The sequence below is a fragment of the Pseudoalteromonas sp. Ld19 genome, from assembly GCF_045064135.1.
Taxonomy (GTDB): domain Bacteria; phylum Pseudomonadota; class Gammaproteobacteria; order Enterobacterales; family Alteromonadaceae; genus Pseudoalteromonas; species Pseudoalteromonas aliena.
Genome location: NZ_JBISHA010000021.1, coordinates 115,344 through 230,686, shown reverse-complemented (window position 1 = coordinate 230,686; position 115,343 = coordinate 115,344). Strand labels below are relative to the sequence as shown.

The 115,343-nt window shown below is 39.1% G+C and carries 99 protein-coding genes, 3 pseudogenes and 2 riboswitches (2 of these 104 cut by a window edge); of the genes and pseudogenes, 55 read left to right on the top strand and 47 right to left on the bottom strand.

Features of this window, described 5'->3' with window-relative positions; genetic code table 11:
• The 3 genes in view from ACJJVZ_RS12955 to ACJJVZ_RS12945 are tightly spaced (at most 50 nt apart) and all read right to left on the bottom strand, a layout consistent with a single transcriptional unit that may run on beyond the window.
• Nucleotides 1-1,200, bottom strand: the 5' portion of a protein-coding gene (locus ACJJVZ_RS12955; RefSeq protein WP_182701098.1) for an ABC transporter permease. It extends 114 nt beyond the left edge of the window; the window shows 1,200 of its 1,314 coding nt (coding positions 1-1,200); the start codon lies at nucleotides 1,198-1,200; the stop codon falls past the left edge of the window.
• Between the two features lie 3 nt (nucleotides 1,201-1,203).
• A complete protein-coding gene (locus ACJJVZ_RS12950) occupies nucleotides 1,204-1,914 on the bottom strand; it encodes an ABC transporter ATP-binding protein (protein ID WP_077538203.1) in 711 nt (236 codons plus the stop codon).
• A 50-nt stretch (nucleotides 1,915-1,964) separates the two neighbouring features.
• Nucleotides 1,965-3,218 carry an efflux RND transporter periplasmic adaptor subunit gene (locus ACJJVZ_RS12945; protein WP_405601543.1) on the bottom strand — a complete coding sequence of 418 codons (1,254 nt, stop codon included), beginning with the start codon at nucleotides 3,216-3,218 and terminating at the stop codon, nucleotides 1,965-1,967.
• 1,109 nt (nucleotides 3,219-4,327) lie between these two features.
• On the opposite strand from ACJJVZ_RS12945, the gene gltB reads away from it, so the two are divergent.
• From gltB to ACJJVZ_RS12925, 4 genes and pseudogenes are all read left to right on the top strand, one after another.
• Complete coding sequence (gltB, locus tag ACJJVZ_RS12940) at nucleotides 4,328-8,785, top strand: glutamate synthase large subunit (protein WP_405601024.1); 4,458 nt, start codon at nucleotides 4,328-4,330, stop codon at nucleotides 8,783-8,785.
• A 9-nt stretch (nucleotides 8,786-8,794) separates the two neighbouring features.
• Nucleotides 8,795-10,210, top strand: a complete 1,416-nt coding sequence (locus ACJJVZ_RS12935; RefSeq protein ID WP_405601022.1) for an FAD-dependent oxidoreductase — start codon at nucleotides 8,795-8,797, stop codon at nucleotides 10,208-10,210.
• A gap of 276 nt (nucleotides 10,211-10,486) precedes the next feature.
• A pseudogene (locus ACJJVZ_RS12930) lies at nucleotides 10,487-10,749 on the top strand (transposase domain-containing protein); the annotation flags it as partial.
• 624 nt (nucleotides 10,750-11,373) lie between these two features.
• The gene (locus tag ACJJVZ_RS12925) at nucleotides 11,374-12,393 is read left to right on the top strand and encodes a GGDEF domain-containing protein (protein WP_273048586.1); all 1,020 of its coding nucleotides are present in this window, start codon (nucleotides 11,374-11,376) and stop codon (nucleotides 12,391-12,393) included.
• 20 nt (nucleotides 12,394-12,413) lie between these two features.
• On the opposite strand, the gene ACJJVZ_RS12920 is transcribed toward ACJJVZ_RS12925, so the two are convergent.
• From ACJJVZ_RS12920 to nadK, 4 genes are all read right to left on the bottom strand, one after another.
• The gene (locus tag ACJJVZ_RS12920; RefSeq protein WP_405601019.1) at nucleotides 12,414-12,725 is read right to left on the bottom strand and encodes a hypothetical protein; all 312 of its coding nucleotides are present in this window, start codon (nucleotides 12,723-12,725) and stop codon (nucleotides 12,414-12,416) included.
• A gap of 132 nt (nucleotides 12,726-12,857) precedes the next feature.
• On the bottom strand, nucleotides 12,858-14,531 hold the full coding sequence (gene recN / locus ACJJVZ_RS12915) for a DNA repair protein RecN (protein WP_405601016.1): 1,674 nt from the start codon (nucleotides 14,529-14,531) through the stop codon (nucleotides 12,858-12,860).
• A 75-nt stretch (nucleotides 14,532-14,606) separates the two neighbouring features.
• Nucleotides 14,607-15,152, bottom strand: a complete 546-nt coding sequence (locus tag ACJJVZ_RS12910; RefSeq protein WP_405601014.1) for a hypothetical protein — start codon at nucleotides 15,150-15,152, stop codon at nucleotides 14,607-14,609.
• 73 nt (nucleotides 15,153-15,225) lie between these two features.
• Nucleotides 15,226-16,110 carry an NAD(+) kinase gene (gene nadK, locus ACJJVZ_RS12905; protein WP_405601012.1) on the bottom strand — a complete coding sequence of 295 codons (885 nt, stop codon included), beginning with the start codon at nucleotides 16,108-16,110 and terminating at the stop codon, nucleotides 15,226-15,228.
• Between the two features lie 318 nt (nucleotides 16,111-16,428).
• On the opposite strand from nadK, the gene ACJJVZ_RS12900 reads away from it, so the two are divergent.
• Both ACJJVZ_RS12900 and grpE read left to right on the top strand, forming a co-directional pair.
• Complete coding sequence (locus ACJJVZ_RS12900; protein WP_405601010.1) at nucleotides 16,429-17,394, top strand: HrcA family transcriptional regulator; 966 nt, start codon at nucleotides 16,429-16,431, stop codon at nucleotides 17,392-17,394.
• Between the two features lie 58 nt (nucleotides 17,395-17,452).
• Entirely contained in the window at nucleotides 17,453-18,064 is a 612-nt protein-coding gene (gene grpE / locus ACJJVZ_RS12895; protein ID WP_182701091.1) for a nucleotide exchange factor GrpE, read from the top strand.
• A 30-nt stretch (nucleotides 18,065-18,094) separates the two neighbouring features.
• Here the strand turns inward: grpE and ACJJVZ_RS12890 are convergent, their stop codons facing one another.
• Entirely contained in the window at nucleotides 18,095-19,297 is a 1,203-nt protein-coding gene (locus tag ACJJVZ_RS12890) for a Bcr/CflA family efflux MFS transporter (protein WP_405601007.1), read from the bottom strand.
• Between the two features lie 275 nt (nucleotides 19,298-19,572).
• Here ACJJVZ_RS12890 and ACJJVZ_RS12885 point away from each other — a divergent pair, with 275 nt between their 5' ends.
• A complete protein-coding gene (locus ACJJVZ_RS12885) occupies nucleotides 19,573-20,370 on the top strand; it encodes a M48 family metallopeptidase (RefSeq protein WP_405601004.1) in 798 nt (265 codons plus the stop codon).
• 65 nt (nucleotides 20,371-20,435) lie between these two features.
• Nucleotides 20,436-21,233 (top strand): hypothetical protein, encoded by a 798-nt coding sequence (locus tag ACJJVZ_RS12880; protein WP_405601002.1) that lies wholly within the window; start codon nucleotides 20,436-20,438, stop codon nucleotides 21,231-21,233.
• 171 nt (nucleotides 21,234-21,404) lie between these two features.
• Here the strand turns inward: ACJJVZ_RS12880 and ACJJVZ_RS12875 are convergent, their stop codons facing one another.
• Together ACJJVZ_RS12875 and ACJJVZ_RS12870 are read right to left on the bottom strand one after the other, a co-directional pair.
• Nucleotides 21,405-22,193 (bottom strand): nucleoside-binding protein, encoded by a 789-nt coding sequence (locus tag ACJJVZ_RS12875; protein ID WP_405600999.1) that lies wholly within the window; start codon nucleotides 22,191-22,193, stop codon nucleotides 21,405-21,407.
• A 133-nt stretch (nucleotides 22,194-22,326) separates the two neighbouring features.
• Nucleotides 22,327-23,640: a Na+/H+ antiporter NhaC family protein gene (locus ACJJVZ_RS12870; protein ID WP_077538189.1), complete on the bottom strand. Its 1,314-nt coding sequence runs from the start codon at nucleotides 23,638-23,640 to the stop codon at nucleotides 22,327-22,329.
• 372 nt (nucleotides 23,641-24,012) lie between these two features.
• Between ACJJVZ_RS12870 and dapB the strand changes: the two genes are divergently transcribed.
• The 7 genes from dapB (at nucleotide 24,013) to ACJJVZ_RS12835 (ending at nucleotide 32,961) form a co-directional block, all read left to right on the top strand.
• Nucleotides 24,013-24,816, top strand: coding sequence for a 4-hydroxy-tetrahydrodipicolinate reductase (gene dapB, locus ACJJVZ_RS12865; RefSeq protein WP_077538188.1), 804 nt, complete (start codon nucleotides 24,013-24,015; stop codon nucleotides 24,814-24,816).
• A gap of 361 nt (nucleotides 24,817-25,177) precedes the next feature.
• Nucleotides 25,178-26,314: a glutamine-hydrolyzing carbamoyl-phosphate synthase small subunit gene (carA, locus tag ACJJVZ_RS12860; RefSeq protein ID WP_077538187.1), complete on the top strand. Its 1,137-nt coding sequence runs from the start codon at nucleotides 25,178-25,180 to the stop codon at nucleotides 26,312-26,314.
• A 16-nt stretch (nucleotides 26,315-26,330) separates the two neighbouring features.
• On the top strand, nucleotides 26,331-29,549 hold the full coding sequence (carB, locus tag ACJJVZ_RS12855) for a carbamoyl-phosphate synthase large subunit (RefSeq protein ID WP_405600995.1): 3,219 nt from the start codon (nucleotides 26,331-26,333) through the stop codon (nucleotides 29,547-29,549).
• A 48-nt stretch (nucleotides 29,550-29,597) separates the two neighbouring features.
• A complete protein-coding gene (gene greA / locus ACJJVZ_RS12850; protein ID WP_007375825.1) occupies nucleotides 29,598-30,074 on the top strand; it encodes a transcription elongation factor GreA in 477 nt (158 codons plus the stop codon).
• Between the two features lie 133 nt (nucleotides 30,075-30,207).
• Entirely contained in the window at nucleotides 30,208-31,251 is a 1,044-nt protein-coding gene (locus tag ACJJVZ_RS12845) for a S66 peptidase family protein (RefSeq protein ID WP_405600992.1), read from the top strand.
• Nucleotides 31,252-31,331: 80 nt separating this feature from the next.
• A riboswitch (FMN riboswitch) is annotated at nucleotides 31,332-31,504 on the top strand.
• A gap of 140 nt (nucleotides 31,505-31,644) precedes the next feature.
• Nucleotides 31,645-32,298 (top strand): 3,4-dihydroxy-2-butanone-4-phosphate synthase, encoded by a 654-nt coding sequence (ribB, locus tag ACJJVZ_RS12840; protein WP_405601541.1) that lies wholly within the window; start codon nucleotides 31,645-31,647, stop codon nucleotides 32,296-32,298.
• Nucleotides 32,299-32,574: 276 nt separating this feature from the next.
• A complete protein-coding gene (locus ACJJVZ_RS12835; RefSeq protein WP_096792863.1) occupies nucleotides 32,575-32,961 on the top strand; it encodes a hypothetical protein in 387 nt (128 codons plus the stop codon).
• A gap of 124 nt (nucleotides 32,962-33,085) precedes the next feature.
• Here the strand turns inward: ACJJVZ_RS12835 and ACJJVZ_RS12830 are convergent.
• A pseudogene (locus tag ACJJVZ_RS12830) lies at nucleotides 33,086-33,337 on the bottom strand (NAD(P)H-dependent oxidoreductase); the annotation flags it as partial.
• 189 nt (nucleotides 33,338-33,526) lie between these two features.
• On the opposite strand from ACJJVZ_RS12830, the gene ACJJVZ_RS12825 reads away from it, so the two are divergent.
• Together ACJJVZ_RS12825 and ACJJVZ_RS12820 are read left to right on the top strand one after the other, a co-directional pair.
• Nucleotides 33,527-33,967, top strand: a complete 441-nt coding sequence (locus ACJJVZ_RS12825) for a T6SS effector amidase Tae4 family protein (protein ID WP_232525520.1) — start codon at nucleotides 33,527-33,529, stop codon at nucleotides 33,965-33,967.
• Nucleotides 33,964-34,365, top strand: coding sequence for a hypothetical protein (locus ACJJVZ_RS12820; protein WP_096792864.1), 402 nt, complete (start codon nucleotides 33,964-33,966; stop codon nucleotides 34,363-34,365). The genes ACJJVZ_RS12825 and ACJJVZ_RS12820 overlap by 4 nt, the downstream gene beginning before the upstream one ends.
• A 113-nt stretch (nucleotides 34,366-34,478) precedes the next feature.
• Here the strand turns inward: ACJJVZ_RS12820 and ACJJVZ_RS12815 are convergent, their stop codons facing one another.
• Together ACJJVZ_RS12815 and ACJJVZ_RS12810 are read right to left on the bottom strand one after the other, a co-directional pair.
• On the bottom strand, nucleotides 34,479-35,135 hold the full coding sequence (locus tag ACJJVZ_RS12815) for a nitroreductase family protein (RefSeq protein ID WP_405600987.1): 657 nt from the start codon (nucleotides 35,133-35,135) through the stop codon (nucleotides 34,479-34,481).
• Between the two features lie 361 nt (nucleotides 35,136-35,496).
• The gene (locus ACJJVZ_RS12810; RefSeq protein WP_405600985.1) at nucleotides 35,497-36,522 is read right to left on the bottom strand and encodes a zinc-binding alcohol dehydrogenase family protein; all 1,026 of its coding nucleotides are present in this window, start codon (nucleotides 36,520-36,522) and stop codon (nucleotides 35,497-35,499) included.
• A gap of 133 nt (nucleotides 36,523-36,655) precedes the next feature.
• Here ACJJVZ_RS12810 and ACJJVZ_RS12805 point away from each other — a divergent pair, with 133 nt between their 5' ends.
• On the top strand, nucleotides 36,656-37,594 hold the full coding sequence (locus ACJJVZ_RS12805) for a LysR family transcriptional regulator (protein ID WP_405600983.1): 939 nt from the start codon (nucleotides 36,656-36,658) through the stop codon (nucleotides 37,592-37,594).
• A gap of 12 nt (nucleotides 37,595-37,606) precedes the next feature.
• Here the strand turns inward: ACJJVZ_RS12805 and ACJJVZ_RS12800 are convergent, their stop codons facing one another.
• The 4 genes from ACJJVZ_RS12800 to ACJJVZ_RS12785 form a co-directional block, all read right to left on the bottom strand.
• Nucleotides 37,607-38,497 (bottom strand): dienelactone hydrolase family protein, encoded by an 891-nt coding sequence (locus ACJJVZ_RS12800; RefSeq protein WP_405600980.1) that lies wholly within the window; start codon nucleotides 38,495-38,497, stop codon nucleotides 37,607-37,609.
• Nucleotides 38,498-38,605: 108 nt separating this feature from the next.
• Nucleotides 38,606-39,022 carry a hypothetical protein gene (locus ACJJVZ_RS12795; protein WP_405600977.1) on the bottom strand — a complete coding sequence of 139 codons (417 nt, stop codon included), beginning with the start codon at nucleotides 39,020-39,022 and terminating at the stop codon, nucleotides 38,606-38,608.
• Nucleotides 39,023-39,138: 116 nt separating this feature from the next.
• On the bottom strand, nucleotides 39,139-42,288 hold the full coding sequence (locus ACJJVZ_RS12790; protein ID WP_405600975.1) for an efflux RND transporter permease subunit: 3,150 nt from the start codon (nucleotides 42,286-42,288) through the stop codon (nucleotides 39,139-39,141).
• Between the two features lie 2 nt (nucleotides 42,289-42,290).
• On the bottom strand, nucleotides 42,291-43,469 hold the full coding sequence (locus ACJJVZ_RS12785) for an efflux RND transporter periplasmic adaptor subunit (protein ID WP_138585444.1): 1,179 nt from the start codon (nucleotides 43,467-43,469) through the stop codon (nucleotides 42,291-42,293).
• A gap of 168 nt (nucleotides 43,470-43,637) precedes the next feature.
• On the opposite strand from ACJJVZ_RS12785, the gene ACJJVZ_RS12780 reads away from it, so the two are divergent.
• Nucleotides 43,638-43,901: a YkgJ family cysteine cluster protein gene (locus ACJJVZ_RS12780; RefSeq protein WP_077538164.1), complete on the top strand. Its 264-nt coding sequence runs from the start codon at nucleotides 43,638-43,640 to the stop codon at nucleotides 43,899-43,901.
• A 93-nt stretch (nucleotides 43,902-43,994) separates the two neighbouring features.
• Nucleotides 43,995-44,516 carry a hypothetical protein gene (locus ACJJVZ_RS12775; RefSeq protein ID WP_405600972.1) on the top strand — a complete coding sequence of 174 codons (522 nt, stop codon included), beginning with the start codon at nucleotides 43,995-43,997 and terminating at the stop codon, nucleotides 44,514-44,516.
• 151 nt (nucleotides 44,517-44,667) lie between these two features.
• On the opposite strand, the gene ACJJVZ_RS12770 is transcribed toward ACJJVZ_RS12775, so the two are convergent.
• Nucleotides 44,668-46,521, bottom strand: a complete 1,854-nt coding sequence (locus ACJJVZ_RS12770) for a TonB-dependent receptor plug domain-containing protein (RefSeq protein ID WP_405600969.1) — start codon at nucleotides 46,519-46,521, stop codon at nucleotides 44,668-44,670.
• 176 nt (nucleotides 46,522-46,697) lie between these two features.
• Here ACJJVZ_RS12770 and ACJJVZ_RS12765 point away from each other — a divergent pair, with 176 nt between their 5' ends.
• Entirely contained in the window at nucleotides 46,698-47,189 is a 492-nt protein-coding gene (locus tag ACJJVZ_RS12765; protein WP_405600967.1) for a peptide-methionine (S)-S-oxide reductase, read from the top strand.
• Nucleotides 47,190-47,195: 6 nt separating this feature from the next.
• Here the strand turns inward: ACJJVZ_RS12765 and ACJJVZ_RS12760 are convergent, their stop codons facing one another.
• The 8 genes from ACJJVZ_RS12760 to ACJJVZ_RS12725 all read right to left on the bottom strand — a co-directional run bounded on the left by ACJJVZ_RS12760 (nucleotide 47,196) and on the right by ACJJVZ_RS12725 (nucleotide 55,166).
• The gene (locus ACJJVZ_RS12760) at nucleotides 47,196-47,561 is read right to left on the bottom strand and encodes a hypothetical protein (RefSeq protein WP_405600965.1); all 366 of its coding nucleotides are present in this window, start codon (nucleotides 47,559-47,561) and stop codon (nucleotides 47,196-47,198) included.
• Nucleotides 47,545-47,841, bottom strand: coding sequence for a hypothetical protein (locus ACJJVZ_RS12755; protein ID WP_405600962.1), 297 nt, complete (start codon nucleotides 47,839-47,841; stop codon nucleotides 47,545-47,547). The genes ACJJVZ_RS12760 and ACJJVZ_RS12755 overlap by 17 nt, the downstream gene beginning before the upstream one ends.
• Before the next feature lies 1 nt (nucleotide 47,842).
• Nucleotides 47,843-48,718, bottom strand: a complete 876-nt coding sequence (locus tag ACJJVZ_RS12750) for a formylglycine-generating enzyme family protein (RefSeq protein ID WP_405600959.1) — start codon at nucleotides 48,716-48,718, stop codon at nucleotides 47,843-47,845.
• Between the two features lie 3 nt (nucleotides 48,719-48,721).
• Complete coding sequence (locus ACJJVZ_RS12745) at nucleotides 48,722-49,732, bottom strand: hypothetical protein (protein WP_405600957.1); 1,011 nt, start codon at nucleotides 49,730-49,732, stop codon at nucleotides 48,722-48,724.
• A 174-nt stretch (nucleotides 49,733-49,906) separates the two neighbouring features.
• On the bottom strand, nucleotides 49,907-50,458 hold the full coding sequence (locus tag ACJJVZ_RS12740; protein ID WP_405600955.1) for a DUF4136 domain-containing protein: 552 nt from the start codon (nucleotides 50,456-50,458) through the stop codon (nucleotides 49,907-49,909).
• Between the two features lie 96 nt (nucleotides 50,459-50,554).
• Entirely contained in the window at nucleotides 50,555-53,329 is a 2,775-nt protein-coding gene (locus tag ACJJVZ_RS12735; protein ID WP_077538157.1) for an ATPase, read from the bottom strand.
• The gene (locus ACJJVZ_RS12730) at nucleotides 53,326-53,889 is read right to left on the bottom strand and encodes a condensin complex protein MksE (protein ID WP_077538156.1); all 564 of its coding nucleotides are present in this window, start codon (nucleotides 53,887-53,889) and stop codon (nucleotides 53,326-53,328) included. The genes ACJJVZ_RS12735 and ACJJVZ_RS12730 overlap by 4 nt, the downstream gene beginning before the upstream one ends.
• A 5-nt stretch (nucleotides 53,890-53,894) precedes the next feature.
• On the bottom strand, nucleotides 53,895-55,166 hold the full coding sequence (locus ACJJVZ_RS12725; RefSeq protein ID WP_405600951.1) for a hypothetical protein: 1,272 nt from the start codon (nucleotides 55,164-55,166) through the stop codon (nucleotides 53,895-53,897).
• Between the two features lie 222 nt (nucleotides 55,167-55,388).
• Between ACJJVZ_RS12725 and nhaD the strand changes: the two genes are divergently transcribed.
• Nucleotides 55,389-56,636, top strand: a complete 1,248-nt coding sequence (gene nhaD / locus ACJJVZ_RS12720) for a sodium:proton antiporter NhaD (protein ID WP_405600949.1) — start codon at nucleotides 55,389-55,391, stop codon at nucleotides 56,634-56,636.
• A gap of 101 nt (nucleotides 56,637-56,737) precedes the next feature.
• A riboswitch (Lysine riboswitch) is annotated at nucleotides 56,738-56,910 on the top strand.
• A gap of 75 nt (nucleotides 56,911-56,985) precedes the next feature.
• Nucleotides 56,986-58,389, top strand: a complete 1,404-nt coding sequence (lysC, locus tag ACJJVZ_RS12715; RefSeq protein ID WP_405600947.1) for a lysine-sensitive aspartokinase 3 — start codon at nucleotides 56,986-56,988, stop codon at nucleotides 58,387-58,389.
• 59 nt (nucleotides 58,390-58,448) lie between these two features.
• Here lysC and ACJJVZ_RS12710 read toward each other — a convergent pair whose 3' ends face one another.
• On the bottom strand, nucleotides 58,449-59,207 hold the full coding sequence (locus tag ACJJVZ_RS12710) for a 4'-phosphopantetheinyl transferase family protein (protein WP_405600945.1): 759 nt from the start codon (nucleotides 59,205-59,207) through the stop codon (nucleotides 58,449-58,451).
• Nucleotides 59,208-59,346: 139 nt separating this feature from the next.
• On the opposite strand from ACJJVZ_RS12710, the gene ACJJVZ_RS12705 reads away from it, so the two are divergent.
• Nucleotides 59,347-60,669 carry a sodium-dependent transporter gene (locus ACJJVZ_RS12705; protein ID WP_405600944.1) on the top strand — a complete coding sequence of 441 codons (1,323 nt, stop codon included), beginning with the start codon at nucleotides 59,347-59,349 and terminating at the stop codon, nucleotides 60,667-60,669.
• 95 nt (nucleotides 60,670-60,764) lie between these two features.
• Here ACJJVZ_RS12705 and ACJJVZ_RS12700 read toward each other — a convergent pair whose 3' ends face one another.
• On the bottom strand, nucleotides 60,765-61,745 hold the full coding sequence (locus ACJJVZ_RS12700) for a 2-hydroxyacid dehydrogenase (protein WP_405600941.1): 981 nt from the start codon (nucleotides 61,743-61,745) through the stop codon (nucleotides 60,765-60,767).
• A gap of 81 nt (nucleotides 61,746-61,826) precedes the next feature.
• On the bottom strand, nucleotides 61,827-62,387 hold the full coding sequence (locus ACJJVZ_RS12695; protein WP_138585433.1) for a glutathione peroxidase: 561 nt from the start codon (nucleotides 62,385-62,387) through the stop codon (nucleotides 61,827-61,829).
• A 121-nt stretch (nucleotides 62,388-62,508) separates the two neighbouring features.
• Between ACJJVZ_RS12695 and ACJJVZ_RS12690 the strand changes: the two genes are divergently transcribed.
• The gene (locus ACJJVZ_RS12690) at nucleotides 62,509-63,390 is read left to right on the top strand and encodes an NAD(P)-dependent oxidoreductase (RefSeq protein ID WP_138585432.1); all 882 of its coding nucleotides are present in this window, start codon (nucleotides 62,509-62,511) and stop codon (nucleotides 63,388-63,390) included.
• Between the two features lie 622 nt (nucleotides 63,391-64,012).
• Here ACJJVZ_RS12690 and sbcB read toward each other — a convergent pair.
• Nucleotides 64,013-65,458 (bottom strand): exodeoxyribonuclease I, encoded by a 1,446-nt coding sequence (gene sbcB, locus ACJJVZ_RS12685; protein ID WP_405600936.1) that lies wholly within the window; start codon nucleotides 65,456-65,458, stop codon nucleotides 64,013-64,015.
• 259 nt (nucleotides 65,459-65,717) lie between these two features.
• On the opposite strand from sbcB, the gene ACJJVZ_RS12680 reads away from it, so the two are divergent.
• The 10 genes from ACJJVZ_RS12680 to ACJJVZ_RS12635 all read left to right on the top strand — a co-directional run bounded on the left by ACJJVZ_RS12680 (nucleotide 65,718) and on the right by ACJJVZ_RS12635 (nucleotide 78,734).
• The gene (locus ACJJVZ_RS12680; protein WP_182703446.1) at nucleotides 65,718-67,562 is read left to right on the top strand and encodes a hypothetical protein; all 1,845 of its coding nucleotides are present in this window, start codon (nucleotides 65,718-65,720) and stop codon (nucleotides 67,560-67,562) included.
• Between the two features lie 71 nt (nucleotides 67,563-67,633).
• Nucleotides 67,634-68,446, top strand: a complete 813-nt coding sequence (locus tag ACJJVZ_RS12675) for an alpha/beta fold hydrolase (protein ID WP_405600934.1) — start codon at nucleotides 67,634-67,636, stop codon at nucleotides 68,444-68,446.
• Nucleotides 68,447-68,794: 348 nt separating this feature from the next.
• On the top strand, nucleotides 68,795-69,199 hold the full coding sequence (locus tag ACJJVZ_RS12670) for a hypothetical protein (protein ID WP_193155549.1): 405 nt from the start codon (nucleotides 68,795-68,797) through the stop codon (nucleotides 69,197-69,199).
• 603 nt (nucleotides 69,200-69,802) lie between these two features.
• Nucleotides 69,803-71,290, top strand: a complete 1,488-nt coding sequence (locus tag ACJJVZ_RS12665; RefSeq protein WP_405600931.1) for a hypothetical protein — start codon at nucleotides 69,803-69,805, stop codon at nucleotides 71,288-71,290.
• Nucleotides 71,291-71,715: 425 nt separating this feature from the next.
• On the top strand, nucleotides 71,716-73,845 hold the full coding sequence (locus ACJJVZ_RS12660) for a ferritin-like domain-containing protein (RefSeq protein WP_405600929.1): 2,130 nt from the start codon (nucleotides 71,716-71,718) through the stop codon (nucleotides 73,843-73,845).
• Between the two features lie 268 nt (nucleotides 73,846-74,113).
• Nucleotides 74,114-75,019: a DUF692 domain-containing protein gene (locus ACJJVZ_RS12655; protein ID WP_226894521.1), complete on the top strand. Its 906-nt coding sequence runs from the start codon at nucleotides 74,114-74,116 to the stop codon at nucleotides 75,017-75,019.
• Nucleotides 75,020-75,042: 23 nt separating this feature from the next.
• Nucleotides 75,043-75,894, top strand: a complete 852-nt coding sequence (locus ACJJVZ_RS12650) for a DNA-binding domain-containing protein (RefSeq protein ID WP_405600927.1) — start codon at nucleotides 75,043-75,045, stop codon at nucleotides 75,892-75,894.
• Between the two features lie 342 nt (nucleotides 75,895-76,236).
• Complete coding sequence (locus tag ACJJVZ_RS12645) at nucleotides 76,237-76,575, top strand: methanolan biosynthesis protein EpsI (protein ID WP_273048363.1); 339 nt, start codon at nucleotides 76,237-76,239, stop codon at nucleotides 76,573-76,575.
• On the top strand, nucleotides 76,568-77,911 hold the full coding sequence (locus tag ACJJVZ_RS12640) for an SPFH domain-containing protein (RefSeq protein ID WP_077538138.1): 1,344 nt from the start codon (nucleotides 76,568-76,570) through the stop codon (nucleotides 77,909-77,911). Before ACJJVZ_RS12645 ends, ACJJVZ_RS12640 begins: the two co-directional genes overlap by 8 nt.
• 307 nt (nucleotides 77,912-78,218) lie before the next feature.
• The gene (locus tag ACJJVZ_RS12635) at nucleotides 78,219-78,734 is read left to right on the top strand and encodes a M23 family metallopeptidase (protein ID WP_193155544.1); all 516 of its coding nucleotides are present in this window, start codon (nucleotides 78,219-78,221) and stop codon (nucleotides 78,732-78,734) included.
• A 110-nt stretch (nucleotides 78,735-78,844) separates the two neighbouring features.
• Here ACJJVZ_RS12635 and ACJJVZ_RS12630 read toward each other — a convergent pair whose 3' ends face one another.
• Nucleotides 78,845-79,792, bottom strand: a complete 948-nt coding sequence (locus ACJJVZ_RS12630) for a sodium-dependent bicarbonate transport family permease (protein WP_077538136.1) — start codon at nucleotides 79,790-79,792, stop codon at nucleotides 78,845-78,847.
• Between the two features lie 113 nt (nucleotides 79,793-79,905).
• Between ACJJVZ_RS12630 and ACJJVZ_RS12625 the strand changes: the two genes are divergently transcribed.
• From ACJJVZ_RS12625 to ACJJVZ_RS12595, 7 genes are all read left to right on the top strand, one after another.
• The gene (locus ACJJVZ_RS12625; RefSeq protein WP_138586280.1) at nucleotides 79,906-80,850 is read left to right on the top strand and encodes a LysR family transcriptional regulator; all 945 of its coding nucleotides are present in this window, start codon (nucleotides 79,906-79,908) and stop codon (nucleotides 80,848-80,850) included.
• Between the two features lie 34 nt (nucleotides 80,851-80,884).
• Nucleotides 80,885-81,562, top strand: a complete 678-nt coding sequence (locus tag ACJJVZ_RS12620) for a Crp/Fnr family transcriptional regulator (protein ID WP_405600923.1) — start codon at nucleotides 80,885-80,887, stop codon at nucleotides 81,560-81,562.
• A 68-nt stretch (nucleotides 81,563-81,630) separates the two neighbouring features.
• Nucleotides 81,631-82,038 carry a hypothetical protein gene (locus tag ACJJVZ_RS12615; protein ID WP_273048370.1) on the top strand — a complete coding sequence of 136 codons (408 nt, stop codon included), beginning with the start codon at nucleotides 81,631-81,633 and terminating at the stop codon, nucleotides 82,036-82,038.
• Between the two features lie 173 nt (nucleotides 82,039-82,211).
• On the top strand, nucleotides 82,212-82,730 hold the full coding sequence (locus ACJJVZ_RS12610) for a DUF962 domain-containing protein (protein WP_405600920.1): 519 nt from the start codon (nucleotides 82,212-82,214) through the stop codon (nucleotides 82,728-82,730).
• Nucleotides 82,731-82,790: 60 nt separating this feature from the next.
• Nucleotides 82,791-83,582 carry an SDR family oxidoreductase gene (locus ACJJVZ_RS12605; RefSeq protein WP_405600918.1) on the top strand — a complete coding sequence of 264 codons (792 nt, stop codon included), beginning with the start codon at nucleotides 82,791-82,793 and terminating at the stop codon, nucleotides 83,580-83,582.
• Nucleotides 83,583-83,643: 61 nt separating this feature from the next.
• A complete protein-coding gene (locus ACJJVZ_RS12600; RefSeq protein WP_024597907.1) occupies nucleotides 83,644-84,237 on the top strand; it encodes a DUF2238 domain-containing protein in 594 nt (197 codons plus the stop codon).
• A gap of 64 nt (nucleotides 84,238-84,301) precedes the next feature.
• On the top strand, nucleotides 84,302-84,757 hold the full coding sequence (locus tag ACJJVZ_RS12595) for a GNAT family N-acetyltransferase (RefSeq protein WP_405600915.1): 456 nt from the start codon (nucleotides 84,302-84,304) through the stop codon (nucleotides 84,755-84,757).
• Between the two features lie 36 nt (nucleotides 84,758-84,793).
• Here the strand turns inward: ACJJVZ_RS12595 and ACJJVZ_RS12590 are convergent, their stop codons facing one another.
• The 5 genes and pseudogenes from ACJJVZ_RS12590 to ACJJVZ_RS12570 form a co-directional block, all read right to left on the bottom strand.
• The gene (locus ACJJVZ_RS12590; protein ID WP_405600912.1) at nucleotides 84,794-85,156 is read right to left on the bottom strand and encodes a hypothetical protein; all 363 of its coding nucleotides are present in this window, start codon (nucleotides 85,154-85,156) and stop codon (nucleotides 84,794-84,796) included.
• A 246-nt stretch (nucleotides 85,157-85,402) separates the two neighbouring features.
• Nucleotides 85,403-86,098, bottom strand: a complete 696-nt coding sequence (locus tag ACJJVZ_RS12585) for a hypothetical protein (protein WP_405600909.1) — start codon at nucleotides 86,096-86,098, stop codon at nucleotides 85,403-85,405.
• A 139-nt stretch (nucleotides 86,099-86,237) separates the two neighbouring features.
• The gene (locus ACJJVZ_RS12580; RefSeq protein ID WP_405600907.1) at nucleotides 86,238-87,233 is read right to left on the bottom strand and encodes a DUF5677 domain-containing protein; all 996 of its coding nucleotides are present in this window, start codon (nucleotides 87,231-87,233) and stop codon (nucleotides 86,238-86,240) included.
• A gap of 773 nt (nucleotides 87,234-88,006) precedes the next feature.
• On the bottom strand, nucleotides 88,007-88,186 hold the full coding sequence (locus ACJJVZ_RS12575) for a DUF6435 family protein (RefSeq protein ID WP_405600905.1): 180 nt from the start codon (nucleotides 88,184-88,186) through the stop codon (nucleotides 88,007-88,009).
• Between the two features lie 159 nt (nucleotides 88,187-88,345).
• Nucleotides 88,346-89,517, bottom strand: a pseudogene (locus ACJJVZ_RS12570) (PQQ-dependent sugar dehydrogenase).
• A gap of 267 nt (nucleotides 89,518-89,784) precedes the next feature.
• On the opposite strand from ACJJVZ_RS12570, the gene ACJJVZ_RS12565 reads away from it, so the two are divergent.
• The 3 genes from ACJJVZ_RS12565 (at nucleotide 89,785) to ACJJVZ_RS12555 (ending at nucleotide 93,066) form a co-directional block, all read left to right on the top strand.
• On the top strand, nucleotides 89,785-90,828 hold the full coding sequence (locus tag ACJJVZ_RS12565; protein WP_405600902.1) for a flavin reductase family protein: 1,044 nt from the start codon (nucleotides 89,785-89,787) through the stop codon (nucleotides 90,826-90,828).
• Nucleotides 90,825-91,877 (top strand): fatty acid desaturase family protein, encoded by a 1,053-nt coding sequence (locus tag ACJJVZ_RS12560; protein ID WP_405600899.1) that lies wholly within the window; start codon nucleotides 90,825-90,827, stop codon nucleotides 91,875-91,877. Before ACJJVZ_RS12565 ends, ACJJVZ_RS12560 begins: the two co-directional genes overlap by 4 nt.
• 145 nt (nucleotides 91,878-92,022) lie before the next feature.
• Nucleotides 92,023-93,066 carry a branched-chain amino acid aminotransferase gene (locus ACJJVZ_RS12555; RefSeq protein WP_193155534.1) on the top strand — a complete coding sequence of 348 codons (1,044 nt, stop codon included), beginning with the start codon at nucleotides 92,023-92,025 and terminating at the stop codon, nucleotides 93,064-93,066.
• A gap of 87 nt (nucleotides 93,067-93,153) precedes the next feature.
• Here the strand turns inward: ACJJVZ_RS12555 and ACJJVZ_RS12550 are convergent, their stop codons facing one another.
• Nucleotides 93,154-95,694, bottom strand: a complete 2,541-nt coding sequence (locus tag ACJJVZ_RS12550) for a TonB-dependent receptor plug domain-containing protein (protein ID WP_405600896.1) — start codon at nucleotides 95,692-95,694, stop codon at nucleotides 93,154-93,156.
• Nucleotides 95,695-96,083: 389 nt separating this feature from the next.
• Nucleotides 96,084-96,398 carry a DUF962 domain-containing protein gene (locus ACJJVZ_RS12545; protein ID WP_077539040.1) on the bottom strand — a complete coding sequence of 105 codons (315 nt, stop codon included), beginning with the start codon at nucleotides 96,396-96,398 and terminating at the stop codon, nucleotides 96,084-96,086.
• Nucleotides 96,399-96,557: 159 nt separating this feature from the next.
• Here ACJJVZ_RS12545 and ACJJVZ_RS12540 point away from each other — a divergent pair, with 159 nt between their 5' ends.
• Entirely contained in the window at nucleotides 96,558-98,714 is a 2,157-nt protein-coding gene (locus ACJJVZ_RS12540; protein WP_405600893.1) for a prolyl oligopeptidase family protein, read from the top strand.
• Between the two features lie 62 nt (nucleotides 98,715-98,776).
• Here the strand turns inward: ACJJVZ_RS12540 and ACJJVZ_RS12535 are convergent, their stop codons facing one another.
• Nucleotides 98,777-100,069, bottom strand: coding sequence for an anti-phage deoxyguanosine triphosphatase (locus ACJJVZ_RS12535; RefSeq protein ID WP_405600890.1), 1,293 nt, complete (start codon nucleotides 100,067-100,069; stop codon nucleotides 98,777-98,779).
• 171 nt (nucleotides 100,070-100,240) lie between these two features.
• Here ACJJVZ_RS12535 and ACJJVZ_RS12530 point away from each other — a divergent pair, with 171 nt between their 5' ends.
• The 5 genes from ACJJVZ_RS12530 to ACJJVZ_RS12510 all read left to right on the top strand — a co-directional run bounded on the left by ACJJVZ_RS12530 (nucleotide 100,241) and on the right by ACJJVZ_RS12510 (nucleotide 105,399).
• The gene (locus ACJJVZ_RS12530) at nucleotides 100,241-101,047 is read left to right on the top strand and encodes a glucosaminidase domain-containing protein (protein WP_405600889.1); all 807 of its coding nucleotides are present in this window, start codon (nucleotides 100,241-100,243) and stop codon (nucleotides 101,045-101,047) included.
• Complete coding sequence (locus tag ACJJVZ_RS12525; RefSeq protein ID WP_405600887.1) at nucleotides 101,040-101,708, top strand: DUF2987 domain-containing protein; 669 nt, start codon at nucleotides 101,040-101,042, stop codon at nucleotides 101,706-101,708. The genes ACJJVZ_RS12530 and ACJJVZ_RS12525 overlap by 8 nt, the downstream gene beginning before the upstream one ends.
• A 311-nt stretch (nucleotides 101,709-102,019) precedes the next feature.
• Entirely contained in the window at nucleotides 102,020-103,060 is a 1,041-nt protein-coding gene (locus tag ACJJVZ_RS12520) for a hypothetical protein (RefSeq protein ID WP_193155529.1), read from the top strand.
• A 261-nt stretch (nucleotides 103,061-103,321) separates the two neighbouring features.
• Nucleotides 103,322-104,044, top strand: a complete 723-nt coding sequence (locus ACJJVZ_RS12515) for a response regulator (protein WP_405600884.1) — start codon at nucleotides 103,322-103,324, stop codon at nucleotides 104,042-104,044.
• An 80-nt stretch (nucleotides 104,045-104,124) separates the two neighbouring features.
• Complete coding sequence (locus ACJJVZ_RS12510) at nucleotides 104,125-105,399, top strand: ATP-binding protein (protein WP_405600881.1); 1,275 nt, start codon at nucleotides 104,125-104,127, stop codon at nucleotides 105,397-105,399.
• Between the two features lie 90 nt (nucleotides 105,400-105,489).
• Here ACJJVZ_RS12510 and ACJJVZ_RS12505 read toward each other — a convergent pair whose 3' ends face one another.
• On the bottom strand, nucleotides 105,490-106,380 hold the full coding sequence (locus ACJJVZ_RS12505; protein ID WP_405600878.1) for a TIGR01777 family oxidoreductase: 891 nt from the start codon (nucleotides 106,378-106,380) through the stop codon (nucleotides 105,490-105,492).
• Nucleotides 106,381-106,552: 172 nt separating this feature from the next.
• Here ACJJVZ_RS12505 and ACJJVZ_RS12500 point away from each other — a divergent pair, with 172 nt between their 5' ends.
• Nucleotides 106,553-107,590 carry an AI-2E family transporter gene (locus ACJJVZ_RS12500; RefSeq protein ID WP_273047835.1) on the top strand — a complete coding sequence of 346 codons (1,038 nt, stop codon included), beginning with the start codon at nucleotides 106,553-106,555 and terminating at the stop codon, nucleotides 107,588-107,590.
• Nucleotides 107,591-107,753: 163 nt separating this feature from the next.
• Here the strand turns inward: ACJJVZ_RS12500 and ACJJVZ_RS12495 are convergent, their stop codons facing one another.
• From ACJJVZ_RS12495 to ACJJVZ_RS12475, 5 genes are all read right to left on the bottom strand, one after another.
• Nucleotides 107,754-108,164, bottom strand: coding sequence for a hypothetical protein (locus ACJJVZ_RS12495; protein WP_193155526.1), 411 nt, complete (start codon nucleotides 108,162-108,164; stop codon nucleotides 107,754-107,756).
• On the bottom strand, nucleotides 108,151-109,488 hold the full coding sequence (locus ACJJVZ_RS12490) for an ATP-binding protein (RefSeq protein WP_193155525.1): 1,338 nt from the start codon (nucleotides 109,486-109,488) through the stop codon (nucleotides 108,151-108,153). Before ACJJVZ_RS12490 ends, ACJJVZ_RS12495 begins: the two co-directional genes overlap by 14 nt.
• On the bottom strand, nucleotides 109,482-110,156 hold the full coding sequence (locus ACJJVZ_RS12485; protein ID WP_058548980.1) for a response regulator transcription factor: 675 nt from the start codon (nucleotides 110,154-110,156) through the stop codon (nucleotides 109,482-109,484). Before ACJJVZ_RS12485 ends, ACJJVZ_RS12490 begins: the two co-directional genes overlap by 7 nt.
• 3 nt (nucleotides 110,157-110,159) lie before the next feature.
• A complete protein-coding gene (locus ACJJVZ_RS12480) occupies nucleotides 110,160-110,417 on the bottom strand; it encodes a hypothetical protein (RefSeq protein WP_077538110.1) in 258 nt (85 codons plus the stop codon).
• Nucleotides 110,418-110,578: 161 nt separating this feature from the next.
• Nucleotides 110,579-110,881: a YciI family protein gene (locus ACJJVZ_RS12475; protein WP_182701998.1), complete on the bottom strand. Its 303-nt coding sequence runs from the start codon at nucleotides 110,879-110,881 to the stop codon at nucleotides 110,579-110,581.
• Between the two features lie 189 nt (nucleotides 110,882-111,070).
• Between ACJJVZ_RS12475 and ACJJVZ_RS12470 the strand changes: the two genes are divergently transcribed.
• Entirely contained in the window at nucleotides 111,071-112,495 is a 1,425-nt protein-coding gene (locus tag ACJJVZ_RS12470) for a sodium-dependent transporter (RefSeq protein WP_405600873.1), read from the top strand.
• A gap of 53 nt (nucleotides 112,496-112,548) precedes the next feature.
• Here the strand turns inward: ACJJVZ_RS12470 and ACJJVZ_RS12465 are convergent, their stop codons facing one another.
• Nucleotides 112,549-113,190, bottom strand: coding sequence for a CPBP family intramembrane glutamic endopeptidase (locus ACJJVZ_RS12465; protein ID WP_405600870.1), 642 nt, complete (start codon nucleotides 113,188-113,190; stop codon nucleotides 112,549-112,551).
• A 67-nt stretch (nucleotides 113,191-113,257) separates the two neighbouring features.
• Complete coding sequence (locus tag ACJJVZ_RS12460; protein WP_405600867.1) at nucleotides 113,258-113,833, bottom strand: inner membrane-spanning protein YciB; 576 nt, start codon at nucleotides 113,831-113,833, stop codon at nucleotides 113,258-113,260.
• Nucleotides 113,834-114,024: 191 nt separating this feature from the next.
• On the opposite strand from ACJJVZ_RS12460, the gene ACJJVZ_RS12455 reads away from it, so the two are divergent.
• Together ACJJVZ_RS12455 and ACJJVZ_RS12450 are read left to right on the top strand one after the other, a co-directional pair.
• A complete protein-coding gene (locus ACJJVZ_RS12455; protein WP_077538106.1) occupies nucleotides 114,025-114,294 on the top strand; it encodes an HU family DNA-binding protein in 270 nt (89 codons plus the stop codon).
• Between the two features lie 745 nt (nucleotides 114,295-115,039).
• Nucleotides 115,040-115,343, top strand: the 5' portion of a protein-coding gene (locus tag ACJJVZ_RS12450) for a type 1 glutamine amidotransferase domain-containing protein (RefSeq protein WP_405600864.1). The gene runs 275 nt beyond the window's last position; 304 of the gene's 579 nt are visible here — the first part of the coding sequence; the start codon lies at nucleotides 115,040-115,042; its stop codon lies beyond the right edge, outside the window.

Sequence of the window (115,343 nt, the reverse complement as noted above, 5' to 3'; positions counted from 1 at the left end):
TAAATCCATTGTGGCCAAGTTTTCATAGTAGTTGTAGCTTTGCCCAACGCCCATTAAACCTAGTTGCGCTAATACAATCCCTAGCATGCCCCCGATAAAACCAAGTACAGCGACCTCAACTAAGTGTTGTAAAAATATTTGCCTTTTACTGGCACCTAATGCACGTCTTACACCTACTTCTGGTGCTCTGCGCAAAAACTTAGCTAAAAGTAATCCTAAAATATTGGCTAAGCACACACCTAAAAACATGAAACTTAAGCCCACTAAAATTTTGTTGTCCTCGGTAACGACGTTGTTGTATTGCATCCATTGATTTACATCACGTAATTTATACCCCAATTCTTTACGGTTAAATCGCCCACGTTTTTGTTGTTCTTGCATATAGGCTACTAAATGATTTTGATAGGCTTGTTTTTGTTCTCGTGTATTGAGCTCTGCCCAAAACTGGATCCATACTTGCTCCGATTGCAGTTTATCTGCAAAAGTTGGCGTGTTTTCGTGCTTCCACCCATTACTATTGCCCCAACTAACGAGCTCCTTCGCTTTAATTAAACTAAAAGGCATAAATAATTCTTCTATTTTATTAAATGCGCCATTATTTAAGTCATAATATTTAATGTTAAGTGGCCAATGCTTAAGCACACCAACTACTTGATAGCTGGCATCGTCTAAATTGATAAGCTTACCTATGGGGTTTTTTCCTGCAAATAGTTTATCGTTTAGTTCTTGTGAAATAACAACCACAGGTGCGGCTGAGTCTTCTTGTTCTTTGCTCCAAGCCCCGCCGTACAAAAATGACAAATTAAACATGCTAAAAAAGTCAGGCGTTGTCATCCGCGCACTGCCAATAAAGGGTTTTATTTTATCTGAATCTAAATAAACAGAGAAACCGGTACGCATCATGGCAACTTTTCGCTCGGGACTGGGTGCCTTTACTAAATTTACGGCATCTTGGTAGGTCAGTTGTAGTGGTGTGTTATCTTCGGTCCACCATGTACTTCCGTCGTCCATTGTTTGCAATTGTACGCTGTAAAGTTGGTCGCTTTTTTCAGGAATAGGATCAGCCGACATCATGTGATACACACTTAAGCTCGTCATAGTGATGCCAATGCCAATAGCAATTGCCAGTACCATTAAAAAACTCACCAGCGGGGTGCGCTTAAAGCTGCGCCAACTTAAATCTAAGTAATGAATAAACATTGGCTAAACTCCTGATGCGGTTCTAATATTTGGTGCACCCTGATAAAGGGTGAAATCGGCAAGTTGTCCATCGACTACTTGAATATTACGCGGAGCTCGGCGCGCTAACTCGCTGTCGTGCGTCACCATTACAATAGTGGCGCCATCGCGATTTATTTGCTCAAGTAGCTCCATAACTTGGCGAGCCATTAAGCTATCAAGATTACCAGTTGGCTCATCGGCAAGTAAAAAACGAGGTTCTCCGGCAAGTGCACGTGCTATTGCAACACGCTGTTGTTGACCGCCCGACAATTGTTGAGGTAAGTGTTTAGCGCGAGATGCTAAACCAACTTGTTCAAGGCATTGTTCAATTCGACGTTTCCGCTCATTTGCTTTAATCCCTCTGTAGCGAAGAGGGACCTCTATGTTTTCATACAAATTTAAATCAGGGATTAAATTAAAACCTTGGAATATAAAGCCAATTTTTTGATTACGTAAATCGGCACGCTGGTTGTCATTTAAGCTACCGACGTTAACACCGTCAAGAAGGTATTCACCTTCGTTAAAAGGTTCCAGCATACCTGCTATATTTAAAAAAGTTGTTTTACCAGAACCACTCGGGCCTGTTACTGCAATAAACTCACCTTCATTTACTTGTAGATTAAAGTCGCGTAGTGCATGAGTTTGTACCATTTCAGTTTGGTATACTTTACTTACGTTGTTCATTTGTAACATGGATATTCCTTAATTATTTTTACGTTGGTTGAGAACGTTATTTATTCTGTTTAGTTTAATAAAATCGTGTCGGCTTGTTTAAAGTCGCTGTAACTAGAAATAATGATTTCATCGTTTTCTTTAACACCGCTTAAAAGTTCAACCGCGTTAATGCTGGTGGCACCTGTAGTAATAGGTATGCGTTTTGCAATGTTGCCTTCTACCTTATAAGCAACAATTCCGCCTTGCTGCATAAAAGCGCCGCGTTTTATTTGCATTATGTCTTGGCGGTTATCGAGTAAAATACGTGCTGTTAAACGCTGATTTTGACGAATGTTATTACTAACTCCATCAAAACGAACGCGCGCTGTGACTTCTCGGTTATTTACCTCGGGTGATATAGCGGATAAAACACCCATCACGGTTTCACTGCCTAGCTTAAGCTCTACTTCCATACCGAGTCCTAATTCGTTGGCATAACTTTCAGGTACTTGGAGCTCTGCTTCAAAATTACTTAAATCAACGAGTGTCATTAGTGGCTGGCTTTGTGTTACGGCGGCTTTTTGTTGCACTAATAGGTTACCTACGATCCCTGTAACGGTAGCTTTAATTGATAAATTACTTACTTTTCGATTTAAATCATCAACGATAAGCTGCTGACGAGTCACATCACTTTTAGCGGCTTGTGACTCGAAGGCGAGTGTATCTTTGGCAAGTGATACCTCTTGTTGTGCATGCTTATAGGTGAGTTTTGCTCGGGATAGATCATCAACTGCTTTTTCAAGATCAATTTGGCTAATTAAGTGCTTTTGTATTGATAACTGCGCTCGACGATTTTCACGTTTGGCTGCGTTTAGTTCTACCTCAGCCATATCAAGAGTTTTATTTAATGCCAGTGTTTGGCGCCTTGCTTGCAGATGTTGTCTTTGTTGTTCACCTTCGAGCCTTTTAAGTACAGACTCTTGTTGCTTTAATTCATTTGTCAACTCTGGACTTTGAAGTAGCGCAAGTGTGTCACCTTCTTTTACGGTATCGCCCGCTTTGACTTTTAAATCTATAAATCCCCGTTCAGGGCTATACATTTGAGGGGCATTTGCTGCAACAATTTTACCGCTGGCAGCGATATCCCGTATGAGCGTTTTTACTTGAACCACTGCAATTTGTAATTTTGCGCGACTAATTGATGTGTCTGCACCGTTGCCTGCCATTAGAGTTTGAATACACACAAAACCGATTAGCAAGCTAATCACACTAGCAATGATGTATTTTTTATAATTAATAGCTGCTTTTACCTGGACGTCTTGTGCACTCGTGTCTTTAATCATCATAAATCCTATTTTGTATACTTTTCGCAAAGCAGCACAACCGTCGCGCAGCATATAGCGGCGATAGGTGATACCAAAAATAAACTGAGGGTAAACATAGTTATTCCAATTAGCGAATCTATGGTGTTCTATACCAGTAATATGCCAACATTTAAGAGTTTGAAATATAATAGATTTTTTTATTTACGAGATTGTTAATATGTACGCGGACATAAATAGTGTCCGCTGCGGACAGTTTGGTAAATAAAAATCCACTATTAAAAGACTAGGGCGTGTTGACCTTTGTAGATTGAAATTCGTTCAATCTAGGGGCTATTTAATCGCGGCGCGAGGTTTGTAACCGAGTGGGCTAAGTAAAAACCGAGCAACAAAGAGTAAATAGCTCCTAGGAAGAACCCTTTGGGCAGCACCTGTTTGTCATTAATGCTACGTTATCGCCCATTTATGGGGAATAACCACACACCATAGGCTCTGCCTTGCCTAAATACCAAACAGACTGCTGCAAATTTAATCTTGAAAGATCAACAGACCCTAAAATGCCACACAAATTAATAACTAACCTGAGCTCTAGTTAAGAGATTTACTAACGAATTGAATCATGGTGATATTTAAATTTATTTTCTCTAGCCAGTGATTTTCAGTAAATTAAACGCAGTTAGCGCTGAAAATAGCTGCTCGAGATAGATTTATTATCCAGAGTTCAGGTTAACTATACTAATTACAAGTAAATAAGAGAGATGTTAAGTCGTAAAGTGATGCAAATACCATAAAACTATCTAAATGTTAATTGTATTCGATAAGTTATATTGAATATTTATTCACTGAATGGCTGGTTTACGCTTACGTAAACTGACGCTTTTTGTTTGCCTGTTTTTACAAAATGTTAAACTTGACACCAGTGTCATGAAAAAATAACCGCCAAAATACAGCTAAATGTTAAAAAAATAGATGTAAAAGAAATCTTGCCATCAAGTGAGAAATATTCAAGAATGTGAATATGTATTCAAAATGCTATTGACTCTATTTAAGATAGAGGCTAGTTTTGACCGGCTGTTAGCAAATCGTCGAGCAGTTCATTCACGCTAACAGTGCAGCAAGGGGAGGGGTCTATGTTATATGACTCAAAGTTAGAAAAAGAAAATTGTGGTTTTGGCTTAATTGCCCAAGTTAATGGTCAGGCTAGTCATCGGCTTATTCGCACCGCGATTACGGGGCTTGATCGTATGCAGCACCGTGGCGGTATTTCTGCTGACGGTAAAACAGGTGATGGCTGCGGTTTATTATTGCAAAAGCCAGACAGTTTTTTTCGTGCTATTGCTGGTGAGCACAACTGGCATTTAGGTAAGAATTATGCTGTGGGTATGATTTTTTTAAATTCAGATCCCGTTTTAGCACAGACTGCAAAAAAAATACTTAGTGAAGAATTAGAAAAAGAAACGCTAAATATTTTAGGTTGGCGTGTAGTACCAACTGACCCATCAATGCTGGGTCCTATTGCTGTACAGCAATTACCTGGTTTTGAACAAATTTTTGTTAGCGCGCCAGAAGGTTGGCGCTCTAAAGATTTAGAGCGTCGCTTATACATAGCGCGCCGCCGTGCTGAAAAGCGCATTGTTGATGACGAAGCTTTTTATATCGCAAGTCTATCTGGTTTGGTAACTATCTATAAAGGCTTAATGATGCCTGCAGATTTACCTAATTTTTATCTAGATTTAGCTGATATTAGAATGACCAGTGCGATTTGTGTTTTTCATCAGCGTTTTTCTACTAATACTCAGCCGCGTTGGCCTTTAGCTCAACCTTTTCGCTATTTAGCACACAATGGTGAAATTAATACTATTGAAGGTAACCGCCAGTGGGCACGCGCACGTTCGTATAAGTTTGCGTCACCGCTTATTCCTGATTTACAAAGCGCAGCGCCGTTTGTAAACGAAACCGGTTCTGATTCATCAAGCCTAGATAACATGCTTGAGTTGTTTTTAGCTGGTGGCATGGATTTATTCCGTGCTATGCGCATGCTTGTGCCCCCTGCGTGGCAGAAAAACCGTGCAATGGATGAAGATTTACGTGCATTTTATGATTTTAACTCGATGCACATGGAACCATGGGATGGCCCAGCGGGTATTGTTATGTCGGATGGCCGCTTTGCAGCCTGTAACTTAGACCGAAATGGACTGCGCCCCGCGCGTTATGTAATTACACAAGATGGCTTTATTACCCTTGCATCAGAAGTGGGTATTTGGGATTACACAGCCGATGAAGTGGTAGAGAAAGGCCGCGTAGGACCAGGCGAACTGTTAGTTATAGATACTAAGCTTGGCAAAATTTGGCACTCTGATGAAATCGATCAAGATTTGAAATCTCGTCATCCTTATAAGTCATGGCTTGAAGAAAATGTTAAACGCCTTACTCCGTTTGAAGAACTTACAGAGCAAGATGCGGGTAATCGCTCGTTTGATGATCAAACACTGGCTAAATACCAAAAAATGTTTGGTTATACCAACGAAGAGCTTGATAGCGTTATTCGCGTAATGGGTGAAAACGGCCAAGAAGCCACAGGCTCTATGGGTGACGACACGCCATTTGCTGTGCTTAGTGAAGGGCATCGCTCGCTGTATGATTACTTCCGCCAAAAATTTGCGCAAGTAACAAATCCACCAATCGACCCACTTCGAGAAAATCATGTAATGTCGCTGGCAACGTGTATTGGAAGTGAACAAAACGTATTTAACGAAACGACCGGCCATGCCAAGCGCCTACAATTTGATACACCCATTTTAATGTACGCAGACATGCAGCAATTACTTAATGCCGATGAAGCGCATTACAGTTACTGTAAAATTGATATTACCTACACAGTTGACGAAGGCCTAGAAAAAGCAGTGTCGCGAATTTGTGATATTGCTCAGAAAAAAGCAGCGTCTGGCTGTATTATGCTGGTACTAACGGACCGTAACTTTGATGATATAAATTTACCTATTCCAGCTGCTATGGCTGTGGGCGCTGTTCAAAATCGCCTCGTTGATAATAATCTTCGCTGTGAATCAAATATTATTATTGAAACCGGTAGCGTGCGTGATGCGCACCAGTTTGCTGTGTTATTAGGTTTTGGTGCAACGGCAATTTACCCGTACCTTGCATATGAGTCGTTAGTTGCAATGAGCGACAGCAAAATTATTAATAAATCGTACTGTGAGGTTACTCTTGCTTACCGTAAAGCCATTAATAAAGGCTTGTACAAAATTATGTCTAAAATGGGCATAAGTACCGTGGCTTCTTATCGTTGTTCAATGTTGTTTGAAGCAGTGGGTCTATCTGATGCCATTGTTGACATGTGCTTTAAAGGTGTGGCAAGTCGCATACAAGGTGCATGCTTTACTGACTTTGATGACGATCAGCAAAGTTTACACAAACTTGCTTTAAGTAAGCGTAAATTATTAAGCCACGGTGGTTTATTTAAATATGTGCACGGTGGTGAATACCATGCATATAGCCCTGATGTTATTCAAACGCTTCAAAAAGCGGTGCGTTCAGGTGACTATAAAGATTACAGTGCTTACGCCGATTTAGTTAATAACCGCCCAATAGCAACGCTTCGTGACATGCTTGCACTTAAATTACCAGAGCAAGGGATAAGTATTGATGAAGTTGAGTCTGCAGAAAATTTATACAAGCGTTTTGATTCAGCAGCAATGAGTATTGGCGCATTATCGCCAGAAGCACATGAGGCTTTAGCAATTGCAATGAATCGCTTAGGCGGTTGTTCAAACTCCGGTGAAGGCGGCGAAGATAAACTGCGTTATGGTACAGAGAAAAACTCTCGAATTAAACAAGTTGCATCGGGTCGATTTGGTGTAACGCCGCATTACTTACGCAGTGCTGATGTTATTCAAATTAAAGTAGCGCAAGGTGCAAAACCTGGCGAAGGCGGGCAGTTACCAGGTGAAAAAGTGACACCTTATATTGCAAAACTTCGTTATTCAGTACCAGGTGTTACGTTAATTTCGCCACCACCGCATCACGATATTTATTCAATTGAAGATTTAGCTCAGCTGATTTTCGATTTAAAACAAGTAAACCCAAACGCACTTATTTCTGTAAAACTGGTTTCAGAACCAGGTGTAGGGACCATTGCAACAGGTGTTGCTAAAGCCTATGCCGATTTAATTACTATTTCTGGCTATGATGGCGGCACAGGCGCAAGTCCGCTTACTTCTGTTAAATATGCTGGTAGCCCTTGGGAGCTTGGTCTTGCTGAAACGCAGCAGGCACTTGTTGAAAATGGCCTTCGTCATCGTATTCGCTTACAAACAGATGGTGGCTTAAAAACAGGTTTAGATATTATTAAAGCCGCTATTTTAGGCGCCGAGAGCTTTGGCTTTGGTACAGGTCCAATGGTTGCGCTTGGTTGTAAATACTTACGTATTTGTCATTTAAATAACTGTGCAACGGGTGTTGCAACACAAGACGAAACACTTCGGCAAAAGCATTACCATGGCTTACCAGAAATGGCGATGAACTACTTTAAGTTTATAGCGCAAGAAGCGCGTGAGATTATGGCAAGTTTAGGGGTTGCAAATTTAACAGACCTAATTGGTCGACTAGATTTACTAGAAGAAATTGAAGGTAAAACAGCAAAACAGAAGAAAATCGATTTATCATCTGTTATTGCTCAGCCGAATAACCCAACAGGTGAAACACTGTATTGTAGTGCACCTAATAGCTCGCATTATTTAGGAAAGCTTAATGAGAGCCTACTTGCTAAGGCGCAAGAGGCAATTGATGCTTCTTGCGGTATTTCACTGGTGAGCCGTATTTGTAATACCGACAGATCGGTCGGTGCAATGCTTTCGGGCTACATTGCTGATAAATACGGTAACCAAGGCATGGCAGCAGATCCAGTAACCATTGAATTGCATGGCACAGCGGGCCAATCATTTGGTGTATGGAATGCTGGTGGCCTTGAAATGACACTGGTTGGCGACGCTAACGACTACGTAGGTAAAGGGATGGCGGGCGGCAAGTTAGTTATTCGCCCACCACTAGGCTCGTCTTTCGAAAGCCATAAAGCCACTATTGCAGGCAACACGTGTTTATACGGTGCAACAGGCGGCAAACTGTTTGCTGCAGGTTGTGCTGGCGAGCGTTTTGCAGTGCGTAACTCAGGTGTGCAAGCCGTTGTTGAAGGCGTGGGTGATAACGGTTGTGAATACATGACTGGCGGCGTTGTATGTGTACTTGGCAATGTAGGCGTTAACTTTGGTGCGGGCATGACCGGTGGCTTTGCGTACATTTTAGATGAACGTAATGACTTTGAAAAACGCATTAATCCAGAGCTAGTAGAAATAGTCACACTTGAAAAGTTAACATCGCATCAAGAGCATTTACGCGGCTTAATTGCTGAGCATTTAGAGCTTACGGGTTCGTGCAGAGCAGAGAGCATTTTGGCTAACTTTGAATTGTACTTACCGATGTTCAAATTAGTAAAACCAATATCCAGTGACGTAAAAAGTTTACTCGGGCACCGCGCCCGCAGTAGTGCTGAACTACGTGTTCAAGCGCAATAAGGGGGCCGTATGAGCGAAAATGTATATCAATTTATAGACGTGCAGCGTGTAGACCCGCGCAAAAAACCACTTTCGTCACGTAAAAAGTCTTTCGTAGAAATTTACGAACCCTTTTCTGAAAATCAAGTTAACTCACAAGCTGACCGTTGTTTAGATTGTGGTAACCCATACTGTGAGTGGAAATGCCCAGTGCATAACTACATCCCACAATGGTTAAAGTTAATACGTACGGGCCGCATTATAGAAGCAGCTGAGCTGTCTCATCGTACAAACAGTTTGCCAGAGGTTTGTGGTCGCGTTTGCCCACAAGACAGACTATGTGAAGGCTCGTGTACATTAGATGAAGAGTTTGGTGCTGTAACAATTGGTAATATTGAGAAGTATATTACCGATGAGGCATTTAAAATGGGCTGGAAGCCTGATATGTCTTATGTAACTTGGACCGACAAAAAAGTGGCTATTATCGGTGCGGGCCCAGCAGGTTTAGGGTGTGCTGATATTTTAGTGCGTAACGGCGTTAAACCAGTGGTGTTTGATCGTCATCCAGAAATTGGCGGACTGCTCACCTTTGGCATTCCTTCTTTCAAGCTTGAAAAATCAGTAATGCAAAAACGCCGTGAAATATTCACTGAAATGGGCGTAGAATTTAAGTTAAATATTGAAGTAGGTGTTGATATTACGCTTGAGCAAATTTTAGCTGATTACGACGCTGTATTTGTAGGTGTGGGTACGTATCAAAGTATGCGTGCAGGTCTTGAAAATGAAGATGCAGCTGGTGTACACGATGCTCTACCATTCTTAATCGGTAACACTAACCGCGTGATGGGTTACGACGAGACAAATCAACCTTGTATAGATATGGCTAATCAAAAAGTTGTTGTACTAGGTGGTGGCGATACGGCAATGGATTGTGTGCGTACATCTATTCGTCAAAATGCAGCTAAAGTAACATGTGCGTATCGTCGTGATAAAGAAAACATGCCGGGCTCTAAACGCGAAGTTAAAAACGCGAAAGAAGAAGGCGTGATATTTACGTATAACGTTCAGCCTAAAGGCATTGTACTGAACGATAAAGGGAAAGTAACCGGCGTTAAAATGGTTAAAACTAAATTAGGCGAACCTGACGAAAAAGGCAGAAGCCGCGCTGAAGAGGTGCCTGGCTCAGAGCATATTATTGAAGCAGACCAAGTTATTATGGCGTTTGGTTTCCAACCTCACAAAATGGATTGGTTAGAAAAGTACGATGTAGAGATAAACCACTGGGGCGGTATTAACGCCCCAGAGCACGGTGAATTTACACATCAAACCACTAATCCGAAAATATTTGCAGGTGGGGATATAGTGAGAGGATCTGATTTGGTTGTCACCGCTATTTTTGAAGGACGTAATGCAGCTGAAGGTATTATGGATTATTTAAAAGTGTAATAACGTTATTTAACCTGAACTGGTTAAGATATTTACTAATAATCATAATGATATTTAAATTTATTTTTCTCTAGCCAGAGATTTTCAGTGAAAACAAGGCGAACTTACGCGTCAATAGCTGGCCTATTGCAAGTAAATTCAACGTAGTTAGCGCTGAAAATAGCAGCTTGAGATAGATTTATTATCCAGAGATCAGGTTATTTATTTTTATGCTAAAGATCAACATGTCCTAGGTATATAAGAATCCGAATTTTTTTGTAGAATTCGGATTTTTTTATGCAACTTTTTAATGCTCTCGATATTATCAACAACATCAAACCTAATAAAGTTGAAACACTCGCAGATTTACTTCCTTTATCTCTTACCTAAGAAGCCTATACGCTGAGCTAAACCGTTACACTACGAAAAAGAAAACCAACACTGGACAGGCTTAGTTTTTGATAGTTATGGTTATTTATAATAGGAAATCCATAGCTGATGTAGTTAACATGCTCGATGTTGTTGACCGAGATGGTAAGCGATTTGTTGCGCCAAGCGCTTAACTTAGCGTCGTAAAAACCTTGGTGACGCCGCCATGTTTATAAATATAAAGAGAGAAATAAATAGTAATAACGGCATAATTGTTTATGTTTATACGTTAACTGACTATGCTTATTTCTATAATTAAAAAGCGAGGGAGTCCAAAATTAAAAATATGCGCATTTTGCGAGTGAAAATTGAGCAGTAAAACCTAAATCATTAGTGAAACAATGAGGTACAGCAGTCAATATTGTAATTGACCTGCTTATCTGATGCGAGAATAGATCATTAATCTAGGACCTGTTGACCTTTGTGGATTGAAATTTGTTCAATCTAGGGGCGATTTAATCGCGGCTCGAGGTTTGTAACCTAGTGGGCTCGGTAACTGCTCTTGCGCTACTCTAATGGCTTACATCCCTGTAATAAAAAGTAAAACTAAGCAACAAAGAGTTAATCGTCCCTAGATCGAGCTCAAAGGGCAGCGCATGTTTGGCATTTATGCTGCGTTATCGCCTATTCATGGGGGGATTACCATAGGCTCTGCCTTGCCTGAATACCAAACAGTCTGCTGCAAATTTAACCTCGAAAGGTAAGCAGGCCCTAAAACTAAATATATAATTTAACAAAAGAAAACTCTCTTAACTATGTACGAATATTCAGACAAAACGGAAAGAACACTAATTGTAAGACTGTTTTCATTAATAGGCTTTATAGCGACATTTTCAATGTCTTGCATTGCGTTTACTAATGGCGAACATTTACTTTTTATGATGTTATTGTGCTCATCTTTTATTTATATGTGGGCATTTATTAGTTATATAAACGTTGAAAAATCTGCAAATACAATTCTTTATAATCTATACGTTTTAATGATTTATTTGGTGCTCACAGGGGGTGTTGAAGGGACTGGACCCATCTGGATATTTATTGTTTCTCCAGTCACATTTTCTATTCGAGGATTAAAGCGTGGTACTTTTGATATTGTTTTATTTTTGATTGCGGTAATTTTAGCGTTTTATTTTGCTGACGCCTTTGATATTTATAATTACGAACCTAATCAATATACATATAGAGTACTGTTTTCATTTATAATTGTTGCGATGTTAAGTGCTTTTTATGAGTACACAAGAGAAAAATATAATGACAAGATTATTGCTTTAAGCCAAAAAAATGAGGTGTTAGCCACAATAGACCCATTAACTAACTTGCCGAATCGACGGTATACAATGAAGAAGCTAGAAGAATTTAAGCTGGCTTTATCACGAGACCAAACCCCTTTTGTTATCATGCTTTGTGATGTCGATAACTTTAAAAAAATTAATGATGTGTATGGTCACGATATTGGTGACGAAGCGCTTACTCATTTAGCGAATACGTTAAAGCAAAATATACCAGATAAAGCACTTGTTTCTCGTTGGGGAGGGGAGGAGTTTCTAATTGCAATACCCAACGCAGTAAAAGAAAAAGGGGTAGAGGTTGCCAATAAAATACATGCTTCGCTTAAAAACAACTCAATATGTGAACTGCCAGAAAGTGTCAATTTGACAATTAGTATAGGTGTTATTCAGTGTCTAGAGGCGCGTTCTATCGATCTTGATATTAAGCACGCTGATGAATTACTTTATACAGCAAAAGAGCAAGGAAAAAACAGAACTTGCTCTTGATCATATTTTTTGGGTGTCGCTTAATCCATAGAAAAATAGTCAAGAGACGGTTTTATTTTAGCTATACGGCGCTTTACGCTCATATAACATAGTAAGTTACAAATTACTTGCGAAGCTAAAATGCTCCAGTAGCCAATAACGCTATTATCAGAAGTATTCATCACATAGATTACCCCTACAGCTGTTTGTAGTAATAAAACAACATTTAAAAACCGGAATAAATGTTGTTTAAATTTAGTGTGTTTAAAGCGACTAAAGAGAGTTAGAAAAATACTTAATGTTAGCAATAACCAACCCACAACAATGCACATAAAAAGTAAATCACTTGCCATTTCACTTATCCTTATACCAATCCGTAATAATACTTAATCAATTGAGGGGATGTAACTGCGTGAAAAAATTTCTTATACAGAACAAATGTATAGAAAAACTTAAACAGAGTGCCCCGTAATTATTGTGTTGGTTTAAGCGTGCGCTTTTATTAATTCTTTTGCGTTTGCTTTGGCTGTTTTACTTACGTTATCGCCTCCTAATAATCTCGCTATTTCATTTACTCGACCATCTTTATTTAAAGGCAACATATTGGTAAACGTTTCGCCTTGTGCAATTTCTTTCGCTACAAAAAATTGCTGGTGCGCACTACTCGCGACCTGCGGTAAGTGGGTGACACAAATAACTTGAGTAGACTTACCCAATTGACGTAAAAGTTTGCCTACAGCCGATGCGGTAGGACCTGATATACCCACATCTACTTCATCAAAAATGAGTGTTGGCGTTGTTACTTTTTGCGCGATGATCACTTGAATAGCAAGACTGATACGCGAAAGTTCACCACCTGATGCTACTTTTGCAAGAGGCTGGAGCGGCTGACCAGGGTTGGTTGATACTAAAAAAGATACATTGTCGTAGCCTAAATTATTTGGCACACGATCTGTTTCTTGAATTAAAGCTATCTCGAATACACCGTTTTCCATTGAGAGATTTGCCATACTTTCACTGATCAAGGTATTGAGTGTATTGGCATACTCTTTACGGCTTTGACTTAGTTGCTCACTTGCTTGCTGATAGTGTACTAGCGTATTTTCTATTTCAGATTCTAGTTGTTCCAACCGAGAGTTATTATTACTAATTGATTCCAACTCCTGTGAAATAGATTGATGAAACTCAACAAGGGCTTGTGGTTTTATATGGTGCTTACGCGCTAAATCCATTGCACCGCTTAGCCTATTTTCTACTTCAACTAAACGAGCCGGATCTAAATCAGCTTGCTCAGTGTAACTACGTACTTCACGGCTTGCTTCTTCTACTTGAACCGCTGCTTCAGCAAGTAAGGTAGCAACACTGGCTAAGCTTTCGTCGTACTGAGCCAGCTCTGTAAATTGTTGAGCACTGTGTTGTAATAACGAACATGCATTTTGTTCATCACTTTCGTATAAATGTTGTAGTTCACGCTGACAGGCTTCTAAGATAGTTTGGCTATTGCTGAGTTTGTAATGCTCTGCTTCTATTTGTTCAAACTCGCCTTCTTGTAATGCAAACTCGTCGAGTTCAGCAACTTGGTATTCTAGGAGTTGTTTTTGGGCTGCCTGCTGTAATTGCTGTTGCTCTAGATGTTTAAATTCTTTTTGTAAACTCGCAAATTGTTTATAGTTTTGACTAACACTACTAACGAGGTGGTGATGCCCTGCATAGGCATCAAGCAGTTGTAGTTGATGTTCGGCTTTCAAAAGGTGCTGGTGCGCATGTTGCCCATGAATAGAAATAAGGTATTGGCCAAGCTCTTTTAATTGAGCAGCAGTGACTGCACTGCCATTAATGTAGCTTTTACTACGACCATTTTTACACACCACACGTCGTAATAAGCATTCGTTATCGGCATTAGCTAACATGTGATGTTCTAAAAAAGCTTGTGCAAGCGGAAGGTCACTTAAATCAAACTGAGCACATACTTCTGCTTTGTCGGTATTGGGGCGAACCGCAGAGGCTTCTGCGCGTTCACCTAAGCACAAAGAAAGCGCATCAATAGCAATAGACTTACCAGCACCTGTTTCTCCGGTAATGGCGGTCATGCCGCTTTGCCACTCTGTGCTTAAATTACTTACGATTGCAAAATTTTTAACTTCTAAACCAATTAACATACTGTTTATCCATCCAGTCAATTAACTGTTAATTTATACAGTGTTTTGGTTTTTTGCAAATTAATTTTTTATTATTTAAGCAGCATTGGCTTCTTGAGCTGATTGTTCTTCATTCGATATTTGTTGTGGCATGTTATTTTCAGAGGGTTCAGCAAGCTCAGCAGTCCTAAGAAGAATAATTAATGAGGGGAGGGTCTCAGTGTAAAAAACTTTGTTGTATAAGATCCCTTGTGGTGGAAGCTCAGATACAAAGTACTGTATGTTATCAGCGAAAGTACTGCTTGATGATGTTTCGTAGGTTTTACTCAATTCATGAGACAAAATATTGATAAGTAAATCGGTGATACTTTCTAATTTTTGCAAGTTTTCGTCTGTATGACCCTGTACCACAAAAAAATTATTTACAATGGCTTGTATTTTAGGGACATATTTAGGGCGGATCACTTTTGCTTCTAATAAATCGTTCAGTTTGAGTTTTAAACGCAGACTTGTTTTGGATACTCGATCATTAAAAAGCTTTTTCTTAGCTTCAATTGCTATACGACGATTTTTTTCTACGACTAAGTAGCTACCAAGTAGCGTTATTAATAATAAGAATGTAAAAAATACAACATACGTCATTACTACTAGTTCCTAAAAGATAATTTATTATTTTAGTATATTTTGCTCGAAAGTATTACGCTTGGCAATAAAATTAGTACAAACGGCTACCCCAATTTAATTTTGTGCGCAAAACGTTATAGTAAGAGTAATTTTTTGGGTGAATTAAACGCAGTTTTTTATCGGCTTTTTTAATTACCACTTCATCACCAGGTAATACCGCAAGTACTACGTGACTGTCGCAACTAACTTGTAAGCTATCTGTATTTTCGAGGCTGAGCTTTAAACGTACTTCGTTATCGGCATCAACAACTAGCGGTCTACTCGACAATGTGTGTGGAAACATAGGTACCAGTGAAATAGCATTGAGTTCAGGCGTTAAAATTGGACCACCGCCTGAAAGTGAATAAGCCGTGGAGCCTGTTGGTGTAGATACAATTAAGCCATCTGAACGCTGCGAAAATACAAAGTCATGATTAATAAAGGCTTCAAACTCAATCATGTGCGCGACTTTGTCGGCATGTAAAACGGCTTCGTTTACTGCTGAATTTGCACTTTTTAACTCATTATGACGATATACTTCTACTTCTAATAAAAAGCGTTTCTCTTCAATAAAATCACCGCTTAAAACCTGCTCTAAACTGGGTTCAAAGCCTTCAGGGTTCAAATCAGTTAAAAAGCCTAAATTCCCTCTATTTACACCAATTACAGCGACATCAAAACGGGCTAGCACGCGAGCTGCCCCTAGCATGTTGCCATCGCCGCCTACTACAATAGCAAGATCAGCTTGCTCACCTAAATCAACTAACTTAACAAGTCTATTATTAGGCACATCCACTAATTGTCCGCCAGTGCGTTTTTCTACAATAACTGCAAAACCAAGCGCAAGTAAAAATGTATGCAGGCGTTGTAGTGTTGCCGCAGCCCCTGGGTGATTTGGTTTGCCAATAAGGCCAATGGTTTTAAAAGGAGAGTCCATAATGTACACACGGTAAGTTTTAGTCTTTGTAGAGTAACCCAAAAGAGAAGTGTTTGAAAATACAGATTTTAGCTAAATTAATATGACTTAATTACACCGCTAACGAGGGCGTGTTGATCTTTGTGGATTGAAATTTGTTTAATCTAGGGGCGATTTAATCGCGGCGCGAGGTTTGTAATCGAGTGGGCTCGGTAACTGCTCCTGCGTTTCTCTAATGGCTGACATCAATGTAAAAACCGAGTAAAGCTTTTAATTATGTTACTAGGTTGCAGCAAGCCATAGACTTGAAATAACAGTAAACGCCCCGATATATCAATCATGCAACAAGATGTAGATAACATGAAAATAAATCCACGAGATCAGCAAATTTTTTCAGCTGTTATGAATATGTACTGTAATGGTGAGGGATTACCCGTACCATCAACAAAAATTGCCAAACTTAAAGGGATGGCAGTGTGTTCGGCTACGGTACGTAACGCGATGGCTCGTTTAGAAAAAGTGGGCTTACTGTATTCACCTCATACATCCGCAGGCAGGGTGCCTACAAATGAAGGGTTTGACTATTGGTTTGATGAGTTTTTTACTCTTGGCGACATTGCTAATTATTGGCAGCCAGAGCAAGCCGAGCTTGTTGAACTTGCCCATGGGTTAAGCCAAAAATATCAAGTGTGTTGTTGTGTTGGCTTACCACAAGCAAGCTCGCAGCATGTATTTAGAGTAGAAGTACTTGATTTTGATTCAACCGATTGGCTAATTTTATTAATAGACAGAGCAGGGCAGAGCCATAATATTTGTATTGATAAACCTCACGATTCATCAGACTCTGTTCGTTTTCAGTTTGCAACATGGCTGAATACTGTATTTAGCCAACAAACCTTAATGGAAGGCTTGTATCGTATGCAAGCTATGGCCAATACGGCTCCCCGTAATTGTCATGATTCACTTAATCAATGGACACGCCAGCTAAGTCAAAAGCTAGGTTCAGATAACAGCATAGTCGTAGGCGAAAACTATCTTTATAAACAAATTGATTGTGAACAAAGCTTAAATGTTGGCGTTTCATTTTTAAATTATGTTGAAGATAAGCTGGCTTTTAAAAACGGCTTATCGGTACTTAACAGCGAAAAATTACCTTTTACTGAGTGCGATGAATTAATTGTAATAAGTGTGCCGTATTTTCAAAATCAAGAATACCAAAGCCGCTTTTGTATAATTTGCCCTAAATCAGCGCAAATTGAAGAAATAATTCAAGAATTTAAATTAATTGAGACATCTAACTCTTGAATCTTTTTATTCAATCCCCATAATTACCGCAGATGAAAAGAATTGGAGCACGTATTTTATGTCTGAGCAGACACAAAACCCTGAACAAGAAGTAGAATTAAACGAAGAAATCTCAAAAATGCAGGCTGACGTAGAAGCAGCAGTGGAAGCTGCCGAGCAACATGCAGAGCAAGAGCAAAGCCCTGAGGCTGAAATTGCAATGCTGTATGCAGAGCTTGAAGCCGCTAAGCAAACTATTGCTGATCAAAAAGATGGTGTTGTTCGCGCAGCCGCTGACGTAGATAATATTCGTCGTCGTGCAGCACAAGATGTAGAAAAAGCGCATAAATTTGCACTAGAAAAATTTGCTAACGAATTACTACCAGTAATTGACAACCTTGAGCGTGCTATTGAATTTTCTGATAAAGAAAACGACACGTTAAAGCCGTTGCTTGAAGGCATTGATATGACAGTTAAGAGCTTTAATGACGCTGTATCTAAATTTGGTGTTGAAATTGTAAACCCACAAGGTGAGCAGTTTAATCCAGATTTTCATCAAGCAATGTCTATTCAGCCAAGTAATGATGTGACACCAAATACAGTGCTTGCTGTTATGCAAAAAGGTTACACATTAAATGGTCGTTTATTACGCCCTGCGATGGTTATGGTTTCTAAAGCGGCTGATGCTTAATTTAGCCCTTTAATGAGTTTAGAAAATGCCTCATAACGAGGCATTTTTTTTGTCTTTCAAATAGTGGAACCACTGCACTAGAACCGTTAAAACGACTGCGCTGAACATCAGGCTCGAAAAAGGCACAGCACTTTTTGCATGCATAATGGCCAGTAGTGGGCCAACTAGGGCACCACTACCAAAGCGCAGAGTGCCGATAACCGCTGTAGCCGTCCCTGTATTTTTCTCAAACTTCATTAAAATTAGTGAGTCGGCATTACTTGCCGTGATACCTAAACTCATCATTAACGGTGCAATGCTTGCCACAATGTAATAAAGCGGCATGTGCAGTAAGCTAAATGTTAACAACGCACCACCTGAAAGCAATCCACATATTAGGCCGTAGTAGAGCATTTTACGCGAGCCAATACGCGGCACTATACGCGTGTTCAAAAAGTTACCAAACATAAGCGCCATTACGTTAAAAGCAAACAATACTCCAAATAATTGCTCTGATACTTTAAATAAATCAAGGTATACAAAAGGCACTGAAGTTAAAAAGCAAAAAAAGCCGAACGATACAAACATAGAGCTTAAAATATCTGCGCGAGCTTCTTTATTACTTAATATTATTTTGTAACTATCGAAAAAAAGCGCTAAGCCTTTTTTTTCATTTGTGTGGATTGGAATATCGATTAAATACACTTGTACAAAGGCTAAAATAATAAAGCTATATGCAGCTAGCACTAAAAAAATAGTCGACCACAAAGAAAACCCTAAAATTAATGAGCCGATTGAAGGCGCAAGTAATGGGGCTATCATCATGATCATAGACACATAAGACATACCCTTAGCCGTATTTTTCTGATACATATGCCTAATAATGCCAGGCACAACCACTGTGGCGGCTGCACCTGTGAATGCTTGTACTGCTCTTAGTATCCAAAAAGCGTGTATTTCGGTGGTAAATGCGAGTGCAAGTGAGCTTGCACCAAATAACGTTAAACCTATTTTAGCAAGTTTACGACGACCAATTTGATCGGCTATAGGTCCAAAAAAGAGCATACCTAATGAATAACCTGCTAAATAGATACTTAAAGAAATTTGCACATTTGGCATGCTTGTTTGTAAATCGTTTGCAATAACCAACATTGCTGGTAAGTACATATCAATCGCCAGCGGGGTAATTGCTACAATACTGGCTAACAAAGGCAATAAAATACGGGTATTAAAAGACGAGACCGAGGCGTCCATGTATAAACTCAATCATTACTAAAACAAGACTTATAGTGTAACAGGGCATTGTATTTGGATAAACTTAGTTTGCCTGCTAAGTTTATCCTTTCATCGTATATTGTCAGTATTCATGTGTTGTTATTGCTTGTTTGTGGGCAAGAACATTAGACACAGACATGATTTATTAAAAGCTAAACACACCCTAATGTAGCCTCGCACAAAGCAAATATTTAAAACGGGCACTGCGTTTGCTATTCTACAAGTAATAAAAAATAATGAGTTGGAAAAATACAATGAAAAAATTAGTACTTGCCGTACTCGCCACGGCGGTTTTAGCTGGCTGTAAAACATCACCGACAGGGCGCACGCAAATAGCACTTTACTCAGATCAACAAATGAGCGAAATGGGCACTGCGAGTTTTGCTGATATGAAAAAAAATCAGCCAATCAATAAAGATTCAAAAACAAATGCTTATGTAAATTGTATTGCTGAAAAAGTAGTCGCTGTATTACCTAAAGAATATGCATCTCAAAATTGGGAAGTGGTTGTATTTGAAGACGAGTCAGCCAATGCGTTTGCATTACCTGGCGGTTACATTGGCGTGCACACAGGCCTATTAAAAATAGCCACGAATCAAGACCAGTTAGCAACCGTGCTCGGACACGAAGTAGGTCACGTTATTGCAGAACATTCAAATGAACGGGTCTCACAAAGTTCTATTTTACAAACCGGTATGCAGCTTGGTAGTGCAGCACTTGAAATGGGTAACATACAATACCGTAATGAGATTATGCAAGGTTTAGGCTTAGGTGCGCAGTACGGTGTTGTTTTACCGTTTAGTCGCTCTCATGAATCAGAAGCTGATGAAATTGGTTTAGATTTAATGGCACAAGCAGGTTTTAACCCTCAGGAGTCAGTGACACTGTGGCAAAGCATGGGAAAAGCAGGCAGTGGTGCAACACCTGAGTTTTTATCAACTCACCCAGCACCAAGTAATCGTATTAAAAACTTACAAGCGCAAATGAGTAAAGCACTTAGCGAGCAAAGTACAGCTAAAAAACAGGGTAAAAACCCGCAGTGTAAGCTGTAAAAAAGATTTTAAAAACAGCCTGTAATAAATATTAACAGGCTTTTTAACTTAACAAAGGAATAGAAATGCTTAAGGTAAAAGGATTGTGTGTTCTATTAGTTATATGTTCTGTAACTATATTAGGAATTTTAGCTTTATTTTTTTTCAATTTTAGATATGGTTTTTCAAACAGCTTAGAAGTATGGGCAAATAACGGTACTGCGTTAGGAGGGCTAATAACACCGTTAGCGACTCTCATCACAGCGTTGCTACTATACCAAACTATTCTTCTTACTAAAAAACAGCTAAATGAGCAGAAAACAGTGAACGCGATTGCTTTATTTTCAAAAAGAACAGTCCAGTTACAAAGTAAATTTGATAAAACATTAACTGAAACAGATTTATCTAAAAGTAACGCTGTTTTAAAGTTGGTTGGATACTTAACAACTGCAGAGATGAATAATAAGTTTTATGAAATAATTGATAAAACTAATGTTCCACAGAGTAATACTGAGCGTGAATATTTAAAAAATGCTTTACTTAAAGTACCAGTGTACCTTCCAACAGCCTTGTGCATTTATTTAGTTAGAAAAGGAGACAAGGTAGATATAAATATCGGAGAATTAATGGGGTCATCATGTCCCGCAAGAGAAGTGTTTAATATTTTATGTGGTCATTATTTTTATAAAAGTGACGAAGGTAAAAAGTTAATATCTTTTTTTAATCGTCTAATAGTTGGGTTACAAGACGAATCAGACCTTTCTGATAAAGCTACTTTAATAGATGAGTTCGTACTTAACTTTGACAATGAACTTGCCATTCAACTCGTAGAAGATAGTTTATATAAACATGAGTATAAAAAGCTATTACAGGTGCTGGGTTAGTAATTCTAAATTTCAGTATGAACAAACATATTGGCAATATTATGCTCATACTGAAGAACCTAGAACCTAGAACCTAGAACCTAGAACCTAGAACCTAGAACCTAGAACCTAGAACCTAGAACCTAGAACCTAGAACCTAGAACCTAGAACCTAGAACCTAGAACCTAGAACCTAGAACGTCCACTCTACATGTATTTGCGGAACCGACTCGGTCACTTCGGTGCCTAGCTTGTTGTGCCAGTATTGCAGCTCCATACCAAGCAGTAAGGTATTCTCTTTCATTGCTAGGGCATGGCCCATATCCCAGACCAAAATAGGCTGGGCGAGTATCCACGCTTCTACGTTGTTACCAAACTCATCTTCACGCTTTGCAATGTATTCGGCATGCCCTTTAAAACTAAACTTATGAGAGCCAATAGTGAAAGGGTATTCAAAAGCGACATCAAACATCCAGCTATTAGTTTCAATAGGTGCGCCGCCTTTAGCAACACCCTCGCTGTCATCAATATAGGCTGTAACAAGTGTAGATAAAAAATTAAATCCAGGTACATCCCAGCTTAGTTTTACACCAGGTAAATATTTAACTACTTTGGCATCGTGCGCAATATTAATTCCAGCCGTTAAACCAACATCTAACAAGCTACCGGTGCCTACTCTTTCATCATAAAGCGCAGATAAACTAACGGTTGAGTATCCCTCGCCATAAAAGTCATCATCTTGGTAGCTATCGTCCTTTACGTCGTTACTATAATCAATAAAGAAAAAATTATCACCAAACTCATAGCCAGAAGCATGCTGGATAGAGTAAACGGTTGTATTTGATTTTTTCTTAGTAAAAGGGTTTTTTTGAGCGCCATTATTAACGTGTAATGCAGTATTGCTCCAACTTGCAGCCAAAGCAGACGATGTTAATGCAAGCGAACACACGCTAAGCAGAGGAAGTAGTGTTTTAAATTTCATAATGATTTATAACTATAATGTTAGGTTATCTGTGTAAGCGGCAATTATAGCAGAGGTGATTGTTTTGTTGAGTGTTAATTTAACATATGTTGCAGCTATCGGTAATGCTGCAACATAATTACTCGTTAATATATTACGCTTTATTACGACGCAAGCAAATAATAGCAATGGCAGTAAAGGCTAGAATAAAACAGTAATAAGAGGACGTTGATACTTCCCACGGACTAATTTTAAAGGTAGCACCTAACAGAAGTGCTTGCGCGCCATAAGGCAGTGAGCCCTGTGTTACACAAGCAAATATATCCAGTAAACTCGCAGAGCGTTTACCGCTTATTTCACCGTCATCAGCAAGCTTTTTGGCAATAGGTCCCGCGACAATAATCGACACTGTATTATTAGCAATACACACATTACTTGTCATAACGAGTGCTGCAATACCTAATTGATCTGCCACTTTGCGGTGCCATTTGGCAATGATTTTTGTAATTGCTTGAATTTTTTGAGCGATGTAATCAAGGCCGCCATTAATTCGAATAAATTCAGATAAGCCACCAATAAACATAGAGAGTAAAAATATCTCCTGCATATCAGTAAAGCCTTTGTAAATATCTTTTACAAAGCTTGCGCCTTCATAACTTCCTGTAAAGCCCATAAGTGCAGCGAAAATAATACCACTAAATAACACCACAAATACGTTCAAGCCAGCAACTGCTAACACTAAAATAAAGGCATACGGAAGTACTAACCAAATATCGTAATCCTTGGTTTCAACAACTTGAGCAGCAGGTGTTAAATAAAACAACAAGCCAATAGTCAGTATTGCAGCAGGGACTGCAATTTTAAGATTTTCTTTAAACTTGTCTTTCATTTCACAGCCCTGTGTACGTGTGGCTGCAATAGTCGTGTCTGAAATAATCGATAAATTGTCACCAAACATGGCGCCTGATACGATTGTACCGGCCATAAGAGCAGGATCGATACCAGTTTTAATTGATACCGCATAGGCAATCGGACCAATGGCACCAATCGTTCCCATTGACGTTCCCATTGCGGTAGAAACAACGGCCGCAATTAAAAACAAACCAGGGAGCAATAAAGCTGGCGGAATAAGCGATAAGCCAGCATTAACGACGGCATCTACACCGCCTGTTGCACTTGCAACGGCAGAAAATGCCCCAGCAAGTAAGTAAATTAAACACATGGTAATAATATTGTTGTGGCCTGCGCCTTTTATAAAGGTTTCGACGCATTGATTAACCGTGCCTTTATTTAAAATAAAGGCCAGCATAATGGCGGGGAGTATAGCCACTGGAGCAGGAAGCTGATAAAAAGCGTAATCAACCCCTTGTGATTGCAAATATAAACCAGAGCCTAAAAACAGAGCGACAAAGGTTAAAAGAGGGAGTAAAGAAAGTATTGCTTTGTTTTTGTTAAATGATGGCTGCATCATAATCCTCGAAACCAGTTAATTTACAACAGCCAAAAATTTCTCTTTTAGCTGAATTTAGCAAACCGCCTAACTGAGTTAATCAATAACAAAGTTAGAGGAATGCAGCGCCCGCAAGCCAAAGACCAAATCGACGCGAAAGAGAAGTTTAAATGTATAGATGGCTAAAGTAAACTGGTATTGTTATTATTATTTAATTAAAGGCTTACCTGACTATTGCATGACTTTTAGATAATATCTACAAAGTAACGCGATTTTCAGCGATTAATATTTATCCAATTGCATAAAAATGCCCAAACGCGTATTTGCGATGCTCCGGATATATACTCAGATTAGTAAAAAACGGATTCAAATTTAAATTAGGTAAAAACAATGACTACAAATCGAATAGGCGTTTTTGGTGCTAATGGCAGAATGGGCTTAGCTCTATTAGAAGCAGCGACAATTAAAGAGCAAACACAACTTACAGGTGCATACGTTCGTAGCAGTTCATCGTTATTAGGCATTAATGTAAACCAGATAAATAGTGCAGCCGATAAAAATATAAGCTTTAGCGATGACAGCACAATAGATAATGTAGATGTTTTAATCGACTTTACGCTTCCTGCTGGAATGAAAAACCATTTAAAAATTGCTTTGGCACACAAAATTCCTATGGTTATTGGTACAACCGGTTTAACAAGCGATGATATGGCGCAATTACACGATGCAGCTAAGCATATTCCTATTGTATTTGCGCGAAATTACAGTGTAGGCGTCAATGTATTACTGAACCTTGTGCAAACAGCTGCAACTAAATTGGGTGATGATTTAGATATTGAAATATTTGAAGCACATCATCGGCACAAAGTAGATGCGCCGTCGGGTACAGCACTCGCAATAGGCGAGTCAATCGCACACGCTAAAGGCTGGGATCACGACGAAGTTGCTGTATACGACCGCAGCCAAGTAGAAACTGCTAAATCGCAAAATGAGATTGGTTATTCGGTACTAAGAGGAGGCGATATAGTAGGAGAACATACCACCTATTTCGCTACAATGGGTGAAAGGCTCGAATTAACCCATAAAGCGAGTTCAAGAATGACCTTTGCACTAGGCGCTATAAGAGCTGCAGGCTGGTTGAGAAATAAACCAGCAGGACTTTATGATATGCAAGATGTGTTAGATTTAAAGTAGTTTAGTTACTTTTTTAGCTGTTTGGAGTCATTTTCACCTGAAGCCAGTTATTTGTTACAATTTACCAAATAATGTTAGACCTAAATCACAACTTAATGTAATATACAGCCAATTTGCCAAAAATTACTAAATGCGTGTTTCCAATTATACCCAAGTGGCTAGTAAATCCTGGGGTTCAGTGGGAATGAAAATAGTTTTAGGCAAGAAAAAATGTTGAAGGTTTAGTGGTTTACATCGGCTTCATTTAAGACTGCGTAAAACAATTTAAGCTCACAGAAATCTGGTTTTGACGATCCCTCTGGGTATTGGCGGGGTGTTAAGCAATTGCTTACTCCCGTTTTTTACTGTTAGGAGGTTTAACTTGACTAAATCCGCTCTGTTAGTCCTAGAAGACGGCACAGTGTTTCGCGGTACTGCAATCGGCGCTGACGGCATGTCAGTCGGTGAAGTAGTATTCAATACGTCTATGACTGGTTATCAAGAAATTTTGACTGATCCATCATACGCGGAACAAATCGTAACTTTGACGTACCCACATATCGGTAATACGGGTACCAACAGCGAAGACGAAGAAGCGAATCAAATTTGGGCTAAAGGCCTAGTGATCCGTGATTTGCCACTGCTAGCGAGTAATTTTCGTAACGAGCAATCGTTAGATGATTACTTAAAAGAACGTAATATTTTAGGTATTGCGGACATCGACACCAGAAAGTTAACTCGAATTTTGCGTGATAAAGGCGCACAAAACGGGTGTATTATTGCTGGTAGCGAGCTAGACGAAAATAAAGCGCTACAAGCCGCGCAAGCCTTCCCAGGCTTAAAAGGTATGGATTTAGCAAAAGTTGTCTCAACCAAGGAAAATTTTGAGTGGCGCGAATCAAGCTGGACATTAGGCGAAGGATTTAAAACCCTTGATGCTGCTGATGAAAAGTTTCATGTTGTTGCCTACGACTTCGGTGTAAAGCGTAATATTTTACGTATGCTTGTAGACCGTGGCTGTAAACTTACAGTCGTACCCGCGCAAACCTCTGCCGCTGATGTACTAGCTTTAAACCCTGATGGTATCTTTTTATCTAATGGCCCTGGCGATCCTGAGCCATGTACTTACGCTATTGATGCAATTAAAACCTTTTTAGAAACCGACACACCTATTTTTGGTATCTGTTTAGGTCATCAGTTATTAGCGCTTGCCTCAGGTGCTAAAACAGAAAAAATGAAATTTGGCCACCACGGCGCTAACCACCCAGTTAAAGATTTAGATCGCAATGTAGTAATGATCACCGCACAAAACCATGGTTTTGCTGCGCAAGAATCAAGCCTACCAAGTACACTTCGTGCCACGCACAAATCGTTATTTGACGGCACGCTGCAAGGTATTCATCGTACAGATAAACCTGCGTTTAGTTTTCAAGGTCACCCTGAAGCAAGCCCTGGTCCGCACGATGCAGCCCCATTATTTGACCACTTCATCGATTTGATGCAAGCGCGTAAACACTAATTTAACTGGAGTAATAATGCCAAAACGTACCGACATAAAAAGCATTCTTATCTTAGGCGCAGGCCCAATTGTAATTGGTCAAGCGTGTGAATTTGATTACTCTGGTGCTCAAGCGTGTAAAGCACTTAGAGAAGAAGGCTACAGAGTTATATTAGTTAACTCAAATCCTGCAACTATCATGACCGACCCTGATATGGCCGATGCGACGTACATCGAACCAATTCATTGGGAAGTGGTAGAAAAAATTATTGAAAAAGAAAAGCCAGATGCGGTACTGCCTACAATGGGTGGCCAAACGGCATTAAACTGTGCACTTGATTTAGATAAGCACGGTGTATTGGCCAAGCATGGCGTTGAACTTATTGGTGCAACGGCAGATGCAATCGACAAAGCAGAAAACCGTGAACGCTTTGACATTGCAATGAAAAACATAGGTCTAGAATGTCCTCGTGCTGAGATTGCTCACACAATGGCAGAAGCTAAAGACACAATGACCCGCATAGGTCTGCCATGTATTATTCGTCCATCTTTTACTATGGGTGGCACCGGCGGCGGTGTTGCTTATAATATGGAAGAGTTTGAAGAAATTTGTGCTCGTGGCTTAGACTTATCACCAACAAGCGAATTATTGATTGATGAATCGCTGATTGGTTGGAAAGAGTACGAAACAGAAGTTGTACGTGATAAAAACGATAACTGTATTATTGTTTGTACGATTGAAAACTTTGACCCTATGGGTGTGCATACAGGCGATTCAATCACTGTTGCACCTGCGCAAACGTTAACCGACAAAGAATACCAAATTATGCGTAACGCCTCTATGGCAGTATTGCGTGAAATTGGAGTAGAAACGGGCGGTTCTAACGTGCAGTTTGGTATTAATCCTGAAGATGGCCGTATGGTTATCATTGAGATGAATCCACGAGTATCACGCTCATCGGCACTTGCCTCAAAAGCAACGGGTTTTCCAATTGCTAAAATTGCAGCAAAACTAGCCGTCGGTTACACGCTTGATGAACTTCAAAACGACATTACTGGCGGTAAAACACCTGCGTCGTTTGAGCCTTCAATTGATTATGTTGTAACAAAAATTCCTCGTTTCAACTTTGAAAAATTTGCTGGTGCGAACGATCGTTTAACCACACAAATGAAATCGGTTGGCGAAGTAATGGCGATTGGTCGTAACCAACAAGAATCATTACATAAAGCATTACGTGGTCTTGAAGTGGGCGCAACAGGTTTTAACCCGATAGTTGCACTTGACGACCCTAAAGCGAAAGAAAAAATCATCCGTGAACTACGCGAGCCAGGTGCTGAGCGTATTTGGTATATTGCCGATGCAATGCGCCATGGTATGAGCGTTGATGATGTTTACGAGCTGACTAAAGTTAACCGCTGGTTCTTAGTGCAAATAGAAGACATTTTAAAAGACGAAGCTAAAATTGCGGAAGTGGGGATGGCAGGCTTAAATGCTGATTTCCTTCGCAAACTTAAACGTAAAGGTTTTGCTGATCCGCGTATTGCCGAAATTGCGGGTGTATCTGAAGCTGAAATTCGTAAAAAGCGTCATTTATTAAATATCGTGCCAGTATATAAACGAGTTGACACGTGCGCCGCAGAGTTTAGCTCAGACACGGCTTACATGTACTCAACTTACGACGAAGAGTGTGAAGCTAATCCAACAGATCGTGACAAAATCATTGTTATTGGTGGTGGACCTAACCGTATCGGTCAAGGTATTGAATTTGATTACTGTTGTGTACACGCCTCGCTTGCGCTTCGCGAAGACGGTTATGAAACCATTATGGTTAACTGTAACCCTGAAACGGTATCGACCGATTACGACACATCTGATCGTTTATACTTCGAACCAATTACACTTGAAGACGTGCTTGAAATTGTACGTGTTGAAAAGCCTAAAGGCGTGATCGTGCAGTATGGTGGTCAAACACCACTTAAACTAGCACGTGAGCTTGAAGCCAACGGTGTGCCAGTGATCGGTACTTCACCTGATGCGATTGACCGTGCAGAAGACCGCGAGCGCTTCCAACAACTTGTTGAGCGTTTAAACTTACTTCAGCCAGAAAACGCAACAGTAACATCAACGGAAGAAGCATTACTTAAATCGGTTGAAATTGGCTTCCCATTGGTTGTACGCCCTTCGTATGTACTCGGTGGCCGAGCAATGGAAATTGTATACGACGAAGACGATTTACGTCGTTACATGACCGAAGCTGTGCAAGCATCAAACGAAGCGCCTGTATTACTGGATCGTTTCTTAGATAATGCGATTGAAGTTGACGTTGACGCTATTTGTGATGGCGAGCAAGTAATCATCGGCGGTATTATGGAGCATATTGAGCAAGCGGGTGTTCACTCGGGTGACTCAGCGTGTTCATTACCCGCGCATTCTTTATCACAAGAAGTGCAAGATGTAATGCGCAAGCAAGTAACCGACATGGCGCTTGAGCTTGGTGTTGTAGGTTTGATGAATACACAGTTTGCAGTAAAAGACGGCAAAGTGTATTTAATTGAAGTCAACCCTCGTGCTGCACGTACTGTACCGTTTGTATCTAAAGCAACAGGTGTGGCGCTTGCAAAAGTAGCTGCTCGTTGTATGGCAGGGCAATCTTTAGCAAGCCAAGGTATCACTAAAGAAGTGATCCCTCCTTACTACAGCGTCAAAGAAGTTGTACTGCCATTTGCTAAGTTTCAAGGTGTGGATCCAATCCGTGGCCCTGAGATGCGTTCAACAGGTGAAGTGATGGGTGTTGGCGATACTTTCGCCGAAGCATTCGCAAAAGCGCAATTAGGTGCAAGCAACACTTTACCACGCGGTGGTCGCGCGTTATTATCTGTTCGTAATAGCGATAAGCCCCGTATTGTTGAATTAGCTAAAATCATGACCGACTTAGGTTTTGAACTTGATGCAACAGGTGGCACAGCTGCTGCTCTTGAAGAGGCTGGCATTGAAGTACGACGTGTAAACAAAGTATATGAAGGCCGCCCGCATATTCTTGATTCTATAAAGAATAAAGAGTACAGCTACATCGTTAATACCACCGAAGGTCGCCAAGCGATCGAAGATTCGAAGGTGTTACGTCGTGGTGCATTGCAAAATAAAACCAATTATACGACAACCTTGAACGCGGCATTCGCTAACTGTACTGCTAATAAAGCAGATGACCGCAGTAAAGTGACGTCAGTTCAAGAGCTACACCTGCGATTGAACTAAGGAAATGTGCCAAGGCCAACTAGGGCCTTGGTGTTAAGTGAGAAAAGTATGCAATCAATTCCGATGACAGTTCGTGGCGCAGATTTACTGCGTAAAGAGCTTAACGAATTAAAAACAGTTACCCGTCCAAAAATTATCGCCGACATTGCAGTTGCGCGTGAACACGGTGACTTAAAAGAAAACGCTGAGTACCACGCTGCACGTGAGCAACAGGGTTTTTGTGAAGGTCGTATTCAAGAAATTGAAGCTAAACTTTCAAATGTTCAGATAATCGACGTAACTAAAATGCCAAATACGGGCAAAGTTATTTTTGGCACCACAGTGACTATAGTCAATGTAGATACTGATGCTGAAGTAAAATACCGTATTGTAGGCGATGATGAAGCGGATATTAAAAATAATTTAATTTCTGTTAATTCACCGATTGCACGTGGCTTAATTGGTAAACAAATGGACGATGCAGTGTCTATTGAAACGCCAAAAGGTATCGTTGAGTACGAAATCATTGAAGTTGAGTATCTTTAACGTATAACTCACTTTAACGTTTTAAATAAAAACCGATGTAATTACATCGGTTTTTTTATGCCTTTAATAACCTCGACTTTGTTAACTTATTTGGTACGTTAAGATCAATATGTCTTAATAATTGAGGGTACTGATGTCATCGATTAACTTTCCTGAGCCGCTTAAGCCTAATGCTAAAATTGCAATTTGTGCGTTTTCATCTGAGGTTGAAAAGCATTTTCAAGCGCGTTTAGATATCGTATTAAATGGCTTAATATTGCGTGGTTATCAAATAGTAGAGGGCGATAGCGTAAGGAAAAATACGTGCGATCAGCAGCGTGCCAGTGAGCTAATGAACTTTCTAGTTGATGACAGCATAGCGGCTATTATGCCTCCATGGGGAGGAGAGTTAGCACTAGGGATTTTACAGTATATTGATTTTAATGCAGTGAAGGCTGCTAAACCTAAGTGGTTGGTCGGGTTTTCAGATGTGAGTACGTTAGCTTGCGTGCTTACATCTCATTGTGGTTGGGCAACACTTCACAGTGCCAACTTAATGCAGCTACACCCAAACGAAACTGAATCTAATTGTTTAAACGTTTTTCATGTTTTAGCCCTTACTCAAGGTGATCAATTTGAACAAGTGCCTTCTGATTTATACCAAAGTAAGGACATTGATTATGTAAACAATCCAGATGCATTATTTGAATTTACAGAACCGACCCAATGGCAATGCTTAAATTACAACGATACTCGTAAATTAGAGATAACTGGACGGCTTTTTGGTGGGTGTTTAGATACCCTTAGTTCACTGCTAGGCTCGCCTTACCTTAATTTACTTCACTTCAAACAAGCATATGCACCCGAGGGAATAGTACTTTATTTAGAAAATGCAGAGCTAAGCCCAACAGCCGTTGCACGCAGCTTGATTACCCTGAAATTGAATGGCGTATTTACTGGTGTTAATGGCATTGTGTTAGGTCGCAGCGCCGTTATTAATAGCCCACACAAAAAGATTGATTATTACCAAGCAATAGAACTTGCATTGGGAAAATGTATATTTCCCGTTCTTTTTGATGCAGACATAGGGCACGTTGCCCCTAACTTAAACTTAATAAATGGGGCTACTTGTACAATCACCGCTGAAATAAATGAAGGTAAAGTAATCAAAGCCTCATTAAATACTGAGCTTTGTTAGAAGTGTACTCACTTACCTTTGATAAGTAATTAGATTAAAGGGTACAATAAGCCCGCTTTTATAGCGCTCTAGTTATAAAAGTAAATTCTCAGGGCGGGGTGAAATTCCCCACCGGCGGTATGTTTAATGTTACTTGTAACTCAGACGAGCCCGCGAGCGCTTTATTTAACTTATTTTTAGGTAAAGTAAAGGTCAAGCAGATCTGGTGAGATGCCAGAGCCGACGGTTAGAGTCCGGATGAAAGAGAATATAGCTTATTTATGTACACCAAAACGTAGCCTTTTGGTGAGCATTTTTAATGCTGTTTTGGTGTAATTCATGCAATTTTATTTGTATGGCTTTGCCATGCCTTTCAGTGTCCTGAATCTATTATTTTTTATTTGGAATATAATGATGATTCAGTCTCTACTAACTCAATTTGGCGAAAGCCGTATCCGTGTACAAAACGCAATTTTTGCTCTACAGCAAGGGCAAGGCGTACTTGTTGTTGATGATGAAAACCGTGAAAATGAAGGCGACTTTGTTTTTTCAGCTGAGCATTTAACGACTTCTCAAATGGCCGAGATGATCCGCGAAGGCAGCGGCATTGTTTGCTTATGCATGGGGGAAGAGCGCATTAAACAGCTCGACTTACCGCAAATGGTAACCCACAACACAAGTCAAAATAACACCGCTTATACAGTCACTATTGAAGCTAAGCATGGCGTAACAACGGGCGTGTCAGCTGCTGATAGAGTAACTACTATAAAAGCAGCGACAGCCGATAACGCCAAACCAAGTGATTTATCGCGTCCAGGGCATGTGTTTGGTTTAAAAGCACAAACGGGCGGCGTATTAGTGCGTCGTGGTCATACCGAAGCATCCGTTGATTTAATGCAGCTTGCCGGCTTAAAACCATTTGGCGTAATTTGCGAACTAACAAATCCTGATGGTTCAATGGCGCGCTTACCTGAGGTGAGTGATTATGCTAATAAACATAATATGACTGTGGTTTCTATTGAAGATCTCGTGCAATACATTCAAGCTGCGCAGCTTAAAGTAGGTTAAATTACTATTTTATCAGCCTTAGATATATTAAAAGCACGCACCTGTTGCGTGTTTTTATGGGCCTAACTTGCTCTTAAAATATAATAATCACTTGTTTTTATTTACGTTATTTAAGAAGCTTAGCGAAGGAATTGCACTTTCTGTAGCCGCTACATACAGTACTCTATAAGGAATTACCCCATTAAAATAGATTATTCTAACTATACACTTGAAGAATTGTTCGATGTAAAAGCTAATATAGATAAAGATAAATACACTGAGAATTTCAATGCATTAATGGCTGAATTTTTAAAAAGAGAAAACGAATTAAAACACTATAATGATGCGATAGAAAAAGAGGCTGAGGCTAAAAAAATATTACGAATGACCAGCTGCTCTAATAAAAGAATAGCGGGTGTGTTTTTATTTGGTTTGTGTATCAGTTTACCCTTATTGTTGTTCGCTGAACTGTCGATTTTAAGCACGATTAATCAATTTTACAGCGTGGTACTTTTACTTATGGTGGGGTTACCTTTATTGCATTCTTTTCGTTATGGCTGGACACTATCTAAATACGGTATAGTGACTGTAACCGACGATGTGTTTTCCTTCACTGTAATGCAATTTTTTTATAGCTGTACTTTTTGTTCAATACTTTTGCTTACCATATTAAGGTGGCCTTAACAGTTACTGCAGCACATTAGTACAGAGTAATATGCTTGGATCCTTTACTGAATATGAGTTGTATTTATAAATGTATAAGCGAAAAAATAGCAGCTGATATAAACCAGCTGCTTGGTTTGAAAAATTATAAAACTTGAATAACTTGCTCTTTAGCTAAACGTGATTTAGGTAATTTGGCATTATAATCTTCTGCGTCATCATGGTAGCCAAGCACTAAAGCTACATCACAAATGTAACCATCTATCTCTTTTTCAAAAACTTCGCCAATCAGCTCGGCATCTACGCCTTCCATTGGAGTTGAATCAATCCCTAAGCGTTCTGCTGTATGCATTGTATTACCAAGCGCTATGTAAGTTTGTGCTTTAGTCCACCTCGAATAATTGTTATTTTTTAAGAAAACTTCCAGACTTTATTTGAGAGGCTAATTAAAGTGTGTGACATTACATGTTAACTGTCAGTGCTAACGTTATAGTATAAGTGAAAGATAGTACGGCTTATTTTGCTTTTGTAAGCGAGTTAATGCCATGCTATATTGACGTTAACTTATATAAAAGGAATTAATAATATGATCGTTAAATTTAATAAACTTTGGTCTAATCATCCATATCCTGACGCACCTTGTGATAAATCTCTGTTTGGAAATCAATGCGCTATTCGCATGGGGGTTGCGCTAGAAAAGTCAGGAATAGATACTTCGTCTTTTGATAGTATGTATCCTCAACGCCGGTGCTACCCTGGTTTAAAGCATAGTCCTAGACATATCTTGGCAGCTCAGGAGCTTGCAAATTGGATTGACTCTCCTCGTAGCACTGCATTTGGTACTAAAAAAGTAATTAAAGGGGGCGCTTTATCCAAGTTGAAAGATAAAAAAGGAATTATATTTATAATGAATGGCTGGGGTAATACTGATCACATTGACTTGTGGGATGGGGAGTACCTAAAGGGTGGTAACACAGATTGGCTGAATTTAGGTGATGAGATCTGGTTTTGGGAAATTTTAGTATGAGAAATAAATTAACATTTAGCTCTATGTTACTTTTATTTTCTTGTTCAAATATAAACGCTGGCATACTTTTAGATGCTGAAATTTGCGAAGTTTCAATGGACAATAATAGTGAAAAACTACAGTTGTCACCTCCATGCTCATTAGTCAAAACTGAAAATGGCAAGAAAAATTTTTTTCAATTTAATGAAAGTAAAATTTATATTATTTCTGGAGCCCCGGCTAAATTAGAGAAATTAAAAAGATGGTCAGTAAAAGAGAGTGATAGATGTTCACTGGAATATCAGGCTGTTATAGTCGTTAGTAATAAATTTTCTCTATCTAAACTGAAAGATAAAGGTTTAGTGTGTCCTGATATTGGTTTAGATGAAAAGTTTTATCAACAATTTGTCCAATATTAATCTATGAAAGAGTAGTACAGTTTTCTCGCTTACTCCATATACCTTACGGATTATAAAAAACCACTTATTATAATAAGTGGTTTAATTGAAAACTGTTATTAATATAGTATTACTTATAAAACCTGAATAACTTGCTCTTTAGCCAAGCGAGATTTAGGTAGCTTAGCATTATAATCTTCAGCGCTATCGTGATAGCCAAGTACTAACGCTACGTCGCATATGTAACCATCGAGTTCTTTTTCAAAAACTTCGCCAATCAACTGTGCATCTACGCCTTCCATTGGGGTTGAATCAACACCTAAGCGTGCTGCTGCATGCATTGTGTTACCAAGCGCTATGTAAGTTTGCGCTTTGGTCCACGTTGCGTTATTGCCTTGCTCATCAGTATTCATATCAACAAAGGCAAATGCACCAAAAGCCTGTTCGCGGTTTTCTGCTTTTGTACGACCATTTTTAATGTCAGCATCAATGACTTGTGCGTAATCTTCGCGTGTATATTTAGGGTTGTAAGCAAATAAAATAACGTGCGACGCTGTTTTAATATGAGGCTGATTAAATTGAAACTTATTAGCAAAGGTATTATGCATACGTTCTTTAGCTTCGTCAGACTCAATAACAATAAATTTCCAAGGCTGCGAGTTAATAGATGATGGAGATAGGCGCATAGCTTCGTAAATAACGGCTAAATCGTCTTGAGATACACGTTTCGTTGCATCGTAACGTTTTGCTGTGTAACGCTTTTCTAAGTCATTAATAATAGGGTGAGTCATTAGTTTCTCCATTGAGTAGGTGTTTTACCAGTATTTACTATGTTGAGTCAGTTTTAGTAAAAACAAACCCTTTTAAAAATTTATTACAAAAATAATATCGTGTTTTTAAATCACTCTACTTATTTAGTTCAATTGATATCTACGTAAAGTAAGGCCTATCAATATAGCTAGGTACGGATAGTAGTGGATTATTACAATATGATAAACAGGTATATGGTTGAATCATTATCAAATATTATTAGGTAATAGTTTCTTTAATAAATATAAATACAGCCATAGCCACCCAAAATATTGGCTGAAGACACCAATTACATTGGTGCCTTCAATTAATTCAGGCTGCGCGTGTTTAGTATTTATGGAATTAAAAACCTTCCAACACTATTTTGCCAATAGAGCGACCTTCTTCAAGTTCTGCGTGTGCAATACGCAGGTTAGCCGCATTTATAATGCCTAAATTTTTACCAATCGTTGTTTGAATATGGCCCTGATCAATTAACTCAGCAACATGATTTAGTAACTTGCTTTGCTCAATTAAATCTTTGGCATTAAACATTGAGCGGGCAAACATAAATTCCCAATGTAGAGATAAGCTCTTCATTTTTAATTTGCTTACATCGAGTGACTCAGGATCGTCAATCATTGCAATTTTACCAAATGGTGCAAGTACCTCTGTATACGCTTCAAAGTAAGTATCAGTACTATGCAGGCTTGCTACATGTGTTACCGAGCCAATGTTTAATGCGTCAATTTGAGCAGGTAATGGTTTTGTATGGTCAACGACATAATCAGCACCTAGTTTTTTAACCCATGTTTGCGAGCTTTCGCGCGATGCAGTGGCAATCACCGTTGCGCCAGTAATCGCTTTAGCAAGTTGAATAAAAATAGAGCCAACGCCGCCTGCGGCACCTGTTACTAAAATAACTTCGTCTGATTTTGTTGTTGCATTAGCAGCTTGTTTTACAATGTTTAAATGCTCAAATAATAATTCGTACGCTGTTATTGCAGTAAGTGGTAATGCAGCAGCTTCAGCATCGTTTAAGCTCTGCGGTTTAAATCCTACAATGCGCTCATCCACTAATTGAAATTCTGCATTACTACCTGGGCGAGTAATATCACCTGCGTAATAAACCGCATCACCGAGTTTAAATGCCGTTACAGCATCGCCGATTGCAACAACTTCACCAACGGCATCCCAACCAATAACTTTTACTTCACCCTCAGCAGGGGGCATAGATGCACGCACTTTGTAATCGGCAGGGTTAACTGCAATAGCTTTAACTTTAATTAATAAATCACGACCTGTTGCAACTGGCTGTGGTAATTCAACATCAATTAACGATTCAGGATTAGAAACAGGAAGAGATTTTTTATAACCAATGGCTTTCATAATAAGTGTCCTAATTTGTTTACATATAAGGTGCAAGCCATGCTTTGGCTAGCTGATGGATATATAGTAGACCTTGCTTTAATATAGATAAACCGCATAATTGTTGAATCATTATCAAATAAAAATAGATAATATGAACATAGAAGATTTAAAACTTATTTTAAAAGTAGCTGAGTTTAGAAGTATTACGCTCGCAGCTGCTAAGTTAGATATGCGTACAGCCACAGCAAGCGCTGCTATTAAACGTGTTGAGGCAGCCCTTGGTGGTGAGCTATTTGTTCGTACAACACGTCATTTAAGGTTATCGGCTGCTGGGGAGCGCTACATACCACAATGTGAGCAGGCTTTAGCTGTACTTGAGCTTGCAAAGCAAAATCTAAAAGGTGAGCATGACGAAATTGAAGGGGAGTTGCGCGTTGCCCTTTCATCTGACTTAGGCCGTAACTTAGTGATCCCATGGATTGATGAACTCATGGACACTTATCCAAAGCTAAGTTTAAGAACGCATATAAGTGATAGTAATATCGACTTTTACCGTGACTCAGTTGATATAGCGCTTCGTTATGGCTCGCCTAATGATGCTAGCGTTTATGGATTCAAAATTTGTAACGTACCGCGCTTGTTATGTGCAACTGACGAATATCTCTTACAAAACGGAACTCCCGTGCATCCTGATGATTTAGCATCGCATCAAGGTTTGTTTTATCAGTTGCAGGATATTATAAATAATACGTGGGAATTCACCGATGGTGAGTCAAAATATAAAGTTAAAATGAATGGCAGACGCGCCTCAAACGATGGCGATTTAGTAAGGCGCTGGTGCGTTGCGGGTAAAGGTTTGGCTGTAAAGTCGGCACTTGATATAGCCGATGATTTACTCAATGATAGGGTGATTACTGTGATGCCAAAATACCAACATATTGATGGTGAGCTTTGGCTTATTTGCCCAAGTAGGCAGTCAATAACCCCTGCGGTGCGTTTACTACGTGATGTATGCAGAGCAAAATCCCAAGCTATTTTGAAGCAGTTGGTAAATAGAGGCATTATTGATAAAAGCGTATTAAAGGATTAATACGCAATCAGATCAACTTAGCTTTTTATTAAAAAACTCAACGGTACGCTGCCATGCAAGCTCGGCATTGTCTTTATCATATCGACCTGTAGAGTCGTTATGAAATCCATGATTTGCCCCTTTATACATGTGCATAGTGTACTCAACGTTATTAGCTTTTAAATCGTGTTCGTACTGTGGCCACGATGCGTTTACACGTTTATCTAGCTCGCCTAATTGAATCATTAATGGAGCTTTAATATTTTTACGTAAACTTTCACTGGCGGGAGTGCCGTAAAAAGGCACGCCGGCGCTGATTAAATTACTATCTACAGCTGCTAAATAATTAACAATGTAGCCACCAAAACAAAAGCCGACAGCGCCGAGTTTACCGTTACTGTTAGCATGCGATTTTAAAAAGTGTGCTGCGGCTACAAAATCGTTTTGAATTTTAGCGCGGTCCATGGTTTTTTGCATAGCGCGTCCTTCATCATCGTTACCTGGGTAGCCACCCAGTGGAAAGAGCGCATCGGGTGCAAATGCAATAAAACCTACCTTAGCTAAGCGTCTTGCTACATCCTTTATGTATGGGTTTAATCCACGGTTTTCGTGTATCACAAGCACAACAGGAAGTTTACCTTCTATGTTTTTAGGGGTTGCTAAGTAACCCTTGCCTTTACCGTGCCCGTTTGGCGAATCGAATTCTTCGTACGTTGCCGTTATATCGTCATCGTTAAACGACACTTGTTCAGCCAGCGCGTAATTAGGTAATAATGCTGATGTAAGTACAGCCATTGAAAAACCAAGTGCAGCAAGCCCTCCGAGTTTTTTCATAAAAGTACGACGGTCCATTAAACCGTGGGCGTATTCGTCATACCAATCAAAGGCTTCTTGAGGAATGTGATCAGAGGGAGATGTATTCATGGCCGTTCCTTAATTTTATTATGTTATTTAAATACCATAACGTATTAGGAATAAAAAACGAGCAATATTTTCTCTCTTTTTATCGAATTATTAATAAAGCCCAAATACTTATTCTCTTGAAGATATTTCTTTATTATCAAAATTTAATATGTCCTTTATCGTTAGTTCACTCAAGTTTCTACCATCTTTTAATTTAATTTCTACAGTAGTTAGGATATAAACTTGAATACTTAAAACAAGCATAAATGCTGGCATTAAAATATAGAATAGATGCCCTACATTGTTAGCTTTATATTCTCTTTTAACTGTTTTATAAAAAGAGCTAATATTCAAGTAATATAAGTAGAATGATAACAACAATAAAATAATGCTAATTGATAAGTAGATGTAGCTAAGTGATTCAGATGAATTAGCTCTTAAAAAGGTAATTGTAGATGTATAAAAAATTAGACCGACTAATCCAAAATTTCTAATTGCATCAAAGATATCTTTGATTTTTGTTTTCTCATCGTGCCATTGTGCCATCTTAATAAAGTCTTTTTTGAATGCGCAATAATAACTTACACTTGGTTCATAGTTATTTCAAATAAAAAGCTCGGCATATAGTATGCCGAGCTTTTTTGGTTGGGGTTGTACTTTACTTAACTTTCAATAGGCGCTGGTTGGGCATCTACTAGTGGTGGTTTGCCACGTATTTTGCGTACTAATCGCTTAGCATCTTCTAGTGCAACATACTGACACGGTATAAGTATCAGTGTAATTACTGTGGCAAATAGCACACCAAAAGCAAGTGATACAGCCATTGGGATAACAATTTTAGCTTGTAAACTCGTTTCAAAAATAATCGGCATTACACCAATAAAGGTTGTGATTGAGGTGAGTAATATCGCTCTAAAGCGACGAGCACCGGCTTGTACTACTGCATCTTTAATCGCAACACCTTCAGCGCGGGCTTTGTTTACAAAATCAACCATAACGAGGGAGTCATTTACGACCACACCCGCTACAGCAATAATGCCAAACATAGATAAGCTGCTCATGGTCATACCTAAAATCATATGCCCAAACATCGCGCCCACTACACCAAACGGAATAACCGACATTATAATAAGTGGCTGCGAGTAAGAGCGAAGTGGAATCGCTAACAAGGCAAATATAATCATCATTGATATACCAAAGTCACGAAGCTGCTCTGAAGCACTATCCATCTCTTCTTGAATGCGCCCAGCTACATCACTTGTCACGCCAGGGTAGCTCTTAAGTAGTGTTGGTAAGTATTCATCACGAATTTCTTCTGCAATAGCAAATGGTTCGGCTTGGTCGGTATTTACCGCAGCCCATACGTTTACAGTACGTTTAGAGTTTTCGCGGCGAATACGGTTTACACCGTCAACTAGTTTAACTTCGGCTACTTCACTCAGTGGTACTTCAGCGCCAGAAGGCGTAATAATACGCACACTTGCTATGTCGCTAATTGAGTTACGTTCGTCTTCTGGGTAGCGGATCATGACTTTAATTTCTTCGCCTTCACGCAATATTCGCTGCGCTTCTAAGCCGTAGTAACTAAAGCTTACTTGCGATGCTACATCAGCAAGCGTTAAACCCATACTGTAAGCCAGTGGTTTTAAATCAAGCTGTACTTCATCGGTAGCACTTTGCATTGAGTCGTTTACGTCGCCAACACCTTCCATTGTTTGTAATTTAGCTTTTAATTTACCGGCTACTTCTTTTAGTTCGTCAGCATTTTTGCCTTCAAGTTTAAAGCTAACATCGCCATCATCTCGACCGCCGTTCATTATGCTGTCTTGAATGGTCATGGTTTTAATACCCGGTAGAGCGGGCATTTGCTCGCGCCATAATGCACTTAGAGCAAAGGTGTCAATAGGGCGTAAATCAGGCTCTACTAAAATAGCCATAATATTCGCTTGAGTACGGCCACGTAAGCTTACCGATAAATCGCGGATCATCGGTTTACCGTATTGCTCTTGTAGTTGCTGATCGACCTTTAATAACACGCTTTCTATTTTACGCGCTGTTTCAAGCGTTGCTTGCTCAGATGAAGCAAGGTTCATTTCTATATCAATACGCGGAAAGTCGTGCGGTATTTTAGGGTTGGGTACAAACTTAACTAAACCACCAGCAAACATACCAGCGCTTACAATAAGCAAACACATAAAGCCAACTATTACGGTATAGCGGTAGTGAATACAGCGACTAACAAAAGGAAGGTAATAGTTATTCACAAAGCCTTTTAAACCACTATCAATCACCATGCGTAAGCGATGTAATAGGTTTTTAGGGTTTGGTTTACGCGGGTTCATTGCTGCAATATGGGCAGGTAAAATTAGTTTTGATTCGATGAGTGAAAAAATCAAACATAAAATAATCACGCCACCAATTGCTTTAGAAAAAGCAGCGCCAGGGCCGGTTGCGAGTGTTTGTGGTAAAAATGCCGCAATGGTCGTTAGTACACCAAAGGTTGCTGGCATGGCAACACGTTTTACGCCGCGAACTACGTTATCAAGTGTATGGCCGTATTTTTCTATTTCGGCACTGGCAGATTCTCCGACAACAATAGCGTCATCAACAACAATTCCGAGTACAAGTATAAAGGCAAATAGCGAGGCTAGATTTATTGTTACATCTAAAAAGCCAATGGGCATAAACAAAAAGGCACCCAGAAAAGACACCGGTAAACCCATCATGACCCAAAATGCCAAGCGTAGCGGTAAAAATAGTGCCAGCACTATCATTACTAACAAGCCACCCCAAATCATGTTATCGACCATCATATCGAGTCGACCTTCAAGGTAGTAAGTTAAATCAACAATAGGGGAGAGCTTAACGCCTGCTGGTAAAAGTGGCTCTTTAGTTGCCATGTAGCTTTTAAGGACTTTTGCTACATCGGTAATGTCTTGATCCTTTGATGCATTTACTTCAAATGAGAGTGAATTTTTACCATTATATTTAGAATACTGTAGGCCTTCTTCAAAGCCATCATTAATGGTAGCAACATCGCCTAAATAAATTTGTGCGCCATCAGCAAGGGTAATAAGCGGCAGCTTTTCAAACTCAAAGCCACGGTAGGCTTGTTTTTCAACACGCATCGAAATATAACCGTTTTCAGAGCGTATTTGCCCCGCCGACATATTGGCTGAAAAGCTTTGCACAGCGCCTGCAATATCTCTAAATGTTAAGCCATATTCGCGTAGTTTATCGGGGCTGACTTCTATACCAATTTCGTATTCTAAGCCGCCATTAAAATTAACAAGGTTAACGTGGGGTAGGGCTTGGAGTTCATCTTTTATATCGTTGCCAAGCTCTTTGAGCTGGTAGTTACTCATGTCGCCGTAAAGCGCGAGTATCATTACCTCTTGCTCAAACTTATCACGACGTACAACAGGACGCTCCATTCCCGCAGGAAAGGTGTTTATTGAATCAACCTGTACTTTAATTTCATCAAGTACTTCTTGTGGATTATATTGTTCTTCTATTTCAATCCAGGCTTGCGAAAAACCTCGGTTAGAATAGGTAATGAGGCGTTTAATACCTTCAAGACCTTCAAGATTTTCCTCAACTTTTATCGTTATTCCTTCTTCAACCTCTTGCGGGGCAGCACCCGGATAAACCGCTTGTACGCTTATCCAGTTACTTTCAAACTGTGGGAACATTTGTTTGCGAATGGTCATTGCCATTAAAAGACCACCCACTAATATAAATATCATTAATAGGTTAGCTGCAACGGGATTACGGGCAAACCATGCTATTAGCCCTGTTTCACGAGTGTTCATGGTTACTCCTCCTTAAGTGCAAGTTGAGTAATATCACTGTTATTAGGTGCTACGTCTTCAATTTTTACAGCCATACCTTCGGTTGGATATTCAAGAGCTGAGGTGACAATTTGCTCGCCATTTTTTAACCCTTGGCTGGCGATAATCATGCCGTTTTGTTCGCGTATAATATTTAGGGTTTTAAACGACAATGTTAAATCGTCATTTAAAATTACAATTTTATTATCTTTAACTAAATGGTGCGCAACAATAATCGCGTTATCAAGTGGGCGGCCTTCAATTGTCGCATTAATGTATGAACCAAAACGAAGAGGGCGTGTTTTATCGCCATACGGTGTGGCAAGTTGTGCTACTAGGTAGCTCATGCGGCTTTTTTGATCAACCACACCTTCGGTGCGAATTACTTTGGCTTGCCACATTGTTTGTTTGCCCGCGTATTCTGCATTAAATGTAACGTTTGAACCGACGCCACCATTTTCTAAATATTGCAGTTCTTGGTCGGCAACCGGTAGACGAACCTCTGCAACAGATGTCGCACTTAATGCGCCAAAACTATTACCTGGATTAACTACTGAACCCAAGCTGATCGTGCGCTCGTTAATAATCGCATCGTATGGGGCCTTAATATAAGTACGCTCAAGATTACGACTAGCGCGTTTTACACTGGCTTGAGCTGAGCGATAGCGTGCTAGTTTTTCAGCTAATTGCGGTTTACGTAAATAAAGCTCTGAGGCAATAGCTTCGCTTGAATCTGACTTAATACGTTCCCATTCTGCTTTTGCTACATGCGCTTGCGCACGCTCTATTTCAAGTGCCGAACTTGCTTGCGCTAAACCCGCTTGCGCTTCAATAAAGTCAGCCTCATAATCATTTGCATCAATCCGTGCTAAAATATCGCCTTGCTTTACAAACGCACCTTCGACAAATTGATCTGATACCGAAATAACTTGCCCGCTTACTTGCGCTATTAACTCGGTACGGTCTTTTGGTTTTACTATGCCGTACGATTTAACATCGAGCGTGATAGAATCTAATAGTATGCTTTGGGTTGCCACTAAAGGGCGAATGTCTTGCTCAGGCTTTTCTTCCGGTGGCTTTTTCATAGCCATAAAAGCGATAGCTAATGCTATGCCACCTGCTAAAACTGCAATTGGGAGTATTATTTGTTTTTTAGTAGCCACAAGGCATTCCTCATTATTGGTGGTGACACAGTAATAATACGCAATAATGTGTTTATAAGGTGTTTTAAGATGTAACAAAGCATTACATATGTACATTACAACTAAGCGTGTGACTAATTAGGTTCCTGAAAAAGAATTAAAGACGTTACTTTTTATACAGAGGATATTATGAAAACTGAATCGATGGAGTGTAGACTAGGCTGTGGTGCATGTTGTATTGCACCCAGTATTAGTTCGCCAATTCCAGGTATGCCAAATGGCAAAAAAGCCGGAGAACGTTGCATTCAGCTAGATGAACGTAATTTATGTAAGTTATTTGGTGATGAAAGTCGCCCAAAAGTATGCAGTGATTTTAGCGCCACGCTTGATGTGTGCGGGTCAACAAATGCACAAGCTCTAGCGCTTATTACAGAGCTTGAAGAGCTCACTTAGTGAACTATTAAAATACACATACATTTACAAATGAAAAAAGTGTACTGTAAAATAATTAACTAATTTAGTAGGGAAACTCTTGGATAACTGGATTTGCCGAAGTTATTCAGCTTTATAAGGAAATATTGTATCAAAGTCGATTATTCAAAGTATTCATTAGATGAACTACTCGAAGCAAAAAAGAGTATTGATAAAGTAAAATACGCAGAGAATTTTAATGCGCTAATGATTGAGTTTTCTCGTAGAGAAACTGAAATAAATGCGCGTAAAAGTGAGGCTAAATCTGCGATAGCAGCAAAACAAGTTGTTTTAAAAACCACCTGCACAGCAGAGCGTATCCTTGGTTTGTTCTTATTTGGCCTAATTTTTGGCTTTCCTGTAGGATTTTCCATAGTTCCCGATACACTTGATGGCTCTGATGTGTTTTTTTCTTTGCTATTAATGAGCATGTCAGGCGGGCTACTATTTCACTCATTTAACAGTGGCTGGACTTATGGAGGAAACGACAACTTAGATATTGCTGAAGACCCTATTATGTTTACCGTAGCACAGCTAATTTATGCATGGCTTTTTGGTTTCTCTAGTATTGCTTTTATATTAGCATCATTCTTTTGATTGAAGTTTAACCGTGTGTTTGATGCCAATTTACTTGAACACTTTTAAGTAATTAAAAGCTGCGCTTTTCACGTGAGCAAGCTCTACGTCTACCTCCAAAGTGGAGGTTTGTGAGTGTTTTTGTAGACGTGAAGCTTGCTTTCGTTACTGGCTACCAGCTATACGTTGCACTTAACGTGTATTGCTCCCCGCGTCCTGGTGTACCTGGGATCTCTTCAAACGATTCACCCCATAAGTTATCAGCCGCTAAAGTTATAAATAAGTTTTTCAGCATTGGTGGCGTAATTTTTAACGTTAAGTGAGTAAATAAAGCATCGTCGTCACTACCGCGCAGCGCATTTTCGTGCTGTTTGCGCCATTCGTTATCTATTCTAAATTCTAAAATATCAGTTGGGTTGTACACAGCGCCGAGTGTTAAACGGTGATCAGGAAAGTTTAATGCGTAAAAACTGGCATCAATATCGGCTACGCCGTAGTTTTCTGATTTATGTAAATAGGTGTAGCTTGCTATAAGTTTTGCTGTATCAAAGTGCTTAGTCGCTAAAAATTCAACCCCTGCAGTATCAATATCAACTGGGTTTGCAAAGCGCGCTGAAGTTGAATCAAAGTTAAAGGTCCAATCGGTTAAGTTATTATCTTTGCGATAAAAAATAGCCGAGTTTAACTGCCAGCTTTGTTCTTCAAGTAATAAACCTAGCTCCAAGTTTGAAGTGGTTTCGCGCTTAAGGTTGTAATTACTTCTAAATAATCCACCAGAATCACTGCCGCCAATGGCGGTATAGCCTGCAACTTGGCTTGCTTGTGCATAAGATAAATAAAACGTGCGCTCAAAACCTTCGCTGTTTTGTGTATTTAGCGTTACATCACCAATGAGTGACAGTTCAGAGTCGTCTCTATTTGTATCGTCAAACGCAGCACCTAAACGAAATGTAAGTTGTTTATTATCCTCAAGCACCATTTGGTATTCAGGCAATACGCTTAATTTATAATACTTTCGTGAGGTAAAGTTGTTTTCAAGTGTTGTTGATTCAATCGAGTCATCAATAAATTGTGCTGAGTAATTTATTGCCAGTGCATCGCTTTGTGCATGGCGACCCGAAAGTCCAAGCGATTTAACTTCGCTTTTATGAAAAGCTTCAAATGCACTAGGATTTTCGCGCGAGTAAATATAGTGATCGTCATGGGTACGATAATACGCCGATACTTCAAAGTTACTGTTATCAGCGTAGCTTTGCTTGTGATTAAGCATCCAAAGGCGGGTTTCTAAATCTTCAGTTTCGTTAACGCCAAAAGGGGTGTACAAGTTAGGCCAGCCAAAAAACTTATCTTGCGAGCCATAAAATAAATCGGTTTGGCTGTCCTCGCTTGCTAATTGCACGCGAGATGAGGCGCGCGAAAAGTCATGGTCACCATTATCAATGGTTCCATCACTTTGCGAGTGAGAATACTCACCTTCAAAGCCCAGAGTATAGTTAGTTAAACTATCAAGTTGTGTGTTTTTAGCCGCGTGAATACTTTGCAGATTAAAGTCGTTTGTACCAGTACCAAGGGATATACTACCGCCAGTAATAATCGGTTTCCAACCAAATGAAACCGTACCTACAGAGCTATTCATACCGTAAAGTGCGTTATCGGCACCGGTTAAAACATCTGGGCCGCTTAGCATTTGCGGTGCAATGGGGATTTCAGCAAAATAATGACCAGATTGCGGGTCAAGCAGGGTAGCGCTTGCGACTCTAAAACCGGTATTTTCGAAAATACCGCCGCGTATAGTTACATCAGCTTGCGCCTCAGCCATATTACGCGATTGAAGGTCAACACGAGGGTCATATTCTAAATTAGAAATAGGCGAGTCGAATGTACCTACTGGCAACTTATTTGCAGTGGGTGAGGCCTCAACCGTTATTTTCTCGATTGCCGACTCATCAGATAGCGTATTAGCATTAGCAAATGCAGTAACGCTGAATAATATTGCAGGTATTATAAGGTGTGGTGTGCGATTCATGTGTTTCTCGTCATTTTTTATTTGTAGCTGCGGTTACAATTAATTTCAAAGCTTATATTTGAGCATGATAAAATAACTAAATGTAACAGCAGTCATTTTGTGCGCGATTGTACATTAATTTGCTAATAACTGCATTTGATAACCATTTACACTTCACTTATTGGGTAATATTTATAATGGATACGACACAACAAAATACTATTTACTTTGCTGGTGGCTGCCTGTGGGGCGTACAAGAATTTTTAAAGCACTTACCAGGCGTAATAAGTACTGAAGCAGGGCGCGCTAATGGTACAAGCAAAACCACTAACGGCGAATACGATGGTTATGCAGAATGCGTAAAAGTCATTTTTGATTTAAAAGTCGTTAGCCTAAATAGGCTATTTGACTACTTTTTTGAAATTATTGACCCATATAGCATTAATAAACAAGGGGATGACGTAGGCCCTAAATATCGCACTGCCATTTATAGTAAAAGCCAAGATCATTTAAAGATCGCTAGCAATTATATAAGCCAGCGAAGTGATGCCGATAAAATTGTGGTAGGGGTCGAGCTGCTAACTAACTACGTGCCAAGCGATCCTGAGCATCAAGACCGTTTAACTAATCATCCTGATGACTATTGCCATATACCCTTTGAGTTGTTGTACAAGTATAAAACGAGTTAATTAAAACTATTGTTTATTTTTTCTTTGAACTTTTTTGTTTAGCTTTTTCTCTTTTTTACGAGGGAACATATCTCTACTTAAATATGGTAGCACTAAAAAAAAGATCCCACCCCCTAAGTAAAAAAGAAGGTTAAAAAGATAAGAAAATGGAGAGGTCGATAAAAAATAAACATCAGATTCAACTCGATAATCTGTTGGTGTAAGAACATATCCGTCGTATATAGATTTTACTGCGATTATTATAAGTAATAACCCTAAAGCAAAAGAAAACAAAGAGAATGCTATTTGATTTAACATCATTCTAGTATTACTAATATTAGCGTGTTTTATTTTTGGCTTTTTTTTTGTTTTTTGATTATTTGACCGTTTCATGCTTACCAAAAAAAGTAATAATTATAGCTATAATAATTCCAACAAAGCCTACGGTTGAGAAAACTAAACTATATTCACTGTTAATGCTGAAAATATTTAGCAGGCTAGTGATTAATAAAAGTAATATCCCAGCTGTTTTTAAAACTTCTTGCGTTTTGTTTAAACCAAACCATTCACGGCAAGAAGGACATTGCTTTTCAATAAAAATTCCTTTTTTATTTATATTTTTTATATCCTTACTATCAACCTTACTTTTACAGTTAGGGCACGCAACTTTCATTTTAATCCTTTAATTCGTTTTTATTTATTTCTCTTAATACCCTAAAGCCGATTTCGTATCCTCGAACATTTTTCGGGATACTCATTCTCTGTGAATGATGTACATGTGGTTGTGGCATGAGCCAGCTTGCTCCTTTTGCAATTATCTGAGTACAAGCACCAGAATCATTTGCAGCAGTAGTGCCAGCTACATTGTTATGATTATCAACATAACAGTCTTCCACCCATTCAGATACATTAGAGGTAACGTCGTATAATCCAAAGGGGTTTGGCTTTAAAATACCTACTTGCCAAGGGTGCCCTAAATCAGAGCCTTTTGGGCAACCACCTAAGTCTCTATCGCAGTGGTCAATGCCTTGTCTATACTCATTACCCCACCAAAACTTACTATTTGTTCCAGCTCGAGCTGCGTATTCCCATTCAACTTCGCTAGGCAAACGATATATGTTACTCGTTTCTGTGCTTAGCCAATTTGTGTAAGCAACAGCATCAAACCAAGATATATTTACCACAGGATGCTTACCGCGGCCCCAGCCTTCGTCGCTAGGGCATGACCTAATTCCGGTTTTACAAAACTGATCATATTGTGCAAAGGTAATCTCGGTTTCACTTAGTGCATAGCTTTCTTTTATTGTCGCTTTAAAAATAGGGGCTTCATCTTGAAACGAGCGAAAATTTTCACCGCCTATGGTCCCTGTACCTGGCGGTATTACTACCATTTTAGGTGATAGTTCACCGCTTTTAAGCTTATCTTGTATGTAACTGATTTTATGATTAGAGAGTTTAAAACTAGGCCAGCTAATATTAAAAAAGCCGATACAGAACCCAATCAAAACGACAATAACAATGAAATATTTAATCTTTAATCTAGGTAACATATATCACTCTGAAGTTATGCCAATAATATAGCTTGCTGAATTTCTGATTTTATTATGTAAGCCATTTACGCTTCCGTACATCGTAGCAGCTGTTCCTGCTCCAGTAGCTAATGAAGTTTTGGTTAGAAATGCCTTGTAAAAAGAGCTTCTTATTAATCTCTGAACCTGTGCCTGGGTGTATACTTTAGTTGCTTTGGTGCCGTCATCTAAAAGAGTTTGACCTCTCAAAACTTTCTTCAGGAGTTTTTGATTATTAATTAACTTTTTGTTATTGAGCTTTAAAATTTCAACAGCAAGCTTTTTACGATTTTCGCGTGTCATTCCTTTGTACATTTTTAATAACTTATTCTGTCCTAACGCTTTATTTTGATTAAATTTAACGAGTAAGGAGCCGGCTTCCAAACCAGCTTTAGTTAAATCGGCAACTTGAATAACATCTAATGTAACCATCAAAGTTGAAAAAGTAGGAGATGCATCAAGCCATTGATTATACTCTGCATTACCACTTAAATGATTAAATACACGGCCGATTCCAACACCACACTGAAAAGTAGCAGCGGTAGTCGATGTCAATGTTAATGGAATTGCAGCCCATGTAGCGCCAAAGCTTGCAGCTCCGCCCCCCATTTCGGCGAACACTAATACCCAACCAGAGCCAGCTCCAACACATGAGATGCCAGCACCTATAGATTCATCGTATAGTGAAGAGTTGATTTTATCTATTCTTTTAACGGCCTTCATTTGCTTAGGGAATATATATTCGCGAATATAAATACTTTTCCTATCTGCTCTGCAAGTTACTCTTAAAACTTTACTATTGTAATGGCTACTTGGATTTAAAAGCAAACTACCAGGGTTTACTGAGAGTTTTGCAATACTATCTTTCTCGGCCTCGAAAATAACACCAGCGTGTCTAAATTCTGGATCCGAGTCTAAAGAAGCGTACATTTCACGCAGCACTTCCTTAGGAAATAGGTTTTGAATTTTAAGTGCGAAGGAAGGGTCTAATGACATATTATTTATTCCTTTAAATATTTGTCCCTAGTTTAGCATAACCCTCGTCATATTTAAATTTTGCTATTAAATATTTTCCCAAATTTACAGTGATACGCTACTAAAACAAAAATATTTTTTCTCACCCACAAAAAAGCTCACATACTGTGAGCTTTTTCAAAATAAACTTTAAAGTTACTGCTGTTTTTGCGGCGGGAAGTTACTTAAAATTTCGCTCACTGTTTTATTAATTGATGCTTCACGCTGTTCTGGCGATTGATTTTTCTTTAAACGGCCTTCTTTTGCGCCGCGCCATACTAGCTGGTTTGACTCACGATCTACAATATCAATAATCAACGTACCCACTTCGTATTCACGCGCGGTTGTATCGCGTTCAAATCCAGTGCCCCAGTAACCCCAGTTGTGGCGGTAACCTACGTTAAAGGTATCTATTTCAAGCTCTTTATCTACCGATGCATGATAGTTAACAAGTACATCAGCATTTGCTGCATCCATTAAGCTCATACCTAATGTTTGGCTCAGCTCTTTATTAACAGCAGTGCGAACACGTTTTTCCATTAGACCATTAATTTGATAGTTATTTGTATCTTTGGTTAGGCTGGCGTTTTCTACCCAAGCAAATGTTTTAAAATTACTAAAGTTGGCCGATTTATCGTAATCCCAATCTGGGGTTTGTGTACAGGCTGTTAGTAGTGCTAGCGCTGCAACAATAAGTATGTTTTTCATTACGTTTGCTCCAATAAAATGCATTAATTTAAAATAACACACATAGTAAAAATGTGTATTATTTAAACGTCCTAAATATTAGTCTAATCACTTTGTTTAATGTTCAACTTCAATCCAATCTTTTTCATCTACCCAGTTTTGTGCGCCGTCTTTTACTGAACGAATAGGCACGATATAGTCACAACTTATTTGTGGCTTAACTGAGGCAAATATAGGCACAAAGCCAAAACTTAGTGCGGTTTCTATAATTGCTTTTTGATTTTGTGGATCGATATCAGCTGCTTCATCTATATAAATAGGTATACGGTATAGGTTTTGTTCCTGATCGCTTAATAAGTAGCGAATAAACAACATGCCACACAATAACTTAATCGTAATACGTGTGCCGTTTGACCCCGCTGAATCTATTTTTTCAAAGTGCTCAGTTTCACCTGCGCGGTTAACTACTTCAAAACGAATATCAAATAAATCAGTAAGTGTTAAACCCGCTTTATCTGAGGCTAGTTTAATTAAATGATCTTTTGCTTCGTTTACTGCGCTTTCGCTGTACGGTTCTTGGCTAAGTAAATCAAGCGTGTCACCTTGCTCAAACTGATGCGACGTGCTGATAATGGTATCGATACTATCAACCAGCATTTTGCGCGGTATGACGTTAATTTTAAACGCTTGCAGGTTTGAAATACGGTGCTGGCTTATGCCTTTGTTAAAGCTATTCATTTCTCGGCGAAGTCGGTCTAAATCTTCTCGCAAGCCTTTAATCGTTGCGGCAACCTCGGTAAGCGCAACACGTGCTTGGCGCTCAACGGCATCGCGTTCGTTATCAATATTATGAAAGGCGCTTATCAGCTTTTGGTATTTAGTGTATTCGTCGTTTTCGTTGTCGAATTTAGTAATACCGGCGTTATATACATGCAGATAGGTATTACGCACGTTTATGTCAAAATTACGCAGCTCTTGGCAGTCTTTATTAAAGTGATGAACAAGATCGCTTAAGTTATCAAAGTCGACTGTAATATCAATCATATACGGGGTTACTTTGCCGCTGTATAAGTCAAGTGTGTGGTCAATTCGCTCGCTTTTAACTTGGCGCAGGCGCTCAGTTTGGCGATTAATTTGCTCTTGTTTCGATTTAATTAACGAGCGGCGATCGGCAATTGAGCCACTATTTTTTTGAATGTCTTGCAAGTAGTCATCAACTTGTTCGCGCTCTGCTAATAACTGCTCTTTTAGCATGGCTTGCGCTTCAACCGACTGTTGCATTACCTCAAATTGCTCTAAGCGTTTTAGCGCGCTCTCTGCGCTCATAAGCTCATCGTATAACGCGTCTTTTTCTTTTTGCTTGTCGGCAACGTTTGCAGCAACATCACGTTGTTGCTTAAACTCTTTAAGTGAATGCTCAAGTGCACTCAGCTGAGCGGTTAATTGCTCTTTGTTTTCACCGCTTTGCATTTGCACTGGCGAGAGCTTTTTAAGCTTAATGCTCGCGCCTGGTAGCGTTAATACGCCGCCTTTAACGTTTTCACTTAACAGCGATAAAAACTCCCCAAACGCGTCTTCGTCATCAATGGTTATATCGCCATTAGTGGTGGTCGCAAACGAGAGAATATCAGGGTTTAAAATGCGCGATATTTCTTCTACTTCTTTTAATGAGAGGTCTTCGCGCATACGGGTAAACAAATTAAACTCAAGGTTTTTAAGTTGTAGCTTTAAGCTCTTAATTTGTTTTTGTGTTTCGCTAATGCGGTAGTCAAGCGTGTGCAGGCTTTGCCCTTGTGCGCTGGTTATAGAGTGCGAAAGCGACTCGTAATCTTGCTTTAACTGAGTCAGGCTGGTTTTAAGCGTGGCTTTATTTACCAGTTCAAACTCGCTTTTAAGCGCATCGTAATCTAAAAACCACTGCTCAATTTGTGTTTGTCTGCGCTCTATATCGCGCGATTGCTGTACATATAGGCTTTGCTTTTGCTCAAACTCGTGTTTTTCGTGCTCGATATCTTCAAGGGCTATACCGAGCTCGTTAAGTTGCGACTCTTGATAGGTATCAAAATCAATCAGTGCTTGGTCAATTTTAGGCGCGTACGCCGCTAATTTACCTTTAAGCACGGTTTGGTTTTCAAGCATTGATTCAAGCGCGGCTATTGGCTCTTGCATTGACTCAAGGGCTTTTAGTTCGCGTTTTGAGCGATTTACTTTATCAAACGAGCGGCGCCATACTTCATAAAAGTCGACCTTAGAGTTTGACATATGGCGTTCAAACACGCGTAGCATAAAGCGTTTTACGTCGCTTGCGCCTAATTTGTGTAAGTTAAGAATACGTCTAAATATTTCTTTATAAATAGCGGAATCTTGGACATTATTTAGCGGGATCATTTTTAAGTTAATGTCGCTGTCAAACGGGGTTGCACCGCCAGTCAATAGCGCGTTTAGCTCTTGTGCTTTAAGCTCAATAGGATTGTAGTTAAGCGATTTTAAATGGTTGAACAGCTTGGTAAATTTAATAATGGTTTTACCTTGCGTGTACTGCTCTAAATCAAGTTTTCCTTGGTAGCAAAAGTACTGATGCGCGTAACCGGCAATTTTACCAAGTCCTGCAACGCCAATGACTACCGAGCCATGGGGCAGGTTAGCTTCTAGTAAAATGTACGACTGATCGGATGAAAAATAAAACTTTCGGGTTTCATCTAAATCGTGCCCGTCCCATTCTGTTAAGCGTAAATCGTTAATAAGCGGAAATTGCAGGGCGTTAATAACCGAGCTTTTACCTGTGTTATTTGGCGCGCAAATAGAGCTACTTTTATCAAGCGGGATCACACATTTTGCATAGCCTGCGGTGTTAAGTAGGGCGAGTTTACTTAGTCCATATAGATTTTTCATTCCTCGTCCTCTGTTAGGTAGGTTTCTTCATTTACTTCCATTAGTGCATCAATATAACGGTGAATTGGCGCTTGTAGCATAAAGCCGCCTTCTACTTCGCGGGCTAAACCTAAGCGTACCATGCGCAGGTATACGTCTTTGCGCAGATCTGAGCCCGAAAACACCTCAAGTTGATCAAACAAATGTTTGTTAATTTGCACCAGCGTTTGCATAAGCTCTAAATCGTTTACGTCGTCAAACAATGCGCGCATTGGGTCTTTACCCGTATTGGCGTAGTGCTCAATTAAAATGTAAATGGTGAGTGCGATAGCACGAGATATTTTGCCCATATTTGGCGTGCTTTCGTCGCTACCAAAATAATAAAAGCCACGGCTATCGCGTTTTAAATCGTGACCTAGGGCGGTAAATAGGGCGGTGTAGTCTTCTATGTGTTGGTCAAGCTCTTGCCACATTACGTTGTCTTGCTCGCAAATGTGATAACCCGCTACTAATTTTTTATTAATGGCTTGTAGATGAGTTAGCTCGTTTAAGTTTATGTGTGTTGTAGTGGTTTCTATCATAAGAGTTACTTATCTGCCTTTGTATCTAACTGAGGCTCTGAATTAAATGGATATAAAGAAAAGTACTGACCGGCAATGTTTACGCGGGCTTTTTCATCGCTTTGAATTATTTTAATATCGCTGTCGCTGACTAATTTTTGATACAAAAATAGCATTTCGTCGGCATCGAGATCTGGATAGCTTTCGTCTAAAAATTGCAGCAAGGGCTGCGGCTTTTTGCGTTTTTTATTAAAGCGCTTAGCAAAGCTGGTTTTAACATCGTTGTAGTCAGGAATATTAGGCGTTACAAATGCAGGCACATCTTGTTGATCGGGTAACTGGTATTCTTCGTGCTCAAATTCAACCAAGCTTGCCATGTAAGCCACAATATGGCGTTGCTGACCAAGCGAGTATCGCTGTGCATCGCTCACAAAGTGTGGCTGTACTGCGCTTAGCATGTTGTCTACGCCATTTTTACGCACAAGCCCAAGTACTTTTGATGCTTGGCGAGTAATTAAGTTATTACGGCGTAGCTCTTCGCGCAGTGGCATAAGCATGTCGGCACTTTTACGTAAACTTTCTCTGCCCATTAAATGCATTTCGAGTATACGAGTACGCAGTTGCTCAAGCATACGTTTGTCGTTGTAGGCTTTACCTGAGCGCTCAATGTGTAGTATTTGCTTACTTATTTGCTCTTCAATGAGGGTAAAACACGCATGAAAATCACCGCGAATATCAACCATTTCAAGCATTGGCTCTATGTATTCGTCAAACGCTTCTGTTACCGCTTTATAACGCTTTTGCAGCGATTGCACGGCATTGTTAGATTTAGCTTGTTCAACAATGTTTAAAATCGCATTTTCGTTGTGTGCGTATAGCTTCATTATTTTACGCACCCGATCATCCATAATACGGCTGTAGCGGCGTAAATCGTCAAAGTCTTCAATTTCGCCAGCGTTATCTAGGCGGTTACCTAAACGGGCTAGATCGTCAACTAATACGCTAATTTCTTGCGCTAAGCCTAAGTGCTCTTCTTGCAGTAAAAAAGTGGCAAAATCGGCAATGGCACGATTTATTTCAAGTTGAGAAGATTTAGCCAGTGGAATTAAAATATCTTGGTTTAATAAACGATTTGTTTCTCTGTAAATTCGTTCGTTTGACCACGTAGGTTGCTTTTGCTTAATCGTGTTTTGTACGTCTTTTAGGCTAAAGTCAGCCATTTTAAAACGTTTAAATAACAGCTCTAATACACCCCAATGTTCGGTTAAGGTATTAAGTAGCTTTTTTGCTGGGATCATAAGGCGTTACTACATCCTAGTATTTTATTATTGAGTATCGAGTTTATACTCATTATTACGTGTTTTTAATTAACCTTGTCTGTATATAGTATTCGTTTTTAAGACCATTTAATAATAGTTTTTGCACGGCGGCAGTGCTAAAATCCGCGCCGAAAACAGACACATGCGAAAGGTTCTGTTTTGCGTGTTCTTTAAAACTATATCAAAGGTTGTTTATCTACCATGGTTTCCTCGACTATTCTAACCCTGATAGCGATTGCATTTTTGCTCATCGTTATAGAAGATATAATCCATGTCAACAAAGCTAAAACTACATTATTTTTTGGTACGCTTTGCTGGATTCTTCTTTTTATCTACCCTCTTCACGGACAAAGCTCCGATTCAGTTCAACACCTCCTTAACGAAAATATTTTAGAAATTGCCTCATTATGGCTATTTTTAATGGCTGCAATGACCTTTGTCGCGTATTTAAATTCAAAGGGGTTTATAGAAAATATTGTTCATCGTGTTATGCCAAAAAGCATTAGCGAGAGAAAGTTAATGTTTTTGGTAGGTGGCTTTGCGTTTTTGTTTTCGTCGATTTCAGATAATGTAACGGCTACGCTTATCTCTTTAGCCGTTGTAATGTCGTTAAAACTTGAACCTAAAAAACTCATTAAATATACCACGCTTATCGTGTTTGGGGTTAACTCAGGTGGGGTATCGCTAATAACAGGCGACGTAACCACACTGATGATATTTTTAGATGGAAAAGTAACCATAGGTCATTTACTACTACTTATCGCGCCAGCACTTGCAAGTGTTATGCTACTAGCCGCGCTATTGTCTATCGGTATGAAAGGGCGTGTTGAGTTTGCCGGTGCGGGTAAAACCCGAATAGAAAAAACCGACATTACCATTGCTGTTATATTTTTATCTACCGTAGTGAGCACACTTACCCTGAGTGTAATTTACAGCGTACCGCCTTTACTTACCTTTTTGTTTGGCTTATCAGTGATGTTTTTAGTCGCGCAATTTTTAATGCGCAAAAAAGACATTAACAAAGACATAATCGACTTTGTTCGCGATATAGAATACGACACATTGTTATTTTTTGTTGGTGTACTGCTGCTTGTTGGCGCACTAAAAGAAATTGGTATGCTAAGTAAATTTACCGATCTATACACGGTAATGGCCCCCGAGTACGCAAACTACTTAATGGGCATATTATCAGCAGGGGTCGATAACGTACCGCTTACTGCTGCTTTATTAAAAGCCGATATAGTAATGAGCCAACAACACTGGTTGTCGTTTACTTATGCAACGGGCGTGGGCGGTTCAATGCTGATCATTGGCTCGGCTGCGGGCATTATTGCCATGAGCAAAGTTAAAGCACTTACCTTTATGAGCTACTTGCGTTTATCGCTGCATTTATTAATTTGTTACACGGTTGGATATGCGGGCTCGTATTATATGGGCAGTTTTATTTAACTCATAAATTATTAAATGCTTGACAGCTAGACGTCTAAACGATAACTTTCAAAGCCCCGCTACTTAGTGGGGTTTTGTTTTATTAGCCACTGGTTAATAAAACATTCAGAAGAGGTGCGATACTTAGGTACTTAATGGTAGGCGACGAGAGCCGATGATCATTAAGGAGGGAAGTACTCGCCGAGAAAAATAATGATACGTCGTCATTGTTTTTCGGTTTATGGGGCTGAATCCTCAAAACTGTCACCAATATAGGTGGAGAGCTTCTGGCAGTGGACTTATCTTCAAGCATTCCTTTGCCAAGTTCTTCTTGTTTTATTGCGATTTGGATATCGCGAAAGGAGACTAAATGACTACCCAACCAGCGCCACAAACAGTGCCTCAAACAGAGTTAAGCGCAAAATCAGATTACATCGTTGCCAAATTTGGCGGAACCAGTGTTGCAAACTTTGAAGCGATGAGTCGCTGTAGCGAAATTATTGTTGCAGATAAAAGCGTACGTATTGTTGCCGTGAGCGCCAGTGCCGGCGTAACTAACCACTTAGTTGCACTTTGTAAATCAAGTATTACCTCAAGTGAGCGCCAAGAGCACATAAACGGCGTGCTTGCTATTCAACACACTATTTTAGATGAATTATCGCTAGATGCCGATTTAGCGGTTGGCTTTAACGAAACCCTAAAGGCATTTCAAACATTAGCTCAAGAGTCACTAACAACCGATCAACAACACGACGAGCTACTTAGCTTTGGTGAGCGTTTGTCGTCGTATTTGTTTGCTCAGGTGCTTCGTTCACAAGGTTTAAACGCAGATCGCTTTGATGTGCGCAAGGTGCTTAAAACTGATAGCCAATTTGGTAAAGCAACACCCAATGTTGCAGCCACAGCGCAAGCCGCTAGAGAACATTTAATCCCGCTGTTAGATGCTCAAGTAATTGTGACTCAGGGCTTTATTGGCAGTGACGAGTACGGCCAAACCACAACGCTAGGACGAGGTGGTTCAGACTACAGTGCAGCACTATTGGCTGAAGCAATTAATGCTAAAAGCGTGCATATTTGGACTGACGTTGTGGGTATTTTTAGCACCGATCCGCGTTTGTGCGCAAAAGCGACACCAATTGCACGCTTAAGCTTTGACGAAGCCGCTGAAATGGCGACCTTTGGTGCAAAAGTATTGCACCCCGCAACTATTTTACCCGCAAGCCGTAGTCACATTAACGTATTTGTTGGTTCGAGCCGCGAGCCAGAACGTGGTGGTACATGGATTGAGCGCGAAAAGTCGCAACAACCAGGTATACGCGCAGTAACACAACGCAAAAATCAAATATTGCTTACCCTTAAAAGCCCAGAAATGCTCCTAGCAAGCGGCTTTTTAGCCCGCGTATTTACGCTATTAAGCGAATACAATATATCGGTAGATTTGGTTACCACCTCAGAAATCAGCGTAGCCATAACGCTTGATAACGCGCAAAACGCCTCGCGCCCAGAGCTTGATCAAGAATGCCTAGATAAGCTTGCAGAGTTTTGCCATGTGTCGGTAGAAAATAACCTAACATTGGTGGCACTTATTGGCTCTGAGATTCAATTACGCCAACACGAAATGAACTTAATGAGTGTACTAAAAGACTTTAATATTCGATTAATTTGTCACGGTGCGAGTAAACACAACTTGTGCTTTTTAGTAGAGCAAACTGAGTCAGATAACGTAGTGCAATCTATTCATAGCCGTTTATTAGAAAATGATTTTGCTGCGTAAGTAACGGTTATTCAGGAAAATCAACTAGTAAAATTACCTAGTAAAATCAGTTAACAAAATTAATTAACAAAGTCACTTAATAAAAAGCATCGCCAGTCGATGCTTTTTTTATGCACCACACTTACATCAAAACAAACATTGCTCTCTCTACTATTAGTTACCGCAACGCGATTGCTGCTAGCACTCAGCTTTGCACTATTTAATTCGTCAAACACATTAGGGCTAAGTAGCTTTGCAATGGGGCGGCTGGTGGCCTTAGCAAGTGACTCTTTTAATGTCCAAATTCTAAAAAATGTATCTGCTTGGGTTTGGATTTTGGTAGACTTAGTGATAAGTGTAATTTCATCATTATGATAAAAATGCTTGGCGAGTTTTTCAAATGGGCGCTTTAAGCTTACTTTTTCAATATCAAAACCAAATTCACTTTTATCAAGGTTAAGCGCGACCCCAACTAAACCATGCGAATGCGAAATACAGGTATTAATAACATCATCACCCACGTGTATTTTCAGTTTTGAGCTTGTCTCGTCAAATTCTGTACTCATTTTATTAAGCGCTACGAGCACATATTGCGGCTGCGTTATTTTAATAAGGTGTTTTAACAATAACCGCGAAGCTAAATATTCTTGCTTAGCTTGCGGGCTTTTTCTACGGTTTATAACTGATAGCTCAAATGAGCTTAAGCAATCAGGCAAATTAAAGTCACTAAGCTCAAGTGTTTTAGCATTAAAGAGTAAAATACTGTGATTAGCTAACGGTAACTTCGCCAATTGAGTTGAGGTAATGCTTAATGTGTTTTCAAAATAATGTGTGGTCATAAATGCTTAAAGTGAGTGAGCCGCTGTAATTATGAGCGGTTAACAGTGCTTATTTATACAACGAGCAATTTTATTACTCAGCTGGCATGAAATATGGTTTAATTCACAATAATCAAAATAATAACAGATTTGTAGATGTATGGCACAAGTGCGTGATGGGTTTCAAAGCCGACTTGGTTTTGTTTTAGCGGCTGCTGGCGCAGCAGTCGGTTTAGGTAATATTTGGGGTTTTCCTACGCAAGCAGCCAATCATGGTGGCGGCGCATTTTTACTGGTTTACTTTATCGTAATATTTTTACTTGCGCTTCCGGCGCTGTATACCGAACTGTATTTAGGGCATAACGCGCAAGCTAATCCTGTAAGAGCGTTGGGCGATGCATGGCAAAACACTAATCGCAAAGTAGGTGCAGCAGCAGGGTATATTGGCCTTGCCGGCGCAGTTGTTATGCTCAGTTTTTACTCAATAGTGGCAGGGTGGATGCTCTCGTACGCTATTGAACCCATAACAACCTTTTTAGGTTTCACAGGGGCAAGCGAATTTTTACATAGTGACTCAGTGCTGCGTAATTTTGTATTTACGCCGCTTATGCTTGTTTTAACCGCCAGCATTATTTTAAAAGGTGTTAAGTCGGGAATCGAAACCTGGTCGCGCCGTTTAATGCCGCTTTTATTAGTGCTACTTATAAGTTTAATTGCTTACATTGCAACGCTTGAAGGCGCAAGCGAAGGCTTTGCTGCGTATTTAATTCCTGATTTTAGCCAAATATTCGACCCTGATTTAATTATTGCGGCAATGGGACAAGCGTTCTTTTCGCTCTCACTAGGTGTGGGTTGCATGATGATTTATGGCTCGTATTTACAGCCAGGTGCCAACTTACCAAAGCTTACCGTAAGTGTTGCTTTGCTTGATACAAGTGTCGCGTTTTTAGCGGGTTTATTAATTGTGCCGGCTATTTATGTAGCGCAAAGTAACGGCGTTGAAGTATTTAACGATGGTAAACTGATTGGCGAAGGGCAACTTATTTTTGCTATTTTACCGCAGCTATTCAGTGCGATGGGCGAAGTTGGCTTATTAGTGGGCTTATTATTCTTTGTATTAATGTCGATAGCATCGGTTACGTCAACTATTTCAACCACTGAAATTCCGGTAGCATTTTTAGTCGAAAATCACAGTGTTAGCCGCAGCAAAGCTACATGGGCAGTTAGCGCCGTTGTGCTTGTGTGTGCAAGTGCGATTATATTAAATTTTGACTGGTTATTTGGCTTAGTCATTATGCTATTCACTCAATACCAATTGCCGCTTATGGGCTTGTTTTACTTTATTACAGTAGGGTGGATGTGGCAGCGTGGCAATAAATTACATCAAGCAACAACTGGTGTACATTATTGGTTTGCTCAATATATACGTTTTGTTTGCCCAATATTAATGACTTTAGTGTTTGCGAACGTCGCGTTTGGTTGATTTTATCTAAGCCCTAAAATAAATTAATAAAGCGAAGTGAGTTTAAAACGCACTTCGCTTTTTTTGTGCCTGTTATTTAGGTATAGCCAAGGTCTTTATAAAACTTCATTAGTTAGAGGTTTACCTTCATTTACTTCAAGCGCGTTAAGTAGGGTTATGTTTGCTATTTCGGTAAGTGCTTCTTGCGTAAAAAAGCCCTGATGACCTGTTATTAAAACATTTTTAAAACTCACTAAGCGCGAGAATATATCGTCTTGGTTTATTTCGTCGCTGTGATTTTTAAAAAACAGCTCTGATTCTTGCTCGTAAACATCGAGCCCTAAATAACCTAGTTTTTTAGTTTTTAGCGCATTAATACACGCTTTGCTATTTAGTAATGCGCCGCGTGAGGTGTTAATGAGCATAACGCCTGGTTTCATTTTATTAAATGCTTCATCATTTATTAAATGGTGAGTTTGAGCCGTTAGTGGGCAGTGCAGTGAGATAATATCGCTTTGAGTTAGCAGCGAATCTAAATCGGTAATGGTGTAATTGCCAGGTTGCGCGCAGGGATCGCACACTAATACTTTGGCACCAAAGCCATTTAATATGTTACACAGCGCAAGGCCAATTTTGCCGCAGCCAACAATACCCACTGTTTTATTGTGCAAGTTAAAACCAAGCAATCCGTTTAAATCAAAGTTGTCTTCGCGTACGCGGTTATACGCTTTATGCGTTTTGCGGCTAAGTGTTAGCATGAGCGCGATACAATGCTCGGCAACAGCTTCGGGGCTGTATGCTGGCACGCGCAATACATTTAAGTTATGTGCTTTTGCTACTGGTAAATCAACATTATTAAATCCAGCACAGCGCAGCAAAATAGTATTTATGCCTAAGTTTGCCAACTGCTCAATAACAGCGGCGTTTACGCAGTCGTTAACAAATACGCATATGGCATCAAAGCCTTTTGCTAAAATAGCCGTTTGCTCGCTCAGTGCTTGCTCAAAATACGTTATTTTTATAGCGCTGTGAGCGCGTGTACTTTGTTCAAAAAAAGGCAGTTCGTACTTTTGAGTACTAAAAAAAGCAATATTCATGGTAATAGCTCCAGCGCTTAAGAAAGATCATAGTAACATTAAACTACTTTACAAAAATGTGCCTAATTAACTCTGTTGGTATTAAGCCTTAAGCGAAGTGAATAAAGGAATTGAAGCGGATGGTTTTTTTTCATTTTTTGCTGCGCTTAATTTCCCTGCTTGATGTAAATTGCTTTCGATGACTTGCTTGAGCGTTTCTGGCTTGGTGCGGGGTGCGTAACGTGCTACAAGTTGTCCTTGCGAGTTAATTAAGAACTTAGTGAAGTTCCATTTAACAGCACGGTTTTGTGAAATACCGCGCGTATGCGATTTCAAATAATTAAACAACGGATGGGTTTCAGGTCCGTTTACCATAACCTTACCAAATATTTCAAACGACACATCAAATTGTGCTTGATAAAAGTCTTTAATCGCCAAGTTATCAAGGGGCTCATTTTGACCAAATTGATTGCATGGAAATGCCAATACGGTAAATCCGCTGCTTTTATATTGTTGATACAGCCTTTCAAGCGCACTTAATTGCACTGAAAAATTACATTTACTTGCTGTATTTACAATGAGGATGGTTTTTCCCTGTAGCTGGCTAAGAGAAAAATTTTCGCTGTTGTAAAGTGGTGCATTGAATTGATAAATACTGTCCATAGGTTACCTGCTTACCTTTCCAATCAAGGAAATTTTATAAAGACTTTCATTCGCTTTTTTATCAGCCGGTTGACATAATCGAGGCCTAGTTTCTAAGTTATCAGTTAAATAGGTCATTTTTATGTCAATGAAAGTCGCATTTATAGGTTTAGGCGTAATGGGTTACCCAATGGCGGGGCATTTAGCAAAAGCAGGGCACAGCGTATGCGTTTATAACCGCACGCAAGCTAAAGCACAAGCGTGGACTGCAGAACATTCAGGAAGCTTTGCACCCACCCCGCGCGAAGCTGCCAGCAATGCCGACATCGTATTTATGTGTGTTGGTAACGATGACGACTTACGCTCAGTAGTGTATGGCGACGACGGCGTGTTAGCAGGCATGCTGCCGCACACTGTTTTGGTTGATCACACTACAACCTCTGCCGAAGTAGCACGCGAAGTGGCTGCAAAAGCTGAACTACAAAATATCGACTTTATAGATGCACCAGTTTCGGGCGGGCAAGCTGGCGCCGAAAATGGCGTATTAACGGTTATGGCGGGTGGTAGTGAAGCCGTATTTGCTAAAGTGCAGCCAGTTATGGCGGCGTTTAGCCGTTTTAGTCAATTACTAGGCGGCGTTGGCTCGGGTCAATTATGCAAAATGGTTAATCAAATTTGTATTGCGGGCGCAGTACAAGGGTTAGCCGAAGGCTTACATTTTGCCAAACAAGCAGGGCTTGATGGTGAAAAAGTAATAGAGACAATATCTAAAGGCGCAGCCGGTTCGTGGCAAATGGAAAACCGCTACAAAACAATGTGGGCAGGGGAATATGAGTTTGGCTTTGCCGTAGATTGGATGCGTAAAGATTTAGGCATTGCGCTCGATGAAGCTAAAAACAACGGCGCTACTTTACCAATGACCGCAACGGTCGATCAATACTACGCCGATGTGCAAGCACTTGGCGGCGGCAGGTACGACACCTCGAGCTTGTTAGCACGTATTGAAGCATTACATAAAAAGTAACGCTGTAGACGGCAAGCTTGCTTGCGTATAAAAGCGCAGTTTTTAAAATGATAAAGACATTAAAAGCTGCGCTTTTCACGTGAGCAAGCTCGACGTCTACCGCCAAAGTGTAGCTGTGATTTTTACTTGTAGACGCAAAGCTTACTTGCGTATAAAAACGTAGTTTTTAAAATGGTAAAGATATTAAAAGCCGCACTTTTTACGTGAGCAAGCTCGACGTCTACTGCCAAAGTGTAGTTATGATTTTTACTTGTAGACGCGAAGCTTGCTTGCGTATAAAAACGTAGTTTTTAAAATGATAAAGATATTAAAAGCTGCGCTTTTCACGTGAGCAAGCTCGACGTCTACCGCCAAAGTGTAGCTGTGTTTTTTACTTGTAGACGCGAAGCTTGCTTACATATAAAAACACAGTTTATAAAATAATAAAGATATTAAAAGCTGTGCTTTTCACGTGAGCAAGCTCGACGTCTACCGCCAAAGTGTAGCTGTGATTTTTACTTGTAGACGCAAAGCTTACTTGCGTGATGGGCGAAGCCCATAAAAATTCAAACAAAAAACGCGACGCTTAAATTACTATAGCGTCGCGTTTTTATATGCGTTGTATAAGCACGTCTACACCGAATCACATGCTTTGTGCGTAGTTATACAGCGCCTTTAAAATAGTCAGATTTTTTTCGCTGTCGTCATGTTCATGCGCTAAATTTTCAAGGGTGATCATAAAATCTTGCGCGTTAATCGACGGTTGATCTTCCCCGTGCATTAACTTGTTTTGGCAATACTGGCGCCATTGGTCAAGCTCTTGCTGGTTTAGCGTTTCAGGCCAGTTACGGGCGCGGTATCTAAACAACAACGTATTAAACTTTTTATCTTCAAAGTCTAACTTCAACCCAGCTAATTCGTCTGGTTTTGCATCACGAATAATCGCAAATTTAGCCTTGTCGGCATGGCTTGTAAAACCATCGTAAAGTAAGTAATCAACGTTAGTGGTTGCGCTGTAATCGCCTTTTTCGTTAAACACTTCGGTTACTTTATCGCGAAGCTCGGTATTGGCTTTTAAAATAGCTAAGTTAGCTAAGCACTGCTCGCGGTCAATCCCAAGACGTGCGGCGTTTTCAGGCAATAATGTTTTAGCTGGGGCTAAAATAGGGCACTTGTTTAAATGCACTAATTTTAAACCAACAGGTAAGTCGTCCTCGGCTAAATCTACACGTTTGGTGTATAAGCGTTTGCGTAATTCTTCTACGTTTAAATCAATGAGTACTTGCGGGCTTTGAGTTAAATCAAAACAAATAACCGCGTTTTTATTTACCGGATGAAAGCTCATTGGTGCAACCCAGCTTGTACAGCCTTGTGTTGCAGGTATGCGCGACGAGGTATGCACCAGCGGGGTCATGTTAAATACATCAACCAATTCAGCGAGCGCTTTTTTATTACGCAGCCCAAAAAAGAAGTTATACAGCTTTGGTTGTTTTTCTTTTATTAATTTAGCCAATGCAATAGTGGCGGTTACATCGCTTAGTGCATCGTGCGCCGCAGCGTGTTCAATACCATTAGCTACCGTTAAATGCTCTAGCTTAAAGCTTGGGCTGCCATCTTCTTTTAACGGCCATTCAATGCCTTCAGGTCGCAGCGCGTAACAAGCACGGACCAAATCAATAATATCCCAGCGGCTATTATTGTTTTTATATTCGCGCTCGTACGGGTCGTAAAAATTACGGTAAAAGCTATAACGGCTTACTTCGTCATCAAACCGAATACTGTTGTAACCGGCAACACAGGTGTTTGGCACACTAAATTCGGCATGAATTTTTGCTATAAACTCGGCCTCCACCAAGCCTTTTTTCATCGCCACTTGTGGCGTAATACCCGTAATTAAACACGCCTCAGGGTGAGGTAAGTAATCGGCTTGCGGCTTGCAATATTCAATAAGCGGCTCGCCAATAATATTTAAATCAAGATCGGTACGAATACCCGCAAATTGGCTCGGCTTATCCTTTTGAGGGCTCGCCCCCCAAGTCTCGTAGTCGTGAAAATAGATTGTCGCTTGATTTTGCTCTTGATATGCCATGCTGAAAACCCTGAGTAGTTAACTTAAAAGCGTCTAAATACGCGCCAAGTTACTAAAATAATGAATTATTTAGATTATGGCATATGAGCGAGGGAGTTTATAGGTTTGGGTGAGAAATGAGGTGTTAGTTAGGCTTTTTGAATTTTGAGGGCTAGAGCTTACCTATACTTAATTAAGTAATTCAAAAGTGGGCTTTATTGCTGCGAATAAAATTAACTGTTACATTTGTAATCATATTATATGAAAGGACTCTGTAAAAATGAAACTCAATCAAGTTTTATCAATTGTTAACCAAGTCGAAAAATCTAAATTCATTTCGTGTCTCGACCGCCTTTGTTCTGATGCTGCTAAGAATAATAAAAAACTAGCTAAAACAATAGACAACATTGACGGTCAAATTAAAAACGCATCTGGTAGCGAAATTACCCAATTATTCCATACGGTCAGAGATTTTTTTAAATGCTCTGTAAAAGATCAAATATTAATGAGTACAGCACAACTCAACTTGCTAGTTAATATTTTGAGTCGTGACGGGAATGGAGTTGCTCGAATTAGCTGGATTGAATCGCTTTATGAGAAAGAGTGGGCTGAGTTATCAAGGCTCTCAAAAGAGCTTAAAGATTATATTCAACAAAATTCAACTGAAAGCATTTTAGAAAGAAATCGGGCCTTGAAAATTTATCATGCATGCATGAAAGAAGCATACTTTAATGATGAAAAGAATAATCGCGATGCTAAAGTAACTGACGATGAGCGAAGCATTCTGAATGTGCTTGCAGATGAGTTGAATTTAACAACAGATGAATGCGCTGCTGTAGAGCATTTAGTCGATGTTATTCCTAAAAATGGAGTGCTGGATGCTTTAAATAGTCTGAGGGACATGGGGTTATTGTTTATAAGTAAAAAACGCCAAGAAGTGTTCATTCCAGATGAAATAGTAACTTTACTTAATGAAATTCAAGGGAAAGATTTAGCCGATAAATATATATTAAGAATCCTCAGAACTCTTACTGACGCTGAGCTTTCAAATGCACTTAAAGCGCATGGTCGTAAAATAAGAGGCGTAAGCCGAACTGATAAGATTCAAACAATTATTCATTCAGGGCTTAGCGCAGCTAGATTACTATCAGATGATATCCACAGTCTTGAAGATAATCAAAATCAACGTAAAGAGCGCTTAAAACAGTTAATTCAAGACTTAGAAATTGACACTGAAAAACTTGGCACTACTTTAGATGAGCGTATTAGTTTAATACTATCATCGCTATCAGGTGCAACAGAAAAGGAGTTTGATTCCCTCAGCGCTAGTGGATTTAAGCAGCTTCTAAAAACATTAGAAGAACATTTTCCAACAATGCAAGTAGTGCTTAAAGAAGCATTTGAGCTTGAAGCTAATGAAATAATAGATACTGAAAAATTACGTGCCTTGAGTATCACACCTCATGATATTTTATATTTACTTTCAAATGATGAAGTAAGAGAAGTTCGAGATAGTATGGGGCTATCTAAACGTGGTAATGCGCGTTTTGCTATTTTAGAAAGCTTTGCTAATGCGACCGATAAACTAATTGAAAATTACGACGCATTAGCGCGTCGTGATATCAATACTCTTAGGGAAGTTGGTGCAGATGTAACAGAAGCAGATATTGGTGTTAAGTTTGAAGAAGTCACAAAAGCAATTTTTGAACTACTAGAGCTAAATATCGACGAGGACCTTCGTAAAGATTTAAATACTGCTAAAGATAAAGCAGATATCGTAATTTCACTAAGTGATAACGACATAATTATAGGTGAAGCAAAAACCTGTAAAAATGGAGATTTCGCCAAATATTCAACAACGTCGCGGCAAGTAAAAGCCTATGTAACTCGCGCAGAAAACCAGGGTAAACGAGTTGCACAAGTGTTGATAATCGCGCCCAGCTTTTCAGATGATTTCATTGAGTCCGCCGAAATGGATACTGAAGTAAATATCTCATTGTTAGAAGCGCATGGTCTTAAGTTAATACTTGATGCTTACAAATCTAAACGTAACCCAAGTTTCGCTCCTAAGTTACTTACTAAAGGTGGTTTGCTAAAAGCAGAGTTAATAGCCAAGAATATTTAAGGCAGATACTAAAGGCATGTACTAACTTAAAAAATCAGTTAATTTAATAAAAGAAAAATCTACCTAATGCAATGAAATTAAAGTTAAAAATAACATTACTCTACTCACTTTTTATATCTACTAGTGCTTTAGCTAAACTGGCTAAAGTTCAAGTAAATGGCTTTGACGTTGAATACGAGCTAGCTGGTAAAGGTAAACATACTATTTTACTTGAAGCGGGTGGTTCTGCTGGTTTAAGTGATTGGGATCCGGTTTTTGAATCACTGATTCAACACGCTAAAGTTATACGATATTCTCGTATTGGTAATGGCGGTTCTGCACAAATAAAGAAAAACTATAGCTCAGAAGAATATGCAGCAGAAGCTTTATTATTACTCAAAACACTGAAAATAGAAGAGCCTGTTGTATATGTTGCGCATTCTTATGGTGCTTATATTGCACGTGTATTTGCTGCAACATACCCTAATCAGGTTAAAGCGTTGATGTTGATTGAGCCTGGATCGGAGCACGATGTAGATATTATGCGCGCGATTGATTTGCCACGCGCTGAAAAAGAAATTGCAGCCATAAAGCTCGACGATATGAAAAATGGAATGTCGAATCAGTATTTAGATTTTTGGGCAAAACGTCCACTGCCTGATTATCCACAAATTGCTGATATACCCGTGACAGTAATTGCCTCAGTTAAAAAGTATAAAAAGCCATCTGTATTATTTTTTACCGACAAAGCGCGTGAAATGTGGGGCGACTTACATTCAAAGTGGGCTAATGCCTTTCCTCGAGGTGAAATAGTAATAACAAATAAAAGCTATCACTACCCGCAAAATGATGAGCCAGAAATGGTTGTAGCCCAAGTAATTAAGTTGCTTGAGCGTACTAAATAAGGTGTGGGTTTGGTTGTTGATTGTATAAATACCAATTACCGTAAATTAGTAGTTTGGCATTAGACTAAAGTCTATAGGTTAGATTTATTCACTTATTAGGTTTGTTTTAATCGTTTGTCGGTTTTGTATTAATTCTCTAAAGTTCAGTTGTCGGCAACAAGCACGGCTAACTAATACCAATTTTATTAAAACATGATCATTTTAGCGAATTAAATAACTCACTAACTGCGTTAAAAATTACTTATATAGAACGACTATATTTCATATTTTTTGACTTGTTATTAAGCTATTTTCTTGACGCTAAAAAAGCTCACTAATTTAAACAATCGGCATAACAGGACTACGACCATGAAAACACTTATCAAAACTATCGCTCTTAGCTCACTACTTACATGTTCAGCTGCTGCAATGGCTGAGCAAAGTGATTACAAATTAATGGTTATTGAAACTGCAACAGCGCCACAGCCACTTGAGCAATCATTTAACAGCTGCGCACTGAATGTTAAGTCGAAAAATTATGCAGAAGCTGAAGCAATTTGTACACAAGCAATTGCGCTTTTAAAAGACGCTGATGGCCCTAAATTTAAAGTACGCCAGCTTACGTCATTCGCATTAAGCAACCGTGGTGTTGCACGTTTAAAAGCGAATAATGACACAGGTGCCCTTGCTGATTTATATGAAGCTGCAAAAATGTCTAGCAGCACTATGGTATCGCACAATTTAACTCGCGCTAAAGAAGAATTGTCGTTATAAAATTATTACATGACGTTTTATAAGGCGCTTAACTAAAGCACTTTATAAAATAATACAAAAAAGCCGATGTTGGGTTAACCCCCAACATCGGCTTTTTTGTATTTAACGTTTTTAAACTATTTACGATTTAGAGCTAAAATCTAAAAATGAATATTAAATTAACAATTTAGGTTGTTTAATTAACACTTTGTATCATAATGTGGTACGAATTCACTGACGGTAAGTATGATCATGAACATCGTAAAGGTATTAACTGTGTGGTCGTGTGTCATTCCCTAAAATAATAAAAGTGGCTATTGCATAAGTAATTAATCGTTAATAAAAATTTTACAACAATTAGATATAAAAAAACTGCTCAGCGATTGGCTATTTCATTGAACTTAATTGCTTGATATTTATACCGATCCGCAATAATACTTAATTATTTTAAGGGGCCAAACCTGGCGCTAGCTTAGTTAATAATTTCTCATTTAGAACAACTAAGTAACTAAATTTTTGCCTTGCTATCGGCAAGGTTTTACTACCTCAAAATAGATCACTTAATTAAGCGAATTGGTATTAGACAGATTGGAAATCCTACAATACAAAAATGGAAGTACTTATATGTTGGTTAAAAAAAGTAAGCTTGCTATCTCATTGGTTATGGCATTTGCACTAGGTGGTTGTGGCGGCGGTGGAAGCAGTGCAACAGTAGAAAAGACGGCAGCAGTAAAACCTAAGCCGGTTGCTGCAAAGCCTGATCCAGTTAAAAAAACGACCATTGCACTCACTGGTAAGGTGATTGATGGATATGTGTCGGGTGCAACCGTTTGGCTAGATATTAATGGAGATGGTAGCCTTAATGAGGAGAGTGAGCCATCAGTTGTATCTACTGAATCAGGCGATTACAGTTTTAACTTTACACAAGAGCAGGCGTTGTGTGTGCCATATTCAACGATGTATGTTGATGTGCCTGTGGGTGCTATGGATGAGGGTTTAGGTGAAGTTACCGAAGCGTATCAAATGTCATTTCCGCCCTCAATTGAGGTTTTAACTGGTGAAGATATTCGCAATATATCACCTTTAACAACCGTTATTTGGGAGCAGTTGAGCCTTCAATTACAAAAAAGTGGCAACAATAATTTAAGTTGTGATGCACTTAAAGAGAATATTGAGCTACTTGCAAATCTTCAAAGCGAAATAACAAATGTTATGCAAAACTTGGTTGCGCATTATAATTTGTCGACAGAGCAAATTTACTCAGATTTTATCGCTAATAACGATAGCGACGCTTACGACAGAGCACAAGCAATTGTTAAGGGATTAAAAGCGGCCTATAAATATAAGCAGGAACTAGATGCTCAGTTTCCTGACGCAGAAGAAGTAAGAGCAGTGATTTACCAAGACACAGCAAAAGATGATAGGTTTGAAAATGCATGGTACCGCGATAAAGTTATTTTTGCGGGCGCTGAGTTTTTTTATGAGCAAGTAAAGCTTCAAAATACAGACGAACTCGATAAAATTGATTTTATTTTAACTCAACTTCAATCAACAAATACGCCTTGGGGTGAAGAGTCGTTAAATGGAAAATTAAGAATTAGAGACGATGTATACATTAACCCAGATCGTACTTATCGATGCTCTAGCATAGAGAAAGTTAGTTTTGAGAACGATAATGTGTTTTATAGCGTTAATAATACAAGCCCATCGGTTAACTTTCCAACAGCTGATGAATGCGTTAGTTCTAATTTAGATACACCGTTCGAGCGAGGTTTTAGCATTAGCTATACTGAGTCGGGAGCGTTTTACCAAACTGACTTTGCCTTTAGAGAGGAAAATGCCGATTTTCAAACATTATCTGATTGGGTAAATGTTAAAGACAAAGCTGCTGATTTAGACACTCAAGATTTAGTTACCGTACTCGCTGCTATGCCTTATAAGTTTGATGACGAAACATCTATTGATGCTAGCTTTTGGCGTAAATACAAAACTACAGATAACGTACGTATTATTAAAACAATTGAAGGGCAATGGTTTAGAGATACTCGCCGAGAAGATGGAACAATGCTGCATGAATGCGGTGAAAATGGTGTTGATTGGGTGCAATGCTAATAGTTTATCCTTAAAGTATGAATGCTAATTAACCTGAACTCTGGATAATAAGTCTATCTAAAGCGGCTATTTTCAGCGCTTTGAATAAAACAACGAAATGCTCAACATTAAAAACCACGTTAGGTTAATACCTACCGTGGTTTTTTTGTTTTTAACTAAAAGTGTTTATAAATCATGGTTATATGTGCTTTAAATCTCAACTGAAACACTTGTAATATTGCTGTAATAGCAAGATTTTATCCCGTACGCTAAAGTATTTTAGAAGGAACATATTTAAAAATACTTAGATGATCCGTGTTTATGTGTTTTTTGTATTTAACTATCTTACCGTTATCTTTAATTAATATGCCTTGCCATGACATTTTATAACCACGTAGTTTAAGTTTTAGAATGTTTGAGGTATTAATACCTAGGAGAAAACTACAATGCAGCAAGAAGCTACACTCAAACTTAAAAACCGTGACATTAGTTACCTCGAAGCCGATTTAGCCTGCGTAAAAGCAATTGCTCAGGCGACTGTAAATGTTGAGCTATTCACTATTCCGCTCTATATGGTATCGCTTTATTCGATACAGGGAATGCATCAAATTAACAGTGCCGGAAGTAAACTCTACACTGGGCGCTGGTGGCCTGGCTCTGGTGCAACGCAAGCAACTGAAAAAAAACCACTTACAACCAATGAAAATGTATTTAATAAGGTATATAGCGTTTTTATTGAAGAGATGTTGCATTTACAGTTAGCTTCTAATATGGCTAGCACGATAGGTGTCACGCCTATTTTTACAAGTAAAGCACTGCAAAGCGACGATTATGGTTGGCATTGTTATAAACCCAGTTCAACACAAATACCGCATATTCTAGATTTTACAGATTGGAAAGGCAAAGACCCTGATTTAAGTAAGTTAACTGTAGAACTCAGAGCAATGAACGAGGCGCAGGTCGATCTTTTTCTAGCGATTGAAGAAAAAGCAGAGCGTGGTCGTGAGATGTTATCTAATCCCTCAGTAAAGCGAAAAAACGGTGATGTGGGAACTAAGTATTTTGAAGCTGCGCCATTTAATTGGTTTTCATCGAGTATGAGAGAAACTGATTTACCATTATTTGGCTCTATTGGCCATATGTATTTGTGTTATTGGGATTATTTAGAAATAACGTATTCTGATGGGAGCCATTTATTATCACATTTAATTTCACCTTCAGAAGATAATAGTTTACAGCGAGATCAATTTAATAATGCCCCACCTAGAAAAGCTAAGCAGTACCCAGGTATTCAAACTGAGATAGAAAGTGCAACTAAAGATTTGAATAACGTAAAACTACAGCTCATTAATAACATTAATGCGATTACCGACCAAGGTGAAGGTGATGATGTGGTTAAAACGATTATAGAGCGTTGGGTAACTGAGCCTTGGGCGGTTTCGTTTCAAAAAGCTCAAATAAAAAAAGCGGGTATGCTTGGTACCGTGCAATCTAAGTTTCAGCCGAGTAAAGAGGGCTTAATTAAAGATTACCCAGGCTATGATGATCAAGGAAACCCTACAACGGCGGCATCAGGTTCGGCTCAAGCACGCTTTGACAATGGTGGTAAAGACCATTTTGAACTATTCGACGAGGTTAAAAGCTTGATTGCTAAAGATGATTATATTACTTGGGATGTATGGCATAAAAATAACTTAGACAAACCTTGGAAAGCTTCCATGCTTGGTAGTGACGGAGCGCCTAATTTACCTAAAACTACTGATATTGCAGAAGCCTTAAATCGATTAGGATCAGCGTCAGAAATAGATAATACGTTTACTATTTTTAGCTCTTCTGCTGTGGGTACCATTAAAGGTATTACAACATCACTGAACAAATATTGGGCTGATCCTAAGTCACAATTCCCATCGCCTGCGATGGGTGGTTCAGGAGACCGTGTTTCGATTTGCTGGGCTGTTACGGGCCGTTGTCCTGATCTAGTTACAGGCATTGAAAATCAACAAAAACATCAGTTATATCATGCGTGTCAAGGCATGGCGATAGATGAAAGTAGTGGTGATGATAAGAATGCGTGTGCTAGTGAATTGGCATACCATAGTTGTAAAGGATCGAATGACTGTAAAACACAAGGTGGTTGTGGTTTTGTACAAAGCGCGACGGGTGGTGGCAATTGCAGTAGTTCTGCAGCAGCGAGGCTTAAAAGTGCACCAGCCGATAATTTATGCGGTAGTTTCGGGGGCTGTGCAGTGCCAATTTCAGCATCACAACTTTACCCTACGCAAAGTGATGAAAATTACGAAATGCAACTGTATAAATTTGGTGATGCACCAAACTTTCATGCAGAAAAAATCAAATGGCCGGAATTAGTTGCCAGAGATATGTTACCTCCTGCAGTTGTTGAAAAAAACTCTATGCCTTATCAACCTGGTGAAGCCGTTTACGACGTTGCGTGGCGTAGCTACTGTGCAGCAAAAGGTTTAGTGAAAGCGCAGGGCAGTGGCCATAATAAATCTATTCATATTCCTTCACCGCCGACACCATCTGATATTCGTTTGGTATTACCGCCTTCAACTTAAGCCATTTTTGCAATAACAAAATTAGTGCAATCACTTAAGTACACTATTATACAGTTATAAACCGTAGGCTCCTTTATGGGGCCTTATACCAATCAGCATAAGTATTTAAACCATTTAACGAATTAAATCACTCCATAAGGCCGTTAAAATTTTTATTTAGAACAAATAGATATAAAATTTTGTCTTGTTATAGTGCAACTTTCTTATTGTTAAATAGACCTTATATTTAAGCACATTGGTATTACTACTTTTATAAGGATCGAATATTTTGACGAAAAATATGCTTAATTTAGAACCGTTGGGGTTTGGAGTTGGATTAAGGACACAGCACTTTCCTTATCTTATGAATGAAGATGACTGGGCACTTGATTGGTTTGAAGTCATTAGTGAAAACTTTATAGATAACTATGGCTATGCTCGCCATGTATTAGAAAAAATACGCGCTAAAAAGCCGATAGTCATGCATGGCGTGTCAATGAATATTGGCAGTACAGATCCTTTAAATTTGTCATACCTTGAAAAACTAAAAATACTTGCTCATGAAATAGAGCCCGAATGGGTTTCCGATCATCTTTGCTGGACAGGGGCAATGGGTGTTAATAGCCATGACCTTTTGCCAATGCCGTTAACCGCAGAAAGTTTGCAACATGTTGTGTCGAGAATACATTACGTGCAAGATTTTTTGCAACGCCCGTTAATACTCGAAAATCCTTCTAGTTACTTAGAATTTGAACAAAACACTTTCACTGAGTGGGATTTTTTATCAGCGATCGTAAGTCAAACTGGCTGTGGTTTATTGTTGGATGTGAATAATGTGTACGTGTCATCTTATAATCATGGTTATGATCCCGAAACATTTATTAAAAACCTTCCTCACAAGCATATAGTGCAAATGCACCTTGCTGGACCTACATTAATGGGGGATTGCCTTATTGATACACACGATAGCCCCGTTCCTGAAAAAGTATGGCATCTATATCAGCTTGCCCAGTCTCTTGCTGGTAATAATGTAGCTACATTACTCGAATGGGATGCAAATATACCTGATTTTCCAACATTGATAACGGAGCTGAACAAAGCTCGTTCGGTATTGGCGGGTGTTATACCGAGTAACGGAGAGCTTTATAGTGCAACAGACAACGCTATGGTGCTTTCAACACCTATTGTTCGTTAACGATACAGAGTTAAGCCATTAATATGAATGAAGTAACATTAAAACAAACACAACAATGGATGATGACGATGTTAGTTGTTCGTGGAAACCTTAAACAGAAAGTTATAAAGGCTTCACAACAAGCTAATTTACCATTGAATTTGTTGAATCAAAATAACGAAAAATCGACTTTTTACCGCCGATTAAATATATACGCAGCTGGTTACGTTATGCGTTTAGTAGAATGCCTTAAAGCCGAATACCCATTCCTTGAGAAGTTCATGGGAGAAACTGCTTTTGCAGATTTTGCAAAAGCTTACATTGTTACGCTCCCTTCTAAAAATTCGAGTCTGTATGATTTAGGCGGTGGTTTTGCTCTGTTCCTTGAAAAAACACGGCCAGGCGGATTTTGCAGTATTGAGGAGGAAGCGTTTTATTCTTTACCTGCAGAAATTGCTCGTATTGAAAGAGCGAAAGCAGAAGTCTCTTTAGCCAAGGGATTTGAAGTGGAGCAAGAAGAAGACGTAACATTAGATTTTTTTTCACTATTACAGCAATCGCTTACTGTACGCACACCATCATGTTTACGGTTAGTTAAGTTAGCGTACCCACTTTTACCACTGATGCAAAAACTAGAATCAAACGATGAATACGCTATGCCTATGGCTGAGCTAAGTTTTATTGCTTTTTCCCGGATTAATTACATGTTAAGTTCATTAGCGCTCGAATCTTGGCAGTTTGAGTTTTTAAAGGTGTGTCAGCAAGAGCCGCTTTTATCAAACTGTATTGATATTACTTCAAGAGTAAGTGGCTTAGACAAAGGCGACTTATTGGCGCGTTTGATGTTTTGGCTTCCAAGTGCAATTGCGCACGGATTACTGAAAGTGGCTTATTAAAATAGCGTTTTAAACAAACATTTTTTTGTTTAAATAGTTAGACAAAGATTATCACTTATTAAAAATATGCTCAGTAGACATTTAATCAAAGCACAAGCCATACATTTATGAAAATAGTGCTATTAAATTTGAGGTGCGCATCAAGAAAGGTAAGTCGTTTAATATAACCAAGAACATTCGTTTATTTCGGCTTTAAATTACGCCCTAAACTCCACTTTATATATTAAACGCTCTTTAATCTGTTTTTTACTTAACTTTACTGTAAAATTATTAGCTTAACACTTGTGTATGTTTACACATGTTATGGATAGCTAAATATTTTAACCAATTTAAGTAGATCTTATGATTTTTTATATTATTGGCTTGAGTACACTTGTTATTATTTTGTGCGTGGCGCTTTATGTAATCTACAGTAATACATGTAAAAGCCGAGTAAGAAAATCAAAAGAATACAATGTACTGTTTGATAAAGATACGATAGTGGATGAGCTAATCACTCAGCTAACAGAAAAAAATCAAACGCAAGAAAACCAAGATAAAACCATTAAAAGTAAAGAAGAAATCCTCGCAACATTTGTTGAACTACATCGTTCAGGCAGTTTTTGCGCGCACTTGAGTGAGCAGGAAATCATTTACTTTGTTAAAAAGAAATTAAACATGGAGAGTAATAAAAATGGATAGCGAGAAAAAAGCGGTTCCAGCAGTAAAAAGTGATTCATTTATGAGTCGATTTGGTCGTCGAAATGTAATTTTAGTTTCATCAATTGTTATTGTGTTAGCGGTAATCGCAACACTCACATCGCAAGTTATTTCATGGAATGAAGCCGATGAACGCTTAGTTCATCAGTCGGCTTTTACCGGCAATTTAACAGTAATAAATCAGGCTGGCCCTTATTTAAAAGCGTTTGGTACTACATCGGCCTATAAAAAAGTGATTTCGATTAACTTTACCGGTGACGCAAATGCAACAGCAAGTGCAATTGTCCCGCTCATTCCTATTCGGTTTTTAGATACCACAACAGGTGGCGCACGCGGTGTATCGCGTTTTAGATTACCAGGTAATGTGCCTGCAGCTGAATCAGGTGCTTTGCGTGGTTTACTTAAAATTCATGAAGAATTTGGTTCACAAGAAACGTTAATCTCTAATTTATTAATGCGTGCAACTACAGAAAACGTAAAAGCATCGGCGCGTATGATGTCGGTAGAGCAACACTACTCTGGTGGTAATGGTCAATTAAGCCAAGATTTTGCTGATCAATTAACTAACGGTATTTTTGTTACCGAACAAATTATTAGCACGGGTGAGCGTGATAAATCTGATGATTTGGGTAATTTAAGTAAGCAACAACGTGTCACTATTAATATTAAAATGGACGATGAAGGTAACACACTTCGCAATGCCCCTATTTTGGGCGCTTACGGTATTACCGTTGTTGATGCCAGCATTATTGATATTGATTATGAGAGCAAAGTAAATGCTCGCCTTGAGGCGCAAAAGCAAGCTGCTGCTGATGAAGCGCTAGCGCGTCAAAACCTTAAAAAAGCAGAGCAACAAGCACGTACCGAAGTTGCTTTAGGTGAGCAAGCCATCGCTAAGCAACGTGCTGAATCTGAAAAGCTAAAAATTAAAGAGCAAATTGATGCTGAACGAATTAAGGCAAATGCCATTATTTCTGCGCAACAACGTGTTGCTGTTAAAGCCGAGTTGGCAAAAGAGCAAGAAGAAATTTTAAAACAACAACGCTTAGAAGCATTAGGTATGGACGTTTTAGCTGAAGCTCGTTTAAGAGCTAAGTCTGCGGCACTTGATCCTAAGTATGTATTTGATGAAACGCTAAAAGCAGAAGTTAAAATTCAAACTGCTTTATTTACAAGTTTAGGCAATAGCCGTTTAGTGCCTGAAATTGTAATAGGTGCAGGCCAAGGCGAGCAAAGTAATGGTTCTGAATTTATGCGTTTATTAGCCGCTGATGCTGCGCTGAGTCTTAAAAAACGTTTAGAAAAAGATAAAAAATAAATAATTACTAAATATATAAACAATATTGAGGCTTAGCCTTTAAATATTATATAAACAATAAAACGCTGGCTGATAAACATTAGCCAGCGTTTTTTATTTTGCACATCTAACTCATATAACATACTTTAAATTAACCTAAACTTTGGTTAATTTATTTACTAAACTATTGAACCATGGTGATATTTTAATTTTTTTCTCTAACCAGAGTTCAGGTTAAATTGTACTCAGAATGCGTTCAGCTATGATGGTTAATAATTTGCCACTGTATACTAAATGTATTAGCGATTTAAATATCAGGGAGAGAACATTGAAAGTACTTAAGTGGATTTTAATTGGAGCTGTAGCTTTACTAATTATAGGCTTACTAATTCCTGAAAAAATAATGATACCGGTACAAGGGGCAACCGCTAAAGATTGGAACCATAATACGTTTTGGTATGAGCCTTGGGGTAAATCGGGTGTGCATAAAGGGATTGATATTTTTGGTACAAAAAATACACCCGTAGTTGCCTCTACAAGCGGTGTTGTTATATTTGCAGGTGAGTTAAGCCGAGGAGGTAAAGCGGTTGCTGTACTTGGGCCTAAATGGCGCGTGCATTATTTTGCACATTTAAATGAGTACAGTGTAAGTGCTGGCGATACAGTGAGCATAAACAGTCAAATTGGTTTACTTGGCGATACTGGAAATGCTGCGGGGAAACAGCCCCATGTGCATTATTCTATTTTATCATTAGTGCCCATGCCGTGGCTTTTTACAACGCAAAATCAAGGCTGGAAAAAGATGTTTTTTTTAAGCCCGCATAAAAAATTAACGATTAAGTAACCATTGTATTGACTATAAATGACCTTTTAAATTTCGCTGTTAATTCCGTATAAAATGGGCTTAACAGCTTTAAAGTAATAAATTTTAATTGTTAATACTGATTTGTTCGTTTACTGCATTGCTACTGCGAGCTGGTGGTATAAACCAATACCAACAATCACATTAAACGGAAAAGTAACGCCTAGTGAACTGAGCATAGCAAGGCCAATATCGGCTTTAGGAATGGCTGCCTTTATAGCAGCGGGAGCTGCTATATAAGAAGCGCTTGCTACCAAACTTCCCAATATAACTACCGACCCTAACTCTAAATTTAAAAGTGTGCCTACCATTACGCCAATCGTGCCTAAAAATAATGGCGTGATAATAGCAAATACTGCTAGTTTCCACTGTTTCCAGGGAATAGGGCGTAGAGTTTGTGCTGCGACTAAACCCATCTCCAGTAAAAATAACGCAAGTACGACCTTAAAGCTGCTGGTTAAGAGGCTGGTTACTTGGCTGCCTTGCACCGTGCCGTACATCATGCCGATAACGACACCGCCTACGAGCAAAATGACACTTTTATTAGTAAGTGTTTCATGCCAAAGCGCTTTTAACGACAGTTCACTCTTTTGGCTGTTTTCTTTATCAAGCCTTCTATAAAGCAGTAAACCAACGATGATTGCAGGGAGTTCTAGCATCACTAAATACAGAGTTACTTCTGCACCGACTACTAATTGAGCTGTCTCGGCATACGCAAGCGCTACCGCAAAGGTACCTGCACTTACTGAGCCGTAATGTGCGGCAATACTGGCGCTATTAGCAACAGAGAGTTTAATTACGTATTTTAAAATTGGATAAAGCATAAGAGGAATAAGTGCACCAAGTAACATTACCGAGCCCATTTCGGGTAGCAGTTGCCAGCTTAGATTACCGTGCAGTACCATACCGCCTTTAAGACCGATTGTTAACATGAGCAATAGGCTTAAGGTTTCGTAGGTTGCTTTTGGAATAGCAAGATCAGAACGTAAAATACCCGCTACTAATCCTAAAATAAAAAACATAACAACAATATCTGGCACAGGTGTTCCTTACTAAATCATAAATTAAGAGGCGCTATTGTAGATAAAACTTTGTATAGTAAATAATAAAATAAACAATACACATGTATAGATAAATATCTATGGAGGTGATTTTGGATTTACGGCATATCTCATTTAGGTTACTTGAAGTATTTATGAGCGTAGTAAAAACTGGCTCAATTAGCGAAAGCGCAAGGCGTTTACATTTAACGCAGCCAACCGTATCGCTGCAAATAAAACGATTACAAGAGGCCGTGGGTGAGCCACTAGTGCTTATGCAGCAACAAAAGTTACATGTTACTGATGCTGGGTTTGCGTTATTTAAAACCTGCCAGCAGGTGTTTGGGCATTTTGAAGACTATCAAGACTTCTTAACCGAGCTCAATGGGGGAGCGCGCGGCCGCTGTAAAATAGCCATGGTTAATACAGCGCAATATATTTTACCAAAATTGCTAGGTCCTTATAGTAATTTACATCCGCATGTTGAACTCCCTCTTGAAATAGGCAACAGGGCAGAGGTACTTGATAGATTTGAGCGAGGGGAGGATGATATTTATGTATTTAGTCATCCGCCGTCGCTTGAACACGCACAAGCTGCGCGCTTTTTGCATAATCCGCTGGAATTTATAGTGCCACTAAGTCATCCATTAGCTCACGTAAAAGCCGTTAAATTAGCTGAACTAATGCAGTATCGCTTTTTACTACGAGAAAATGGTTCAGCAACACGGATGTTATTTGAAAGCGAGTTACAAAGCCGAGGATTAGTGCTAAATGACTCCGTACAAATGGCCAGTAATGAAGCAATACGGGTAGCGGTAGCGTCAGGCATGGGTATTGCAGTTTTATCACGCCATGTACTTGCAAAAGATGATACAAGCTTTAAAATTTTAAACGTAACCGACACCCATTTAGCGAGTCATTGGTATTTTGTGATGCGCACCGACAGGCACATATCGCATGCGGCACGTAATTTTTTAAAGTTTGCGCAGCAGCACGTAGAACAATATTTAGATACGCAATGGGTACGTAATGAATTACATAAGTTAAATTTAAAGTAGAGTAACTGGCACTCTGGTTAAGAGATTTAAAATTATGACTCCACAACAGCAAAGCGTTATTGAACAAGGGCATTGGTTTAAAAGCCGCAGCCAGTATTTAAAAAACTTTTTATTAACTCAAGGCAAAACGCGTTCACTTAAAGCCCAACAGTCACTATTTTTGCGAGGCGATAAGCATAACGGTATTTATGCCGTACTGAGCGGCGTAGTTCGTATTAGTGGTGTAAACAATGAAGGAAAGGAAGCTGTACTCAGCTTTATTGAAACACCGCTGTGGTTTGGCGAAGTCACGTTGTTTGATGGCGGCCTACGTACGCACGACGTATATGCGCAAACCGATGTGGTACTTTTTTATGTACCCCAGCGTGCGCTTGAACAATTGTTAAATGAACAGCCACAATATTGGCAAGAGTTTGGTTTATTGCTGGCGCAAAAGTTACGCCTTATGTTTATCTCTATGGAAGATCACGCATTATTAAGTGCTGAGCAAAAGGTATGCAATCGACTTCCAATACTGAGTGAGCATACAGAACATTTAACGCCGCTTGTATTATCCCAGCAGCAACTTGCTGATATGACCTATCTAACTCGCCAAACTATTAATCAAATACTGCAACGACTCGTTGAGCTACAAGCCATTAGTTTAGGGTATCAACGCATTACCATTTTAGATAAGCAAAAATTACACGTGCGCACTGGCAAGCTTAAATAGGTTTAGTATTTTTATTAGTTGGAACCAAAATTGCTACACAACCTGAAACGCAACAATGGATTTGGCTAATGACATCTATAACCTTTGCAAATCAGTACAGTAACAATAGCTACGCTAGTATAACTAAAGCGGCAAGCCCAAGCGAAGTAGCTGCAATTAATGGCCCTACTAGTGAAAAAGCAAGTGATGTTAACGGAATGAACGCTACACCTAAAGATCAAACGTTTTTAGAACGTGCGCAAGAAGCAATTGTTTACCAGCGTTTGGGTATAAATAAAGAAAAAATAGATAAATTAAAAGAAGCAATAGAAGATCTTTCTAAAGAATTACAAGGGCAAGGCGCTGATCTTGACATAATTAACGATAAAATCAACGAACTTGAAAAAATGCTTGAGCAAGAATATAAGCAGGGTAGGGACCGAATGGATATGCAACCGCAGCATGAACGGGGTAAGATAATTTCTGCATTGGTTTAATTTATTTAACCTGGCCTATTGCAAGTAAGTTCAACGCAGTTAGCGCTGATAATAGCTGCTGGATAGATTTATTATCCAGAGTTCAGGTTATTTAATGTCGGGTACCTGACATTGTTGTTGTACTGATATTTGCTAAGGTTAACTTTATATAAAAAATAAAGCAGGGTTCAACAATGAAAACACTTCAACAACAACTTGGTAAATATGGTTTATACCATCGTTCTAAACGCAATGTATTGACCCACTTTTTTGGTATTCCGCTCATTGTATTTGCTGCACTGTGTCTACTTGCACGCATCCAAATACCTGTGGGAAGTTTTCTAATTGATAATTTTGTCATTGATGGTGCACAACTTTTTGTATTAGCGTCAGTTGTTTATTATTTTATGCTGAGCTTTTCGCTTGGCTTTATTATGGCCGTGATACTCACTTTACTCCTTATTGGTGTTCAGCCTATTGCGGCAATGGCGTTTTGGCCTTGGTTGGGTATTGGTGTCGGTGTGTTTGTATTTGGTTGGGTATTGCAGTTTATTGGGCACTATTACGAAGGTAAAAAACCGGCGTTTGTAGATGACCTAATTGGCTTAATTATTGGCCCTTTGTACGTAACTGTTGAACTACTATTTTTAATGGATTTTTACAAAACATTAGAAGATGAAGTAAACGCAATAGCAGGTCCTACAAAGGCGTAAAATACTTTACTAAGTACCTTTATAAAACCTAATAAATAACAATAAAAGGGCAGATAACGCATGCAATATAATAATAAAACCGTGTGGATCACCGGGGCATCGTCAGGTATTGGTAAAGAGCTTGCTATACAATTTGCCGAGCTTGGAGCGCGTGTTATTTTATCGGCGCGCAATGTAGATAAACTAAACGATTTAAAAGCAACGCTTAAAGGCGAAGGGCACTTAGTTATACCGCTGGACTTAGCCCAGCCAGAACATGTACTGAGTACAGTAACAGCAAAAATGAACGAGCTTCCTGCAATTGATATTTTAATTAATAACGGCGGCGTATCGCAGCGTAGCTTATTTTTAGAAAACGACTTTAACGTGTACCGCCAATTAATGGAGGTTAATTACTTTGGCTTAATTGCACTTACTAAAGCTTTACTGCCTGCTATGGTGGCAAAGCGCAGTGGCTCAATTGTGTCTATTAGTAGTGTGGCGGGTAAAGTTGGTTCAAAATTTAGAACCGGTTATTCGGCTTCTAAATATGCAGTTGTTGGTTTTATGGATTGCCTACGTGCAGAAGTAGCACAACATAACATTCATTGTTTAACAATTTGCCCTGGCTCTATTAAAACAGCAATTGCGCATAATTCACTAAACGAGCAAGGCATAGCGCAAAATAAACCAGAAGAATCGATAGAAAATGGGATGGATGTAAGCGTAGCTGCTACAAAAATGATTCGTGCCATTAGTAATAAAAAAGACGAAGTGATTATTGGCAAAGGTTTAAGTGGTTGGGCGCCTACAATTAAGCGCTTTTTTCCTACTTTGTTTAATCGCATTACCGCAAAAACAAACTATAGGTAGCGTCGTTTATTTCAAAGGCGTAAAATGCCGTAAATTTGATCAATTTAGAAAAGGATTCTAAATGAAGTATTTATGGCTGAGCCTGTTTTTTATCGTATTGATTTGGTCTGGTATTAACCCAAAAGATCAATTTACATGGCTGCTTGAAGTTATCCCCGCAATTATTGGTTTAGTGCTGCTAGCAAGTACCTATAGCCACTTTAAACTTACCCCTATTTTATACACTTTTATTTTAGCGCATTGTATTGTGCTGATGATTGGCGGGCATTACACCTACGCCGAAGTCCCTTTTTTCGATAACCTATTTGGTAGCGAGCGTAATAACTACGACAAAGTAGGGCACTTTTTTCAAGGGTTTGTACCTGCACTACTAGCGCGCGAAATTTTACTGCGCAAAAAAGTAGTAAATGGTCGAGGCTGGTTAATCACTTTTGTTATTTCGGTATGTTTAGCATTTAGCGCCTTTTACGAATTAATCGAGTGGTGGGTTGCAGTGTTAAGCGGCGAAAACGCAGACGCATTTTTAGGCACGCAAGGTTACGTGTGGGATACCCAATCAGATATGGGACTGGCGTTATTTGGGGCTATTTGCTCGTTGTTAATGCTTTCAAAAGTACACGACAAACAGCTTAAAAACGTTAAAGATTATTTATAGGCTATAGGAACGTTGAAGACTATATAGAAACGCTTATAAAATATTAATAAAAGACTATTAACTTATGACTGCAAACACTAGTGATTACTCAATTAGCACAGACAAAAGCAAACTTAACTTTAATGTTATTTATAACTTTATTGCTAACAGCTATTGGGCCAAAGGCATACCTAAAAGCGTGATGCAATCGGCTATTGATAACTCAATGTGCTTTGGTGTTTACAGCGCTCATAACGAACAAGTTGGCTTTGCCCGAGTAGTGACCGATAAAGCAACCTTTGCCTATTTAGCAGATGTATTTATAGCCCCACACTCGCAAGGAAATGGGCTGAGTAAGTTACTTATTAAAACAATAGTAGAGCACCCTGAGCTGCAAGGGCTCAGGCGCTTTTTATTAGCGACTTCTGATGCGCATGGCCTTTATGCACAATACGGGTTTAAACCGATAGATAACCCAGGGCTACTAATGCAAATAAACCCTGAAAATGTGTATGAGGGAAATAATCGTGAGGTCTATTAAGCGGGGGCGAAGAGCAAAGTCCGTTTGATGTTCTTGTTAGGTATTACTTACGCCAAACCTCATTTTTACTAACTTGACGGTCTCATATAGCAGAACAAGTGACATTGTATAAACTGGCAAGATAGCAATTTGCATTAAACTAGATCCACAATCTCCATTACCATAACGCAACATTTCTAATCCAGAAGGAATACATGCAATCATCAGTATTGTTATGGGAAGATATAACCGCTTAACTTTTTGCAAATACCTAATTAACGTTGCAAGAATACCAATGATTATAGAAATAGAAAGTAAGTTAATTGAGTCATTCCAATTTTGCTCATAACCAACACCATTAAAACACGCATACGATTGTGATGAAAAAATTAAAACTAGTAGCGTGATTCCAAACTTCATGTAATGCCTAATGAGACTGTAGAATAACTCCAACAGCCAAATTGAATAAAAAACGAGTTCCTGTAATTAACTCTAAGCGTTTTAAAGCATTAGGTAATGCACTTTGAACCCATAAAAGAGGCTGCTTTTCTTAAAAAAGAGTAATTCCACAGCCTCAACGCCGCAATAAGAGGACTAAAATGGTGGTTATAATGTGTAGCGAAGAGAAATATAAATCACTGTTTTAGTTGCGTTTTAATTCCCTTGTTATGTTTCTACTACAACAAAAGTTTGTGCTTTAATGTGAGAAACAACTAAATGAATAGCTCTTTCAACTAATTCAATAAAATCTACCACAGGCTTGCTATCCATTATATAAAATTGCTTTTGATCTGGACTTAATTCTATAGAAGGAAATTCCTGCATAAATAAATTGCGTTGCCTTTCAATTGCATTTTCATCTTTTCCACTGAACCGTCCATTCTTATGTGCAATAGAATTCCTTAGTTGTTGAAATTTACCAAATTTTGGAGTTATTCTTTCAATCTCCATTTTAGGTAGACTTGTTGACATTTTTAGATAATTGAAGGACTTCATTATATTCCCTCCACCACTAACATCATCAAAAGAAAAAGGAATTTTTGCAGAGTATTTCAGTTCAGTGCATATTTGAGATAATGTACTTTCGAAAACAGTATAAACAAGCACAATAGATGAATGGTATAAGTAACTAGATATAGCCTTATGTTCAAGCTCATACATGTCTTGCAACATCCCCTCTAAATCAGGATTTTCAAGGGTATCTTCGTAAATTCGATCTGCTAGTCTGTTAGTTCTTTCTTCTACGGATTCAATCGAAAAATTTAAGTAATCTTTAAGATACTTAACTTCATAGTCAAAGCGCTCTTTGAGCATATTCAATTCTATTAATACTTCTTTTACATTTTCTTTTTTAGTAAACACAAATAAAACATCCAAATGAAACATAACACCTGCATAACACGTTTGCTACCATACAGATTAAGCTCAAATTTACCACTTAATACGGTAAACTCAAAGAAACCTAGAATGCCGAATGTTGCAAATCGTGTTGATGCATTTGTTATGTTGGTTTTTCGACGTTCAGAAAAGCTTCCCCGACTTCTTTTACGTAATTATCTATTATTTTCAGAAACAAAGTAGAGTCACCATAATCTAGCTGGCTATCATTATCTTCAATATAAGTGGTTAGAAATACTGACGTAATTTGAGCCAAAGCAATCGCCGTAAAATGAGCAGGTTCGGTAAGCCCAGAATTAGATTGACCACAAAGTAACATATCTACTTTAGCTTCTCTCATCGCATATAAAGAAGACATTTTATAATAGTCCGAATGTACATTCCGACTGGCTAGTTTATAATTATGAGACCATTTATCTAGTTCCACGAACTCACGTAGCTTATCTATTTTCTTATATCCGGTATGTTCCCGAGCCCAATGCCACCCTGAATTACCTTGAGTAATGTTGTGTTTAAGTTCAGCGTAAGATTCTGCTTCTTCGTCAGAAATAGTCTCTTGCCCCATTGCCTCGGCAGTTTTACGATGCTCTTCAATTCCCTCTACCGATTGCACCATTCCATGCTTGATATAATCAATTGCAGCATCACGACCACATTTTTTGATCACTAAACACGTAACGACCATTTCATACAATGTACGCCAACGAGCCAATGCTGCATCTGGATAACCTCCTTCTAATAAGTGAATGATTTCTCCGGTTATACGACACGCGTGAGCGTGTTGTCTCATGAAAACACCTATTAACTCGTCAGTTTCGTACTTTGGTATTTTAATAAATTGCTTCTGAAAGTTCATTCCAGCTTCTAAGCACGTTTCTCTTAAAGCATGCAGTTTAATAAAACCTAACTCCCAACGCTCTCGGTTTCCCTTTAAGAACGCATCATGTTCAGACATTATACGCTTAACATTCACTTCTTCTTGTTCATTGGTACTTTCGATCAAGACTGATGCTGCAAGCTCAATGACTGATCCATAGTCAACTTCATCGCCTTTTTCTCGGAGTTTTTCTTCCGCTATTTTTAACAGTTCTTCGAACAATTTTAATCCCTAACTAAGAAACCAACATAACACTTTAGTATTTATGCGACACGCAGTTTGTGTTGCATAATCGCTTGTTGGACTGAGGCGCTACCGGCTCGGTGTGTTCGCGTTGGTATTGTTTATGCTATGGACTTTACTTATAAAGAAAGGCTTTTTATGACCTAACCGATACTAGCCAATTTCATTGACGTGTATATCGTATCTAAGCTATCTCAGCGTTTATTATGTCCCTATTAAACCTAATATTTAACTGTTAAGCAATGATATTTTCACCACGCACAGTCGCTATTAGCCTGAGCAATTAAACAGGTTAACTCATTGATTATATTAAGCAGGCTCGCCCGTTAACTCGTTCGCTCTGCTGTAAGAATTGCTGTTTCCGACGCTGATATACCAATAAATCGTAAGATGCCAACCTTGTAAATCATTTAATATTCACTAAAAAACGGCGGCGATAATGCAAGTAACCGCTTTAAGTACACTTGTTTGTGTAAGCATATTATAAAAGGTGGTTTACTGGTGGTGGAAGTTGTAAAAACGAGGTCATTAATTATTTACTAAACGCGTCTACCTGCTATTAAAGTAAGGCTGACACGCTTAAGTATACTGATACCAATCGACTTAAGTATTTAGCCTTTCTAGCGTGCTAAATAAAGAGTTAACGGCGTTATAAATTTCTCATGTAGAACAACTACATGTCGAAATTCATGCCTTGTTATCCCTCTATTTATCCGTCGCTATAAATGTCTAATAACTTAACACGATTGGTATTATTTAGCTTTTTTTGCCTCTAGAGTTTCTATTTCACTCCAGATTTTTTCGGCTTCTGCACTTAACATGGCGAAGCTTTTAATGTCGCCTTTTCTTTGTGCCTGCATGCCTTGCTCTAGTTTTATGTCGTATTCTTTACGCAGTTTTTTTACGGGATCAGGCTTTAAAAATGAAAACATTAGTATTCTCTTAATTTATTAAATTATATGTAGTTAGTGTACGCATTAATGGGCTTAATAGTTCTTTGTTTGGTGAAAATGTTTACTTTGCGCTTTAAAAGCGCAAAGTAAACACGGTGTAGTTATTAACGTACTGTGTGCTAGTTCTGGTTCTAGTGCTTACGTTTCTGGCTCTAGGCGTTTAATACCTTGGCCATCAATACCTAAATAAAACCATCACTGCCTTGAGCTAAGCTGCGTACTCTGCCAATGCCGTCGAGTATTTTATATTGCTTAGCAACCTTACCCTTTGAGATTTCCAGTGCGCTAATAAATGCAAACTTCATGGAGGCCAGTAATAGCTTACCTTTAAGCTTTGGGTATTTATCACTCGTTACATACAACATATCGGAAGGGGCAATTGAAGGGGTCCAATGTAATACGGGCGATTGCATGCCGTCTTTTTCTTTAAGGTCGGTAAACTTGGTACCGCTGTAGTTAACGCCATAGCTTACTAAAGGCCATCCGTAGTTAGCGCCTTTTTTTATTATATTAAGTTCATCGCCGCCGCGTGGCCCGTGTTCGTGAGACCATAAAATATTATTTTGATTATCAAACCACATGCCTTGTGGGTTACGGTGCCCATAAGACCATACCGCATGTTTTGCATCTTTTTGTTTAACAAACGGATTATCGCTTGGGATATTACCATTTTCGTGTAAGCGATAAATTTTACCGCCATCACGGGTGAGATCTTGTGGGTTTATGTCGCGCGAGCCGCGATCGCCAATTGAAAAATAAACATAACTTTCATCATCAAACACAATATGGCTGCCGTAGTGTTGGCCTTTGGTACTATTATGCTCGCCTTTGTATAGCAATTGATGATCAGACAACTGCATATGATCGTCACTTAGCTTAGCGCGCATTAAGGCGGTGTTACTTCCGCTCCCTTTGCCCTCACTACTTGAGTAACTAAAGTACAGCCATTGGTTTTGCTTACTATCGGTGTGTAGTGCTAAATCAAGCAATCCACCTTGGCCATTAGCGTCAATGTCGGGCAGCCCAGAGACTTTAGTTAACGTAGTGGTATTTTTAGGTAATAAAAATAACGTTCCACTGCGCTCAGATATTAATAAATCACCATTAGCTAAAGGCTCAATAGCCCAAGGTATAACCACACCTTCTGCCGCTGTTACTGCGTTAACGCTAAGCGCTAAAGTATCGAGCTGTTTATAGTTTTTTATGTAATCGCTTTTTGCATGCGCGGGTGCGTTAGTAGCAAATATAGCAATGGCTAGGCCTGCACTTATTAGTTTAGGGAGTGTGTTATGTGACATTAAATTTATCATTATGGCTTCCAAAATTAATCCAACCTTACATCACCTTAACATGGCATAAATAAATTTGTTAAGTGTTGGGTTGAATGAAAAACACACACTTATATTTTTATACGATGACCTTTAACAGAAAATTGTTTTAGCAATTAGTGCTAATAAAAAATTGAATAATTACTCTATTGGGGTTGAAAACTTAAAATTTGAGCGTACACTTGTGCGCTGAAGTTTGGGCGTACACGTGTAAGTTCAAAATAATTAAGATTTGATAGAGATTTAACCATGATGACTCAAGTATTAAACCAATTTTCAAAATGGTTTTTACACCATCAAAGTTTTGCAGGCTACATAGAGCCAATAATGCAGGTGTTTAAACCTGCATGGCGTGCAGGGCAGTTTAGAGCGCAAGTAGTTAATACCACAGTGCTTGATGGCGGTTTTTTAAGTGTGCAACTTAAGCCAAGTAAACAATGGCAGGCGCATACACCAGGGCAGCATATAAGTTTAACGCTTGAAATTAATGGGCGATTATTAACACGCGTTTTTAGCGTGGCCTCAAGCGCTCAGCAATTTAAAAATACTGGGTTAGTGCGCTTACTAATCAAAACAAATGCGCAAGGGCGCTTTACAGGTTTACTCAGTAGCGCATTAAAAGCGGGTTTGTGGTGCAATATTTCTGCGCCAAGCGGCGACTTTGTATTTAAAAATACACATACACCGGCTACTTTTGTTGCCGGTGGGTCGGGTATAACACCTATGCTGGCCATGCTTGATGATTACTTAAACCAAACAACGCAAAAAGTGTCGTTGGTGTATTACGCAAAAGCCACTGAGCATCAATGTGTTGATGAGCTAAGTGAGTTGGCAGCGCGTTTTGAGCATTTTTCGTTTTTATTATTAACGCGTGAGCAATCAAGCGATATAACCAGCAATATTAAGCCGTGGGAAAACCCAGACATTTACTGCTGTGGCCCTGCTGCATTTATGCAGACGGTGAGCGATTTTGCTAAAACGCATAAGCTAAATTACTACCAAGAAGCATTTGGTTTGGCGCTGCCTAGCTTAAATGACGATAGCCAATTTAATGTAAAAATTAACGCCAGTGCCCATGTTGTATCGGGCAACGATGTTTTACTACCTCAGTTTGAAGAAAAAAAGCTACCCGTTAAACGCGGTTGCGGTATTGGTATTTGCCATCAATGCCAATGTATTAAAAAGTCAGGCGTGGTACGTAATTTAAAAACAGGTGAATTGAGTGACAACGGCGAGCAATTAATCCAACTTTGCGTAAGCCAACCTGTTAGTGATTTGGAGTTACAATTATGAAAAACATTAACTATGACATGCTCGCAAGCGAGTTAGATGCCATTAAAATGGCCACCCTTGGCAAAGTAGGCCAACAAGATGCCGACTACATTCGCTCTGTTGTGTGCAAACAGCGAGTGTGTGAATGGAGCGGGCGAATTTTGCTTATGCTTGGTTTTATTCAGCCACTATTGTGGGTTGCAGGTGTGTTATTACTAGCGCTGGCTAAAATTTTAGACAATATGGAAATTGGCCACAATGTAATGCATGGTCAATACGATTGGATGAACGACAAGCAACTTAACTCACAGCATTATGAATGGGACATTGCGTGCGATGGACAAAGTTGGCACCGCGTTCATAACTTTGAGCACCACACGTATACTAATATTATTGGTAAAGACAGAGACTTTGGTTATGGCTTGTTGCGTTTAAGTGATGATTTTAAATGGCGTTTTAAAAATGTATGGCAGTTTTTTACGTATATTAATCTAAGTGTGTTATTTCAGTGGGGCGTGTCGTATCACGAGTTAGCTGCAGAGCGTGTTTTTATTGGTAAAAAGAAAGAAAACCGCGAAGGGCTTGTATCACACTCTACATTAAAACAACGCTTTTTGAGTAAAGGCGCTCGCCAGTTAATTAAAGATTATGCGATATTTCCGTTACTTGCAGGGCCTTTATTTTTATGGGTATTGGCGGGGAATTTAGTAGCAAACTTAATCCGCAATTTATGGACATCAACCATAATATTTTGTGGTCACTTTACTGAAGAAACGCAGACCTTTAAACAAGAAGACTGCGTAAACGAAACCCAAGGGCAGTGGTATTACCGCCAAGTACTGGGCTCGTCTAATATTAAAGGGTCGCATTGGTTTCATGTTTTAACAGGGCATTTGAGCTGCCAAATAGAGCATCACTTATTTCCTGATATGCCGTCTTCGCGCTATCAAGAAGTTGCACCACAAGTACAAGCTGTTTTGAAAAAACACGGTATTGATTACCATACGGGTGGCTTTTTTAGACAGTATACGTCGGTATTAAAACGTATTATTAAATACTCGTTTAAATAAATTTAGCAAATAAAATAATCCAATGCGCAATTGTGCATTGGATTTTTGTTTATAGTGCCGAATATGGTTGATTTGTGAACAGCGTATGCAAAAAATTTTTCTGGTTAATTAAAAAAGCCTTACTTTAGCTATGGTTAAATGATGCATGAATGTCATACAATGGAGAAAAATAGACCACACAAGAGAGATTAAAATGGCCGCATTTGGTACTGTGTTTATGCCGCAGATGATTCAAGCTCGTTTTTCTGATAATAAATGGAGCGAAAGCTCAATTGTCCCTTGCGATAAACTTGAACTTCATGCTGGTGCGCACGTTCTTCATTATTCAAGTACATGTTTTGAGGGATTAAAAGCTTTTCGCCATGAAGATGGTTCTGTTTATCTTTTTAGAATGGATGCAAACATTGCGCGTATGCAACAAAGCTCAGCGCTTTTAAGCTTACCGAGTTTTGATAGCGATATGCTAAAAACCATGATTATTGATATTGTTCGTCAATACGCTGATGAAACGCCATTACCACCGGGCTCTATGTATATTCGCCCAACACACATTGGTACTGAAGCTGCCATTGGTAAAGCGGCAGCGCCATCGATGAGCTCACTTTTATATACATTGCTTTCGCCAGTAGGAGATTACTTTTCAGGTGGTGCAACTGCACTTCGCGTACTGCTTGAAGAAGATGGTATGCGCTGTGCCCCGCACATGGGCATGGTAAAAAGTGGTGGTAACTACGCCAGTGCACTAGCACCCATTAGCGCTGCGCGTACTAAGTATCAAGCTGACCAAATTTTGTTTTGTCCAGGTGGCGACGTGCAGGAAACCGGCGCGGCTAACTTTATTTTAATTGATGGCAACGAAATTATTACTAAAGCGCTGGATAGCACGTTTTTACATGGTGTTACGCGTAATAGTATTTTAACGATTGCTAAAGATTTAGGTATGACGGTAAGTGAGCGTAACTTTAGCGTAACTGAGCTACTAGAGCGTGCTGCCAAACCGGGTACTGAAGCGGCGCTTTCGGGCACTGCTGCTGTACTAACTGCTGTGGGGACGTTTATTCATAACGATAAAGAATACAAAGTAGGCACTGGCGAGCCAGGCCCAACGACTGCGCGTCTTCGCCAAGCATTGAACGATATTCAATGGGGTAAAAGTGAAGACAAGCACGGCTGGTTAACTAAAATCTAATTATAGATTTAATAACAACTTGCATTAAAAAGCCACCTAATCGGTGGCTTTTGTATTTTTAACTACTTTAAGCTCCGTGTTTGGCGCTTAGAACTTCATTTCTATTTTTCCGTACACGTAGCGTCCGTTAAATCCATACGGTGAGAAGCTAGAGTATGCAAATAATCGTGAGAAGGTTGTTAAATCGTCAACATTTTCACGGGTTGCATCTGGGTAAACATCAAGAATGTTATTAGCACCTAAGCTAAGCGATACGTTCTCAGTAAGCGAATAGGCGACATCTAAGTCAGTTATCCATTTAGGCTTGAGTACTTCATTACGTTCAGGGTTATCTGAAGGGTCTTGTGTTTCACCATAACGCGTTGTTCTAAGCGTGGTGCGCCACTGTTCCATATTCCATGTAGCACTTAAATTGTACTTATTACGCGGTGTGCTTACTTCAAAACGACGTAGTTCGTTACCAGAGAATAAGTTGTCTTGATCGAATCCTGCACCTTGTAGCTCTGCTGGTGGGTCGATAATGTTTGTTACTTCATTTTTGCCGTAGTTGTAACCTAAGTTAAAAGCAACATCACCATAACCGTCGGTTGCTAGGTTGTACGATGCTACAACATCAACACCGCGCGTTTTACTGTCAATTGCGTTTAAGAAAAAACGACCTTGGTTAGCGCCTGTGCCTTCAAGTAGTTGCTCTATAGCAGTACCTGATAAGTTGTTTGATAGCACGATTCGATCATCAATTAATATTTGGTAGTAATCAACCGATAAGCTGAAGTTAAAGTCGGTAGACCACGTAAAACCAGCGCCATAGTTGGTTGCTTCTTCAGCATCAAGACCTGGGGAGCCAAGTGCTTTTGCTACATTACTGCTTGGTGCAAACGTGCCAGTTTCGGTTGGTTCGCCATCAACAAATACAGTGGCTACTGAGGTAAAGTATTGCTGCTGCAAAGAAGGCGCTCTAAAGCCAGTAGAAACAGAGGCCCGCAGTGCAAAATCCTCAGTTAACGAATAACGAGTAGCAATTTTACCATTAATAGTATCGCCAAAGTCTGAGTAATCCTCAAAACGAGCGGCAACGGTTATGTTCCAATCATCAGTAAGGTAAGTTTCGAGATCCACATATAAGCTCACATTGTGACGGCTGTTGTCCCCTTCTGATTCTGGTGTAAAACCAGGAAATACTTGTGAACCCGCAGCCCCAAATGGGCCTTGTGCATATGAGGCTTCTTCGCCGGCATCTATTTGGTAACCTTCTCGGCGATACTCAGCACCTATGGCTACGTTTACAGAGTTTTCTAAAAAGCTTATGTTTACTTCACGACTAAAATCAACGTTGAAAGTGAGTTGATCGTACGTAAGTGTACCTGCGTCAAATGTGGTTTGGCTAGTAGGGCCGTATGAAGTATTTAAGCTGTTGGTAACACCAAATTCAAATGCATCTTGACCATATACGGCCGATACATCGTAATTCCATTCGCTTACGAAGCCTTTAACACCCAGAGCTAATGAAAAGTCATTTATATCGGAGGTAATAACCGGTAAAAAACCATCGGGGTAAATTTCTTTTACGTTACGGCTATCAATTGCACGGCGATAAAAACCACTGCCTTCGCCTTCTCGTTTACTGTAAGAGCCAAATGAATATAAATCGGCATCGTTTGTTAACTGGTAACCTGCGTTATAAAAAACAGAAAAATCTTCAACATCACCATTACCAAAATTATGGTTGTAGCGATTGACGGTAAATTCGCGTCGGTCGAGCACACCATTGTCTGAACCATCATCTAATCGTGCGTAGTTTTCACGTTGGTCGTAGTCTGAGCGATTAGTTGAATGGCGGTCTCGGTATTCTGTTGAGATATTTAAAAAGCCGTTTTCGCCTAGTTCAAAACCCATATTGCCTTGTAGCGTTAATGTTTGGCCGTCGGTTAACGAGCGATCGCTGCCCTCGGTAAATGCTAAATCACCGTTACTATCTTCGGATACCGACTTTAGCGCCGGCACGCCATCCATTTGCGTTACGTTAGCACCGTAGTTAGCCGAAAATGAGCCACCGCTGCTGGCATTCTTAAGTACAATATTAATAACACCAGCTATTGCATCAGAGCCGTATTGTGCTGCTGCGCCATCACGTAAGACTTCAATTCGGGCAATTGCATTTGCCGGTATCGCATTTAAATCAACGGATGATGACCCACGGCCTGTTGAACCATTTAAGTTCAGCAACGCGTTGCTGTGTCTACGTTTGCCATTCACAAGCACTAATGTATGATCGGGTGCTAAACCACGTAGTTGCGCTGGACGTACATGGTCGCTACCATCAGTAAGGGATGCTTGCGGAAAGTTAAAGCTTGGTAATAAGCTGCTTAGCAGGGCATTTGTTTCTGTTTGACCTGAACGATTAAGTGCATCAGCCCCTATGATATCAATAGGCACGGCGCTATCTTCGACTGTACGACCTAATCGCCTTGAACCTATCACACTTATTTGCTCAATGTTTTCCTCTGCTTTAATATTTTGCTCAGCGGCGTTTACATTAAGCGAGCCTAGTAGTGCTGCAGATGCGCTCATTGCAAGTAGTATACGTGGCGCAGATTGTTGCAAGTTAAATAATGGCTTTTTATTCATGTTTTATTTCCCTTATTTGAAAATCCATTAAATTATTCTAATTGTTTACAAGAAAGCGAGTAAACCTCTTTGTTACTTTGAACATATACTTGATTAACAAAGTGTGTCAATCGCATTCAATTAATCTAGGTGCTTTTATAACTATATTTAAGCAATCTTTAGTTAACAAATAATGGAGGGGAAATTACTAAGGAAACAATAGAAGCTGCTTGTTTTGAGTCGGTAGGTAATTGTAAAAAAATTATAAATGAACTCAAAGATCTAAAACCATTAAGTGTTAAGTTAATTAATATTTAATGGTGATGCTACAAATAGTTGAATACTTTTAGTTTGTATTTTAAACAGTGAAACAGTGCATTTCTTATAAGTAAATCAGTATAACAATATGGCTAAAATTTAATTCTACCAATCAGTATGTCTTTAAACATGACCCAATCTCCCCACAAACTGTAAAAAGGGTGTTTAAAAGTAGCAGGGCGATTTTTTTCAAAAAAGAAGTGTCCTACCCAAGCAAATCCATAGCCGATTAAAGGTAATAACCATAATAAAGTATATTGTGATTTTATTAAGGCGATTGCTATTACGACAATTACCAATGTACTGCCAATAAAGTGCAAACGGCGGCAAATAACATTACGGTGTTCTTTTAAATAATAAGGATAAAAAGCGTTAAAGTTTTTGAACTTAGGGTGTGGATTTTCCATATAGCTCTTTTATTATTTTAATGAAGATCATGGGCTATTAAAGCCTAAATTTACATTTGTTTACAACGATAAATGGCATTGACCGCATCTAAATAGACAAAAGTGCTGAAAGTTAATAACTTAGTCGTACTATCAATAATAAATGAAGCGGAACTAATAATGTTAAAGCAAACTCTAGCATGTGCAGTAATTATTGCACTTAGCGGTTGTTCAGAGCCAACTAACACAGCAGCCAAAAAAGAAGTACAAGCACCAATGAAGCAAGTAAATTCAGTTATTTACCCAGAGACTAAAAAAGGCGATGTAGTTGATACTTATTTTGAAGAGGCCGTAGCTGACCCATATCGTTGGCTAGAAGATGATATGAGCAGCGAGACTGCCGATTGGGTTACAGCACAGAATAATTTAACGTTCTCGTATTTGGAGCAGGTGCCTTATAGAGATAAGTTAAAGCAGTGTCTTGAAAAACTAATGAACTACGAAAAAATAGGGCCTCCGTTTAAAGAAGGTGATTACACCTATTTTTATAAAAACGATGGTTTGCAAAACCAATACGTTTTATATCGCAGCAAAGATGACGGCAAAGTTGAAGTATTTTTAGATCCGAATACGTTTAGTGACGATGGCACAACGTCTATGTCGGATTTATCATTTTCAAAAGATGGCTCTTTGCTCGCGTACCAAATATCTGAAGGCGGTAGTGATTGGCGCAAAATTATAGTTATTGATACCAAAACAAAAAAGCAAGTTGAAGAAGCCCTTGTTGATGTTAAGTTTAGTGGTATTGATTGGCTAGGCAACGAGGGTTTTTACTACTCAAGTTACGAAAAACCAAAAGGCAGTGAGCTTTCTGCAAAAACGGATCAGCACAAAGCCTACTACCATAAGTTAGGCACTAAACAGCTAACTGATCAAGTTGTATTTGGTGAAACAGATGCGCAAAAACATCGTTATGTTAGCGCTGATGTAACACATGATGGCCGTTATTTACTTATTTCAGCAAGTACATCTACTTCTGGCAATAAGCTGTTTATAAAAGACTTAACAAAAGAAAACAGCGAGTTTGTAACGGTTGTTGGTAACACAGATTCAGATACGTCAGTGATTGATAACGAAGGCAGTAAACTGTTTTTAGTGACTAACCTTAATGCACCAAATAAAAAGGTAGTAACGGTTGATGCAAGCAATCCAAGCCCTGAAAATTGGGTAGACTTTATCCCAGAAACTAAAAACGTACTAAACCTTACAAAAGGTGGCGACACCTTTTTTGCCAACTACATGGTTGATGCTATTTCGCAGGTAAAACAGTACAACAAAAAAGGCGAGTTAATTCGCGATATTACCTTACCAGGCGTGGGGACTGCACGTGGTTTTGGCGGTAAAAGAGATCAAACAACGCTATATTATTCATTCACGAATTACAAAACTCCAGGGACTACCTACACGTTTGATGTAACAACTGGTGAGTCGGGGGTATATCGCAAATCAGCAATAGACTTTAATAGCGATGATTACACCTCAGAACAAGTTTTTTACACATCAAAAGATGGGACGAAAGTTCCGATGATTATTACCTATAAAACAGGTATTAAACTTGATGGATCAAATCCAACCATTTTATATGGTTATGGTGGGTTTAATATTAGTTTAACGCCAAGTTTTAGTTCTGCTACCGCAGTATGGCTTGAGCAAGGTGGGGTATATGCTGTCGCTAATATTCGTGGCGGTGGTGAATACGGTAAAGACTGGCATAACGCAGGGACGAAGTTGCAAAAGCAAAATGTGTTTGACGACTTTATTGCGGCAGCTGAGTATTTACAAGATAAAAAATACACGTCTAAAAATCGCCTAGCGCTTCGTGGTGGCTCTAATGGTGGATTACTCGTTGGTACAGTGATGACGCAGCGTCCTGATTTATTTCAAGTTGCGTTACCTGCAGTAGGTGTACTTGATATGCTGCGCTACCATACATTTACTGCTGGCGCCGGTTGGGCGTACGACTATGGTACCAGTGATCAAAGCAAAGAAATGTTTGAATACATTAAAGGTTACTCACCGCTTCACAATGTAAAAGCAGGCGTTGAGTACCCTGCAACCATGATCACCACCGGCGATCACGATGACCGTGTAGTTCCTTCTCATTCGTTTAAGTTTGCAGCTGAGCTTCAAGCAAAACAAACGGGCAGTAATCCTACGCTTATTCGCATAGAAATGAATGCAGGGCATGGTGCAGGTACACCGACGAGTAAAATAATTGATTTATACGCTGATATGTATGGCTTTACGTTATACAACATGGGTGTAAAGTCATTATAAAAACACTTTAAAAAATGAAAAAGGCTGAGTAAGTTTAATTTACTCAGCCTTTTTAGTGTTAGCTATTGGATAGGTGAAAACAATCGTTGATATGTTTTATAGGCGTATTCGTCGCTCATTCCACTTAAGTAATCACAAATTATGCGCATGCCTTGATTCTGTCTTTCGGCCTCTATGTATTGCGCTTGTGTTGTTTCGGGCAATAAACGCAGCGGATCGCTGGCAAACGCAGTAAATAACTCTATCAGTAAGTTTTGTCCTTTAAACTCTATTTGCTGCATTTCAGGATCGCGTATTAAACGTTGAAATACAAAATGCTTAAGTATTTGTAATACACTGTCGTATTGCGCATCTAATTTAGCGGTGTACTTTAAAATAGGGCATTCAAAGTCATCGTTTTGAATATCCAAATGTATATGAATAATAAAGGTATTAACTAGTTCACCAATAGCATCTTTACGCTCATAGTCATGTTTTGAAAATAAACGCTTAGTGAGCGAATCCAGCATATTATTTAACCACTCAAAGTTAAGTGTCTTTAATTGAGGTAATGCATGCGTTTGCCAGTCGTCTAAAGTGAGTACATGAGTTGCAATTGCATCTTCAAGATCGTGCACGGCATAAGCGATGTCGTCGGCATGTTCCATAATAGCGCTGTCGAGTGATTTATACGTTGTTTTAGCGCGATATTTATCACTTGTAGCGTGGTTACCCAGCAGCGCTTTATCGTTTTCACTTAGCGGCTCTACTATCCAATTGAATATGGCACTGTCGTCGTTATACACTCCTTTTGCTGGTCGCCAGTCATCGGCTTTAATAAATGCACGACCGGTTGTATCGTTGGGAATGGTGTGCCAAAGCGTATTAATAAAGGCAGGGTATTTTATAAAGCCCAATAACGTACGGCGAGTCAGATTCATACCGTGCCCATTACTGTAGGGCTCAAGTTTTGCAACTATGCGAAGTGTTTGTGCATTGCCTTCAAAGCCACCGTGGTTACGCATCATATAATTTAAGGCTATTTCGCCACCATGACCAAAAGGTGGATGGCCAATATCGTGCGCTAAACAGAGTGTTTCTAGTAGTCCGCTTGATGGAAAGTGCGTAAAGTCGCTATGTTGCGCTTTTAAATGACGCAGTATGCCGGTACCAATTTGCGATACTTCTAAAGAGTGGGTAAGGCGAGTACGGTAAAAGTCGTTTAAACCAATGCCCATAATCTGGGTTTTGGCTTGTAGACGCCGAAATGCTGCTGCGTGAATAATACGAGAACGGTCAACCTGCCACGGTGAGCGATTATCGTTAGGACGGTGTTTGTATTGATCTATTATTCGGCTTTGCCATTGTTTATCCATACTGCTCGCTCAAAAATAATTAGTAACGCTAGCAGTATACCCATGCACTTATAAATTGCGAATTAACACACAACATTAGTTATTCGCGTTTATAAAGTGGCTTAGGTATAATGACGATTCGTATGCGTGTGTATTAACCATGCATAATTAGTTGTTTGAAAGAGAGAATACATGCTAAGAATTATTTTTCAGTTTTTGTTAACCGTCTTTTTTATATGGGCGCTTGCGTATCCATTTATACAAAGTGACGGTGTTGTATCGGATCAAAAAACGACTGAACAACCTAAAAAAATTAAGAAAAAAGAAAAACCACTGCACAATGTAAAATTACCAAAGTTTTCTGAGTTTAGTGATGTAAAAGAAAAAAAACGAGCCTTCTTTGATTTTATTCGCCCACATGTAGAAGCCGAAAATAAAAAAATACTGCAGCAGCGAGCTAAGCTCGAAATAGCTAGAATGATGCTGCAAAATGATTTGTCATTAGAACAAAAGCAAAGCAAAGATATTGTTAAAATTTTAAAAACGTACGGTCTGCCAACAACACTTGATACATTAACGCTAGCGCATGCTTTACGTCGTGTTGATGTTATTCCTAAAGAATTAGCGTTGATGCAAGCGGCTAACGAATCTGCATGGGGCACATCGCGTTTTGCACGCATAGGGCTTAACTTTTTTGGCCAGTGGTGCTATTCAAAAGGCTGTGGAATGGTGCCAAGACGCCGTAATAGCGGTGCAGCGCATGAAGTGGCTGCGTTTAAATCGGTAAGAGCGGCTATAAATTCTTATTTTAAAAATATAAACACGCATTCGGCCTATAAAGATTTACGCGTTATTCGCGAGAACCTACGCCTTGAAAAAAAGCAGATCAAGGCTACAAAACTAACGCAGGGTTTAATGTCGTATTCAGAACGTGGTGAAGCGTACATTGAAGAATTGAACACCATGATCAACCAAAATAGAGCTTACTTTGATGAATAAACGTATTCTAACTTGCGCGAATTTTTTCTCGTTGTTGTTGCTCAGTGCGACTGTATTTAACGCCAATGCGAGAGAGTTTGTAATGTCGTACGACGGTTTTTACGACAGATTAAAGGTCGTTAATAAAGGCGATTTTCAATATGCGCGCGTAAATTTTTATATTAGTGACATTGGCACAAACGAGTCGTGTGCAATAAAAAGCGGCACTATTTTAACCGAAAAAAACGAGTATCCGCTTAACTTTACCGATAAAGCCCAGCTATTATTACCGTTTGATAAGCAGCTTGATAGCGATAAAGCCGTGATTGTAGTGGAGCCACAGAACCCTGCTCATGATTGCCAATTAAAGCTACAAATAGAAGCAAACGAACTAGAGGGTTTAGCGTTTTCAAAGCAATCGCTGTATATCATTAACGAAGAACTTGATGAGCTGTTAACTGATTTGTCCGGCTTTTTTGTCAGTAAGTTAATGTGGTTTTTACTACCGGAGCAAAAGGGCGTTGCTGTTACATTTAAAAGCCCAGTACAATTTGATGATAAGAACATTACGTGCGAAAAGTCAGTGTGTTACTTTGCAGTTGAAAATAGCTGGGAAGATGATAACGCAGTGCTTGGTGATATATCGCAGGTTTTAAAAGTAACACCATGGATTGTAAAATAGCCTGATTTACATAAGTAAAACCGAGCAAAACATGGAAGCTTTGTTCGGTTTTGATTTATTCTTACAAGGATGTAAGTCATTAAAGTAACGCAGGAGCAGTTACCGAGCCCACTAAGTTACAAACTTCACGTCGCGATTAAATCGCCCCTTAGATTGAACAAGTTTTAATCCAAAAAGGTCAACAACCCTTAAACTAATCGCTATAACTCTGTTTGTAATGATTTTACATACATTCGCACGACAAACTCTCACTATTGTATGTGTAACCTTCTATTTATACTGGCCCCACTTAAAGATAAACGGGCAGTATTATGAATAAATTAACTATTATGGCATTAACCGTCGCGACAACACTTGTATTGCAAGGGTGCGGAAGTAACTCAAAAAAAGTCATAACCCCTGTGGCACCAGTAAAAACAACGACTCCTACCAATCCGACTTCGCCTGCGGCTGTACATTTGATCCAACCAGAAGATGTGTCTAAATATGTCGAAACATTTAAGCAAAATCAAGCAGAGTTAGAATTACAAATTGAAGGTGTTAAGTTTGACATTAGTCTTGTAGAAATTTATACCGGGGACAACATAATTGCGGCTAAGTATAAAAATGGCTATTTGATGATAGGGTTTAACTTTGATAAAGAAGAGCCAGTCAGCTCACTAACCGTACTGGAAAGTGATCTACCTTTTGAGCAAGCAGTCGCAAACCCTGCTCGTGCATTAGATAGTACCTCTATTGATATTCAAGAGGACAGCGATAATATCATTTACAGTGGTACAGTGACTGATCGTCAAACCAAAGGAATATTTAATGTTCGCTTAGTGTTCAATGAATCCCTTGTTAATGGCGGTAGCAGCACTATTGAAGTTACAGGAACAAAGGCCACCGTGAATGGTGATTTAGGAACTAACACCTATATACAAATGAGTGATTTGATTAATAACAACCCAGCGGTTGATACATTAATATTACAGCAGATCAGCGGTTCGGTTAATGACGAAATTAATATGCATACAGGCCGATTAGTCCGTAATGCGCAATTAACCACTATGGTAGAAAGTGACTCTGCAATATATTCAGGTGGGGTTGATTTATTCGCATCAGGTGCAAAACGTGTATACACCGAAGGTGCTAAAGTAGGCGTTCATTCGTGGTGTTGTGTTAATGGCGTAACGGCCGATAAGTTAGGTCGAGATCATGCTGGTCACGGAGCGCAATTAACGTATTTTCGCGAAATGCTAGGCGCTGAGTTAGGACCTGAATTTTACTTTTTTACTATTGAAGCAGCACCGTTTGATGGCGCACACGAAATGACAAAAGCGGAGTTAGATAAATACTTGCTACAACCATAAATCTAAGTAAACAAAGAGGTATCTGAATGTATTAATTTTTCAGTATTGTCTCGGGGCGGCTTTATCTAATTAGACTCAGCGCCCCTAAAACTTACTTAGTAGCGTATGTTTAGCTTTTTGTATGATATCGACCATGTATAGGAAAGAACGATACGGCTACACATTTAACCTTAAAAGATAAACATGCCCTAATAATGTCTCTTTTTTATTTGTCTGTTATATTGATGCTTATGTTTTACTTGAATAACCTATCTTTATAAAATGTTAAATAATCAGAGTATTCTGTTGGTCGAAGATGACGAAAAGCTCGCATCTTTATTACAAGATTACCTTTCAAATTTTAATTTTGATGTTTACGTCGTTAATTCGGGATTAAGTGCTGTTGAAAAAATAGTACACACATCACCAACCTTGGTTATTCTTGATTTAATGTTACCGGGTATTGACGGTTTAGCTGTGTGTCGTGAGGTAAGAAGTCAATATTCAGGACAGATTTTAATGTTAACTGCCAGCGGTGATGATATGGACCAAGTGGCAGCATTGGAAATAGGAGCAGATGACTTTGTTCAAAAACCGATTCAACCTAGAGTGTTACTCGCTAGAATTAAGAATCTGTTACGAAGGAGTCAAAGCATTGAGAACCCTAAACAGATTGAAACTACTCAAAGCACAAGCAAAAAGAAAGTTTTTGGTGCGTTATGGCTAAATAATTCGTTGCAACGTTGTAAGTTAGCGGATGAACTGGTGCCTTTAACGCCTTCTGAGTTTTCGCTGCTTTGGCAACTTGCGCAGCATGCAGAGCAAGTCTTAAGCAGAGAAGAGTTGTTGAAATCGCTTAGAAGTGTTGAATACGATGGTTTAGATAGATCCATAGATAATAAAATAGCTCAAATACGAAAAAAGCTAAAAGACGATGCTAACCGACCACAAGGTTTAATTACCGTGCGGGGTAAGGGTTATATGTTTGTTCCTGATTTTTGGTAACTTGTATCTATAAAATCACGTACATTACACATTCCTGATTTAGGTTACGCTCTCATTTATATTTCAGGAAATTAGATTACATGACACGATTGTTTGTTTCTTTATATTTAGGCCTTTTAAGCGCAATTTTTGTATTTTTTATTATCGCGCATTTAATTAATACGTATCTTTATGTTGATGTTGAAAACATTATCAGAGCCGAAAATTTCATCTCGGAAGTTGCGCTACTTGAAGAGTTAGATACGCATATAACACCGCAAAGGCGTCAAATCTTATTAGATAAGATTGCAGAACATAATCAAAGTATTATCACTGTCGTTGATTTAGATACTATCCCAGAACATATTCAATTAGCGCTTCAAAGTCAGCAAGCTTGGTTTGATGATGAAGAGTTTGATTACTTTAAGGCGTTTACACCTGTGCGCTATTTTCAAGTAAAAGAAAACATTAATCACACGTTATTGCAAATTGATGAAAAGGTTAGTGATATTACTTTATTGACCTTAGTCAGTTTAATAGCCTTTAGCTGTTTTACTTGGTTGTTTGGTTTACACCAAAAATTAAAAAAAATAGAGTCTACATTAGTTAATATTAGTCAGGGCGATTTGTCAGCAAGGGCGCCAACCAAAAAGCGCTTTCAGGTTGGGCGTGTTAATACTTGTTTAAATGAAATGGCAGATCAAATGCAAAAAATTCTAGGCAGCCATAAGCAGTTAACTCATGTTATAGCACACGAGTTCCGTTCACCACTTTTTCGTATGCAAATGATTTTAGAGATGCTGTTAACCGCTAAAAACGAAAATAATACGGTACATATAAAGGCATTAGAAGATGAAATATTTGCTTTAGAGGATTTAGTTGATGAGCTATTAAGTTACGCGAAAATGGAGCGTGCGGAGCTTAAATTACAATTAGAAGAAACTCCGATTGGAGTGTATTTGCAGGGACTGCATGAAAAACTTTTAATTGAATGTAAACATCACTTGAAGTTGACTCATAACACTGCCCCAACATTTAATGCATTGATAGATAAGACTTTGATTGAACGCTGTATCACAAATCTTGTGAAAAATGCAGACAAGTATGGGGGAACTAAAATTTATCTCTCGGCGAGTGTAGCTAAAAATACACTTTTATTTTGTGTTGAAGATAATGGTGAAGGCATTGATATTGAATATAGAGATAGTATTTTTCAGCCTTTTCATCAGCTTACTAATAAAGATAAGAGCTTAGGTTTTGGCCTAGGATTGGCTATTGTTAACGAAATTATGATTTTACACAGCGGGCAAGTCACCGTGACGGACAGTGAGTACGGAGGATCTAAATTTACTTTGGTACTCCCGATAAAAATTTAAGGTTTACCGAATTAAAGCCACGGGTTAAACACTCATATGGGCAAAATAATTATTCACCCATATCATCAGTTTTAAAGTGTTTTATGTCAGCTAAACCAAACTCTCTAAAGCTGATTTGATATCGGGATAGTGAAAACGATAGTCATTCGCGAGTGCCTTATGAGGGACAACAAATTGTCCTGTTGTTAGCAAGCCTGACATTTCACCCATTAGTAACTTCAACGCAATGCTGGGCATAGGGATGAACGCGGGTCGCGATAACGCATAACCTAAGCTTTTACTAAATTCAGAATTACTGACTGGATTAGGAGCAGTGGCGTTTATCGGACCTGATAGTTCAGGATGGCTGATAATAAAAAGTATCAGCTGAGTCATATCGTCAATATGTATCCAAGACATACCTTGATCGCCGCTTCCAATTGGACCACCTAAACATAGCTTAAAAGCGGGTAACATTTTACTTAATGCACCGCCATTTTTAGCAAGCACGATACCAGTGCGTAATAAACAGACCCTCGTGAGTTCTGATTGTGCCAACAGTGCGGCTTCTTCCCAATCTTTACAAAGTTGATGACTGAATTCTGGGTGTGGATTGTTAAAATTTTCATCGATAAGGCTACTACTTTGTCGACCATAAAAGCCCACAGCACTGCCCGATATAAAGGTGTGGGGGGGAGTGCTACATACTTGAATAGCGGCACTAATTTTTTGTGTGATAACAATACGGCTGTCGCGTATTATTTGCTTTTGTTTGTCGCTCCAACGTTTATTAACTATGGGTTCGCCAGCTAGATTAATTACAATATCAACGTCATTAAAATCCACAGAGCTGATATTCTTTACGGCCTTAACGCTATTGCCCAATAATGCGCTTGCTTTAGCAGGGTTCCGACTAAGTACTGTAACAGTATTATTATCAAGTAACAAAGGGCATAAGTGCTGCCCAATTAACCCCGTCGCGCCAGTGATAAATATATGCATTATTGATCCTTATAATTAAGGTGATAGCAAGTGGTTAAAACATATACTCGCTAGTAAGCCGTTTTGTAAATTTATACGTTCAGCAAGCTTTTATGATCACTTGGTAATTATTTCATTTTATTGGAATTTGCCTTACACTGGGGCAAAATATTTTATAAAAAGGATTAATGAGTTGGCAGGTTTAACTGGGGTAAATAAAAGTCTAATCGTTTTTGCTGCATTAGTGGTTGTGCTCGCAGGTATAAAAGCAGCGAGTGTAATTATTATTCCCTTTATTTTAGCGGCGTTTATTGCCATCGTTTGTAATCCATTTATCAAGTTTTTTGCTCGCTATAAAATCCCTAAAGGGATTGCTGTTGTTTTGGTTGTGCTCATTATTGTTGGCTTAGGTGTAAGCCTTGGTGGGCTTGTTGGCCAGTCTATAAACGATTTTTCGCAGCAGCTCCCAGAATATAAAGCACAGCTTAAAGAAGAATTTGTTTGGTTGGTTGACTTAGCATCTAAGTACAACATATTGATCAATAAAGAGCAGCTGATCAATATGTTTGATCCTGGAAAAATGGTTGATGTTGCCACAAATATGCTCACCGGATTAGGTGGGGTTATGGCTAATATGTTTTTAATCATTTTAACGGTTGTTTTTATGCTATTTGAAGGGCCAATGCTAAGCAGAAAAATACATATGGCACTGGATGATCCCGATCGTAAAATGAAGCAAATAGATCGTTTTTTAGAATCAATAAATTCATATTTAGCGATTAAAACGTTAGTGAGTTTAGCCACCGGTGTTATTGCCGCATTCTACTTATGGATATTGGATGTGGATTACTTTGTGTTATGGGGCGTATTGGCTTTTATGTTCAATTACATTCCTAATATTGGTTCAATTATTGCTGCCGTACCTGCTATCTTATTAGCGCTTGTGACTCAAGGTCCCTTGGTTGCGGGGCTTGTGGCTGCAGGTTACTTAACTATTAATACGGTGATGGGTAATATTGTAGAGCCTAAATTTTTAGGTAAGGGGCTTGGCCTTTCTACACTCGTCGTATTTTTATCCTTAATATTTTGGGGGTGGTTACTTGGCACTGTAGGTATGCTTTTATCAGTGCCACTAACTATGATAGTAAAAATAGGTCTAGAAGCCAGCGCAGAGGGTAAGTGGGTTGCCACTTTACTTGGCAGTGGCGAAGATGATGTTGCCAAAAACTAATTGATGGCTTTAACTACCAAGCAATGTAAATACTAGGGCGTGGTAGTTAAATGTTAAGTTATTGATGTTTAGATATAAAAGTCGCTCAACAAACGATTAAACAGACGCCATACTTGACTCGGTTGGTATTAGTCTACATTTGAGCGCTCTATAATTGTTATTTTTACAGTGCTGCTTTTAATACGTTGGTAAATTGATTGATTAATGTAATTTCGCAGAGTTTATAGTTAATTGCAGCTTGCGTTGCATTAGGTGACTGTAGCATGTAACGCAACTGACAACTGCTATCAGTGTACGTTTCATGATCAGTTATGCTGCGGTTAAATAAAAGAGATACTTGCGTATTACCTGTTTCTTCTTCTATCTTAGATAGCTCATATTGTCGCTTCATTATCCAGGTATTTTGCACTTGTTTTGCTTTAACAATCACGGTATCAAGGCATTGAATATAGCGTTTGGTTGTTTCAAGGTTTGCTTTAGCGGGTAAATTACACTCATCAGCAGCAAAGCTTAATGGACTGATACTCAACAGAAGTAGCCAAAGTGAATTAAATAAATACTTATTTTTTGTCATTATAATTAAACTCTAAAATAAATTGAGCGCCGCCAAGGTTATCAGCTTCGGTAATAGTAAGTGTACCATGGTACGACTTAACTAAATCAGACACGATTGCCATACCAACACCGTGTCCGCTTTCGTATGTATCGAGACGAGTACCACGAGTGAGTAAAGCCTCGCGTTTATCCTTTGGCACACCAGGACCGTCATCGCTAATTGCAATACGTAATGTTTTACTTTGAACAACTTGTATTTCTACTTGTGAACGACACGCTTTACAGGCGTTATCGATTAAATTGCCAAGTAATTCCATCAAGTCTGTTTGATCGCCTAAAAAGTAATCCTTTTCAGTGATCGAACAATTAAAAATAATATCTTTATCGCGATAAACTTTCGCCATTGCACTTAAAATTGAATCAAGTATGGGCTTAACCGGTGTTTGTTTTTTCCATGTATCGGAGGCCCCAGTGGCTGCTCGCTTTAACTGATGTTCGATCATCACATTAATACGGTCAAGTTGCTCTTGAGCATCGGCGTCGTTTGCAAGTGGGCTTGATTTTAAAACTGCTAGGGGAGTTTTCAACGCATGAGCAAGATCGCTCAGTGACGCTCTATAACGTTCTTTTTGGCGTTGCTGCGACTCAAGGAGTAAATTTAGGTCAGCTTTGATTGTTTGTAACTCTACTGGATAAAGGCCTTTAATTTCCTGAATATCACCAGATTCAATCGCTTTTATTTCTTTATCCAGACGTTGCAATGGGCGAGCGCTCCAGATAAAACCAACAGCCATGAGTCCTGCAATGGCAATCCCCATAATAAACATCCACTCTACAAGTGTTTGCTTAAAGCCGTCCATTAAACGTAGCAGGGCATCGTTACGCTTTAGTAGTATAAAGCGAGCTTGCTCTGATTGATCTATGTTGTTCAAAATAACAGTTAGGCTAAGTTGCCAGTACGCTGTATTTTTGTGTTTCACCAGTCTAAAGTCGGCAGCTCCCGCTTTTGTTTCGATTGTTTGAGGAACAAAACTAACATTTACGGCTGACTCAGAATGCCAAATAGGCTCATCGTCTCGGTAGATCATTGCGTAAGTATCAGAGTTTAATCGGTTCAATTCAGGCGCTAAAATCGTACTTGGCATGATAATGCCGTGTTCGGTAAAGTCGACTTCAGATATAAGCGAGTAGAGCTGTGCTTCGAGGGTTTTTTCTGTCGCATCAACAAGTGAAGCATAATACGCTTTACCAATTGAATAGAATAAAATAGGCAGTGCGAGCAATAAAACAAAGACAAGGATAAATCCTTGTCTTATTTTTAACGATATTTGCGGTATTACCACTGGCTTTTGAGCCTGTAGCCGCGCCCACGCAGAGTCTCTACAGGGTTTAATGTGCCTTCAGGGTCAAGTTTTTTACGTAAACGCAATACAAATACTTCAATTACGTTTGAATCAAGGTCAAAATCTTGGTCGTAAATATGTTCAGTAAGTTCTGATTTAGAAATTACTTTTTGTGGATTTACCATCAAGTACTCAAGTACTTTATATTCGTATGCTGTAAGACTAAGCTCTTTATCATCAACCCAAACCTGCTGAGAGCGGGTATGGATTTTAATTGGGCCAGCAGTCATTTCTGGGTTTGCTTTGCCAGCACTGCGACGAATAAGTGCGTTACAGCGTGCAATTAATTCTTCTACATGAAATGGCTTTGTGAGGTAATCATCTGCACCTGCATCTAAACCTTCAACTTTGTCTTGCCAGCGATCACGCGCGGTTAAGATTAAAATAGGGATAGTGATCCCCTGTGCACGCGCCTTATTAATGAGTTCAATACCATCTATTTTTGGTAAGCCTAAATCAACCACAGCCATATCAAGCGGGTATTCTGTAATATGGAAAAGACCCGCTTCGCCATCGTGACATAAATCCACGCTGTAACGCTCTTTTTCTAATGCATTACGTAGGTTATCTGCTAAATGTAAATCATCTTCTATAACTAAAATTCGCATTTGTTAATCCTTTTTCACTTCGCCGGTTTTTTTATTAATATGTAAATCAACGACGTGGCCGTCAGATTTGAGTATTCGTACGGTATAAAAATCTGTTTTTTCGGTGATTTTTAAGGTCTTACCATCTATAGTTTGCTTTGCAAGTATTACGGCTTTCTTTTTGTCCATCTCAGCATGAGATGTTTGCTTGGCCGTTGTTGCTTGGGCAAAGTTGGAAACACTCGCACTAGCAATAAAACAAAGGCTTAATAATACGCGCATAATAGAGAACTCCTAGACCAGACCCACTTAGTTTAATTAAGTAAGTTACTAAAATTCAAGTAAAAACGTTAAATTCGTTTTTATCATAGTAATTTTAATTACAATCCTGTGAACAAACCCTGAATTAGCCTGCAATACTCGCTTACAGGGCCAACTACACCTTAAGCAGGAAACACTTTTTTAAATGGTTTAACAACCGTGTTTTCATATACGCCGGCAGCAATATACGGATCAGCTGCTGCCCACTCTCGCGCCGCTTCAAGTGAATCAAACTCGGCAACGACTAAAGAACCGGTAAAACCTGCCTCTTGAGGATCGTCACTGTCCACTGCTGGAAGTGGACCTGCAGTAAATAAACGATTTTGCGCGTCAAGCTTACTTAGGCGTTCTAAATGTGCTGGGCGTGCAGCTTTTCTTAACTCTAAGCTGTTTTCAACGTCAGTTGAGTGAATCATGTACAACATAAGGAGTCTCATTAAATTTGTTAAATTTGATTAATCGAATACTACCACAGCGTTGAAAATTGGTGAATTAAAAGCGTATTTACGCATGTTTACACTTGGATTTTATTTTTACGCTGTAATTGCTTGAAAATCGCTGTGTAACACTGGTAGAGTCGCTGGAATATACAAAATAATAAAAAGGTTTTATACATGAGCGATAATAGAGAGCGATTTAGCTCCCGTCTCGGATTTATTTTAGCGGCGGCAGGTTCTGCTGTTGGTATTGGTAATTTAGTAGGTTTTCCTGTCTCTGCTACTAAAAATGGTGGTGGCGCATTTTTATTAATTTATGCTTTATTTGTCGTATTCATTTGCTTACCTGTCATGATGGCTGAAATGGCAATGGGTCGAAATGCTCAAAAAGATCCTCTTGGATCGTACAAGTTGTTAGCAAATAACGATAAAAAATGGAAGTTTGCAGGCTTTTTAGCTGTACTTACTCCATTTATGATTGCTGTATTTTACATGGTAATTACAGTGTGGATTTTTGGCTATTTAATGCAAACAGGTCTGGGGAATTTAGATTTACTCGCTGAACCTAGTCATTTTGGTGTTTTTATTAATAGCTACACTGTTTTTGGTTACATGGCGGTGGTGGTTATTATTGTTAACTTAATTTTATTAGGGGGTGTTAAGCAAGGTATAGAAAAAGCCGCTAAATTTCTGATGCCAGCGCTTCTAGTCATGCTGCTTGCTTTGGTTATCTATGTATTAACACTTGATAATGCAATGGCGGGTGTTAAATATTATATTATCCCTGATTTTTCTAAAATGAGTGCAAGCGTTCTTAATGGGGCGTTAAGCCAAGCATTTTTCTCGCTGTCGTTAGGTATGGGTATATTAATGACTTACGCGTCGTACATCTCTAAAAAGGATGACATTGTTAGTAGTGCAAAAATGGTAGCAATTACTGACTCGTTAGTCGCATTTGTCGCAGGTCTTATGGTGTTACCAGCTATATTTAGTTTTGATCCAAACACAGACCCAACAGCACTTTCTGACTCGTCAGTGTCGATGATTTTTGTGTATTTGCCGAAAATATTATTAGCACTGCAAAATGATATCGGATACGTAGGTGCATCGGTTGTCGCGTTTTCGTTCTTCTTGTTGGTATTTTTTGCTGCAATTACATCATTGGTATCTATTGTTGAAGTACCCACAGCCACATTAAGCGATCGCAAAGGGATTAGTCGTAAAAAAGCACTAGGTATTTTAACACTTACAACTGGCGTGCTCACTATTTTATGTACTATGTCGTTTGGTATGATTGACAGCCTTACCTCATTTACCAGTTATGGCGGTGTAAATAAGAGCTTTTTCGATATTATTGTTGATGTATTTTACGACACAATTTTACCGCTTAATGGCTTAATGGTGTGTTTGTTTGTAATGTACCGCTGGAAAAAAGCACGTTTAACACAAGAGCTAAGCTTAGGTTCGCCTAATTATGCTGGTAGCTTAATAGAAAAATACGTTAACTTTTCGCTTTCAACATTTATTCCAGTCATATTAGCTGTAATATTTATAAATACAGTCGCGACTAAGTTTTTTGACTTAAAAATATTTGGCTTTTAAATACAGCCCCAATTAAAAAAGCCGCACTTGCTGCGGCTTTTTTGTGTGTAATTTTAATTAAATGCGCCTGAGTCGAGGTAGCTGCCAATCCCAAGCGTAAACATCCAAAGCCCCCATAAGCTATGCTCAATTACGCATACAAAGGTTGAGCGGCTTTGTGCATAAGTAAATGCAAACAATAAGCCTCCTAAAAACGCTAAACCCACTGCTATCCAATTTGCATACACAATGTGCGCCAGCGCAAATACAGTCGCACTAACTATAATACGCACTGTTTTTTTTGGCATAATACGCTTATAACGATGAAAAAAGTAGGTTCTGAATATTAATTCCTGGGGGATAACCGAAAGCACTGGATAGAGTAATAACAATAAAAGCCAATCATTGAAAGAATTACGGGGAAGGGTAAACCAGTTACCTTGATGGATTATGCCGTAAAACATCCCCGAGAACAGTGCGCCTAAAAAAAAGAAGCTAAATAGGCGTCTTTTCACAGCAGAAAATTGCCCAAGGCTTGTGAGTCTAAAACGTTTAAAATGGGGATCGCCAAGCAGCAACATACAACATACACTCATCAAAATAATAAGCGCAGGAATAAGCCAGTTAGCTAAATAGCCACGTAAGCTAAAGCCCAGCAAGGGCAGTAAAATAAAAATGAGGGTAAATTCAAACCAGCGGTATTGATTGGCGTTCAAGGTCGTCTCAGGTTGCGTTTTTTACCAAACTAACAAGCTAAGACGACACTTTTATGACGAAAAGAACTTACTTTGCAGGCTCTTCTTCATCAGGGAAGTATTTATATAAGGCGATAATGGTGGCAAAAATGCTTACAAAAGTAATACCCATTAAACCAAACACTTTAAAGTTAACCCAAAAATCGAGCGAAAAATTATACGCAATATAAATGTTTAGTGTCGCTATGCCAGCAGTTATAGCAACCCACATTAGGTTAAGCTTATCCCATAACGGTTCTGGGACTACAATGGCTTGTTTTGTATCATTAGCATTCTCGAGGATTGAGCTAAGCGCTTTTTTAACTAGATTTTTATTAAGTACATAACGGCTAATAAGTAACGTTAAACTTAAACCTGCGTATATGAGTGTTGCTTTCCATTTAATGTATTGCTCATCATGAAGTACCAGCGTTAATGTACCAAACACGGTAGCAATGCCAAAAAATATCCACTGACGAGTAGGCACAGTGCCATGTTTAAAGTAGCTATAAGCAACTTGAATGAGCGTGGTTGCCATTAATAAACCAGTCGCCCAATAAATATCGACGAGTTTAAATACTGCAAAAAACAGTATTAGGGGGATGTATTCAATCAATGCGTGCATAGTCTACCTAAATTATACAAAAAAGAGTCAAAGGCTTTTTACCACATAAAGCTTAGCAACTACAAGGTTGACTTGTTGTCCTGTAACCCTTAGCCTGCGTGGCTTTATTACCAATTTGGTTTGGTATTTTTTATATCATCATATTCCCACGCTTAACCAACACTGATTTGGCGTGTATTTTGGAGCCTAAAATGAACAAAGCTGAACTCGTTGCTGCCATCGCGCACAAAAGTGAACTGACAAAAAAAGATGCTCAAGCGGCACTTTCAAGCTTGCAAAAAGTAATTACGAAATCGCTTTCTGAGGGCGATCAAGTACAAATTAATGGCTTTGGTACATTTGCACTAAGTTACTATCCAGCACGTACTGGGCGTAACCCGCAAACAGGCGCAGCAATTGAAATAGAAGGCGCAAATAAAGCGGTTTTTAAACCGGCTAAAGCGTTAAAGGATCTACTTTAAATAGCATTATTTAGCTTGGTCGTTGATTGAGCTTTCCTTGAAGTTATTAAACATAAAAATTGTGGGCTTTGCCCATCACGCTAACAAGTTGTGCGTCTACAAAAATAAACATAATGCTGAGCGTTAGTTGTAGGCGTTGAGCTTGCTCACCCGAGAAGCGCAGCTTCTAATTACTTAACCAACTATCATAAAAACTGCGTTTTTAAACGCCAACAAGTTGTGCGTCTACAAAAATAAACATAATGCTGAGCGTTAGTTGTAGGCGTCGAGCTTGCTCACGCGAGAAGCGAAGCTTCTAATTACTTAACCACCCACCATAAAAACTGCGTTTTTAAACGCCAACAAGTTGTGTGTCTACAAAAATAAACATAATGCTGAGCGTTAGTTGTAGGCGTTGAGCTTGCTCACGCTAGAAGCGCAGCTTCTAATTACTTAACCACCTATCATAAAAACTGCGTTTTAAACGCCAACAAGTTGTGCGTCTACAAAAATAAACATAATGCTGAGCGTTAGTTGTAGGCGTCGAGCTTGCTCACGCGAGAAGTGAAGCTTCTCTATTTTAATCATTGAGCTTCAAAGCTGTGTTTGATCTATGTAGTTTTTTCATCCCTTCTAAATGATTTACATGGCATCATAAACTCTATTCTAATTTACTCCTTTATTTTCAATTACTTGTTTTCGGCACGCATCATGCTTTTTAACTGTGTATTTTAAATATACCTTTTAAGAAAATAAGGAGATCTCAATGAGTACATTACAAACAAGCACACGTTTACAAGGCAAAAAAATTGCAATTTTAGCCACTGATGGATTTGAGCAAAGTGAGCTGTTATCTCCACGCAGCGCATTACTTGATGCCGGTGCAAACATCGAAATAGTATCAATTAAAGAAGGCCAAATTACGGGCTGGGATGAAGACAAGTGGGGCGATAAAGTAACAGTAGATAAACTAGTCACGAACGTAGATCCCGCTGACTATGACGCGCTTATGCTTCCTGGTGGTTTATTTAATCCAGACAGTTTACGCCAAGATAAAGATGCGAAAGCCT

Bases quoted from the DNA above. Each gene is read 5' to 3' on its own strand.
- ACJJVZ_RS12645 (WP_273048363.1), top strand. From the start codon at position 76,237: ATGATTTTTTATATTATTGGCTTGAGTACACTTGTTATTATTTTGTGC.
- ACJJVZ_RS12525 (WP_405600887.1), top strand. From the start codon at position 101,040: ATGAATAAACGTATTCTAACTTGCGCGAATTTTTTCTCGTTGTTGTTG.
- ACJJVZ_RS12550 (WP_405600896.1), bottom strand. From the start codon at position 95,694: ATGAATAAAAAGCCATTATTTAACTTGCAACAATCTGCGCCACGTATA.
- ACJJVZ_RS12665 (WP_405600931.1), top strand. From the start codon at position 69,803: ATGTTGGTTAAAAAAAGTAAGCTTGCTATCTCATTGGTTATGGCATTT.
- ACJJVZ_RS12795 (WP_405600977.1), bottom strand. From the start codon at position 39,022: ATGGCACAATGGCACGATGAGAAAACAAAAATCAAAGATATCTTTGAT.
- ACJJVZ_RS12475 (WP_182701998.1), bottom strand. From the start codon at position 110,881: ATGTTGTACATGATTCACTCAACTGACGTTGAAAACAGCTTAGAGTTA.
- recN (WP_405601016.1), bottom strand. From the start codon at position 14,531: ATGTTAATTGGTTTAGAAGTTAAAAATTTTGCAATCGTAAGTAATTTA.
- ACJJVZ_RS12510 (WP_405600881.1), top strand. From the start codon at position 104,125: ATGACACGATTGTTTGTTTCTTTATATTTAGGCCTTTTAAGCGCAATT.
- ACJJVZ_RS12845 (WP_405600992.1), top strand. From the start codon at position 30,208: ATGTCATCGATTAACTTTCCTGAGCCGCTTAAGCCTAATGCTAAAATT.
- ACJJVZ_RS12820 (WP_096792864.1), top strand. From the start codon at position 33,964: ATGAGAAATAAATTAACATTTAGCTCTATGTTACTTTTATTTTCTTGT.
- grpE (WP_182701091.1), top strand. From the start codon at position 17,453: ATGTCTGAGCAGACACAAAACCCTGAACAAGAAGTAGAATTAAACGAA.
- ACJJVZ_RS12695 (WP_138585433.1), bottom strand. From the start codon at position 62,387: ATGGACAGTATTTATCAATTCAATGCACCACTTTACAACAGCGAAAAT.
- ACJJVZ_RS12920 (WP_405601019.1), bottom strand. From the start codon at position 12,725: ATGGCAAGTGATTTACTTTTTATGTGCATTGTTGTGGGTTGGTTATTG.
- ACJJVZ_RS12710 (WP_405600945.1), bottom strand. From the start codon at position 59,207: ATGACCACACATTATTTTGAAAACACATTAAGCATTACCTCAACTCAA.
- ACJJVZ_RS12515 (WP_405600884.1), top strand. From the start codon at position 103,322: ATGTTAAATAATCAGAGTATTCTGTTGGTCGAAGATGACGAAAAGCTC.
- ACJJVZ_RS12935 (WP_405601022.1), top strand. From the start codon at position 8,795: ATGAGCGAAAATGTATATCAATTTATAGACGTGCAGCGTGTAGACCCG.
- nadK (WP_405601012.1), bottom strand. From the start codon at position 16,110: ATGGACTCTCCTTTTAAAACCATTGGCCTTATTGGCAAACCAAATCAC.
- ACJJVZ_RS12460 (WP_405600867.1), bottom strand. From the start codon at position 113,833: ATGCACGCATTGATTGAATACATCCCCCTAATACTGTTTTTTGCAGTA.
- ACJJVZ_RS12740 (WP_405600955.1), bottom strand. From the start codon at position 50,458: ATGAAAAACATACTTATTGTTGCAGCGCTAGCACTACTAACAGCCTGT.
- ACJJVZ_RS12945 (WP_405601543.1), bottom strand. From the start codon at position 3,218: ATGATTAAAGACACGAGTGCACAAGACGTCCAGGTAAAAGCAGCTATT.
- dapB (WP_077538188.1), top strand. From the start codon at position 24,013: ATGACTACAAATCGAATAGGCGTTTTTGGTGCTAATGGCAGAATGGGC.
- ACJJVZ_RS12925 (WP_273048586.1), top strand. From the start codon at position 11,374: ATGTACGAATATTCAGACAAAACGGAAAGAACACTAATTGTAAGACTG.
- ACJJVZ_RS12485 (WP_058548980.1), bottom strand. From the start codon at position 110,156: ATGCGAATTTTAGTTATAGAAGATGATTTACATTTAGCAGATAACCTA.
- ACJJVZ_RS12675 (WP_405600934.1), top strand. From the start codon at position 67,634: ATGAAATTAAAGTTAAAAATAACATTACTCTACTCACTTTTTATATCT.
- ACJJVZ_RS12760 (WP_405600965.1), bottom strand. From the start codon at position 47,561: ATGAAACGGTCAAATAATCAAAAAACAAAAAAAAAGCCAAAAATAAAA.
- ACJJVZ_RS12480 (WP_077538110.1), bottom strand. From the start codon at position 110,417: ATGCGCGTATTATTAAGCCTTTGTTTTATTGCTAGTGCGAGTGTTTCC.
- ACJJVZ_RS12615 (WP_273048370.1), top strand. From the start codon at position 81,631: ATGACATCTATAACCTTTGCAAATCAGTACAGTAACAATAGCTACGCT.
- ACJJVZ_RS12735 (WP_077538157.1), bottom strand. From the start codon at position 53,329: ATGAAAAATCTATATGGACTAAGTAAACTCGCCCTACTTAACACCGCA.
- ACJJVZ_RS12900 (WP_405601010.1), top strand. From the start codon at position 16,429: ATGCAACAAGATGTAGATAACATGAAAATAAATCCACGAGATCAGCAA.
- ACJJVZ_RS12545 (WP_077539040.1), bottom strand. From the start codon at position 96,398: ATGGAAAATCCACACCCTAAGTTCAAAAACTTTAACGCTTTTTATCCT.
- ACJJVZ_RS12880 (WP_405601002.1), top strand. From the start codon at position 20,436: ATGCTTAAGGTAAAAGGATTGTGTGTTCTATTAGTTATATGTTCTGTA.
- ACJJVZ_RS12700 (WP_405600941.1), bottom strand. From the start codon at position 61,745: ATGAATATTGCTTTTTTTAGTACTCAAAAGTACGAACTGCCTTTTTTT.
- ACJJVZ_RS12725 (WP_405600951.1), bottom strand. From the start codon at position 55,166: ATGATCCCAGCAAAAAAGCTACTTAATACCTTAACCGAACATTGGGGT.
- ACJJVZ_RS12540 (WP_405600893.1), top strand. From the start codon at position 96,558: ATGTTAAAGCAAACTCTAGCATGTGCAGTAATTATTGCACTTAGCGGT.
- ACJJVZ_RS12620 (WP_405600923.1), top strand. From the start codon at position 80,885: ATGACTCCACAACAGCAAAGCGTTATTGAACAAGGGCATTGGTTTAAA.
- ACJJVZ_RS12875 (WP_405600999.1), bottom strand. From the start codon at position 22,193: ATGAAATTTAAAACACTACTTCCTCTGCTTAGCGTGTGTTCGCTTGCA.
- ACJJVZ_RS12770 (WP_405600969.1), bottom strand. From the start codon at position 46,521: ATGAATCGCACACCACACCTTATAATACCTGCAATATTATTCAGCGTT.
- ACJJVZ_RS12825 (WP_232525520.1), top strand. From the start codon at position 33,527: ATGATCGTTAAATTTAATAAACTTTGGTCTAATCATCCATATCCTGAC.
- ACJJVZ_RS12800 (WP_405600980.1), bottom strand. From the start codon at position 38,497: ATGAATACATCTCCCTCTGATCACATTCCTCAAGAAGCCTTTGATTGG.
- ACJJVZ_RS12610 (WP_405600920.1), top strand. From the start codon at position 82,212: ATGAAAACACTTCAACAACAACTTGGTAAATATGGTTTATACCATCGT.
- ACJJVZ_RS12670 (WP_193155549.1), top strand. From the start codon at position 68,795: ATGAAAACACTTATCAAAACTATCGCTCTTAGCTCACTACTTACATGT.
- ACJJVZ_RS12755 (WP_405600962.1), bottom strand. From the start codon at position 47,841: ATGAAAGTTGCGTGCCCTAACTGTAAAAGTAAGGTTGATAGTAAGGAT.
- ACJJVZ_RS12640 (WP_077538138.1), top strand. From the start codon at position 76,568: ATGGATAGCGAGAAAAAAGCGGTTCCAGCAGTAAAAAGTGATTCATTT.
- ACJJVZ_RS12765 (WP_405600967.1), top strand. From the start codon at position 46,698: ATGGATACGACACAACAAAATACTATTTACTTTGCTGGTGGCTGCCTG.
- ACJJVZ_RS12595 (WP_405600915.1), top strand. From the start codon at position 84,302: ATGACTGCAAACACTAGTGATTACTCAATTAGCACAGACAAAAGCAAA.
- lysC (WP_405600947.1), top strand. From the start codon at position 56,986: ATGACTACCCAACCAGCGCCACAAACAGTGCCTCAAACAGAGTTAAGC.
- ACJJVZ_RS12730 (WP_077538156.1), bottom strand. From the start codon at position 53,889: ATGATAGAAACCACTACAACACACATAAACTTAAACGAGCTAACTCAT.
- ACJJVZ_RS12470 (WP_405600873.1), top strand. From the start codon at position 111,071: ATGAGCGATAATAGAGAGCGATTTAGCTCCCGTCTCGGATTTATTTTA.
- ACJJVZ_RS12780 (WP_077538164.1), top strand. From the start codon at position 43,638: ATGAAAACTGAATCGATGGAGTGTAGACTAGGCTGTGGTGCATGTTGT.
- ACJJVZ_RS12790 (WP_405600975.1), bottom strand. From the start codon at position 42,288: ATGAACACTCGTGAAACAGGGCTAATAGCATGGTTTGCCCGTAATCCC.
- ACJJVZ_RS12520 (WP_193155529.1), top strand. From the start codon at position 102,020: ATGAATAAATTAACTATTATGGCATTAACCGTCGCGACAACACTTGTA.
- sbcB (WP_405600936.1), bottom strand. From the start codon at position 65,458: ATGGCATATCAAGAGCAAAATCAAGCGACAATCTATTTTCACGACTAC.
- ACJJVZ_RS12495 (WP_193155526.1), bottom strand. From the start codon at position 108,164: ATGACAAAAAATAAGTATTTATTTAATTCACTTTGGCTACTTCTGTTG.
- ACJJVZ_RS12650 (WP_405600927.1), top strand. From the start codon at position 75,043: ATGAATGAAGTAACATTAAAACAAACACAACAATGGATGATGACGATG.
- greA (WP_007375825.1), top strand. From the start codon at position 29,598: ATGCAATCAATTCCGATGACAGTTCGTGGCGCAGATTTACTGCGTAAA.
- ACJJVZ_RS12575 (WP_405600905.1), bottom strand. From the start codon at position 88,186: ATGTTTTCATTTTTAAAGCCTGATCCCGTAAAAAAACTGCGTAAAGAA.
- ACJJVZ_RS12555 (WP_193155534.1), top strand. From the start codon at position 92,023: ATGAATGTCATACAATGGAGAAAAATAGACCACACAAGAGAGATTAAA.
- gltB (WP_405601024.1), top strand. From the start codon at position 4,328: ATGTTATATGACTCAAAGTTAGAAAAAGAAAATTGTGGTTTTGGCTTA.
- ACJJVZ_RS12705 (WP_405600944.1), top strand. From the start codon at position 59,347: ATGGCACAAGTGCGTGATGGGTTTCAAAGCCGACTTGGTTTTGTTTTA.
- ACJJVZ_RS12600 (WP_024597907.1), top strand. From the start codon at position 83,644: ATGAAGTATTTATGGCTGAGCCTGTTTTTTATCGTATTGATTTGGTCT.
- ACJJVZ_RS12805 (WP_405600983.1), top strand. From the start codon at position 36,656: ATGAACATAGAAGATTTAAAACTTATTTTAAAAGTAGCTGAGTTTAGA.
- ACJJVZ_RS12870 (WP_077538189.1), bottom strand. From the start codon at position 23,640: ATGCAGCCATCATTTAACAAAAACAAAGCAATACTTTCTTTACTCCCT.
- ACJJVZ_RS12750 (WP_405600959.1), bottom strand. From the start codon at position 48,718: ATGTTACCTAGATTAAAGATTAAATATTTCATTGTTATTGTCGTTTTG.
- ACJJVZ_RS12815 (WP_405600987.1), bottom strand. From the start codon at position 35,135: ATGACTCACCCTATTATTAATGACTTAGAAAAGCGTTACACAGCAAAA.
- ACJJVZ_RS12505 (WP_405600878.1), bottom strand. From the start codon at position 106,380: ATGCATATATTTATCACTGGCGCGACGGGGTTAATTGGGCAGCACTTA.
- ACJJVZ_RS12950 (WP_077538203.1), bottom strand. From the start codon at position 1,914: ATGTTACAAATGAACAACGTAAGTAAAGTATACCAAACTGAAATGGTA.
- ACJJVZ_RS12680 (WP_182703446.1), top strand. From the start codon at position 65,718: ATGAAACTCAATCAAGTTTTATCAATTGTTAACCAAGTCGAAAAATCT.
- ACJJVZ_RS12530 (WP_405600889.1), top strand. From the start codon at position 100,241: ATGCTAAGAATTATTTTTCAGTTTTTGTTAACCGTCTTTTTTATATGG.
- ACJJVZ_RS12535 (WP_405600890.1), bottom strand. From the start codon at position 100,069: ATGGATAAACAATGGCAAAGCCGAATAATAGATCAATACAAACACCGT.
- ACJJVZ_RS12910 (WP_405601014.1), bottom strand. From the start codon at position 15,152: ATGACGTATGTTGTATTTTTTACATTCTTATTATTAATAACGCTACTT.
- ACJJVZ_RS12810 (WP_405600985.1), bottom strand. From the start codon at position 36,522: ATGAAAGCCATTGGTTATAAAAAATCTCTTCCTGTTTCTAATCCTGAA.
- ACJJVZ_RS12455 (WP_077538106.1), top strand. From the start codon at position 114,025: ATGAACAAAGCTGAACTCGTTGCTGCCATCGCGCACAAAAGTGAACTG.
- ribB (WP_405601541.1), top strand. From the start codon at position 31,645: ATGATTCAGTCTCTACTAACTCAATTTGGCGAAAGCCGTATCCGTGTA.
- nhaD (WP_405600949.1), top strand. From the start codon at position 55,389: ATGGTTTCCTCGACTATTCTAACCCTGATAGCGATTGCATTTTTGCTC.
- carB (WP_405600995.1), top strand. From the start codon at position 26,331: ATGCCAAAACGTACCGACATAAAAAGCATTCTTATCTTAGGCGCAGGC.
- ACJJVZ_RS12835 (WP_096792863.1), top strand. From the start codon at position 32,575: ATGGCTGAATTTTTAAAAAGAGAAAACGAATTAAAACACTATAATGAT.
- ACJJVZ_RS12565 (WP_405600902.1), top strand. From the start codon at position 89,785: ATGATGACTCAAGTATTAAACCAATTTTCAAAATGGTTTTTACACCAT.
- ACJJVZ_RS12745 (WP_405600957.1), bottom strand. From the start codon at position 49,732: ATGTCATTAGACCCTTCCTTCGCACTTAAAATTCAAAACCTATTTCCT.
- ACJJVZ_RS12590 (WP_405600912.1), bottom strand. From the start codon at position 85,156: ATGAAGTTTGGAATCACGCTACTAGTTTTAATTTTTTCATCACAATCG.
- ACJJVZ_RS12605 (WP_405600918.1), top strand. From the start codon at position 82,791: ATGCAATATAATAATAAAACCGTGTGGATCACCGGGGCATCGTCAGGT.
- ACJJVZ_RS12885 (WP_405601004.1), top strand. From the start codon at position 19,573: ATGAAAAAATTAGTACTTGCCGTACTCGCCACGGCGGTTTTAGCTGGC.
- ACJJVZ_RS12660 (WP_405600929.1), top strand. From the start codon at position 71,716: ATGCAGCAAGAAGCTACACTCAAACTTAAAAACCGTGACATTAGTTAC.
- ACJJVZ_RS12560 (WP_405600899.1), top strand. From the start codon at position 90,825: ATGAAAAACATTAACTATGACATGCTCGCAAGCGAGTTAGATGCCATT.
- ACJJVZ_RS12690 (WP_138585432.1), top strand. From the start codon at position 62,509: ATGTCAATGAAAGTCGCATTTATAGGTTTAGGCGTAATGGGTTACCCA.
- ACJJVZ_RS12890 (WP_405601007.1), bottom strand. From the start codon at position 19,297: ATGGACGCCTCGGTCTCGTCTTTTAATACCCGTATTTTATTGCCTTTG.